At 72.2% G+C, this 115,343-nt stretch carries 80 protein-coding genes and 3 pseudogenes (2 of these 83 cut by a window edge); 49 read left to right on the top strand and 34 right to left on the bottom strand.

Features of this window, described 5'->3' with window-relative positions:
- Positions 1–472, top strand: the 3' portion of a protein-coding gene (locus IG74_RS0117900) for an EF-hand domain-containing protein (protein WP_030677566.1). The gene continues 83 nt to the left of window position 1, outside the view; only the last 472 of its 555 coding nucleotides appear in the window; its start codon lies off the left edge, out of view; its stop codon occupies positions 470–472.
- Positions 473–1,209: 737 nt separating this feature from the next.
- On the opposite strand, the gene IG74_RS0117895 is transcribed toward IG74_RS0117900, so the two are convergent.
- The gene (locus tag IG74_RS0117895) at positions 1,210–1,740 is read right to left on the bottom strand and encodes a hypothetical protein (RefSeq protein ID WP_030677563.1); all 531 of its coding nucleotides are present in this window, start codon (positions 1,738–1,740) and stop codon (positions 1,210–1,212) included.
- Positions 1,741–2,049: 309 nt separating this feature from the next.
- Here IG74_RS0117895 and IG74_RS0117890 point away from each other — a divergent pair, with 309 nt between their 5' ends.
- Positions 2,050–2,547, top strand: a complete 498-nt coding sequence (locus tag IG74_RS0117890) for a GNAT family N-acetyltransferase (RefSeq protein WP_030677560.1) — start codon at positions 2,050–2,052, stop codon at positions 2,545–2,547.
- A gap of 196 nt (positions 2,548–2,743) precedes the next feature.
- On the opposite strand, the gene IG74_RS0117885 is transcribed toward IG74_RS0117890, so the two are convergent.
- Positions 2,744–3,154, bottom strand: coding sequence for a DUF6463 family protein (locus tag IG74_RS0117885; RefSeq protein WP_030677555.1), 411 nt, complete (start codon positions 3,152–3,154; stop codon positions 2,744–2,746).
- Between the two features lie 137 nt (positions 3,155–3,291).
- On the opposite strand from IG74_RS0117885, the gene IG74_RS0117880 reads away from it, so the two are divergent.
- The 5 genes from IG74_RS0117880 (at position 3,292) to IG74_RS0117860 (ending at position 8,912) form a co-directional block, all read left to right on the top strand.
- The gene (locus IG74_RS0117880) at positions 3,292–3,924 is read left to right on the top strand and encodes a TetR/AcrR family transcriptional regulator (RefSeq protein WP_037825624.1); all 633 of its coding nucleotides are present in this window, start codon (positions 3,292–3,294) and stop codon (positions 3,922–3,924) included.
- A 309-nt stretch (positions 3,925–4,233) separates the two neighbouring features.
- Entirely contained in the window at positions 4,234–4,746 is a 513-nt protein-coding gene (locus IG74_RS0117875; protein ID WP_158857664.1) for a hypothetical protein, read from the top strand.
- A gap of 1,138 nt (positions 4,747–5,884) precedes the next feature.
- Complete coding sequence (locus IG74_RS52120; protein ID WP_030677547.1) at positions 5,885–7,108, top strand: hypothetical protein; 1,224 nt, start codon at positions 5,885–5,887, stop codon at positions 7,106–7,108.
- A 16-nt stretch (positions 7,109–7,124) separates the two neighbouring features.
- On the top strand, positions 7,125–7,571 hold the full coding sequence (locus IG74_RS0117865; RefSeq protein ID WP_030677546.1) for a hypothetical protein: 447 nt from the start codon (positions 7,125–7,127) through the stop codon (positions 7,569–7,571).
- A 387-nt stretch (positions 7,572–7,958) separates the two neighbouring features.
- Positions 7,959–8,912, top strand: coding sequence for an esterase/lipase family protein (locus IG74_RS0117860; RefSeq protein WP_030677543.1), 954 nt, complete (start codon positions 7,959–7,961; stop codon positions 8,910–8,912).
- Positions 8,913–9,111: 199 nt separating this feature from the next.
- On the opposite strand, the gene IG74_RS0117855 is transcribed toward IG74_RS0117860, so the two are convergent.
- A complete protein-coding gene (locus IG74_RS0117855) occupies positions 9,112–13,293 on the bottom strand; it encodes a non-ribosomal peptide synthetase (protein ID WP_051854984.1) in 4,182 nt (1,393 codons plus the stop codon).
- Between the two features lie 25 nt (positions 13,294–13,318).
- On the bottom strand, positions 13,319–14,509 hold the full coding sequence (locus tag IG74_RS0117850; RefSeq protein ID WP_030677536.1) for an NAD(P)/FAD-dependent oxidoreductase: 1,191 nt from the start codon (positions 14,507–14,509) through the stop codon (positions 13,319–13,321).
- A gap of 149 nt (positions 14,510–14,658) precedes the next feature.
- Between IG74_RS0117850 and IG74_RS0117845 the strand changes: the two genes are divergently transcribed.
- The gene (locus IG74_RS0117845) at positions 14,659–15,702 is read left to right on the top strand and encodes a zinc-dependent alcohol dehydrogenase family protein (protein WP_030677533.1); all 1,044 of its coding nucleotides are present in this window, start codon (positions 14,659–14,661) and stop codon (positions 15,700–15,702) included.
- Between the two features lie 38 nt (positions 15,703–15,740).
- Here IG74_RS0117845 and IG74_RS0117840 read toward each other — a convergent pair whose 3' ends face one another.
- The 11 genes from IG74_RS0117840 to IG74_RS47990 form a co-directional block, all read right to left on the bottom strand.
- Complete coding sequence (locus IG74_RS0117840; RefSeq protein ID WP_234334360.1) at positions 15,741–16,373, bottom strand: DUF2461 family protein; 633 nt, start codon at positions 16,371–16,373, stop codon at positions 15,741–15,743.
- Positions 16,374–16,387: 14 nt separating this feature from the next.
- The gene (locus tag IG74_RS0117835) at positions 16,388–17,614 is read right to left on the bottom strand and encodes a cytochrome P450 (protein ID WP_051854983.1); all 1,227 of its coding nucleotides are present in this window, start codon (positions 17,612–17,614) and stop codon (positions 16,388–16,390) included.
- A gap of 48 nt (positions 17,615–17,662) precedes the next feature.
- Complete coding sequence (locus IG74_RS0117830; protein WP_030677526.1) at positions 17,663–19,522, bottom strand: non-ribosomal peptide synthetase; 1,860 nt, start codon at positions 19,520–19,522, stop codon at positions 17,663–17,665.
- On the bottom strand, positions 19,519–20,514 hold the full coding sequence (locus IG74_RS0117825) for a TauD/TfdA family dioxygenase (protein WP_234334359.1): 996 nt from the start codon (positions 20,512–20,514) through the stop codon (positions 19,519–19,521). The genes IG74_RS0117830 and IG74_RS0117825 overlap by 4 nt, the downstream gene beginning before the upstream one ends.
- A 50-nt stretch (positions 20,515–20,564) precedes the next feature.
- Complete coding sequence (locus tag IG74_RS0117820; protein WP_037825622.1) at positions 20,565–21,341, bottom strand: thioesterase II family protein; 777 nt, start codon at positions 21,339–21,341, stop codon at positions 20,565–20,567.
- Positions 21,342–21,496: 155 nt separating this feature from the next.
- On the bottom strand, positions 21,497–25,492 hold the full coding sequence (locus IG74_RS0117815; RefSeq protein ID WP_030677515.1) for a non-ribosomal peptide synthetase: 3,996 nt from the start codon (positions 25,490–25,492) through the stop codon (positions 21,497–21,499).
- A gap of 1 nt (position 25,493) precedes the next feature.
- The gene (locus tag IG74_RS45945) at positions 25,494–27,911 is read right to left on the bottom strand and encodes a non-ribosomal peptide synthetase (protein WP_158857662.1); all 2,418 of its coding nucleotides are present in this window, start codon (positions 27,909–27,911) and stop codon (positions 25,494–25,496) included.
- Positions 27,908–28,939, bottom strand: coding sequence for a hypothetical protein (locus tag IG74_RS0117805; RefSeq protein ID WP_158857660.1), 1,032 nt, complete (start codon positions 28,937–28,939; stop codon positions 27,908–27,910). The genes IG74_RS45945 and IG74_RS0117805 overlap by 4 nt, the downstream gene beginning before the upstream one ends.
- Positions 28,936–29,442: a VOC family protein gene (locus tag IG74_RS0117800; protein ID WP_078868847.1), complete on the bottom strand. Its 507-nt coding sequence runs from the start codon at positions 29,440–29,442 to the stop codon at positions 28,936–28,938. Before IG74_RS0117800 ends, IG74_RS0117805 begins: the two co-directional genes overlap by 4 nt.
- On the bottom strand, positions 29,439–29,672 hold the full coding sequence (locus IG74_RS0117795) for an MbtH family NRPS accessory protein (protein ID WP_030677504.1): 234 nt from the start codon (positions 29,670–29,672) through the stop codon (positions 29,439–29,441). The genes IG74_RS0117800 and IG74_RS0117795 overlap by 4 nt, the downstream gene beginning before the upstream one ends.
- On the bottom strand, positions 29,656–31,671 hold the full coding sequence (locus IG74_RS47990) for a SidA/IucD/PvdA family monooxygenase (RefSeq protein WP_158857658.1): 2,016 nt from the start codon (positions 31,669–31,671) through the stop codon (positions 29,656–29,658). Before IG74_RS47990 ends, IG74_RS0117795 begins: the two co-directional genes overlap by 17 nt.
- Positions 31,672–32,375: 704 nt before the next feature.
- Between IG74_RS47990 and IG74_RS0117785 the strand changes: the two genes are divergently transcribed.
- The 5 genes from IG74_RS0117785 to IG74_RS0117765 are packed head-to-tail and all read left to right on the top strand — an operon-like array spanning position 32,376 to position 38,908.
- Positions 32,376–33,242: an aspartyl/asparaginyl beta-hydroxylase domain-containing protein gene (locus tag IG74_RS0117785; RefSeq protein WP_030677501.1), complete on the top strand. Its 867-nt coding sequence runs from the start codon at positions 32,376–32,378 to the stop codon at positions 33,240–33,242.
- Positions 33,239–34,228, top strand: a complete 990-nt coding sequence (locus tag IG74_RS0117780) for an LLM class flavin-dependent oxidoreductase (RefSeq protein ID WP_234334358.1) — start codon at positions 33,239–33,241, stop codon at positions 34,226–34,228. The genes IG74_RS0117785 and IG74_RS0117780 overlap by 4 nt, the downstream gene beginning before the upstream one ends.
- The gene (locus IG74_RS0117775) at positions 34,225–35,847 is read left to right on the top strand and encodes an acetolactate synthase large subunit (protein WP_030677499.1); all 1,623 of its coding nucleotides are present in this window, start codon (positions 34,225–34,227) and stop codon (positions 35,845–35,847) included. Before IG74_RS0117780 ends, IG74_RS0117775 begins: the two co-directional genes overlap by 4 nt.
- 53 nt (positions 35,848–35,900) lie before the next feature.
- Positions 35,901–37,613, top strand: a complete 1,713-nt coding sequence (locus IG74_RS0117770; protein WP_030677498.1) for a condensation domain-containing protein — start codon at positions 35,901–35,903, stop codon at positions 37,611–37,613.
- 32 nt (positions 37,614–37,645) lie between these two features.
- Entirely contained in the window at positions 37,646–38,908 is a 1,263-nt protein-coding gene (locus IG74_RS0117765) for an MFS transporter (protein ID WP_030677497.1), read from the top strand.
- Between the two features lie 117 nt (positions 38,909–39,025).
- On the opposite strand, the gene IG74_RS0117760 is transcribed toward IG74_RS0117765, so the two are convergent.
- From IG74_RS0117760 to IG74_RS0117750, 3 genes are all read right to left on the bottom strand, one after another.
- Positions 39,026–40,930, bottom strand: coding sequence for a B12-binding domain-containing radical SAM protein (locus IG74_RS0117760; RefSeq protein ID WP_158857656.1), 1,905 nt, complete (start codon positions 40,928–40,930; stop codon positions 39,026–39,028).
- Between the two features lie 83 nt (positions 40,931–41,013).
- Positions 41,014–42,078 (bottom strand): thioesterase II family protein, encoded by a 1,065-nt coding sequence (locus tag IG74_RS47985; RefSeq protein WP_051854979.1) that lies wholly within the window; start codon positions 42,076–42,078, stop codon positions 41,014–41,016.
- 92 nt (positions 42,079–42,170) lie between these two features.
- Positions 42,171–43,673 (bottom strand): AMP-binding protein, encoded by a 1,503-nt coding sequence (locus IG74_RS0117750; protein WP_199818844.1) that lies wholly within the window; start codon positions 43,671–43,673, stop codon positions 42,171–42,173.
- Between the two features lie 904 nt (positions 43,674–44,577).
- On the opposite strand from IG74_RS0117750, the gene IG74_RS0117745 reads away from it, so the two are divergent.
- The 24 genes from IG74_RS0117745 (at position 44,578) to IG74_RS0117630 (ending at position 76,558) form a co-directional block, all read left to right on the top strand.
- A complete protein-coding gene (locus tag IG74_RS0117745; protein WP_063761256.1) occupies positions 44,578–46,200 on the top strand; it encodes a class I adenylate-forming enzyme family protein in 1,623 nt (540 codons plus the stop codon).
- Positions 46,201–46,639: 439 nt separating this feature from the next.
- Positions 46,640–47,587 (top strand): hypothetical protein, encoded by a 948-nt coding sequence (locus tag IG74_RS0117740; protein ID WP_030677487.1) that lies wholly within the window; start codon positions 46,640–46,642, stop codon positions 47,585–47,587.
- Positions 47,588–47,675: 88 nt separating this feature from the next.
- Positions 47,676–48,026, top strand: coding sequence for a hypothetical protein (locus tag IG74_RS0117735; protein ID WP_030677484.1), 351 nt, complete (start codon positions 47,676–47,678; stop codon positions 48,024–48,026).
- Between the two features lie 942 nt (positions 48,027–48,968).
- A complete protein-coding gene (locus IG74_RS0117730) occupies positions 48,969–50,447 on the top strand; it encodes a sugar transferase (protein WP_030677481.1) in 1,479 nt (492 codons plus the stop codon).
- Positions 50,448–50,520: 73 nt separating this feature from the next.
- Positions 50,521–51,837: a nucleotide sugar dehydrogenase gene (locus tag IG74_RS0117725; protein WP_030677478.1), complete on the top strand. Its 1,317-nt coding sequence runs from the start codon at positions 50,521–50,523 to the stop codon at positions 51,835–51,837.
- Positions 51,827–53,092: a glycosyltransferase family 4 protein gene (locus IG74_RS0117720; protein ID WP_030677475.1), complete on the top strand. Its 1,266-nt coding sequence runs from the start codon at positions 51,827–51,829 to the stop codon at positions 53,090–53,092. The genes IG74_RS0117725 and IG74_RS0117720 overlap by 11 nt, the downstream gene beginning before the upstream one ends.
- Positions 53,089–54,459 carry a Wzz/FepE/Etk N-terminal domain-containing protein gene (locus tag IG74_RS0117715; protein WP_030677472.1) on the top strand — a complete coding sequence of 457 codons (1,371 nt, stop codon included), beginning with the start codon at positions 53,089–53,091 and terminating at the stop codon, positions 54,457–54,459. Before IG74_RS0117720 ends, IG74_RS0117715 begins: the two co-directional genes overlap by 4 nt.
- On the top strand, positions 54,456–55,985 hold the full coding sequence (locus tag IG74_RS0117710) for a Wzz/FepE/Etk N-terminal domain-containing protein (RefSeq protein WP_030677469.1): 1,530 nt from the start codon (positions 54,456–54,458) through the stop codon (positions 55,983–55,985). Before IG74_RS0117715 ends, IG74_RS0117710 begins: the two co-directional genes overlap by 4 nt.
- A gap of 3 nt (positions 55,986–55,988) precedes the next feature.
- Positions 55,989–57,923 (top strand): asparagine synthase (glutamine-hydrolyzing), encoded by a 1,935-nt coding sequence (gene asnB, locus IG74_RS0117705; protein ID WP_030677466.1) that lies wholly within the window; start codon positions 55,989–55,991, stop codon positions 57,921–57,923.
- Positions 57,924–57,939: 16 nt separating this feature from the next.
- Positions 57,940–60,111 (top strand): bi-domain-containing oxidoreductase, encoded by a 2,172-nt coding sequence (locus IG74_RS0117700; protein WP_030677463.1) that lies wholly within the window; start codon positions 57,940–57,942, stop codon positions 60,109–60,111.
- Positions 60,108–62,060, top strand: coding sequence for a heparinase II/III family protein (locus IG74_RS0117695; RefSeq protein ID WP_030677460.1), 1,953 nt, complete (start codon positions 60,108–60,110; stop codon positions 62,058–62,060). The genes IG74_RS0117700 and IG74_RS0117695 overlap by 4 nt, the downstream gene beginning before the upstream one ends.
- A 16-nt stretch (positions 62,061–62,076) precedes the next feature.
- Positions 62,077–63,612 (top strand): right-handed parallel beta-helix repeat-containing protein, encoded by a 1,536-nt coding sequence (locus IG74_RS0117690; RefSeq protein WP_030677458.1) that lies wholly within the window; start codon positions 62,077–62,079, stop codon positions 63,610–63,612.
- 1 nt (position 63,613) lies between these two features.
- A complete protein-coding gene (locus tag IG74_RS0117685; protein ID WP_030677455.1) occupies positions 63,614–64,906 on the top strand; it encodes a membrane protein in 1,293 nt (430 codons plus the stop codon).
- A gap of 34 nt (positions 64,907–64,940) precedes the next feature.
- Positions 64,941–66,212, top strand: a complete 1,272-nt coding sequence (locus tag IG74_RS0117680; RefSeq protein ID WP_037825641.1) for a glycosyltransferase family 4 protein — start codon at positions 64,941–64,943, stop codon at positions 66,210–66,212.
- A gap of 3 nt (positions 66,213–66,215) precedes the next feature.
- Positions 66,216–67,478, top strand: coding sequence for a class I SAM-dependent methyltransferase (locus tag IG74_RS0117675; RefSeq protein WP_030677448.1), 1,263 nt, complete (start codon positions 66,216–66,218; stop codon positions 67,476–67,478).
- On the top strand, positions 67,475–68,269 hold the full coding sequence (locus IG74_RS0117670) for a glucose-1-phosphate cytidylyltransferase (RefSeq protein WP_030677446.1): 795 nt from the start codon (positions 67,475–67,477) through the stop codon (positions 68,267–68,269). Before IG74_RS0117675 ends, IG74_RS0117670 begins: the two co-directional genes overlap by 4 nt.
- Positions 68,266–68,913 carry a PIG-L deacetylase family protein gene (locus IG74_RS0117665; protein ID WP_030677440.1) on the top strand — a complete coding sequence of 216 codons (648 nt, stop codon included), beginning with the start codon at positions 68,266–68,268 and terminating at the stop codon, positions 68,911–68,913. The genes IG74_RS0117670 and IG74_RS0117665 overlap by 4 nt, the downstream gene beginning before the upstream one ends.
- Positions 68,914–68,916: 3 nt before the next feature.
- Positions 68,917–69,942 carry an NAD-dependent epimerase/dehydratase family protein gene (locus IG74_RS0117660; protein WP_030677436.1) on the top strand — a complete coding sequence of 342 codons (1,026 nt, stop codon included), beginning with the start codon at positions 68,917–68,919 and terminating at the stop codon, positions 69,940–69,942.
- Positions 69,930–71,213: a DUF4910 domain-containing protein gene (locus IG74_RS0117655; protein WP_037825618.1), complete on the top strand. Its 1,284-nt coding sequence runs from the start codon at positions 69,930–69,932 to the stop codon at positions 71,211–71,213. The genes IG74_RS0117660 and IG74_RS0117655 overlap by 13 nt, the downstream gene beginning before the upstream one ends.
- A gap of 4 nt (positions 71,214–71,217) precedes the next feature.
- A complete protein-coding gene (locus IG74_RS0117650) occupies positions 71,218–72,525 on the top strand; it encodes a membrane protein (RefSeq protein ID WP_030677428.1) in 1,308 nt (435 codons plus the stop codon).
- Complete coding sequence (locus IG74_RS0117645; RefSeq protein ID WP_030677423.1) at positions 72,522–73,469, top strand: glycosyltransferase family 2 protein; 948 nt, start codon at positions 72,522–72,524, stop codon at positions 73,467–73,469. Before IG74_RS0117650 ends, IG74_RS0117645 begins: the two co-directional genes overlap by 4 nt.
- Positions 73,466–74,677, top strand: coding sequence for a polysaccharide pyruvyl transferase family protein (locus tag IG74_RS0117640; RefSeq protein ID WP_030677419.1), 1,212 nt, complete (start codon positions 73,466–73,468; stop codon positions 74,675–74,677). The genes IG74_RS0117645 and IG74_RS0117640 overlap by 4 nt, the downstream gene beginning before the upstream one ends.
- Complete coding sequence (rfbC, locus tag IG74_RS0117635) at positions 74,674–75,225, top strand: dTDP-4-dehydrorhamnose 3,5-epimerase (RefSeq protein ID WP_030677414.1); 552 nt, start codon at positions 74,674–74,676, stop codon at positions 75,223–75,225. The genes IG74_RS0117640 and rfbC overlap by 4 nt, the downstream gene beginning before the upstream one ends.
- Positions 75,226–75,232: 7 nt before the next feature.
- On the top strand, positions 75,233–76,558 hold the full coding sequence (locus IG74_RS0117630; protein ID WP_030677411.1) for a glutamate-1-semialdehyde 2,1-aminomutase: 1,326 nt from the start codon (positions 75,233–75,235) through the stop codon (positions 76,556–76,558).
- Positions 76,559–76,585: 27 nt separating this feature from the next.
- On the opposite strand, the gene IG74_RS0117625 is transcribed toward IG74_RS0117630, so the two are convergent.
- The 4 genes from IG74_RS0117625 to IG74_RS0117610 all read right to left on the bottom strand — a co-directional run bounded on the left by IG74_RS0117625 (position 76,586) and on the right by IG74_RS0117610 (position 80,624).
- Complete coding sequence (locus tag IG74_RS0117625; RefSeq protein WP_030677408.1) at positions 76,586–77,272, bottom strand: phosphatase PAP2 family protein; 687 nt, start codon at positions 77,270–77,272, stop codon at positions 76,586–76,588.
- A gap of 298 nt (positions 77,273–77,570) precedes the next feature.
- Complete coding sequence (locus IG74_RS0117620; RefSeq protein ID WP_030677406.1) at positions 77,571–79,133, bottom strand: PTS ascorbate transporter subunit IIC; 1,563 nt, start codon at positions 79,131–79,133, stop codon at positions 77,571–77,573.
- 45 nt (positions 79,134–79,178) lie between these two features.
- Positions 79,179–79,970 (bottom strand): PTS sugar transporter subunit IIA, encoded by a 792-nt coding sequence (locus IG74_RS0117615; RefSeq protein WP_030677403.1) that lies wholly within the window; start codon positions 79,968–79,970, stop codon positions 79,179–79,181.
- 111 nt (positions 79,971–80,081) lie between these two features.
- On the bottom strand, positions 80,082–80,624 hold the full coding sequence (locus tag IG74_RS0117610) for a DUF6817 domain-containing protein (protein WP_030677398.1): 543 nt from the start codon (positions 80,622–80,624) through the stop codon (positions 80,082–80,084).
- Between the two features lie 152 nt (positions 80,625–80,776).
- Between IG74_RS0117610 and IG74_RS51025 the strand changes: the two are divergent.
- A pseudogene (locus IG74_RS51025) lies at positions 80,777–80,998 on the top strand (ATP-binding protein); the annotation flags it as partial.
- A gap of 22 nt (positions 80,999–81,020) precedes the next feature.
- On the opposite strand, the gene IG74_RS0117605 reads toward IG74_RS51025, so the two are convergent.
- The gene (locus tag IG74_RS0117605; RefSeq protein WP_078868851.1) at positions 81,021–82,685 is read right to left on the bottom strand and encodes a carboxylesterase/lipase family protein; all 1,665 of its coding nucleotides are present in this window, start codon (positions 82,683–82,685) and stop codon (positions 81,021–81,023) included.
- Positions 82,686–82,945: 260 nt separating this feature from the next.
- Here IG74_RS0117605 and IG74_RS0117600 point away from each other — a divergent pair, with 260 nt between their 5' ends.
- Entirely contained in the window at positions 82,946–83,983 is a 1,038-nt protein-coding gene (locus IG74_RS0117600; protein ID WP_030677392.1) for an aliphatic amidase, read from the top strand.
- Positions 83,984–84,062: 79 nt separating this feature from the next.
- Here IG74_RS0117600 and IG74_RS0117595 read toward each other — a convergent pair.
- Both IG74_RS0117595 and IG74_RS45940 read right to left on the bottom strand, forming a co-directional pair.
- Positions 84,063–85,472: pseudogene (locus tag IG74_RS0117595) on the bottom strand (S8 family peptidase); the annotation flags it as partial.
- Positions 85,473–86,054: 582 nt separating this feature from the next.
- Positions 86,055–88,889: a helix-turn-helix transcriptional regulator gene (locus IG74_RS45940; RefSeq protein WP_051854978.1), complete on the bottom strand. Its 2,835-nt coding sequence runs from the start codon at positions 88,887–88,889 to the stop codon at positions 86,055–86,057.
- Positions 88,890–89,037: 148 nt separating this feature from the next.
- On the opposite strand from IG74_RS45940, the gene IG74_RS0117585 reads away from it, so the two are divergent.
- Positions 89,038–89,538, top strand: coding sequence for an ATP-binding protein (locus IG74_RS0117585; protein WP_051854977.1), 501 nt, complete (start codon positions 89,038–89,040; stop codon positions 89,536–89,538).
- Positions 89,539–89,568: 30 nt separating this feature from the next.
- On the opposite strand, the gene IG74_RS0117580 is transcribed toward IG74_RS0117585, so the two are convergent.
- Positions 89,569–89,829 (bottom strand): hypothetical protein, encoded by a 261-nt coding sequence (locus IG74_RS0117580; protein WP_030677377.1) that lies wholly within the window; start codon positions 89,827–89,829, stop codon positions 89,569–89,571.
- 92 nt (positions 89,830–89,921) lie between these two features.
- On the opposite strand from IG74_RS0117580, the gene IG74_RS0117575 reads away from it, so the two are divergent.
- Positions 89,922–90,569, top strand: a complete 648-nt coding sequence (locus IG74_RS0117575) for a class I SAM-dependent DNA methyltransferase (RefSeq protein ID WP_030677375.1) — start codon at positions 89,922–89,924, stop codon at positions 90,567–90,569.
- 7 nt (positions 90,570–90,576) lie between these two features.
- Here IG74_RS0117575 and IG74_RS0117570 read toward each other — a convergent pair whose 3' ends face one another.
- Positions 90,577–91,638 carry a methyltransferase gene (locus IG74_RS0117570; protein ID WP_078868842.1) on the bottom strand — a complete coding sequence of 354 codons (1,062 nt, stop codon included), beginning with the start codon at positions 91,636–91,638 and terminating at the stop codon, positions 90,577–90,579.
- Between the two features lie 168 nt (positions 91,639–91,806).
- A complete protein-coding gene (locus tag IG74_RS0117565; RefSeq protein WP_030677370.1) occupies positions 91,807–92,343 on the bottom strand; it encodes a GNAT family N-acetyltransferase in 537 nt (178 codons plus the stop codon).
- A gap of 209 nt (positions 92,344–92,552) precedes the next feature.
- On the opposite strand from IG74_RS0117565, the gene IG74_RS0117560 reads away from it, so the two are divergent.
- Positions 92,553–93,287: a hypothetical protein gene (locus tag IG74_RS0117560; RefSeq protein ID WP_030677369.1), complete on the top strand. Its 735-nt coding sequence runs from the start codon at positions 92,553–92,555 to the stop codon at positions 93,285–93,287.
- Between the two features lie 21 nt (positions 93,288–93,308).
- On the opposite strand, the gene IG74_RS0117555 is transcribed toward IG74_RS0117560, so the two are convergent.
- Entirely contained in the window at positions 93,309–93,917 is a 609-nt protein-coding gene (locus IG74_RS0117555; RefSeq protein ID WP_030677367.1) for a helix-turn-helix domain-containing protein, read from the bottom strand.
- 143 nt (positions 93,918–94,060) lie between these two features.
- On the opposite strand from IG74_RS0117555, the gene IG74_RS0117550 reads away from it, so the two are divergent.
- From IG74_RS0117550 to IG74_RS0117540, 3 genes are all read left to right on the top strand, one after another.
- Complete coding sequence (locus IG74_RS0117550) at positions 94,061–95,059, top strand: alpha/beta fold hydrolase (protein WP_030677363.1); 999 nt, start codon at positions 94,061–94,063, stop codon at positions 95,057–95,059.
- A gap of 155 nt (positions 95,060–95,214) precedes the next feature.
- Positions 95,215–95,577 (top strand): PadR family transcriptional regulator, encoded by a 363-nt coding sequence (locus IG74_RS0117545; RefSeq protein WP_030677361.1) that lies wholly within the window; start codon positions 95,215–95,217, stop codon positions 95,575–95,577.
- The gene (locus IG74_RS0117540) at positions 95,574–96,665 is read left to right on the top strand and encodes a hypothetical protein (RefSeq protein ID WP_030677358.1); all 1,092 of its coding nucleotides are present in this window, start codon (positions 95,574–95,576) and stop codon (positions 96,663–96,665) included. The genes IG74_RS0117545 and IG74_RS0117540 overlap by 4 nt, the downstream gene beginning before the upstream one ends.
- A 71-nt stretch (positions 96,666–96,736) precedes the next feature.
- Here the strand turns inward: IG74_RS0117540 and IG74_RS0117535 are convergent, their stop codons facing one another.
- Positions 96,737–97,111 (bottom strand): VOC family protein, encoded by a 375-nt coding sequence (locus IG74_RS0117535; protein ID WP_030677352.1) that lies wholly within the window; start codon positions 97,109–97,111, stop codon positions 96,737–96,739.
- Between the two features lie 207 nt (positions 97,112–97,318).
- Here IG74_RS0117535 and IG74_RS0117530 point away from each other — a divergent pair, with 207 nt between their 5' ends.
- Complete coding sequence (locus tag IG74_RS0117530) at positions 97,319–98,038, top strand: response regulator (protein WP_030677350.1); 720 nt, start codon at positions 97,319–97,321, stop codon at positions 98,036–98,038.
- A 28-nt stretch (positions 98,039–98,066) separates the two neighbouring features.
- Here IG74_RS0117530 and IG74_RS0117525 read toward each other — a convergent pair whose 3' ends face one another.
- Complete coding sequence (locus IG74_RS0117525; RefSeq protein ID WP_420709905.1) at positions 98,067–99,752, bottom strand: GAF domain-containing protein; 1,686 nt, start codon at positions 99,750–99,752, stop codon at positions 98,067–98,069.
- A 290-nt stretch (positions 99,753–100,042) separates the two neighbouring features.
- Here IG74_RS0117525 and IG74_RS47980 point away from each other — a divergent pair.
- The 3 genes and pseudogenes from IG74_RS47980 to IG74_RS0117515 all read left to right on the top strand — a co-directional run.
- Positions 100,043–100,459, top strand: a pseudogene (locus IG74_RS47980) (cbb3-type cytochrome c oxidase subunit I); the annotation flags it as partial.
- Between the two features lie 77 nt (positions 100,460–100,536).
- The gene (locus IG74_RS51020) at positions 100,537–100,926 is read left to right on the top strand and encodes a hypothetical protein (protein WP_051854974.1); all 390 of its coding nucleotides are present in this window, start codon (positions 100,537–100,539) and stop codon (positions 100,924–100,926) included.
- Between the two features lie 171 nt (positions 100,927–101,097).
- Positions 101,098–102,372 (top strand): globin domain-containing protein, encoded by a 1,275-nt coding sequence (locus IG74_RS0117515; protein WP_030677340.1) that lies wholly within the window; start codon positions 101,098–101,100, stop codon positions 102,370–102,372.
- Between the two features lie 96 nt (positions 102,373–102,468).
- Here the strand turns inward: IG74_RS0117515 and IG74_RS0117510 are convergent, their stop codons facing one another.
- The 3 genes from IG74_RS0117510 to IG74_RS0117500 all read right to left on the bottom strand — a co-directional run.
- A complete protein-coding gene (locus tag IG74_RS0117510; RefSeq protein WP_030677337.1) occupies positions 102,469–102,984 on the bottom strand; it encodes a GNAT family N-acetyltransferase in 516 nt (171 codons plus the stop codon).
- Complete coding sequence (locus tag IG74_RS0117505) at positions 102,981–103,187, bottom strand: MbtH family protein (protein WP_030677335.1); 207 nt, start codon at positions 103,185–103,187, stop codon at positions 102,981–102,983. The genes IG74_RS0117510 and IG74_RS0117505 overlap by 4 nt, the downstream gene beginning before the upstream one ends.
- 78 nt (positions 103,188–103,265) lie before the next feature.
- Positions 103,266–115,343, bottom strand: the 3' portion of a protein-coding gene (locus IG74_RS0117500; RefSeq protein WP_030677332.1) for a non-ribosomal peptide synthase/polyketide synthase. It continues 7,947 nt past the right edge of the window; only the last 12,078 of its 20,025 coding nucleotides appear in the window; the start codon falls outside the window, past its right edge; it ends in the stop codon at positions 103,266–103,268.

The raw sequence follows: 115,343 nt of genomic DNA, 5'->3' as shown, positions 1-115,343 counted from the left end.
CGACCTGCACCGCATGGCCGAGCTGTTCACCGGGCTGGCACGCGAGGACGACACAGCGAACGCCACCGCCATGCGCGACGCCTTCGAGACGTGGTGGCAGCTCCTGCTCACCCACGGCGACGCCGACAAGAACGGGGAGATCTCCCGGCAGGAGTTCATCACCGTCATGGAGGCCCAGGTCACCCATCCCCAGCACTTCGAACAAGCCGTCCTGGCCATCGTCGACGCCCTCATGCGCGCCCTGGACACCAACCAGGACGGAACGCTCAGCCAGACCGAGTACGTCCGCATGTACGACGCCCTCGGCGTCCCCCCGACACACTCCGAGGCCGCCTTCCGGCTCCTCGACCGCGACAACGACGGCCGACTCAGCCACGCCGAATTCAGGACCGCCATCACCGAGTTCTACCTCAGCACCGACCCCAAAGCCCCCGGAAACCAACTCCTCGGCCCCCTCGACCAACCCACCTGAACAAGCAGTACGGCCGCGCGATACACGGCGACGGCTGAATCGGGCAGACAGGCCATACGGGACGACGACCATAGCCGCAATCTCCGACCGCAGCTCCGGGTGCATCAGTTCCTCGTGACGGAAACCGATCCGACACACCCGCATGGCGTCCCCGACATGAGCCGCCCAAGCCTCCACCCGCGCCCGAGCGGTGTGAGTTCGGGTTGACGAGCCCAGGACCGCCGACGAGAAGAACGCCTCTGGCATTTCCCGGAGAAGGAGAACGACCGCATCGTCCTCCAAGCTCGCCTCGGGATCGAGAACAGGGGCGACCGGTACGTCAACGTCGAGTACGTCGGCGACCTGGTCCAGGACGTCGAAGGACGTGAACGGCCCGCGACCCCACACGCCCTTTGGCCCCTCCAACGGAACGGGTTGAACCCCAACCTGTTCCTCCAGCAGGAATTCACGATCAAGGAGCTGTCGGAACACTACGAAGCACACAAGGAGGGGCGGCCGCTCCCCCACCGTGTGACCGGCGCCCTCACTGCGTATGACAGCCGCTGTACACGCCCGGCACGGACGGCCAGCAGAGCCTGCCGCCCTCGTCGCCGCCCCGGCTGCCGAAGACCCGCCGCTGCAGGCGGACGACATGGCTGAGGAGTAAGGCCGCCCCAGCCATTACCGTCGGCAAGCTACGCATCAGACATGAATGATCTTTCGCTGCGACGGGTGAGCGTTCTCACCGAAGACTGGGATCAGGTCCGGCGGCGTCGGTAGTACGCATACGTGAGAACCAGAAGCAGCGGGCCCCACAGGTTCAACAGCCCGCTCATCGCCATCGCGAGGACATCCCAGCCCTCGTCGTACGGCCAGGCCGCCGTGCCGCCGGTAGCGGCTTCGTACAGCCAGTGAATGCCGAGCGCGGTGAAGACGAGGCCGCCTGCGGTTGCGGGGATGATCGCGGCGGCCGGTGGGACGCTTCGCCCGCCCAGCCCCGGCACCCGGTGCGGAACAACCTCGCCCCAGCGGCGGACCAATCCGAAGCTGAGCAGCGCGAGGATCTCGGTGAGGATCGTCAGTCCGAAGACGTAAGGGGCGTTGTACCAGGCAGGGGGCAGGGGCTCGCCGCCCATTCCGTACCCGAAGGCGAAGGGCAGCCGCCAGATGCCGACGGGCAGCGCAACGAGCGGGATGGCGTGCGCGACGCGCTCCGCCCAGGCGGGCACGCTGTGTTGTGCGGGGCCCGTCGCTTCGGCCTTCCAGGCGGGGTGCCATGTTGTCGTCATGCATTCACTCTGCCGTGAGGCGTGGCGACGCGGATCAACTCGGAGGTTGGCCCTGTCACGCGCCGCTTCCGCCCCGCGGTGGAGCAAGGTCAGCCTCCGCGATGATGAGGGCGCGGTGTCACGGCTTGGGATCGCGACGAACCTGCGTACCGTGCAACCCACTTCGTGGGCACTGAAGAGTCAATCGCCCAAACTTCGATCGCGCCAGTGGTGCGCCCACCCAGGTGGGTGTGTCATGTTTCGTGCCGCCGCACATCCGCCTTTTGGCATGCGGCCCACTCGTTGCTCGCCGTCCCGTAATGGAGTCTCATGTCTGACATATCTGTGCGCCTGGCAAACGATGCCGACCGTTCTGTACTGGAACGTCTCTGGCTGATGTTCCGCCACGACCTGTCCGAGTTCGGTGGTCTGCTGCCCAACCCGGACGGGACGTTCCGAAGCGAATGGCTCCAGGCGGCCTTCGACGACACCGATTGGGCACCGTACCTGCTGATGAGCGGCGAACACCCCGTCGGCCTCGCTCTCGTCCGCGGGCTGGTCGGACACACGCGCGTACTCAACGGCTTCTTCGTGGTGCGTGGGGCGCGGAGATCCGGGATCGGGATGCGTGCCGTTCAGGAGGTGGTCGCCAGGCACCCGGGGCCGTGGGAAGTCGCCTTCCAGGATGCCAACGCGGGCGCCGTGCGTTTCTGGCGCAGTGTCGCGACCGAGATCGCGGGTGACACCTGGACGGAGGATCGCAGGCCGGTTCCAGGCCGCCCCGACCTGCCGCCCGACGTATGGATCTCATTCGACGCGCGCACGTGAGGGCAGGGACCGACGCTTCGTCCAGTGGAAGAGCGAGCATAGTCCTGGCAGCAACGGAGGCACCGGAGGCGCGGTCAGTGCGTGTATTGGCGCCGCCCACTCCCCCAGAACCGTGGGGCGGCCGTGAGAAGCAGCTCGACCGCATGGGTGTCCGGCCTCGCATCGACATGCCATCTGTCCCTGGCCTGGCCTATGTTCACGCTTGTCCAAGCCCAGCCTCAGGTGCGGGGTTGGCGTGGTGGGCGCGGCGGGCTCCGATCAGCAGCAGGGCGCACGCGAGCGCGAAGAGCGGCCAGGGCGTGAACGGGAGGACCACGGCGTCGACGGCGGTCCAGGCCGCCAGCGTCCAGGCGATGAACGCCGGCGGGGTGATGCCGCGGCGGTCCAGCCACAGCACCGTCAGGCCGACCAGGACGAGCGGTGGGCCGAAGCTTTCCAGGCTCAGCCAGTACGCGCTGCCCGCCGGGCTCATGTCGGCAAGGTCCTCGCTCCACAGGCCGCCGCTGAACCATGTCCCGGCGTGGCGTGCGGCCTTCTCCACGGTCAGGGCGAGGACGGTGTGTGCGGCTCCGAGTAACGCGATGATCCAGCCAGCCCACTTGATCATCCGTGTTCTCCGTTCTCGTCGCGAAGCCGCGCGGTGCGGCTTCATCTCGGTTGTCTCTGCGTAGTGGGGTCCCGCAGTCTCCGGAACCCTAGTTCCGATACTTCAGTTTCGATACTCTCGTTCCGTATAGTGCGGGCATGACGGTGAGAAAGCAACGGGGTGGACGCCCCCGCGACAGTCGCGTAGATGACAAGATCCTCCAGACCGCCCGTGAGCTGATCGACGAAGTCGGCTACCCGGCACTGACCGTCGACCAGGTCGCGGCGCGCGCGGGGGTGGGCAAGGCGGCGATCTACCGCCGTTACACGTCCAAGGCCGAGATGGCGTTCGCTGCCACCATGTACGAACAGCAGTTGCCGCCGCTGGTCGGCACCGGCTCGCTGCACGGGGACCTGCTGGCGCTGGTCCGCGCGTCCCACATCCGCATGGCCACTCCGGCAGCCCGACAGCTGGCACCGGCCCTGATCAGCGAAATCGCCGTCAATCCCGGTCTGGATACGCGGTTCCGGGACACTTTCCTGGCCGCCGAACAGGCCATCTTCGCCGAGATCATCGAACAGGCCGTGGCCCGCGGCGAGTTGGCCGGACCCGTCGATCCCGCGATGGCCCACCTGCTGCTGCTCGGCCCCCTGGCGTCCGCCCTGTACATCATCAACCTGCCCGTTGACGACGCGATGGTCACCGCCCTCGCCACCGCGGCCGCAGCAGGAATCGCCGCCCTGGCCGACCGGCACCATAGCGCCCCCGGCGCAGCCTCCGAGCCGCACTGACGAGGCCATCCCTCAAGGTCGCCTGTCCACGCACTCGTTGAGGACAAGGGGAACGGAGCCGCTCCCTTGCCACGCGGGCTGACGCGCCAACTGGCCGTACGTGGGCGAATCCGCACTGGCCGCTGTCAGGTGGCGCCCGCCCCAACCGCCAACGCCCGTGGCCCTGGAACGCCTCGAACGCCCCTTGGGCTGTGCGCTACGAAATCGATACCGTGAGCGAGCTGCGAGGCGGGTGGGGACCGAACGACAGGGCGTCGGCATATCACGCCCAGCGAAAGCACTTTGATCGCTCCGCTCCACACCGACACCGTGGAAGAGCAGGTCGCGCGCATTGACACCTCCTCCGCTTCGGTGGAGACCATCGACGTCCCCGTCGAGAACGGATTCTGGGTCGAGGCGGCGGTCGGCAATATCGGCCGACGTGTGGATCTCGGCAACGCCAACGGGGCGGTGCCGCAGGTCACCGTCGTCGACGTGGACGACACGGGCGCGACGACGGTCATCGACAATCACAGCCCGGGGCGGGCCACCTCACCCACCGCACTGGCCGTCGCCCGCGACGGCAGCAGGCTCTACGCGGTCTACGCGGACCGCGAAGGCGAGATCCTGGACGCCGCCACACTCGCCGCCGTCGGCAAGCTGCCCTGCCCGGCGGTGGACGAAGCCTGCCTCGCGGTCGGGCTCGACGGACGCCTGCTGGTCGCGGGCTCGGACAGGACCTGCACGCTGATCACCCCCGCGGCCAACGCGACCCCGTTGACCATCAGGCTCCCCGCCCCGCCGGTGGCGGCCGTCGCGGCAGCGCGGAACCAAGCCGCCTGACCGTCGAATAGGCCGCGCGGCCCTCGGAGCTGGTCGTGCATCCTCGAGGGCGAGCCGGAGCGGGGCGACGTGAGCGCTGAATTTCCGGTACGGCGATGCCGCGGGCGCTCGGCCGGGTGGAATTGCTGGTCATGGGGCTGGCGTGAGCAGCGGGGTGGGCGGTGGTGCTGGTGGCGGGCGGGCCCTGCCTTCCATATCGCCTGCCAGTGGGCGTCGTCGCCCCCACTTCTCCGCTCACCTCCCATGCCGGGCCTGCTAGTTACCAGTGGCACGACAGGTAGAACCACGCCCAGCAGACCGCTGCTGCCCGCGAGGCCGCCGGACACCTGCGCTCCGCCTACCAGTCCGCGGCCCAGCAGCCGCCGATGGCCGTCCTGCGCCACCGTGGCCGCCGCCTCGCCCAACCGCCGCGACACCGGCAGCTGGTTCACCTGCGCCAGGCGGTATCGGAGCTAGCCGGGCAGACCCTCGCCGAACCGGGCTGGCGCGCGCTCGCCGCGACCCTCGCCGACGCCGAAGCCCTCGGGTCTCGGGTCTCGGGTCTCGGGGCAACTGGACGAGCAGGGCGAAGCGTTGGAGCGCGAGGCGCTGTAGGTCTTGACCCTTGGGGTGTCGATCACCACCGCGGTCGGTTCCGGCGTGCTGCCTGTGTCCTCGCTGACGCGGCGCCCCGCAGCTTTACGGCGGCCTCCGGCCCGGGGCGCCGGGTGTCTCACAAAACGCGCCCGCCATGGGGCCGAATGGGCCAAACCCCTTGAGTCTTCAGCAACTTGGGGTGGGCGCGCCTATGGTTTGCGGTCATGGGTGATGCGAAGTGGCCTGCCCGCGAGCCTTGTTCCTTCATCAAGGCGACATGCCATGTCCCCGCAGGGACGAGGAGCATGCTCACCCCGCGTCATGTGGCCGGGGCCGTGGTCTGCGAAGGCTCCCGAACCGTTCTGCACACCGGCCGCGGCCCGCACCTGAGCCGATCCATCGTGCGGCGGCGCTTCGAGAACCGCGCCGCGACCGGGCCATCGCCCGCGATCACGCCTTGCCACCACCCGCCGAGCCGATGGCAGCGCACCCCCGCTGAATCCAGAAGGCGCCACCATCCAACGCCGCCCCTCTCAGGAGCATCGGACAAGGGAAACCGCTCATGGAAGAGCAATCGATGCACCACCCGCCCAATCCCCCTGCCCCGGTGATCGATTCCCCGCACGAGAAAGCGACGGTGACCGATCCGCGGGAGCCGATCACCGGCACGGCCGACTCGCCGGCCGAGCAGGTCAGTATCCAGGAGGGGGCAAACCTGCTGGGCACCACTCCAGTCTTCGGCCATACCTGGACGTACACTCCGGAAACAGACTGGACGGAAGGCGCTCACTGGGTCTCCGCCACTGCTTCGTACCGTGCCCGGTTCGATCACCACTATGGCGACATCTATTCGACGCCAACCCACGTGGCCTTCGACGTGGCGGCTATACCACTGAGAGTGGCCGCTCCGGTGATCGTCTCTCCGGGGGAGGGTGCGACGGTGACCGCGTTGCGGCAGCAGGTCACCGGCACAGCAGACCCCGACGTTGAGACGGTCACTCTCTCCGAGGGAAGCACCCCGCTGCTGGGTGAAGCACGCGTGACCGGCACCACCTGGACCTACACCCCCACGACCGACTGGGCCCCGGGCCCGCACACCCTCACCGCCACCGCACACAGAGGCATTCTCACATCACCGCCGTCCGCTCCCCGCCACTTCTCCGTGCTGTCGGCGCTGGCCGCTCCGGTGATCGTCTCCCCAGGAGAGGGTGCGACGGTGACCGCGTTGCGGCAGCAGGTCACCGGCACGGCCGATCCCGGGGTGGACAAGGTCACTCTCGCCGACGGGAGCACCCCACTGCCGGGTGAGGCACACGTAACCGGCACCAGCTGGACCTACACCCCCACGACCGACTGGGCCCCGGGCTCGCACGCCGTCACCGCCACCGCGCGCAGAAGCGGCCGGGACTCACCGGCCTCCGCCCCCCGCCACTTCTCCGTGCAGACCCCTTCTCCAACGGTGTCGGTGGATCTGGTGGACCCACTTGCCGACCAGCAGGCAGAGCAGGTCGACTGCGCGTTCACGCACAAGCTCGACGTGCACATCACCGAGAACGAGGTCGCTGTGCGCATGCTGCCCATCACCTTCACCATCAATGGATCCACCGACTCCGTGTTCGACACCGGGGCGACCGCGTACCCGTCCCGAACCGATGACCAGGGGGTGGCACCTGCGACGACGCTGTATGCCGGGGACACACCGGGCGGTTTCACCGTCACGGTCACCTCGCCCGAACGTGCCGACGTACGCAAGGACATCCGCCTCACCGTCCAGCCCCGTTCCTGAATCCAAGGAGGAGCACATGGCCGCGAACGCGCAAAAGGGAATCACCGGTCTTTGGGTCTTCGAATCCGTCAGTGATGTCCCTACGGGCTACACCCTCGTTCACAGCCGCCTGAACATCAATGACAAGGGCAAGGGCAGGTATCTCGCCTACATGCGGGAAGAGGGGGCCGCGCTGACGAATCTGGTCCTCCACTTGGCGTGGGCGCAGCCGTCACGCGTGTACCGGGCCGAGCAGTCCGCTCTGAATCTCAACGAGGGCTCCCCGGGAGCGGGCGGTGGCCCCGCCGTTCCCTTCTACCTCGCGTACACCACGGAGGCCGAAGAGGGAGACAGCGAGATCATCGACATCGACGTCATCAAGGCCACCGACTCGCCGGAGAAGGGCTGGGACAGGATCCCGTTCAACCTCAACTCCTCTGTCGCCGGCGGCACAGCGCTCAACCTCGTCTTCCTGCGCTCGTGAGCCGCTGAGCGGCACTGACAGCCACGGCTGAGGCTGTCTTGTCCGGCTGCTGAAAGCGTCGCCGCCAGCGCTCCGGAAGCAGTCGGTGTACGGAGCCCTCGGGCACAAACGGGCCGCCGCCACCCAGCGCTCCCAGGCCCACGACGTACCTCGCGAGGAAGGCAACGCTACGTCGTACGGCAACCTCCCCTCTGAGCCGATCTCAGGGAATCGGTGTGGCGGCCACGGGCGGGTCGGTAGCGTCACCGCCATGCCGAGTGCCGACGAGCCGCCGCTCAACGACCTCAAGGATGCGCAGATCCAGAAGCTCCCGGGTGAGATCGCCTCGGGCGGCACTCAGGCGAAACATCGCGCGTGGCCCGAGTTCCCCACTTCCCAGGAGCCGTCTTGCACATACCCAGATACGTCACCGCCGTCTGTGCCGCCGCCGCTGCGACGGTCCTGGCCACCTCCACGTCCGCGGCAGCGACCACCGGACCTCAGCAGGACAACTTCCTTCCCGCCCTGGCTCATTCCATACTCCACCTCGACATCGATCCGCCGGGCGCCAACGACTGGACCTGCCGTCCCAGCGCCACCCACCCGCGTCCGGTCGTCCTGGTACACGGCACCTACGAGAACCGCTACAACAACTGGGCCCGGATGTCCCCCGAGCTGAAGGCCCAGGGCTACTGCGTCTACGCCCTCGACTACGGCGACACCGACGACGCCGGAGCGGGCATCGCCCCCGCCGTCAAGGGCTACGGAGACATCAAGAAGTCCTCCAAGGAGCTGGCCGCCTTCGTGGACAAGGTGCGCGCTGCCAGCGGCTCCGGCCAGGTGGACCTGGTCGGCCACTCCCAGGGCGGGACCCTGGCCCGCTGGTACCTCAAGGCCGACGGAGGCGCGAACACGGCCGACCCCTCCAAGAACAAGGTCAAGAAGGTCGTCCAACTCGCCGCCACCAACCACGGCACCACCCTCAGCGGCATCGAGACGCTCGCCGACAAGCTCCACATACTCCAACTCGGCGAGAAGACCTTCGGCAAGGCAAGCATCCAGCAGTACGAGAAATCCGACTTCATCAAGGAACTCAACGCCGACGGCGACACCGTTCCCGGGGTCGACTACACCGTCATCGGCACGAAGTACGACGAGATCAGCACCCCCTGGCAGAACACCTTCATGACGGCAGGCCCCGGAGCAACGGTGCAGAACATCACCTTGCAGCAAGGATGCTTCGTCGACCTCTCGGCCCATCTGAGCCTGTCCTACAGCCCACGCGCGATCGGACTGGTCAAACGAGCCCTGGACCCCTCAGCCCTCACGGCCCCCTGCGTACCGAGGGCACCCGCCCTCTGACCCCGGCCCAAAGATCCCCCCTGGTGCATGGTCACCAGGACGCGCGCGGTTGGTCCGGGCGCAGCAGGGCGGCATCGGCCGCGCGCCCGAACACCACTGCTCTCTCTGATGAACGCAATCCCACACAGGAACGCCCCTCCCGGCGATGTCGGGAGGGGCAACCGACGTAAGGCGTAGTGCCCACTCCGGCCCTCGGCGTTCACGCCAGGGCGCTGCCCGACCACCGGCCCCGCTCCGCCGCCTCCAGGTCGGTCAGCAGTACGGCCGCGATCTCCGACCGCGGCTGCGGGTCCATCAGTTCCTCGTGGCGGAAAGCGATCCGGGACACCCGTACGGCGTCCCCGACATGGGGTGCCCATGCCTGTGCCCGTGCCTGGAGTTCGTCTTCGGTCGCGCCCTTCGTGCCGACGAACAATCGGATAGATCCCGTGAAACACCCGGGGACATAACGCTGGGCCAGCGCCGCGTTGTTGCGCATCACGGCGAGCATCCGCTCCAGGTGCCGTTCACCTATGCCGGCGAGCCTGCTGCCCTCGCCTCGTGCCAGGGCGAGCGCGACTTCCGGCGTCAGCGCGGCATCAGAACGGACGACCCCCGCATGATCCAAGAAGGCCGTCAGGAGTTGGCTCTCGGAAGGAGGCTGCTCCCCCGCCACGGCGGGGCGGCTGTCCACCACCGTCAGCGAGGTGACCGCCTCGCCCGCGGCTTGCAGCCGTACCGCCGCTTCGAAGGCAAGGAGCCCGCCGAACGACCAGCCGAGCAGGTGGTAGGGGCCGTGCGGGCGGATTTCCCTGATGCGGCCGACGTATTCCTCGGCCACCTCCTCGACCGAGGTCGGGAACCGCGAGGAGGAGGCGTCGATGTCGGGTGACTGGAGGCCGAGGACGGGCCGGTCGGGGCCCAGGTGCGTGGCCAGGCCCGCGTAGGGAAGGCTCAGGCCGAGAGCGGGGTGGAAGCAGAACAGCGGCGGCCGGGAGCCGGAAGGGTTGATCGGCAGCACTGGTGCGAAGGGGTCCTGCGAGGTGTCCGGCCGCAACGGTGTGCCGGGGGCCGCGGCGCCCTTGTCCCGTAGTACGGCGGCCAGTTGGTCCACGGTCGGCGCCGTCAGGATGTCGGTCAGTGACAGGCGTATGCCCAGGGTGCGGCGGATGCGCGACAGCGTCTGGGTGGCCAGGAGGGAGTGACCGCCCGCTTCGAAGAAGCTGTCCCTGATCCCGATCCGTACGCCCCCGAGGACGTCGCTCCAGATGTCGAGGAGCGCCGCCTCCACCTCGTCCCGAGGGAGGTCGTCGGTGGATGTCTCTGCGGGGTGCGCCTGCGGGGCGGGCAGGGAGCGGCGGTCCACCTTGCCGTTGGCCGTCAGCGGGAGCCGGTCGAGGAAGACGATCGTGGACGCGGCCATGAAGGCGGGCAGTCGTTCCGCCATGCGGCGGGCGAGGTCGGGCTCGGCGTCCGGGGCCGCCACCACATAGGCGATCAGGCGCGCCTCCTCGGTGCCGGCGGAGTCGACGACGACCACCGCGTCCTTGACCTGCGGCGACGAGAGCAGCACCGTCTCGATCTCGCCCGGCTCGACGCGGTATCCGCGTACTTTCACCTGGTGGTCGAGACGGCCGCGGAAGTCCAGCTCGCCACCGGGCAGTGACCGGACCAGGTCTCCGGTGCGGTACATGCGGCTGCCCGGCGGGCCGTAGGGGTTGGGCAGGAACTTCTCCGCGGTCATGCCGGGCCGGTGCCAGTAGCCCCTGGCAAGACCTGGGCCCGCGAGGTACAGCTCGCCCACGACGCCGACGGGGACCGGGGACAGCGCATCGTCCAGTACGAGGGCCTGGGTGCCCGGCAGCGGGCCGCCTATCGTGATCCGTTCGGCGGTGGTCACCTCGCGGCCCGTGGCGTAGGTCGTGTACTCCGTGGGGCCGTACAGGTTGTTGATCCGCGCCCGCGGCGCGAGTCGGCGCAGCTGGGCCACGATCTCGGCCCGCAGCGCCTCCCCCGCCAGGTTGATCACCCGGACGTCCGGCGGTATGCGGCCCGCTTCGGAGAGGACCCGGCCCACCGACGGCACGATGTTGAGCATGCTCACGTCCGTGGGAGCGCCCGAGGCGACCGTGGTGTCCCCGGCGTCCGACTCCAGCAGGTCCAGAGCGTTGTCCGCCAGGATCGCCGTGCCCCCGACCGACAGCGGTGCGAACAGCTCGAAGACGGAGAGGTCGAAGGAGATCGACGTGCTGAACAGCACCCGGGCGAGCTCCTCCCCGGTGAAAGACGTGGCTGCCCAGCGCACGAACGCGACGGCGTTCTCGTGGCGCAGCACGACGCCCTTGGGGCGGCCCGTGGATCCGGAGGTGTACAGGCAGTACGCCGCGTTGTCCGGCGTCACACCAGTAACACCAGAGACACCAGGGTCGGCGTACTCGGCGGAGACCGTGAACGGCTCGTCGATCAGGAGGAGTTCGGCCGCGGGCCGCTCCAGCCGGTCGACGACGTCGGACGCGGTCACCACCACCCTCGCCCCGCTGTCCTGAAGCATGTCCTGGACGCGGGCCCGCGGGTACTCCGGGTCCAGCGGCAGATAGGCGCCGCCCGCCTTCAGTACGGCCAACAGGGCGACGACCATCGTGGCCGAGCGGCCGAGGAAGACCCCGACGAGCTGCTCCGGTCCGATCCCCCGCTCGCGCAGCAGCGCCGCCACGCGGTCGGCCCTGTCGTCGAGGTCGCGGTAGGTGAGCCGCTCTTCTCCGTCGACCACGGCGATGGCGTCGGGGGTGCGGCGTGCTGAGCGTTCCACCAGGTGGTGCAGGCACGCGTCGTCGCCGGTGTGCGGTTGCGCGCGGGACAGTTCGGCTACGCGGTCGGCGAGCCGGGCGTCCGGGAGCATCGACAACTCGCGCAGGGGCGTGTTCGGGCGTCCAGTGAGCCGGTCGAGCAGGGTCAGGATGCCGTCGGCGAGGCCCTCGATCGTCGAGCGGTCGAACAGTTCGGTCGCGTACTCCAGGCCCGCCGTGATCGATCCGTCGGGACCGATCTCCTCCGTGACGAAGGTCAGGTCGAACTTCGCCGTACGGTCCCCGGTGTCCAGCTCAGTGACCCGCAGGTCGCCCAGGCGATGCTCGCCCGGGGTCAGATGGGCGGACAGCACCTGGAAGAGGGGGTGGGCACCGGCCTCCCGGGCGGGGGCGAGTTCGGCGACCAGTCGGCCGATGGGCAGGTCACGGTGGTCGTACGCGCCGAGCAGGTCGGAGCGCACGCTGTCCAGGAGAGTCAGGAAGGTGCTGTCCCGCTCGACGGTGCAGCGCAGTACGACAGTGTTGACGAAGTAGCCGATCAGGGAGGCGGCCTCGTCGTGCGTGCGCGCGTCCACCGGGAATCCGACGCAGATGTCCGACTGCCGGGTCCACTTCGCCAGCGTCGCGTGGAAGGCCGCGAGCAGCACCATGTACAGGGTGGCGTCGTGCTGCTTGCGGAATTCCTCCAGGCGCGCGGCGAGCTCCGGCGGCACGCTGAACCTGAGCATGTCGCCCGACTGGGTGGGTACTGCGGGCCGGCTCCTGTCGGTCGGCATGTCCAGCAGGGGTGCCGCTCCGGCGAGCCTTTCTTTCCAGTACCTCAACTGCCGTGCGTAGTCGGGTCCTTCGGCCCACTCGCGCTGCCATACGGCGTAGTCGGCGTACTGCGCGACCGGCGGGGGCAGCGGGGAGGTCCGGCCTTCGGCGTGGGCGCGGTACAGCGTGCTCAGTTCGTCGAACATGATCGCGGTGGAGGGTCCGTCGATGCCGATGTGCGGGACGGTGACGACGAGGACGTGGTCCGTGGGCGCGTTGCGGACCAGGTGCACCCGCAGTGAGGGGTCGGTCGCCAGGTCGAAGCGGTGGTCGGTGTGGGCGTCGCTGACCGCCGTCAGCCGGTCCGCGCGCCGGTCCGGCGGGAGCTGCGTCAGATCGGTGACGTCCATGGGGACCTCGCCGGGCGGATCGACGATCTGGTGGCCGACCCCGTTCTCGGAGACGTAGCGCGTCCGCAGGCTCTCGTGTCTGCGCACGAGTTCCCCGAGCGCGCGGCGCAGGGCGCCCTCGTCGAGATCACCCTGGAGCCGCAGGTCCGTCCGCACGTTGTACGCCATGTCGTGGGCGCCCAGCTGGTCGATGTACCAGAGCCCTTCCTGGCCGAGGCTGAGGGGGACGCGGGCGGGCCGGGGCCTGCTGGTGAGGGTGGTCCGGTCCTGGCTGAGCGCTTGGAGGATCTCGGTTCTGGCGTTCCGCAGGGCGGCAAGGACGGCCGGGGCGAGCGGCTCGGGCGCGCGGTAGCGGAGCGAGCCCTCGTGGACCCACAGGCGGGTGCCGGAGGCGCGCAGCTCGGCGAGCAGGCTCTGCACATCGCTCATGACCAACTCCTGGTGTGTGGCGGCGCTAGCTCAGCGCGAGGAGGTCCAGCAGGTCCTCGTTGTAGAAGTCGTCGAGGCCGCAGGCCCCGGACAAGGTGCCGAAGTACCGGTCGACCAGGTCCTGGTGACCGGAGATCGCCCGCAGCAGGGAAAGGCGTGACTCCGGGACCCTGAGCTCGGCGGTGGTGAGGGTGCTGCGGTAGAAGCCCATGAAGCGCTGCTCCAGCTCACCGGCGTACCTCGCGAGTGCCGCGTCGAGCTGCGCGCCGTCGTCCAGACCGGTGCCGATGCTCTCGACGAGGAGCTGCGCCTGGAGGAAGGCGTCGGTGATGCCGCGGGCGGCGATGGAGTCCTTGTGGTGGGCGGCGTCCCCGACGAGCGCCCAGCCGGGGCCTGCCGCCTGGCGCAGGTAGTTCTGCTGATCGCCGGTGCCGTAGAGCCGTTCGACCCGGCGGGCCGCGGACATCCGCTCGCGCAGGCGGGGAGCGGTCGTCCGCACGGCCTCCAGATGGGCGGGCTCGGCGGCCGCGCGCACGGTGTCGAAGTCCGCTTGCGGGAAGTACGTCATCACCAGCGTGAGCGCGTCGTTGGTCGGGATCACCCCGATCCACCGGCCGGGCCGCTCGTACAGCTCGAAGTCGGCCGGCAGGCCTTCCCAGTAGCTGTAGTAGGTGCAGGTCAGGCGCCGGTCCTCGGTGATCACCGGGGCCTCGGCCCGCCGTGCGACGAGCGAGCGCATGCCGTCGGCGCCGACGACGAGCCGGGCGCGTTCGACCGAACGCTGCCCGCGGGGTGTGGTGTACGCGACTCCGGTGACCCGGTCGCCGTCGAAGAGGAGGTCGTCGACGCGGCACTCCTGCCGCAGCTCCGCGCCCGCCGCGACCGCGCCCTCGGCGAGGAGGGGGTCGAGCACGTGGCGCCGGGGCGCGAAGGCCGCCCGCTGTCCTTCGACGGGCGGTGAGCAGCCGCGAATGCTGATGTCCGCGGCCTCGTACCGTACGCGTTCGAGGGGCGGGCAGCCGGAGTCGCGCACCTGGGCGAGGAGTCCCCAGCGGTCCAGGAGCGCCGTGCCTGGCTGGTGGATGTAGTGGGACGAGAGCGTGTCGCGCGGGAAGCGGACGCGGTCCAGGAGCAGGACGCGGTATCCGGCGCGCGCCAGGAGCATCGCCGTGGGGGACCCCGCGCAGCGCGCGCCCACCACTATGACGTCGTACATCTTGTCTTCTTCCTCCTGGTTGTCGGGCCGTGGACGGTATGGGCCCGTTGATTTGCGTGGGGGTGCTGCGCCTTAATGAGGTCGGCGACGGTGCCGCCCCGCCGCTTCCCGTCGCAGCCGTGCGGCCCAGGCGAAAGGGAGGGGTTCGCGTGCGTGCGATCGTGATCCGGGCACCGCGTGACGTCCGTGTCGAGGAGGTGCCCGACCCGGTCGTGCGCGAGGCGACGGACGCCGTGGTGCGGCTGGTGGGCTCCTGTGTCTGCGGCAGCGACCTGTGGGCGTACCGCGGGGTGGCGGGCACCGTGCCGGGGCAGCGGATGGGGCACGAGTTCGTGGGAGTCGTGGCGGAGACCGGGTCCGAGGTGACCCGGCTGCGGCCCGGGGACTTCGTCATCGCGCCGTTCGCGTGGTCCGACGGCGTCTGCGAGCACTGCCGCGAGGGTCTGCACACCTCGTGCCCGCGGGGCGGGTTCTGGGGTGACGAGGGTTCTGACGGCGGGCAGGGCGAGGCGGTGCGGGTGCCGTTCGCGGACGCGACGCTGGTGCCGCTGCCGCCCGAGCTCGCCGGGGAGCGGAAGCTGCTGCCCGCCCTCCTCGCGCTGTCCGACGTCCTGAGCACCGGTCACCACGCGGCGGTGAGCGCGCAGGTGCGCCCGGGCGCCACGGTCGCGGTGGTCGGTGACGGCGCGGTGGGCCTGTGCGGGGTCCTTGCCGCACGGCGCCTGGGCGCGGAACGGGTCCTGCTCCTCGGCCACCACGAGCGGCGGGCCGCCGTGGCGCGTGCCTTCGGTGCCACCGACGTGGTCGCCGCGCGGGGCGACGCCGCCGTCGCCGCCGTCCGTGATCTGACCGGGGGTCAGGGGGCGCACGCGGTGCTCGAGGCGGTCGGGACCGCCCAGTCGCTCGGCACCGCCCTCGCCATCGCCCGGGACGGCGGCGCGGTCGGCTGCGTGGGGGTGCCGTACGGCGGCAACGCCGGGGTGGACCTGCGCCGGATGTTCGACCGCAACATCGCCCTGCGCGGGGGCATCGCCCCGGTCCGCGCCTACATTCCCGAGCTCCTGCCGGACGTGCTGTCCGGCGCCCTCGACCCGGGGCCCGTCTTCGACCGTACGGTCCCGCTGGACGAGGTGCCGGACGGCTACCGGGCGATGGACGACCGGTCGGCGCTGAAGGTGCGCATCACCTTCTGAGGACGGGGCTGCCGGTGCTGCGCGGTGTCCTCGTTCTGTCAGGCGGCGCGCTTCACGTGCCGGACCAGCCAGGTCAGCAGGGGATCCAGGTCGGCGGCGGCCGACAGGACCCGGTCGACCGCCTCGGGGGTGTGCAGCCACTCCTCGTCGCCGAGGTGGCGGGCGGCGATCAGTGAACGGTGGCGCAGCAGCTGGGTGCGGGCGTGGTCGGTCGGATAGCCGCGCGGGGGGCGTTTCATCACGTCCCCGGAGATCTCGTAGCCCTTCTTGCGTACGTCCTCGACGATGGCGGCCAGTTGGCGGCCGCTGCCCTCGGCGGCCACGGCCTTGCGGAACATGTCCACCTGGCCGGGGTCGGGGTACCACCAGGCGCCCTGGATCCGCAGGCCGTCCAGGTCGAACCGGAGGCCGATCTCGATCTTGCGGCCGAGCCGGATCACCGCGCCCTGGTGCTGCCACCACCACGCGTCGGTGCGGTAGTGCCAGACGGAGAAGTCCTCGTAGCGGGGGTCGGCGTCCGCGACCTCGTGCAACAGGGCGATCATCGGCTGCCGGACCAGGTGCTCGCGGTCCGCGCGACAGCGCTCGCGGGTCGTGTGGTCCGGCTCGCCCTGGAGCTGCACCAGCACGTCCATGGCCCGCTCCGGCCAGCCTGTGAACCGTCCCCGCATCCGCGCAGGATAGCTCACCCATGATCCGCGCGCGGGGACAGCGAGACGGGCAGGGACGCGTAGCCCCAGACGTGGTGGGAGGCGTTGCGGCGGGGCTCACCGGCCAGTGCCACCTGCCCCGTGCGGTGGGCGAGTTCGCCGAGGAACACGGAGAGCAGGAGCCGCGCGAGCGGGGCGCCCAGGCAGAAGTGCACCCCGGTGCCGAACGTGAGGTGGCGGTTGGGCCTGCGGTCGAAGCGGGCGGCGTCGGGATCCTCGAAGGCGGCGGCGTCGCGGTTGACCGACGTCAGCCACACCACGACCGCGTCACCGGCCTTGATCCGGGCACCGGACAGGCTGAGGTCGCGGGTGGCGACGCGCAGCACGTGCGTCGCCGGGGCCGTCAGGCGCAGGATCTCCTCGACGACCGGCGCCGTCTCCAGGCGGCCCGCGCACAGTTCGGCCCACGCCGTCGGGTGCCGCAGCAGGGCCAGGAGCCCTGAGGTCATGGCGTTGCGGCTGGTCTCCGTGGCGGCGACGATCACGTTGTCGCAGGCCAGGATGATCTCCTCGTCCGAGATGTCCTGGCCGCGGGAACGGGCGTGCAGCAGCGCGGAGACAACGTTGGCATCGGGGGCGCCGGGCGGTTCGAACAGCGCCTCGGTGTAGTAGCGCAGGATTTCCAGGTGGGCCTCCTGGACCTCGCCGCTGTCCACGTCGGCGCCGGTGACACAGGCCATGGCGGCTTCCAGCGGGCCGACGGCGTCGTCGCGTACGCCCAGGAGTTCCGCGGTGACGGCCAGGGGGATGCGGGCGGCGATGTCGCGGGCGACGTCGCAGTGTCCGGCCGTCAGCGCCTCGTCGATCAGTGCCCCCGTGACCTGGCGGGCACGGGTTTCGAGGCGGGCCATGGCGCGCGGGGTGAACAGCGGGGTGAGCGCCTTGCGGATCACGTCGTGGCGGGGCGGGTCGGTGAGGGCCAGCATCGTCCCGGCGCCCGGGTAGGGCTCGGTGAGGTTCTCGCGGAGCATGGTGCCGCGGGTGGAGGTGAAGTCCTTCCAGTCCCTGAGCACCCGCTGGGCGTCCTCGTGGCCGGTCACCGACCAGAAGCCGCCCTTCTCCCCCTCGTCCTGCCAGCTGACCGGGCGCGTGGCCCGCATCTCCCGCCAGAGGCCGTGGGGATCGCCGCGGGCGTACAGGTCCGGGTCGGTGAGGGAGGGCGCGGGGCCGGAGAAGGGGCACTCTGGGGGCGCGAGGGGCACGGGTGCACTCCGTTCGGGGTCCGTTCGAGTTCTGGTGGGGCCGGTGCGCTACGGCCGGTCGGCGAGGAGGTCTTCGACGTGGCGGGCGAGTTCCCGCAGCTGGGGGTGTTGGTAGACGGCGCGGGTGGAGATCACCACGCCCAGGCTTCTCTTGAGGCCCGCGATCACTTTGAGGGCCATGAGGGAGTGCCCGCCGAGCACGAAGAAGTCGTCGTCGGCGCGGACCCGGTCCCGGCCGAGGACCTCGGCCCAGGTCCGCGCGATCAGCGGCTCGACCGGTCCTGTCGGTTCGAGGTGTCCGTCCTCGTCCGTCGGGCGCGCCTCCCGGGCGCGGTCGGCCGCGGCCGACAGGGCCGGGTAGTCCAGTTTGCCGTTGGCGGTGAGCGGCATGTCCGGCAGGACGGTGAGGCGGGAGGGCACCAGGTAGGGCGGCAGGGTCGCGGCGAGGTGCCGCAGCAGGCGGGCCGCCGTCTGTTCGGGGGCGTCGGCCGTGGCGGGGCCCGGGCCCAGGGTGCAGTACGCGGCCAGGCCGCGTGCGGGATCCGCGGTGACCGCCGCCGCGGCGACGTCCGGATGGTCGGCCAGGACCGTCTCGATCTCGCCCGGTTCGATGCGGAAGCCGTGCAGTTTCACCTGCCGGTCGGTCCGGCCGAGGTAGTCGAGGGTGCCGTCGGCGTGGCGTCGTACGCGGTCCCCGGTGCGGTACATCCGGGACCCCGGTGGCGCGGCGGCGGCCGGGTCGGGCAGGAACCGCTCCGCGGTGAGGGCGGGGCGGCGCCGATACGCCTGCGCGACACCGGCCCCGGAGAGGAACAGCTCGCCCTCCGTGCCGTCGGGCACCGGCCTCAGCAGTCCGTCGAGCACCTGGGCCCGTACGCCGCGCAGCGGCAGGCCCAGGTGCGGCCGGTCGCCGGTGATCCACGCGGCGGTGGCGTCGACGGTGGTCTCCGTGGGGCCGTAGACGTTGACCGCTTCGACGAGCCCGCGTTCGGCCGCCAGAGCGAGGTCCCGCCACAGGGAGACGGGGATCGGCTCCCCGCCGACGAACAGGCGCAGCGGTGTGCCGACGGGCCCTTCGAGCAGCAGGTCGCGCAGGACCTGCCAGTGCGAGGGGGTGACGTCGAGATCGGTCACGGCGTGCTCGCGCACGTACGCGGCGAAGGCGGCCGGTTCGGAGCGCAGCCGGTCGTCGATCAGGACGAGGGTGTCGCCGCGGCACACCCGTGCCCACTGCTGAACGGACGCGTCGAAGGAGACGCTGGCGTTCCAGCCGACCGTCCGGGGCGCGTCGGCGTAGAGCCCGCCGTGTTCCAGAGCGGCGATCAGGTGCGCCACGCCGCCGCGGGAAACGACGACGCCCTTGGGCCGGCCGGTCGAGCCCGAGGTGTAGATGACGTAGGCGGGGTCGTCGGCGGTGGGGGTCGGCTCCGGGAGTCGGTCGGCGGCGTCCTCGCCTGGGCCCTGGGGCCGTTCGTCCACGGTCACCGGGCGGACGCCCGGGTGGGGCGTCGGGTCCGGCCGGTCGGTGACGACCAGGCGCAGGTCCGCGTCCTGCGTCATGTGCGCGAGGCGCTCGGCGGGGTAGCCCGGATCGAGCGGGACGTACGCGCCGCCCGCCCGCCACACGGCGAGCAGCGCGACGACGAGGTCCACCGAACGCGGCAGGCGCACTCCCACCAGCGTGCCGCGGCGCACCCCGTGCCCGGCGAGCACGGCGGCCAACCGGGCGCTGCGGTCCGCCAGTTCGCCGAAGGTCAGGCAGCGCTGTCCGTCGCGGACCGCGGGCCTGTCGGGCATGCGGTCCGCCGTCCGCAGGAAGCGGAGAACCGGATCCCCATGAGGTGCGGGCGCCGCCGGTGCGCCGTCCGTGTCCGGCATGCCGGTCGCCTCCGTCGCGCGGGGGGTCATGTGCCCAGTCCCGCGAGGGCGGGCACCGTGGGCCTGCAGTCCTCCACCCGGACGGGTTCGCCCATCGCCACCAGGATCCTGCGCTCCCCCCGGAAGGGCTGGCGGCCGTGGGCCGCGAGGACGTTGTCCACCATCATCAGGTCGCCCGGTCGCCAGTTCTCCCAGACGGTGGCGCGGTCGTACGCGGCGTGGATGGTGGCGATGTCCTCTTCGGTGAGGGGCTCCCCGTCGCCGTAGGAGGTGTTGAACGGGAGCCGGTCCGGGCCGAGTTCGCCCGCCAGGACGTCGCGGATGTCCGGGTCGAGGGACCAGGCGTTCCAGAACGCCACGTGGTTGAACCAGACTTCGTCGCCGGTGCGGGGGTGCCGGATGACCGCGGAGCGGCGCTGGGTGGTGCGCAGGCTGCCGTGCTCGTCCCAGCTGTGGGCGATGCGCTCGCGGCGGCAGTACGCGGCCACGGCGTCGGCGGAGTCGGTGCCGAAGGCGGTGCGCCAGTCGAGGGAGAGGTGCTCGTCGTAGGTGCGCGTCAGGGCCCAGCCCTGCCGCCGGAACCGCTCGGTGAGCTCCGGGGGCAGCTGCCGCAGCACGTCCCGGCAGTCCGCGACGGGGGTGGCGCCGCCGTGTTCGGGCGCGGTCAGACAGCAGAACAGCAGGATGCCGGGGAAGGTGAGGGTGTAGCTGTTCTCGTTGTGCAGCCGGATGGGCTGGCTGGGCGGCAGGTCCGTCGAGGAGAAGACGTCGTCGCCGTACGCGGTGCGGGGTGTGGCCTTCTCGCGGTAGGGGGCGTTCTCGGTCAGCAGCCGGTCCCTGAGTGCCGCGAAGTCCTGGGGTGTGGTGATGGGCAGGCCGCGCAGGTAGACCGCTCCGTGTTGGTCGAGGGCCGTGCGCAGGGGTGCCCGTACGGAGTCCAGCCAGGCGCCGGCCTCGGTCACGTCCTGGGTGTGCGGGGCCTGGACGAGGGCGGGTCGTCCGGGCGGCTTGACGCAGTCCACGATTGCCTCTCCTTGTGACGGACGGTCGGCCCGGTCCTGGTGCCGGGCGGTCAGCCCGGCGTCGGCCGGTGCGCGGTCGACGCCGTGAAGTGCGCGGGCAGCGCCTCCCAGACCGCCGGGGTGTAGAAGTGGCCGCCCGGCAGCCGGTCGGCGCGCAGGTTCCCGCTGGTCGCCTCGGCCCACTGCCGGTCGACCTCCGGTTCGATGACGGGGTCGTCGGCGCCGTACAGCACCTGCACGTCCACGCTCGTGCGGGTCTTCGCCGGCCGGTAGGAGTCGCGTACCCGTACGTCGGCCCGCATCAGGTCGACCGCCATGCCGCGCAGGTCGGCGTCCTGGAGCACGTAGTCGGGCAGCGATCCGCTGGTGCGCATCCACAGCAGCAGGTCCTCGTCGCTGTCCTCGGCGCGCGGGAAGCGGTCCCGTTCGGTGACCCCGCGGTACGGGGCGTTGCAGGAGGACACGATCAGGGTCTGGGGCAGCGGGGCGCCCTGCCGTTCGAGGCGGGTGGCCACGTCGTAGGCCATCCAGCCGCCCATGCTGTGGCCGAACAGGACGTAGGGCAGTTCGCCCGCGGCGCTGCGCACGGCCTCGGTGGTGTCCTCGGCCAGTTCCTCCCAGCCGGGGGCGAAGTCCTCGGCGAACCGGGCCTCGCGGCCGGGGTAGCACACGAGGGCGAGGTCCGTCTCCTCGTCGAGCAGGGGCCCCCAGCCGCGGTAGGCGCCGGTGCCGCCGCCGCAGAAGCCGAGGCACACCAGGGTCCGCCGGGCCGCGGGCCGCCGCAGGGGACGGATCACGGCCCGTCGTGGGTCAAGGCGCGTGGTCATCGCGGTGTCCCCCCGCGCCGGGGTGGTGCCGCGGCCCGGTGTTCCGGGCGTGCGGGCGGGGTCCTGAGGTCGCTCACTTCCGCTCCTTCCTCGTTCCCGGTGCGCGTCCCGGCGCGGCACGGCCGTCGGGCCGTGCGCGCGGGGCGTGCCGGTGGTCAGATCTCGGTGAAGTCCAGGCCCGCCTCGGCGATCGTGGTGAGTGCGGCGGCCAGTCGGGGCGCGTGGCGCTCGTCGAGCAGGGTGAAGTGGTTGCCGGGCACGGTGCGGGTCACCACGTCGGGGAGCACCTCGCCCCAGCCGTGGTCGGGCCCCGGACGCAGCGGGGCGTAGGGGTCGGGCTCGGCGCCGGTCTCCGTGGCGCGCAGCAGGTGCACCGGGCCGTCGTAGGGGTGCGGCGTGTAGTCCAGGTACGCGCTGCGGTTGCGCTCGATCGCCCGCCGCAGCCGGGCCAGTTCGTCGGGGGCCTCGTCGCCGATGGCGGTGTCCAGGCCCTCCACGGCGATGATGTCCAGGCCCAGGAGCGCGGCGCGCGCCGCGGCCCGTTCGGCGGGCTCCGCGCGCCGCCCGTTCGGTGGCACCCAGGTGTCCAGCAGGACGGTGCCGGTGACGTCATCGCCGCGCTTGTGCCACTCGCGGGCCATCTCCAGGGCGATGCACCCGCCCATGGACCAGCCCGCGAGCAGTACGGGGCTGAGGCCGCGGACGCCGTCGACCGCCTCGACGTAGCGGGCCGCGAGGCTCTCGACCGTGTGCTCGGCCTCGCCGTCCGGGGACTGCAGGCCGAAGACGGAGAAGTCGTCACCCAGTGCCCTGGCCACGGCGTGGAACGGCAGCGCCGAGCCGGACGTGGCGTGCACGAAGACGACCAGGGGTCTGCCGGGACGCGGCACCAAGGGCACCAGGCTGGTCTCCGGGGCGCTGTGGGTGAAGTCGAGGCGCTCGGCGAGCCGCCGTACCGTCGGTGCCTCGAACACGTCGGCCACCTTGAGGCGTACGCCGAGGCGGCGGGCGCACACCGCGATCAGCTTGAAGATCTTCAGGGAGTGACCGCCCAGGTCGAAGAAGCTGTCGGTCACCCCCACCTCGGCGAGGCCGAGTGCCTCGGCGTAGCTGCGGGCGAGCTGGCGCTCCACCTCGTTGGCGGGCGCCACCCTGGGGGTGGTGCGCGGGAGCGTCTCGCCGAGCCAGGCCCGTTGCAGCGCTCGGCGGTCGGTCTTGCCGTTGACGTTGACGGGGACGGACTCGATGGCCTGGATGCCGGCGGGGACCATGGTCTGCGGCAGGGCGCCGCGCGCGTGGTCGAGCAGGGCGGCGGCGTCGAACCGGGCGTCCGGCGCGGTGCGGACGAAGGCGGCGAGGGCCCGGTCGACGCCCTCGCCCACGGTCACCACGACGCACTCGGCGACGTCGGGGTGCTGGCGAAGCACCGACTCCACCTCGGCGAGTTCGATGCGGTTGCCGCGGATCTTGACCTGGGTGTCCAGGCGTTCCAGGAAGGTCACCGTGCCGTCCGGCCGGTAGCAGCACAGGTCGCCGGTGCGGTACATGCGGCTGCCCGGCGGGCCGTACGGGTCGGGCAGGAAGCGCTCGGCGGTCAGCTCCGGGCGGTGGTGGTAGCCGTGGCTGATGCCGATCCCGGAGCTGAGGTACGCCTCGCCGGGCACGTTGACGGGAGCCACGTTCAGTTCCTCGTCCAGGACGTACATCCGGTAGTGCCGGTGGGGGCGGCCGAGCGGCACGACCGGGTCACCGGGGGTGTCGGCGAGCCGGGTGCTGACCATGCAGGCGGTCTCCGTCGGGCCGTAGCCGTTGATCAGCTCGGTGCCCAGGGCGGCGAACTTCGCGTAGAACGCGTCGCGCAGGCCCGGTGTCACCACTTCGCCGCCGGTGTGGAGATAGCGCACGGCGCGCCAGCGCGCGGGGTCGTCGATGTGGTCGACGACCGCCTGCAGCAGGGTGGGGGTCAGGTACACGGTGGTCACGGCGTGCCGTTCGACCACCTCCACCAGTTGCTCGGGGTCCTTCTCCGCGCCCGGCGGGCACACCACGATGCGGGCGCCCACGTACAGCGGCCACAGGATCTCCCACAGCGAGGTGTCGAATCCGTAGGACGTCTTGAACAGCATGACGTCGTCGGGCCGGTAGGCGAGGTGGCGCTGCATCTCCAGGATGTCGGCGACGGCCGTGGCGACCGGGCAGATGACCGCCTTCGGTTGGCCGGTGGATCCCGAGGTGTACAGCAGGTGGGAGACGTTGTGGCAGTCGCCCTGGGCCGGGAGGTCGCCGTCGGCCTTTCCCTCCGCGGCCGTGTCGAGAGCGGCGAAGGTGTGCACGGCCCAGGATCCGGCGGGCATCCGGCCGGTGCCGTTCGCCTCGGCGACCACGAGCTGCGGGGCGGTGTCCTGGAGCATGAATGCCAGGCGCGCGTCGGGCAGTTGGGGGTCGAGCGGCACATAGGCCGCGCCGCTCTTGGCGACCGCGTACACCATCGCCAGGGTGCGGACGCTGCGGTCCATGAACAGCGCGACGCGGGTCCCGGGTCCGGCGCCCAGGCCGCGCAGTGCCCGGGCCAGGCGGTTGGCCCAGGCGTTGAACTCCCGGTAGGTGAGGGTCCGCTCCCCCACCTCGACGGCGACCGCGTCGGGGGTCCGGGCGGCCTGCTGCTCGAAGGGCTCGGCCAGGGTGGCGTACGGGACGTCGAGCGGCTGGTGGGGGTTGAGGTCGTACAGGATCCGCCGCCGCTCCGCGTCGGTGACCAGCGGATGGGTGCCGACGGCCGCGTCGGGGTCCGCCGCGAGTTCGGTGCTCAGGTGCAGCCAGATGTCGCGGAAGCGATCGAGGGTCGCGGCGTCGAAGAGGGCCGCCGAGCACTCCATGACGCCGCTGACGCCCCGGGGCGTCTCCGACAGCGTCGCCGACAGCTCCCACTTGGCCGTGCCGTACTCCAGGAGCTTGAGCGGGTTCATCTGGGCGCCGCGCAGCTGGAGCCGCTCGTCGCTCTGGAAGCCGAAGAAGGTCTGGAAGACGGGGTGGGTGGTGAGTCGGCGCGGGGCGCCCAGCGCGTCCACGATCCGCTCGAAGGGCACCGTCTGGTGGTCCTGGGCCTCGGCGGTGGTGGTGTGCACGGCGCGGATCACGTCGTGGAACGACGCGGCGGCGACCACGTCGGTGCGCAGCGCCACCGACTTCACGAAGCATCCGGCGACGCGCTCGGCGTCGGGGTGGTCCCGGCCGCTGAGGGCGGTGCCGACGACGGTGTCGCGCTGTGCGGTCAGCCGCATCAGGAACACCTTGTAGGCGGCGAGCAGCACGACGAACAGGGTGGTGCCGTTGCGCGTGGCCAGGTCCTTCAGGGCGCTGACCAGAGCGGGCGGCAGGTCGACGGCGACGGAGTGGCCGCTGCGGCTCGGCTCGTCGCCGCGCGGCCGGTCGGCGGGCAGGTCGAGGACGGCCAGGTCGCCGCCGAGCTTGTCCTTCCAGTAGGCGAGTTCGACGACGGCACGGTCCTTGTCGGCGGTGTCGTCGAGCCAGGCCGCGTAGTCGAGGAAGCCGACGTCCGGCGGCGGCCCGAGCGGTGCGCCCGCCAGCAGGGCGCTCAGCTCCTCCATGTACGTCGACATGGAGGCGTAGTCGTTGACGATGTGGTGGATGACGAACACCAGCAGCACGGCGTCGCCGGGCAGGGCGACGGCCGAGACGCGGAACAGGGGCGGCCGGTCGACGCGCAGCGGCACCTGTGCGCGGGCGTTGGCGATCTCCTCGGCGCGGCGCTCGGCCTCATCGGCGGGCAGCGCGCGCAGGTCGTGCCAGTCCACGTCGGGGTCGAACGGCGGCCGGTCGTACTGGCGGGCCTCGCCGTCCTCGACGTTGATCCGCAGTCGCAGCGCGTCGTGCCGCTCGACCAGGGTGCGCAGGGCGCGGCGCAGGTCGGCCTCGGTGCAGGCCCAGGGGATGCGCAGGTTGTCGAAGCAGTTGTACTCGGTGCTGTCGGGGAAGAGCTGGGTGAAGAACCAGATGCCGGCCTGGGCGGGGGTGAGCGGCACGCCCGTGCCGGGGCGGTGTGCGGGGATGGCCAGGTGTCGGGTGGTGGAGACGCTCTGGCTGAGCAGTCGCCGGATCAGTTCGTGCCGGGCGTCGGTCGTCTTGTCCATCTCAGCCTCCCGAGCCGCGTGCGTTGAGTGCCTCGATGCGCTCGGCGGCCTCCTGCTCGGACATCGAGCCGACGAGCTCGCCCAGGGTCTTCTCGATCAGGGCGGCGAGGCCGCGTACCGTCGGGTCCTCGAAGAACGCGGCGACGGGGATGCGGATGCCGAACAGGGCGGAGATCCTGACCATCACCTGGGCGACCTTGAGGGAGTTGCCGCCCAGGGAGAAGAAGTTGTCCGTCGGTCCGACGTCGGGCAGCGCCAGGACGCGGCTCCACAGTCGGCACAGTTCGGCCTCCAGGTGCGACTGCGGCCGCTCGCCCGTGCTGCGGGCCGCCCGGTCCTCGGCGGTCGGTGCGGGCAGCGCGGTGCGGTCCAGTTTCCCGGAGGCGGTGCAGGGCAGGGCGGGCAGGCGGACGTAGACCTGGGGCAGCATGTGACTGGTGAGGCGTTCGGCTCCCCACCGGGCCAGTTCGTCGACGTCCACGTCCGGGCCGACGACGTAGCCGACGAGGGAGGCGTCGCCCTGCTCGTCGGGGCGTACCAGGACCGCGCAGTCCCGCACGCCGGGTCCTTCGGCCAGGACCGCCTCGACCTCGGCGGGCTCCACCCGGGCGCCGCGGATCTTGGTCTGGGTGTCGGCGCGGCCCAGGAAGAGGATCTGTCCGTCGGGGCCGTGTGCGCCGAGGTCTCCGGTCCGGTAGAGGCGTTCGCCGGGTTCGAGGGCGTAGGGGTGCGGGACGAAGCGTTCGGCGGTCAGCGCGGGCTGATGGTGGTAGCCGCGGGCCAGACCGCCCACCCCAGCGACGCAGATCTCCCCGGGGACGCCGTCCGGCACCGGCTGGAGCGCCTCATCGAGCACGTACGGCCGGAACACCCCGACCTGGCGGCCCACCGGTACGTGGGCGGCGTGCGGCGGCACCCCGGTGTCCAGGTGCGGCCGGCGGCCCTCCCAGAGGGCGAGCTCGCACGTCTCGCTCTGGCCGTACGCCGAGTGGATCTCGGCGTCGCCGAACCGCTGGCGCACCCCGTCGAGGAGCCGGGTCGGCAGGGCCTCGCCCGAGGTCTGCACCCAACGGACGCCGGGGAACTTCGCCTCCCCGGCCTCGTCGAGGAACACCTTGAGCATGGACGGCACGAAGTGCACGAACGTCACGTCGCCGCGGCTGAGCAGCTCGACGAGGTGCGCGACGTCCGCCTCGCCCTGCGGCTCCGCGAGGCGCACCGCGCCACCGGCCGACAGCGGCGCGAGGATCTCGATGACCGCGACGTCGAAGATGAGCGGCGTCTTGTGCAGGGTGACCGTACCGGGCCCCAGGCCGTAGCGCTGGGCGGTCCAGTCGACGCGGATCGCGGCGCACGTGTGGTCGGTGACCACGCCTTTGGGGACGCCGGTGGAGCCGGAGGTGAAGTAGATGAACGCGGCGTTGTGCGGGTGTACAGGGGTGCGGGCCGCGGCGCGTTCGGCGGTGGCGGTGGCGGTGGCGGTGGCGGTGGCATCGTACGGCTGCTCGGTCACGCACGGGATGTCGGCGCCGTCGACGGTGCGCGTGCCCGGTGCGGAGACCAGCAGGTGCGCGCGGGCGGAGGCCAGCACGGTCCGGATGCGTTCGGGCGGCATCCGGTCATCGAGGGGGACGAAGGGCGCGCCGCACTTGAGGACGGCGAGCATGGCCACCACCAGCTCCGCCGAGCGGCGCAGATGGAGGGCGACCGGCCGCTCGGGTCCCGCGCCGAGGGCCGTGAGCCGGTCGGCGAACCGCTGGGCGCGGGCGTCGAGTTCGCCGTAGGTGACGGTGTCGTCGGCGCTGAACAGCGCGACGCGGTCGGGGTGGCGGGCCGCCTGCTCCTCGAAGGGGCGGTGCAGCGGATGCGGTGCGGGAGGGGCGGCCGCCGCGGCGTTCGTCGCAGCGATCCTGGCCGCGGCCTGCTCGGCGCTCAGCAGGCGCAACGAGCCGACGCGGGTGGCGGGCGCGGCCACGGCGTGGCGCAGCAGGGCGTCCACGGCGGCCGGGGTCCACTGCCCCTCGGGCGCGGTGATCTCCGCGGTCGTGGCCTCATCCGCTTCGGACGCGCTGTGCAGTACGACTCGTACGACGTCCTGTCCGTCCGGCATGGACGGGGCAGAAGGGACGGCTGAGGTGACCGAGACCGGTGCCGGTGCCGGCGCCAGTGCCGGTGCCGAGGAGTGGATCTGTGCGACGAGGTCGGTGAAGCGCGCCGCGTCCGTCACCCGCACCACCGACGGCGTGCCGCCGGTGCTCAGTCGGCGCTCCTCGACGCGGTCGTAGCGGAAGAGCGTCGCGGCGACCGCGGCGGTGACCAGCGTGTCCGCCGTACAGCCGTTTGTCCGCGCGAGGGCCGCGACCCGGTCCATGAGGTCCGGCGGCAGGGTCAGCCGCACGACCGGTCGGTGGGTTGTCACTGGTTGTCCTCCCCCTCCGTGTGGCGGCCCGCGCTCGCCGGTCCCGCGAAGCCGCAGGTGAGTTGCGCGGTGCGGGCGGTGATGCTCGGGAAGCGGTGCTCGCACTCGCCGATGAACGGGGTGCGGTACGTGGACGGCAGCCCTTCGAAGGTCTGCTCGCCGTACGGGTACAGGCCGTTCAGGGACACATCGATCAGCGCGGCGCGCAGTCGGCGAAGGAGCTGGTCGAGTATCTGCCGCTCGGGAACGGTTCGGCGGACCGTCAGGAAGAAGTGGTCGTAGAAGACCGAGCGGACGGCCCGGTCCTGCAGGCGCATCTCCCCGACGGACTGCTGGAGCAGGGACTCGCTGCCGGGCACCAGGCGGGCGGCGACGGCGCCGTGCACGACCTGGTTGACCCGCAGTGCCTCCTCCAGCTTCCGGCTCCCGGGGCCGTCCGCGGCGCTCGGGACCCGGCCGTGGAAGAGCCGGCGCACCGGTCGGTAGTCCGGCGCCCAGCTGCCGCTGAATCCGTGGTGGTGACGGTGCATCGCCGGGCGGATGACCCGGTCGTAGCTGTCCCGCGTGCAGGAACTGGTGTACAGCAGCATCGCGTTGTAGCCCTCGACCAGTCCGGCGAGCAGCTCGGCACCGGCGCGGGGCGGGTCCGGTACCGGCCTCGGGTCCAGTGCCGACCGCGGGTCCGATGCCGGCCTCTGGCCCGGTCCCGGTGCGCGGGCCAGCACCCGCGCCATCAGGTGCCACAGCAGGAACGAGATCTGGTGCCCGGTGATCCACCGGAACCAGAACACGTCGTCGAGGGTGTCGCGGTCGGCGAGGTGGATCTCCTCCTGCGACAGCCACGCCGTGGCGAGCCCGAGCCTGCGCGCGGCGTGCTCCAGGGCGGCGTCGGCGGCGGCGTCCGGCCCGTCCCCGTCGAGGTCGTCCGGCTCGGGCAGGTGGAGCGGCTCCAGACCGTAGGGGTAGGCGCCGAAGTCCCACTCCGCCACCCGTGTCGCGGTCGTCGCCTCGGCGGTCCTCCCGCTCACCGGCGTGCACCGGGTATGTAGGTGAACTCGAATTCGAGGCCGTTGACGTCGAGGAAGTAGAAGCTCTCCACGCCGTCGGCGTCCACCACGACGTCGGTCGCGGTCTCCTGGCCGACGAAGGTGTAGGAGCCCGAGCGGAACAGCGCCAGCCAGTGCTCGCGCCAGGCGACCAGTTCCTCGGACGAGGCCGCCTGCAGACACACGTGCTGGTACTGCGGCGCCACGGGATCGGGCGGTTGCGCGGGAGTGCCTTCCCGGCCGAAGAGGTGGAAGCGCACCGAGCCGCACTCCAGCTCCACGAGGGTGGTGATGCCGGGCAGCCGGCTGAGGGTGAGCGACGAGAACGTGGACAGCGTCCAGTTCGGCGTGCAGCCGAAGAAGTCCCGGTACCAGTTGAGGGAGTTGTCCAGATCGGCTGTCTGTACGCCGATGTGGTGGACGGACGGCGCCGCCACCGGCGGCGCTCCCGGGGCCCGGCGCGTGTCCGGTGTCGGCACGCTCATGAGGCCCGCTCCCCCGCCGCGGCCTCCATGCTCCGCCGCAGACTGGCCGGCCGCATGTCCGTCCAGACCTCGGCGATGTGCGTGAGGCAGGCGTCCTTGGGCCGCGGCGGGCCGATCACTTCCCAACCGGCCGGCACGTCTCTGCCCGCCGGCCAGATGGAGTACTGCTCCTCGGCGTTGCGTACGACGAGGAAGTCGGGCTCGCTAGCGGCCTCAGACGTGGTGTCCACTGCCGTCACCTCCCACAAGGCTCTCTACGATGCCGCCGCCCGGGTTCGGGGCGGTGCGGCCGTTGTCCAGGGGCATGCCGAGCAACTGGCCGATCAGGTCGCGGTGGTCGGTCCCGGCGGTGTCGGCGAGCGCGTGGGCGGCACGCAGCCGTTCGCGCTCCTCCTGGTCCTGCGACAGCTTGAACCGGCCCACGATGTCGGTGATCTCGACCTCGAAGCCGACGACGAAGTCGATCAGCTTGTCGATGCGTTCGTTGTCGGGCTCCAGGGTCGGCGGGCCCGGGTTCCTCTCCGAGCGCGCGGCCAGTTCGCACATCCCGGCCACGATCCGCTCGCGGTCGCGGACGATCCGGGCCCGGCCGCGGACCTGGACCGTGATGGAGTTCCAGGTCGGCAGTTGGTCCGTCTCGTAGACGGTGGGCGAGATGTAGCTGTTGGGTCCGTTGAACAGGAGGGTCACCGGGCGGTCGTCGAGGAGGCGGGCCTGTGGGTTCTCCCGGTCCAGGTGGCCGAAGAGGACTCCTCGGCCGCCTCGCGAACGGTCCAGGGTGAGCGGGAGCTGGGTGACGACCGGGTCGTCGGTGCCGCGCGCCGAGATCACGGTGGCGAACTTGAAGCGTTCCACGACCGCGTACATGCGCTCGGCGTCGCGCTCCACATGGCGGTCCGGCGGGTAGGGCGCCGCCCGGTCGACGGAGGCGGGGCCGAGCCGCGCCGCGATGTCGTCGACGATCTGCCGGGACCGGAAGGGCAGCAGGGACAGCAGCGTGTCTCCCAGGCCGAAGGAGCTCTCGCCCAGGCCTTGGACGTACAGGCCCGCGGTCAGCGGCGGAGTCAGGGCGACGCGATGGGCGGCGGTCAGTACGGGTTCGCCCTCCGGGTCGTGCCGGACGTACGGCAGCACGTCGGCGAACGTCCTCCGGTCCAGGCGGCGTTCGTAGCCGGTGGCCAGGACCACCAGGTCGCAGGGCAGGGTCGTGGTCGTCCCGTCGAGGCGGTCCTGGACCGTGGCCAGCGTCCCGCCCTCGCCAGGACCCGCGGCGACGAGGCGGGAGTAGGGGTGGATGAACAGCCGTCGGCGCCCCTTGACCTCGTCGAGGTAGGTGAGGCGGTACAGGTCGTCGAGCAGGCGCTCCTCCACGGCTCCGTAGTTGGAGTTGCGCACGTCGGCGAGTTGTCTGGCCCGGCGGTCCGCGGGCTGTTCCAGGAAGCGGCGCGAACTGTCGGAGAAGTACTGCTCGTTGACGAAGGAGCTGTTGTCCGTGGGGCGCGGCGCGATGCCGGAGGCGATCAGGTGGACCTCGATGGCGGGGTACTCCCTCAGGGCCTGCATCGCGATCTCGCCGGCGCTCTGGCCGTCGCCGACGAGGACGATCCGGTGCGCCCGCTCCGTGTCCGGCAGCCGTTCGGCGAACCGGGGCAGGAACTCGCTGGAGTGGATCACGTGGTCGAGGTCGGCGCCCTCGGGGATCCGGGGCCTTCCGCCGGGCGCCACGACCACGTTGCGCGCCCGCACGGTGCGGGTCCGGCCGCTGGACCGCTCGCGGTAGCGCACGTCGAACGACGAGGTGCCGTGCGGGGTGACGCCGACGACGTCGGCGCCGTAGCGGACCTGCTCGGAGAAGTCGTCCGCCGCCCACGCCAGGTAGTCGCTGTACTCGGCCCGCGAGGGATGGAACTCGTGCAGGTTCACGAACCGTTCGAGTCGCCCGCGGTGCTTGAGGTAGTTCAGGAAGGAGTAGGGGCTGGCGAGGTTGCGCAGGCTGACCAGGTCCTTGAGGAAGGAGATCTGCATCCGGGAGCCCTCCAGGAGCATGCCCGGATGCCAGCGGAAGCACGGGCCGCGCTCCAGGAAGAGGCAGCCGCGCAACGGATCGATCTCCCGTGCGGCGATGGCGAGCGCCAGGTTCGACGGGCCGAATCCGATGCCGACGACGTCGTACGTTTCGGTCGGCGATGGCCCCGAGGCCAGAGGGGACTCCAAAGCATCGTTGAGCAATCCGGGCACCCCGTCCTCTGATTCCCTTTGCCGGTGCACAGCCGCTTCAACCCGTGGGCGGCCCGCCCAGGGGAATCGAGACGTGCCATCCGCGCGATCGGCTCATGCGCAAGAAAGATGAGGGGCGGCAAAGGTTCGAATGTTATTGATGCGCCATTTCGAGAAAACGGCCAGCTCGCGGTAGGTGCAGACGGGGAAGCCGTCCGACGTATCCGACATCGGACAATTCGGCGCCCGTTCTCAGCCATGCAATCAACATTCAACGAAGCCCAACACTACGGTGATCGAAAATTCCAGTCAACAGTGGAATCAAGACATAACTTCTCCCCTCCCCGACTCGTCACCGCGCGCACATATGGGACTCAATTCGACGACATGTGCGCTGATGACAGCCGTGCACGGAGATCGATTCACCACCCCGTCAACACGTGGAGAACCAGCCCACGCGAACGTCGCGCGAATCAGTTCACGGATCAACGGGCAGCCACCACAGGGGTGTTGACTGCCGAATAGCACCGGGCTACCGTCGCCATGACTCCCGGTCCCGCACCCCGCGTCCGCAGCTCCGGGACCCATGCCCGCCGTGTGGCCCGCACAGAAAGAGCCGCCAGGCCACACGAAGACGAGGCTTAACTCTACATTCATCGGCAATTCACGCTGCCGCTTCTGCCGTCAAAAACCTGTTTCAGGAAGGACTGGCGAGTTTGCATTCTCATCGCGTCAGCACGGTGGAGATAGACGAGGAACGACTGGCCAAGGAGCTGGAGCAGGCGAAGGAGTTCAACTTCGCCGAGCCCTATGACGAGTTCCTGTGCAGCCGCCCGGCACGCCAGCAAGGGCAGATCATGCTCTGGGCGCCCGGCGGCGACAACGGGGACGGCATCATCAAGCACTACGACGACGGTTCCGCGTCGGGTGTCACCGCGTACGGGCGGCAGTTGCCGTACCTCATACAGATCATGGAAGAGTCGCTGTCCGTCCGGCATCTGCGGTTCGCCCGACTGGCCGCACTGACCTCGAACGTCCTGGTCCCGCACCGCGACTACGTCGAGTTCGACACCGCCGCCGCCACCGACAAGCGCCCCGCGCACCGGCTGCACATCCCGCTGATCACGTTTCCCGACTGCTACTTCAGCGACGACAACGTGGTCTTCCAGATGGCGGCGGGGGAGGTGTGGTTCCTCGACGTCACCAAGGTGCACAGCGCAGCCAACCTCTCGGACGAGCTGCGCCTGCACCTGATCGTCGACTTCGTCGACACCGAGGACCACGACGCGCTGCTCACCATCCCCACCGAGACCGAGCGGGTGATCCCCGACTCCCGCGTCGTACACCGCCCGCCGCTGCCGGACGCCGCACGCCGGGCCCTGTACGCCCTGGCCGACGTGGTCGACCCGCAGAACATCCGGGAGGTGTTCGGCCTCGTCGCCAAGGCCGGTTTCCAGTACGACGGCGGCGAGAACTTCTTCTGGCGGACGATCGCCGCGATCCGCGACCGGGTCGCCGACCCCGCACTGGCCGCGCGCCTCGCGGACATGGACGACTACTTCCTGTGCGAACGCGCCACGTGACCGGCGCACCGGACCCCGGGCGGGCCGTGCCGCCCGGCGGCACGGCAGCGGCCCGTTCGCTGCGGCACGGCGTGGTCATCCTGCCGGAGCACAGCTGGCCCCTGGCCCGTGACCGGTGGCGCCGGGCCGAGGAGCTGGGCTTCGACCACGCCTGGACCTTCGACCACCTGATGTGGCGCCAACTGCGGGAGTCGACGTGGTACTCGGGCCTGACCACGCTGACCGCAGCGGCCGCCGTCACGACCACGCTGCGGCTCGGCACGCTGGTGGCCAGCCCCAATCTGCGGCACCCGGTCTCCTTCGCCAAGGAGCTCATGACCCTGGACGACATCTCCGAGGGCCGCCTCATCTGCGGGGTCGGGGCCGGTGCCCAGGGCTTCGACGCCGAGGTCTTCGGTGCCGCTCCGCTGTCCCCCGCCGAACGGGCGGCGCGCTTCGAGGAGTTCGTGGAGCTCACGGACCTGCTCCTGCGCCGGCCGGAGACCAGCTACAGCGGCCGGTACTACCAGGCGCGGGAGGCCCATATGCATCCGGGCTGTGTCCAGCGCCCGCGGGTGCCGTTCGCCCTCGCGGCCGGTGGCCCCCGCGGGATGCGCCTCGCGGCCCGGCACGCCCAGTCCTGGATCACCGTCGGGGTCCCGGGGCGCTTCCAGGAAGGCCGCTTCGACCGGATGGCCGGGCTGCTCAGGGACCAGCTGGCCCGGCTCGACGAGGCCTGCGCCGCCGAGGGCAGGGAGCCGACCACCCTCGCGCGGATCGTCGTCGCCGGTGAACAACTCGGCGGCGTCCTGGAGTCGGCGCAGTCCTTCGTGGAAGCCAGGGAGATGTTCTCGGAGATGGGCTTCACCGACCTGGTGGTCTTCTGGCCCCGCGCGGACTTCCCCTTCGCGGGGCGCCCCGAGGTCCTCGACGCCATCGCGCCGCTGCTGCACGAGGGCGCCGACACCGCGACGCGCCGCGCCGACACCACAGTGCGTCCGGCATGAGCGGCACAGCGCCGGGCGACGGCGCCCACGCCCTGACCGGCTCGCTGCGCGCGGCCGGGGTCTCCGTGTGCTTCACCAACCCCGGCACCTCGGAGATCCACCTGGTGGCGGCGCTCCAGGACACTCCGGGCACACGCACCGTGATGTGCCTGTTCGAAGGGGTGGCGACGGGCGCGGCCGACGGCTACGGCCGCATGGCGCCCGTACCGGCCATGACGCTGCTCCACCAAGGCGCCGGACTCGCCAACGGCCTCGCCAATCTGCACAACGCCCAGCGGGCGGGCACACCCGTGGTGAACGTCGTGGGCGACGGAGCGATCACCCACCGCGGCCTCGGCGCACCGCTCGAGTCCGACGTCGTGGCCCTCGCCCGTCCCATGTCGCAGTGGGTCCGCAGCAGTACGCACGCCGCGGACCTGGGAGCCGACGCGCTCGCCGCGCTGCGGGCGGCGACCGGCCCGCCGTCCGGGGTGGCCACCCTGGTCGTCCCCTCGGACGTGGCCTGGGCCCCGTGCCGCCCGGAGCGACCGGCCGAAGGCGCCTCGCCGCCGGGCGGCACACGGGCGGACACCATTGCCGACAGCGGTCGGCAGCCACACACGACGACGTCCGTGGCCACCCCCGCCGACAGCGCCCGCGCGCTGCGGTCCGGCCCCGGCACCCTGCTGCTGCTCGGCGGACGGGTGCTCACCGCCCGCGGCCTTGCCGCCGCCGACCGGATCGCTCAGGCCACCGGCGCCGCGATACTCGCCGAGCCGTTCCCCGGGCGGCTCGAACGCGGCGTGGGCGTGCCGTTCGTCGAGCGGCTCAGCGCGGCTCCCGATGCCGCGCGGACCCGTCTCGCCGATGCCACCCAGCTGATCCTGGCCGGTGCGGCCCGGCCCGTCACCGCCTTCGCGACCCCCGGAGTGCCCGGGGACCTGGTCCCGCCCGGCTGCGCGGTGACTCATCTCGCCGACCAGGGCCAGGACGTCGTCGACGTACTGGAGGAGGTCGCCGACCAGGTCGCCCCGGGCACCCGGCCGCGGCTTCACGAGGCGCTGCCCGCACCGCGCCTCTCACCCGGCGCCGAGCTGACCGCGGACACGGTGGCGCGGGTCGTGGGCACCGCGCTGCCCGAGGGAGCCATCCTCGTCGACGAGACCAACACGTCCGGCGCGGCCCTGCCGGCCGCGACCGCCTCGTCCGCCCGGCACGACCTGCTCACCCTGTCCGGCTTCGCCATCGGCCAGGGTCTGCCGCTCGCCGCGGGCGCCCAACTCGCCTGCCCCGAACGGCCGGTGATCTGCCTGGAGGCCGACGGCAGCGCGATGTACACCCTCAGCGCGCTGTGGACCCAGGCGCGCGAGCATCTCGACGTGACCGTCCTCGTGCTCAACAACCGCAGCTACGCGATCCTGCGCCGGGAGGCCCGCCGCATGCTGGGCCCCTCCGCCGCGCCGCTGGCGGAGCTCTTCGACCTGGACCGGCCCGACCTCGACTTCGTCCGGCTCAGCGAGGGCATGGGCGTACCGGCCTGCCGTGTCCGGACCGTCGGCGAACTGGCCGACCGGCTGAAGTGGGCGCTGTCCGAGCCCGGACCGCACCTCATCGACGTGCCGGTGCCCGCGGCCCACTGACCGAGCGGCGCGATCGTACGAAGGACCAGGACCTGGTGAGGAGCGAGCACCCCGTGACCACCGAGCAGCACGACGCATCCCGAGAGCCACGTGTACCGGAGGAGGCCCTGGCCGCCCTGTTCGCCGAGTGCCTCCAGGTCCCCTCGGTCGGCCCCGACGACGACTTCTTCGTGCTCGGCGGCTACTCGCTGACCGCGACGACCCTGTCGGCGCGCGTCCGCAGCGCCCTGGGCGTCGAGGTGACCACCGCGGACATCTTCCGCAACCCGACCGTACGGAGCCTGCGCGACGCCCTCGGCAGCGGGCGGGAGAGGGCGCGGCTCATCCGGCCCGCCGACCGCGGCGCGCCGATCCCCGCGTCCTTCGCTCAGGAACGCCTATGGATCCTCGACCAGTTCACCGGCCCCAGCAGCCTCTACAACGTCGCGATGGTCCTGCGTCTGGACGGCCCGCTCGACCAGGCCGCCCTGCGCAGGGCACTCGGTGATGTGCTGGAGCGTCACGAGGCCTTGCGCACCCGGGTCGTCCTCGGCGAGGACGGGCCCGTCCAGGAGGCCCTTCCGGCACCGCGGGAGGCGCCGCTGCACCACACCCGCGTGACGGCGGGCACGGCGGTGGCGGCCGTGCGGGAGGCGGCCGACCGCTCCTTCTGTCTGGCCACCGAGATCCCCTTCCGCGCGGAGCTGTTCGCGTACGACACCCGCGCGGGTGACAGCGGCACGGATGACAGCGGCTCGTACGATGACCGCGCGGATGACGGCGGCGCGTACGTCCTGCTCCTGCTGATCCACCACATCGCTGTCGACGGCTGGTCCAACAACCGTCTGACCAGGGACATCGGCCTCGCCTACAGCGCCCGCCTCGCCGGGCGGGACGTGCCCTGGCAGCCGCTGCCCGTCCAGTACGCCGACTACGCGGTGTGGCAACGCGCCCAGTACGCCCCGGACCGCCTCTCCCCCACGGCTCTGCGGCAGACGGAGTTCTGGCGCTCCGCCCTGGCGGGTGCCCCCGAGCCGCTGGTGATGACCACCGACCGGCCCCGCCCACCGGTGCCCAGTGGCAGCGGCGACCACCTTCCCCTGGTCCTCGGCCCGGCGCTCCACCGGGAGCTCCAGAGCACGGCCCGGCGCTCGGGCTGCACCGTCTTCGTCCTCGTGCACGCCGCGCTCGCCCTGCTGCTGCACCTGCGGGGCGCGGGTGAGGACGTGGTCATCGGCGCGACCGTGGCCGGGCGGCCCGACGCCTCCCTCGACGAACTGGTGGGGCTGTTCGTGAACACCCTCGTGCTGCGGGTCGACCTGTCGGGCGCCCCCACGGTCGACGAGGTCGTACGCCGTGCCCAGGCGGTGGATCTCGCGGCGATGGAGCACCAGGACCTCCCGTTCGACCGGGTCGTCGAGGCGGTGAACCCGGTGCGGTCGGCCGCGTACGGCCCGCTGGTCCAGGTTCTCCTGGCGTTCCAGGCGGGTGCCGTCGAGCCGCCGGAGATGACGGGCCTGCGCGCCGAGGCCGAGATCCTGCCCCTCAAGGTCGCCAAGTTCGATCTCACCTGGGAACTGACCGAGGCCTTCGACAGCGACGGCGGACCGGCCGGCGTCACCGGCCATCTGGAGTACGCCGAGGACCTCTTCGACCGGGACACGGCCCGCGCCATGGTCGGGGACCTGGGTGTGATCCTGCGCGTCATCACCAGGGAACCGGACCGTCCGATCCATGACCTCCCCTGTGGTAGAACGGCGTTCGCCGGAAACAGCGGCGATCTTTGAGCGCCGGACCGACCGAGCCAGCGGAGGAGACCGTGCCGAGCACCACCCAGCGCCGCGTCCGTGACCGGATACCGCCGCTGTTACGCCAGACCACCTTCCGCAGATACTGGACCGCCCAGTCGATCTCCTACCTGGGCGATCAGATCACCTTCGTCGCCCTGCCGCTGGCCGCGGTGCTCGCCCTGGACGCCAGCGCCGCCGAGCTGGGTGTCCTCTCGGCCGCGGCGTCCCTGCCCAATCTGCTCTTCTCGCTGTACGCGGGCTCGCTCATCGACCGGTCCGGGCGGCTGCGCGCCACGATGATCGTCGCCGACCTCGTCCGCGCGCTCGTCCTGGTGACCGTGCCGATCGCCTACTGGCTCGACGTGATGACGCTGCCTCAGCTGTACGTCGTCGCCTTCGTCACCGGGACGTTCGGCATGCTGTTCAGTCTGTGCGCCAACAGTCTGCTCGCCGTCGTCGTGCCCCGTGAGCAGTTGCTGTCGGGCAACGCCCTGGTCAAGGGGAGCTACAACTTCTCCTTCGCGGCGGGGCCCGGCATCGGCGGCGGCCTCGTGCAGATCCTGTCCGGCCCCGTCGCGATCGTCCTCGACGTGTTCTCCTTCATCGGGTCGGCCCTGCTGCTGCGGTCCTTCTCACCCGACGAGCCCCGGCCCGCGCCCGCGGGGCGCAGACATCTGCGGGAGGGGCTGCGGTTCGTCCTGCGCACCCCGGTCCTGCTCGCGAAGTTCTTCGCGGACGCCAGCCTCAACTTCTTCTACACGATCTACTTCACCCTCCTCGTCCTGTACGCGGTCGAGGACCTCCAGCTGTCGTCCGGCCTCGTCGGTGTCGTGATCGCGGCGGGTGCCGTCGGCGCGATGGCCGGGGCGGCGCTCACGACCCGGGTGAGCCGGTCTCTGGGCGTGGGCGGGGCCTTCTTCCTCGGCGCGTTCCTCTACCCGGGGGCCCTGGTCCTGGTGCCGCTGGCGCACGGACCGGTGTGGCTGGCGGCCACGCTCCTGATCGTGGCCGAGTTCGTCTCCGGCGTCGGCCTGATGGTGTGCGACATCTCGGCGACCTCGATCCAGCTGGCCCTGACGCCGCACCGGCTGCGGGCCCGTGTGCAGGGCGCGTTCATGCTGTTCAACAAGGGGTCCCGGCCACTGGGCGCGCTCGTGGGCGGCGCCCTGGGCAGCTGGCTGGGCCTGCGCCCGACGCTGTGGCTGGCCACCCTGGGCGGTGTCGTGAGCATCCTGTTCATCCTGCCCAGTCCGCTGCGGCGGATGAAGGAACTGCCTGCCGAGGCGGAGTGACGAGGGCTCGGTGGTCCCCGGCGGTTCGGCTCGCCGCCCCGCCGGGGACCCGGCTTCGTCGCGGCTCAGCGGCGCGGCGGCTCGCCCAGCGGCACAGCTGCTCGACGGCTCGACGGCTCACGCGACGGCGCTGAGGGCCTCCGTGGAGGCGACCCGGATGGTGGGCAGGATCTCCCGGGACCGCAGGACCATGCCCTGGCAGTAGTTCGCGTTGTGCTCCAGGCTCCGCTGCCGTTGGTACGGCATCTTCTGCCGCCCCCGGTGGTCGACGTGCAGGGTGACCCGTTCCGCCCCTTCGTCGTCGGCGTCGAGCATCTCCCGCCCCACCAGCAGGCGGAACAGTTCCACGGACACCTCCACCAGGAAGCCCTTGCCTTCCGGCTGGCCGAGCAGGGCAACCTCGGTGAACTCGTAGTCCGGTGTACGCACCGGTTCGCGGTAGATGTAGGCCCGGGTGAGGAGGTCCATCTCGAACGCCTGGCGGGCCATCGGGTCGGCCCACCAGTCCTGGGTGGCGACGAAGTCGGCCAGCAGCCGGTCGAACTCCTCGCGGTGCGAACTCAGCACCATGTGCGCGGTCTTGCCCGTGTTCAGCAGGTCGTAGTTGCCCAGGTCCTTCGTCGACTGGATGAAGAACTGGCACACCTCCGAGTCGGGCCTGCTCCGGAAGTAGCGGGCCATCTCGGCGAACAGGTCACCATAGGAGAGGGTTCCGGTCGCGTCGAGATATCCCGAGAGCACGAACAGGGCCCGCATGTTGTACAGGGTGTACAGCGCGTGGTTCACCCAGTAGCCCTCGTAGCAGTCCTGTTCGGTCACCCACTTCGTGCCGAGGACGACCTCCGCCTCGGAGACGTCACTGGCCGCCTCGGCGGTCACGATGCCGAGGGCCTCCCGCTGCGCGTACATGGGCGTGTTGTGCAGGAACAACTGCGGATAGACGATGATGGTGTCGGCGTACGAGCGGCAGAGCCGGGTCAGCCCCTCTTTGAACGACGTGAGGGTCTCGCCGGGCAACGGCCAGATCATTTCCACGTACGAGCTGATCCGCTTCTCCCGCAGCAGGCGCTGCAGCCCGATGTAGGTCTCCTCGCGGATGTTCTTGCGGTCCACCATCTCCAGCGTGGTCTCGTTCACCGTCTGCAGCGAGATGGGCTGGCTCACCATCAGTCCCCCGCGTACGAAGATCTCGGTGATCTCGGCCATGCGCTCGGGCCGGTTCTTGGCGGCGGCCATGTGGACGATCAGCGGGTAGCCGTTCTCCTCGCTGCACTCGACGATGTACTCGCTCAGGGCGATGTCGCGGGGTGAAAGGCCCCAGTTGGCATCGGCGATCATGAGCGCGTTGTAGCCGTGCTCACTGACCCATTTGATCTCGTTCTTGATCCGTTCCTCTTCGAACTTGTTGACCTTGGAGTTCGTGGCCGCGCCCCAGTAGCAGAAGGTGCAGCGGAACGGACAGCCGCGGTTGGTCTCCATGATGGCGAAGCTGAATTCGTGGCCGTCGAAGACGCCGTTCAGGAACGGTGACGGGATGTCCATCAGGTTCTGGATCCTGGGGGCCGGCTCGGTGGTGACGAGTTCGCCCGCGGACCAGAAGCTGAGCCCCGGCACCTTGTGCAGGTCCGGCGTCTCCGTACCGAGCTGCCGGATGAACTCCAGTGAGGTGCGTTCCCCTTCGCCGTTGCACACGTAGACGTTCTCCGCGCCGTCGCTCAGGTACGTCGCGGCGTGGTTCATCACCTGGGGCCCGCCCAGCAGGTAGTACGCGTCGGGTCGCAGCGCGCGCAGTTCCTTCAGCAGCCAGCGGACCAGCTTCATGTTCCAGATGTAGCAGCTGAACGTATAGAGGTACGCGTCCCTGTCGGCGAGCTGCCGGAGCAGGTCGCGCCGGTCGCCGGAGACCGGCAGTGACACGATCTCGAACGTGTGGGCCGCCGCGACCTCCTCGTCCTCCTGGGCGAACGCCTGGATGTAGCCCGAGGCGAGCGGCAGGATGTTCTCGTAGGTGGGCAGTTCCACCAGTACGATCTTCCGGCGGTCCAACGTGGCCGTTCCGCCGTCCTTGATTCCGGGTAATGCGTGGCTTCCCATGTTCGCGCCCCTTATTTCCTCTGCCCGTCGTGGTCGCTCACGAAGTATTTGGACATGGCTCCCGTGACGGTCGCCATGTGGTCGAGGTAGAAGAAGTGCCCACCCGACATCAGATGCGTGGTGCATTCCGCCGTGCCCAGTTCGCTCCAGCGTTCCGCCTCGGCCGTGGGCACGAGGTCGTCCTGCTCTCCGCCGAACACGACGATCGGGATGTCAAGCCTGCGCCGCACATCGCCGTACGCGTAGTTCCTGAAGAGCTTCACGTCGCCCCTCAGGGTGCGCAGTGCCTGGCTCATGACTTCCGGGTGATTCATGAGGTCGTCGGAAATGCCCTCGTACATGCCGAGGATTCCCAGGAGCCATTCGTCCGTGATCTCCTCTTCGGACGCCGGGTTCGGCCGGTGCCGGTGGGGAGGGACGGCCCCGGAGGCGAAGAGCACGGCGGGCGGGCGTCCCGCCGACTGTTCCCTCCAGCAGAGTTCGTATCCGACGTAGGAGCCCATGCTGTGGCCGAAGACGTAGAGCGGTCCTTCGAGGTCGCCCAGGCCTTGGAGGATCTCGTCGACGATGCGGTGGAGGTCCGCCGCGACCGGCTCGTCGGCACGTGACGCGCGAGCGGGGTACTGGGCCGCGAGGAGGCGCAGGTCCTTGGGGAGCCAGTCCGCCCACGGGCCGTAGTTCTGTGCCGATCCTCCCGCGTGGGGCAGGACGAGCACCGTTCCCTGTCCGCTGTCCCCCGTTCCTGGCCGCATGTCCCACAGACACGCTTGGGCCCTGTTCGCACGGGTCGTCGTCGTGGGCGAATCCGCGGTCGGCTGCGCGGACTTCGTCACCCGCTGGTCGATGCGTTCAGCCAGTTCGGCCAGGACCGGTGCGTCGTTCAGCACCCTGACCGTGATTTTGATGTCCCAGTCCTTGCGCACGCGCAGCACGACCTTCGTGGCCAGCAGCGAGTCCCCGCCGACGTCGAAGAAGTCCTGGTCGCGCTTGACCTTGTCCTTGTCGAGCCGCATGACGTCGGCCCAGATCTCGGCGAGCCGCCGCTCGGTCGCCGTCTTGAAGTCGCTGTCTTCCATGCGCCCCCCTGTTCGGAGTGATTCCGTTCGTCCGGTGTTCACGAATTCCCCGGCCGCTTCCCGGGGCCTTTTCACCGCTTTCACGTACTGCGTCAGGGCGACGAGGGCGCGAGAGCGGCGGTGATGGCGTCCCGGTCGGCCTTTCCGCTGGGGGTGCGCGGCAGTTCCGGCAGCACGGTGAGCGAGACCGGGATGAACTGCTCGGGCAGCACTTCGGTGAGTGCCTTGAGCGTCCTTGCGCCGTCGAAATCGTCCGCACGCACATCCACGGTCACGGCGGCGCGCAACTGCCGGGAGCCCTCGGCGACGTCCACCACGACGGTGACCGCCTCGACGACCCCCGGCTGCTCCAGCAGGCAGGCGTCGACCTCCAGGGGGTTCACCCGGACTCCGCGGATCTTCACCTCGCGGTCGATCCGGCTGAGGAGGTGCACGGTGTCCTCCTCGACGCGCACCAGGTCGCCGGTGCGGAACGCCTGGCGGTGCCCTCGGGGTGTCGTCGCGTCGAGGGTGACGTACCGCTCGGCGTTGAGCGCCGGCTGGTTGAGATAGCCCACCGACAGGGGTGCGCCCGCCACCAGTAGTTCGCCCACCGACGGTTCGCCCGGCTCGGTCGGGGCGACGAGGATCTCGCAGCCCGGCAGCGGGCGTCCGATCGGGGGGAGCGCGGGCCACTCGTCGCTCGCGCCCATGAGCGTGTGGACCGTGACCATCGCGGACTCGCTCTGCCCGTAGTGGTTGTTCAACCGACAGCCAGGGAGGCGTCGGAAGAGGTCACGGACCGCCGGGGTGCACACGAGTTGCTCGCCCGCGGTGTTCACCTCGGTCAGGGCGAGCTGTTCCAGGGAGTCCGCGTCCTCGGCGGCCACGGCGAGCATGTGCAGGGCGACGTACGGCAGGAACAGGCGCTCGACGCGGTGGTCGACGAGCCAGTCGAGGAGGGCGATGGGGTCGCGCCGGAGCGGCTCGGGCATGACGATCAGCGTTCCTCCGCCGCACAGCGTTCCGAGTACCTCCTGGAACCAGACGTCGAAGTTGAGCGGTGCGAACTGGGCCGTGCGCAGGTCCGGGCGCACCGAGTGACGCCACTGCCAGGCCGCCATGTTGTCGATGCACCGATGGGGCAGGGCCACGCCCTTGGGCAGCCCGGTTGATCCAGAGGTGTAGATCACGTATACAGGAAGGTCCGGTCGACAGGACAGCCGCTTCAGCGCGGCCACGGCGTCCGGATCGCTCCGGTCCGGTGCGGCGGGGATGCGGACCGCCTCCGCCTTGAGGCCGAAGGCCGGTTCGTCGCCGCAGTAGAGCAGCAGTCGGGCGTCGCTGTCGGCGGCCATGTGCTCCAGGCGCCTGACCGGATACTCGACGTCGAGGGGCACGTAGGTCGCTCCCGCGCTCACCGTGGCCAGCATCGCCGCGATGATGGCGGCACTCCGAGGTCCCGTGACCGCCACCCGGTCGCCCGGGCGAATGCCGTGGCCGAGCAGGAGGTCGTGGATGCGGCCGGCCCAGGTCGCGAGGCGGCCGTAGGTCAGTTCGTGTTCCTCGTCCTTTACCGCGATGTCTTCCCTTCGCTCCTCTGCGGTCGCGGCCAACGACTCCAGCAGGCACCGCACATCGGCGTCGCCACCCCAGAGCGAGTACATCCCCCCGCCGGGTGCCGGCGCCCTTGATTCTTCTGACATCATTGCCCCCTCGGGCATATCCACAGTGACGGTCAAAGTCGCCGCCGACCACAATTCATCTGCTCTCGTCCCGGCATTCCACGGGCAACACCCATGGAAAACACCGGAATTCCCACTTCGGGCAACTGCGTCGGCAGCACGTGCTGGCATGAACTGGGCTGCGACACAGTGACGATCCGCGAACAGGATTCTAACGGCAGCGGCGGCAGCGCGAATTGCCAATTGATGCGGAGTTACGTCTCGGCTTTGCGTGGCTGCGCATCGAGCACGGGTCCCGGGCATTCGGAAGCAAGGTGCGGACCGGGATTCATGGCGACGGTATCCCCACGCAATTCACCAGTCAACACCTCGACTGTGCGGCGCAGTTGGTTCGCGGGCTGTTTCACGCTGGGCCCACACAGGCCGATTCCCGCACACCTCGCCTAGGCGCCGAAATGATCTCCGCATACGGATCCGACCTGCACGCGACCGCCGAATTCAACGCCTTGCGTTTCCCTCGCGGCGGATCACTGGAGGCGGAGGTCATTTCTTGATCCCATCGGCGATCCGGCTTTTCGATCACCGTGCCGGTAAATGATGTTGGGCGTTTCCCGGATGCCGAGGACGGGTGCCGCACGGGTGGGTCGACGGGCCAGCAGGGGGACTCGCCGCACCGACGACGTGACGCCGTGCGCCCCCCTGGCACAAAAGCAACGAACCGTCCCAGATCGGAGGGCATGCTACTCCCCCTGCCGATGGCCGAAGTTACCCCCTGCGAGTCCACGACTCCCGAGCGGCATGTTTGCATGTGTCCATGATCGTTAACGAACAGCAAATGTCCGTCCCACGCACATACGTCGACCGCGTCCTGGAGCACTGGCACAAGGACGAAGAGGCCGAGGCCCTCGTCCAGGGCGCGCGGCGACTGACCCGGAAGGAGGCCCGCCAGCAGCTGTTCAGGCTGGGGCACGCGCTGCGCGGTCAGGGGCTCGTGCCCGGCGACGCGGTGGGGCTGTTCCTGGCCAACCGTGTGGACTCCGTCCTGGTGCAGATCGCGGTCCACCTCATCGGCTGCCGCGTCGTCTTCCTGCCTCCCGAGCCGGGGCCCGGTGAACTCGCCGCCCTGGTCGAGCAGTCCCGGGCCCGCGTCGTGGTCACCGACCCGCTCTTCGCGCAGCGGGCCGCCGACGCGGCCGGCCGCAGCGTCCACGCCCCCGCGCTGCTCAGCGTCGGCCCCTGCGACCAGCGGTGCCCTGACCTGCTCGCCCTGGCGGCCGAGTGCCCGGCGGAACGCCCCGGCGGCGTGCCCGCCCCGGCAGCGGACGAAGCCGTCACCGTTCTCTACACCGGTGGCACCCTGGGCCGCCCCAAGCTCGCCGCGCACAACCACCGGCTCTACGACGTCCTGGTCGAATCGGCGGAGGACGATCCGCAGGATTCCCGCCCCGGGTTCTTCCCCACCATGGACCCGAGCACGGACCGGGTGCTCGTCTCCACGCTGCTCACGCACGGCAGTGGCCACCTCACCTCGCTCCAGGCGCTGGTGACGGGGTCCGCGCTCGTCGTGCTGCCCGAGTTCGAAGCGGGCGCGGCCCTTCAGGTGCTGCGCGAGGAGCGGATCACCGCCACCATGTTCGTACCGCCGATGCTGTACGCGCTGCTCGACCACCCGGAGTCGGTGCCGGGCGTGCTGCCTGCGTTGCGGCGGATCGTCGTCGGCGGCGCGGCCTCGTCGCCCAGCAGGCTGCAGCAGGCGGTCGAGGTCTTCGGACCGGTGCTCAGCCAGGGCTACGGGCAGTCGGAGGCGCTCGGCATCGCCGCGTTCGGCGCGGAGGACCTCGCGTCGGAGGCGGCCCGCCGTCCCGAGCTCTGGCGCAGCTGCGGTCGCGCGATATCCGATACTGAGATCGAGATCCGGAGTGAGGACGGCGGCACCGCACTGCCCGTCGGGCAGGTCGGCGAGGTGTGCGTCCGGGGCGAGACGGTGATGCTCGGCTACTACGAGGACCCGCAGCGCACCGCCGAAGCGGTGCAGGACGGCTGGCTGCGCACCGGGGACGTGGGCTATCTCGACGCCGAGGGCTATCTGTATCTCGTCGACCGGGCCAAGGACATCATCGTCACCGGCAGCACCAGCGACAACGTGTACTCCCGGGTCCTTGAGGACTTCCTGCTGACGCTGCCCGGCGTGCGCAACGCGGCGGCGCTGGGCGTACCGGACGAGGAGTACGGGGAGGCCGTGCAGATCTTCCTCGCCACGGCCGAGGGCACCGACGTCGACCCGGACGCGGTCAGCGCGGCCGTGACCGCCGAGCTGGGAGAGCTGTACACGCCCCGGAAGACCGTGCTGCTCGCACAACTGCCCACCACCAAGGTCGGCAAGGTGGACAAGAAGGCGCTCCGCGCCGCATGGGTCGACAGCGCCCAGGACGCGCCGCTCACCACCGTCGAGGGCTGATCCTCCCGGCCTTCGACAAGGCCGGCCGCGACCGCGTCGTCCGCCCGGACGAGCCCTCCCCCGGCCCGTCCGGGTCCGCGGCCCGCCTCCGGGACGACCGCATCGCGGGCGTGCCGGGCCCCGGCAGCACCGGATGACTGCCCCGGTGACATCCGCGTGCGCCGGACCGGTAGGGAATGCGCCGCTTCCGGATATCCAACCGCGATAGCGACTTTGACGTACTGATCCGCTGCAAGTGCCGTAGCTGCTGGTCGATCAATTCCAGAGGCCTTTCCCGCTATTGACGCTCGATGTGATGCGGCGTATATCTCTTGTCACTGCAACCGGCGCAGCGGAGTGATCAGAATTTCCCCAGAGCCTCGGCGCCCCGGGGACAGTCGGCCGGGACAGGGGAGTTTCTCGGCAATCCGCTGCCGCGAAACAAGGGGGTCGAACATATATGCTTCGCATCACGGCCGATATCTTCTCCGGCCGCCCCGATCCGGTATCCGACATCACCGACGAGAACGAAGTACGGGCACTGCTGCGCGAGGTGGAAAGGAATCGCAGCCTGTTCCTCGGTGAGGCGCCCGCCGAGGGCGGACTCGGCGTCCGGGGATTCTGGCTCGAACCGCTGAACGACGAGCTCGGCAGCGACTTCGGCACCGAGCCGAGGCTGTACCTCCCGGTCGGCGCCCAGGCACGCGGTGGCCGCGCGGCCGAGCTCGGCGAGCGGCTCGTCACGCTGATGGAGCGCGGGGAGCCCGCCGCCTCCGGCGAAGCCGCCGAGCCGATGGACGCCTCGCTGCGCGAATACCTGATTCCGCAGCTGGCGGCTCCCGCCCGGGTCACCGTCACCGACCAGACCACTCCGGCGGAAGCGGCACCGGAAGCCGAACAGGGGTCGGCGGAGGGATCGGGAGAGGTCTCCACCAAAGCCGCCTGCACCATCGAACTCGGGGCATTCAACCCGGGATTCTGGAACAACGACGCGACCGTCCGCCTGAACAACAACTGCTACAACTACGCGAGCAACTGGCGGACGAATACGTTCGCCCAGCCCGGCCGTGGCTGCGGCAACATGTACAAGGCCATCACCTGTGCCGAAGTGACGCGTGCTTCGCTGTGCGACGGCATGCACCACAGGTTCGACTGCTTCCCCGACTCCGAGAAGCCGCGCTATTTGGTGGCGCTGGTCATCGCCCCCGGCCCCGGCTTCATCGACTTCCACTGGTTCCGCAAGCAGAACGAGGGGTTCTGGGGCCACAAGCCCGGCGGCACGGCCGCCCGCAACACGGACAACAGCGGAAACGTCATCTACAATCCCGAGACCGCCAACCGTGGTCCGTACACGGTCTTCTGCGGTTACTTCTACGGGTGCAACTCGCAGCGGCAGCGGATACGGTAGCGGGCCCAGCGCCCTCCCTGAGCCGGGAGGGCGCTTTCCCCTGCCGGGGCCCAGAAGGCCGCGGCAGCGCCCATAGGGAATGACCGATATGGACGTCGAGATCGATCTCTACAGCGGACGGCGCAATCCGGTGTTCTCCCTCGCCCCTGAAGCCGAGGAAGACCTGATGTGCCGAATCGCCGCCCTGTCTCCGGCACCTTCCGGAGCCGCCCCGCATCAAGGACTCGGTTACCGCGGATTACGCATCACCAATGGCCCGGCGGCCACCATCATGGAGATCGTGGTGTCCGGCGGAATGGTCGTCGTCCGCGACCGCGACGGCGCGGAGCGGGTCCTCCAGGACGAGGGACGCGCGGTGGAACGCTCGCTTGCCGAACTCGCCGCCGCCAGCCTGGATCCGACCGAGATGGCGGTGCTGCGCCGGGAGTTGAGGGGTTGAGCGGCGCGCCCGTTGACCGGCGTGCCCGTTGACCGTCGCACCCCCGGAATCCGCCCCGGCCGAGGACGGCAGTCACGACCGTCATGATCAAGCCATGCGCCTCGTCGAGCCGGTCGAGCGCCTCGTCTATCCCGGGCACCCGCATGAGGGTGTCGTCACGTACGCACAAGGGGGGTAGCTGACGAACTGGGCGCCGCAGACGGCCTGTTGCGGCTCGCCGAACATCAGTGCGCAGAGGCCGCGCCGCCCGCCCGAGGCGGGTCGCCGACACGGCACGGTCGACCGCGAAGGGCGCTCCTGCGTGAGCACCCCGGGTGTGGTCTAGGTCGAAGGGCTGGCCGAGGGGGCGTCAGCAGGGCTTGAGCACGGCTGAGTTGGCCCCGCAGAGACGTCTCGGATGGGCCGGTGTCGCCAGCCCAGAGAACTCTCATCACCACAGGTCACACGGGGCGTCCTCATCGGCGCGGCGGCTGCGGGTGGTTACCGTTCGGTGGAGCCCGTCCCAAAGCTTGAGCACAAATTGCACACAGCCCCTCTACACACTGGCCTCGATGGTCTAAATTGACCGTGCTTCAGCTCTTCGGACACGAGGCAACCATTAATGATCTTTAGGTTTGGCGCCGTGGACAGCCGGCAGGCGGGTCCTCGGCGCCCGACGTGGGGGTGATCGAATCTGGGGCCCGAGAGGGCCCCGGGTGCGGGGAGCATCCGGGGTTTCGACGGGTTTCCCGCACACCTCGAGGGTCTGGCAGGACATGCGAGTTCGCTGCCGCCAGGGTGGGTTGTTCAGTTAGCGCTGAAGATGGCCGGAACAGGTCATGTGCGGGGGGCGGGGGTCCCCCGAGGGGAGGGAACAGCGCGGCGTGGGGGGGCTGGGTCCTCCCATGTGAAGAAACAGTGTCCGACGAACACGTCGAACCACTGGCGACCTGGGGGGGTTCTGTGCAGCAGGGGGAATTAGCCAGCCCGTTTCCGTCGGCGCGCGGGCGTCTGACGAACGGGGCAATCAGCCAACCCACGATCGACTGGGAGCAGCGGTACCGACGTACCGTGATCATCAGCGATACCGTGGCCACCGCCTTGGTGGTGGCGGCGATCGGCGGCTTCTTCGGAGTCCGGGACGCGGCCAATTGGCACGAGAAGTGGAGCATTCTCGCCTTCGGCACCGAGCTGCTCGTGCTCGGATCGCTCGCGGTGAGCCGGGCGTGGGCTCCGGCCGTACTCGGCCAGGGCGCTGAGGAATTCCGCCGGCTCGGGCGTTCACTGTTCACGGCGGCCGTCATCCTGGCCCTCGGCGGGATCGCCCTCACCTCACGCAACATCAAACTCTGGATCTTCGTCGCGATCCCCGCGATCGCGCTCGTCACCATGACCGAGCGGTATCTGCTCCGCCTCTGGCTGCACAAGCAGCGCAAGGAAGGGCGGTGCCTGAGACCGGTGCTCGCCGCCGGGAGCCCGGCCACGGTGCACGACCTGATCGCCCGGACCCGCAAGTTCCCGCACCTCGGCTGGCGCGTGGACGCGGTGTGCACGACGGACGGTCTCGGGCTCTACGTCGACCACCTGGACGGAGTGCCGGTCGTCGGCCAGCTGACGGACGTCGCGGGCCACGTCCGCCGCGGCGGCTACCGTGTCGTCGCGGTCACACCGGACCCGCACTGGTCACCGGACCGGCTGCAGCGCCTCGCCTGGAACCTCGAAGGCAGCGATGCCGAGATGGTCGTGGCACCCGTCCTGATGGAGGTGGCAGGACCGCGGCTGCACGTCGACGCGGTGCTCGGGATCCCGCTCCTGCGGGTCAGCATGCCGACCTTCACCGGCGGCCGCCGGGTGGTCAAAGCGGTCGTCGACCGGATGGGCGCGGCGGTCCTGCTGCTCCTGTTCGCGCCGCTGATGGTGCTCGTCGGACTGCTCGTACTGGCGGACAGCCGGGGCGGAGTGGTCTACCGTCAGCGCAGGGTCGGCAAGGACGGCCGCGAGTTCACCATCTTCAAGTTCCGCACCATGGTCGTCGGGGCGCACCGAGCACGCGCCGAGCTGGCCGAGCTCAACGAGGGCGCGGGGCTGCTGTTCAAGGTCCGCCGGGACCCTCGGGTCACCCGGGTGGGCGCGGTCCTCCGCCGGTACTCGATCGACGAACTGCCGCAGTTGTTCAACGTGCTCACGGGATCGATGTCGCTCGTCGGTCCGCGGCCGCCGCTGCCGGAGGAGTCCGCGGCGTACGGACCGGACATCCGGCGACGGCTGCTCGTCAAGCCCGGGCTCACCGGCCTGTGGCAGATCAGCGGGCGCAGCGACCTGCCGTGGGAAGAGGCGGTCCGCCTCGACCTGCGGTACGTGGAGGACTGGTCGCTCGCCCTGGACACAGTGATCTTGTGGAAGACGCTGCGTGCGGTGCTCTACGGGCAGGGGGCCTACTGATGCGCGGGGGTCGTCGTCCGGACAACGCACGGGCCGCAGGCCACGAGGGCCTGCTTGGGGGGAGAGACAGGTCATGAGAGTCAGCGTTTTCGGGCTCGGCTACGTGGGCTGCGTATCAGCCGCGTGCCTGGCCAGCATGGGCCACGAGGTCATCGGCGTGGACGTGAACCAGGTGAAGGTCGACCTGGTCAACGACGGCAAGGCCCCGGTGGTCGAGGAACGGATCGGTGAGCTCATTGCCGGGGTCGTACGCACCGGAACGTTACGCGCCACCCGTGACGTCCGCGAGGCGATCATGGGCAGCGACGTGTCGCTCGTCTGCGTGGGCACGCCGTCGGAGCCCAACGGCAGCCTGTGCACCACGTACTTGGAGCGGGTCACCGAGCAGATCGGCGCCGCGCTCGCCGAGCGGGGCGGGCGGCAGACCGTCGTGTTCCGCAGCACCATGCTCCCGGGCACCTGTCTGAACCTGCTCGTGCCGATCCTGGAGAAGTTCGTCGGCGGCACCGCCGGGGTGGACTTCGGGGTGGCGGTCAACCCGGAGTTCCTGCGCGAGGGCACCAGCGTGCGGGACTTCTTCGACCCGCCCAAGACCGTCATCGGCGAGCTCGACCCGGCGAGCGGCGACGCGGTGGCGGCGCTGTACGAAGGACTGCCCGGCGAGGTGTTCCGGGTGCCGGTCCCGACGGCCGAGGCGATCAAGTACGCGGACAACGCGTTCCACGGCCTCAAGATCGGCTTCGCGAACGAGCTGGGCGCGGTGTGCCAGGCCCTCGGCGTCGACTCGCACCAGGTCATCGACGTGTTCCTGGCCGACCGCAAGCTGAACATCAGCTCCGCCTACCTGCGGCCCGGCTTCGCCTTCGGCGGCTCCTGCCTGCCCAAGGACCTGCGCAGCCTGGTGCACGCGGCGCAGCGGGCCGACGTCTCGGTGCCCATCCTCTCCCACGTGCTGCCCTCGAACTCCGACCACCTCCAGCGGGCGGTGGACCTGGTCGAGCGCACCGGCAAGCGGCGGGTGGGAATGTTCGGCCTGTCCTTCAAGCCGGGCACCGACGACCTCCGCGAGAGCCCGCTCGTCGAGCTGGCGGAGAGACTCTTCGGCAAGGGGTACGACCTGCGCATCTACGACCCCAACGTGAACCTCTCCCGGCTGCTCGGCGCGAACCGCGAGTACATCGAGACCCGCCTTCCGCACCTCGCGCAGCTCCTCGCGGACTCCGTCGACGAGGTGCTCGCACACGCCGATGTGTGCCTGGTCGGGACCAGGGACCCGGACGTCCTCACGGCGCTGCCGCACGGCGACGGACCGGTGATCGTCGACCTCATCCACCTTCCCGACGCCGCAGCGCGCCGGACCGAACCGGGGTACATGGGACTTGCTTGGTAACGCGACCAGTGGCGACGCGCCGAACCGGCGCGCGCTGATACTGGTGGAGAACCTGTCGGTGCCGTTCGACCGGCGGGTGTGGCAGGAGTGCACGACCCTGCGCGACGCGGGCTGGACGGTGCACGTCATCTGCCCGCAAGGGGAGAAGCGGGACACGGAGCCGGAGGCCGTGATCGACGGGGTGCGGATCCACCGCTACCCGTTGCGCGCGGCCACCGGAGGCCCGGCCGGCTATCTGCGGGAGTACGGTACGGCGCTGTGGCACACGGCCCGCCTCGCCCGCAAGGTCGGCCCGGTCCACGTGGTCCACGCCTGCAACCCGCCGGACCTGCTGTTCCTGCCGGCGCGGTGGCTGACGCGGCGCGGCGCGCGGTTCGTCTTCGACCAGCACGACCTGGTGCCCGAGCTGTACCTGTCCCGGTTCGACCGCGGCAAGGACCTGCTCTACCGCGCCGTGTGCGCCATCGAACGGCTGACCTACCGGGCCGCGGACATCGTGATCGCCACGAACGAGAGCTACCGGGACGTCGCCGTGAGCCGTGGCGGCAAGAGACCGGAGGACGTCTTCGTGGTGCGCAGCGCGCCCCAGGTCGACCGGTTCCAACCGGTCCCGGCCGAGCCGGAGTTGAAGCGCGGCAAGCCCCATCTGCTGTGCTACCTCGGCGTGATGGGACCGCAGGACGGCGTCGACTACGCCTTGCGGGCCCTGGCGAAGCTGCGCGACGAGCTCGGGCGGACCGACTGGCACGCGGTGTTCGTCGGCTCCGGCGACGCCTTCGACGCGATGGTGGAGCTGTCCCAGCGGCTCGGACTCTCGGACCAGGTCCAGTTCACCGGGCGCGTTCCGGACGCCGACCTGGTGCGCTACCTGTCCACCGCGGACGTGTGCCTCTCCCCCGACCCGCGCAATCCGCTCAACGACGTGTCGACCATGAACAAGGTCCTGGAGTACATGGCGATGGGCCGACCGATCGTCTCGTTCGACCTCCGGGAGGCACGCGTCTCCGCCGGTGACGCCGCCGTCTACGCGGCCGCCGACGACGAGGCCGAATTCGCCGGGCTCATCGCGACGCTCCTCGACGATCCGGACCAGCGGGCCCGGATGGGCAAGATCGGCCAGGAGCGGATCAGCGGGCCGCTCTCCTGGCAGAACTCACAAGCATCGCTGCTCGCCGCTTACGCCGCCGCCTGCCGGGGCCGCGCCCCGGCACCGGCGGGCGAAAAGAACCGGGAAGGAACAAGGCAGCACCCTTGAGCGAGGACACGATACGCCTGGTCACGATCGGGCGGATTCTCCGTCGGCGTTGGCGGCTCCTGGCCATCCTCGCCGTGGTGGGCGCGCTCGTCGGCTACGGCGTCTCGGTGGTGCTGTTCCCGCCGCGCTACACGGCGTCGGCATCGGTCCTGCTGCCGGGGCAGTGGGAGGAGCGCGAGCTGCTGACCCAGGCGGAGATCGCGACCAGTTCGGGGGTGGTCGACCGCACGGCCGCCGCCCTCGACTGGGCGGGCGTCAGCGGCGGCGACCTGCGGGACCAGGTGACCGCCAAGGCCGCCGACGGGAACATCATCAAGATCTCGGGAACGGCCGAAACCCCGGAGCGGGCGCAGCGGCTCTCCGATCAAATGGCTCATCAGTTCGTCACATTCGCCGCGCGGCTCACAGGCGACGACACCGACCCCGACGCGGCAACGGGGCCCGAAGCACTACGGAAGAAAGTGGCAGAGACCAACCGACGCATCACCGACCTGGCCAAGGCGGCCGACCCCGGGCAGACCGTGGAGAGCGTGCAGGCCCGCACCGAACTCGAGAAGCTGCGCACCGCGCTGCAGGACGCCATGAAGAAGCTGGAAGAGGCCGACCCGGCGACCAGCAAGGCCAACATGGTCGTCATGGGCCCCGCGGCCCGGCCGACCGGCGAGGCGCCGCCGACGCGGACGCACCTCGTCGTCGGCGGGGCGCTGTTGTTCCTGCTGTGCGCGGTCATCGGCCATCTCGCCGCCGCGCGGATGAACCGCCGGCTGCGCGCCGAACCGGAGATCGCCGCGGCCCTCGGCTCGGCGCTGCTCGGCACGGTCGACGTACCGGGAGAACGGTCCGCGCACCGGCCGCAGGGCCGTGACGCGCGCGCGTGGTTCCGCTGGCTCCTCGGCGTCGACACCCGGTGGGACCTACCGGCCCCCCGGACGTCCGGCGACGAGGCCAGCAGACGGATCCGCAACCGGCGGGTGTGCGCTCGCCTCCGGGAGAACCTCCCGGCACCGCGGCGCCTCCTGGTGGTCGTACCGGAAGGCGACGAGATCGCCCGCCGGGCCGCGGGGCAGCTCGCCGCCGAGGCCAAGAGCGATCCGCAGCTGCGCGTGGTGGAGGTGTCGGTGTCCCGGCCCATGGTGCCGGACCGCGACACCGAGTCCGGTGCCCTGGTCGTGCTCAGCGCGGGCAGCTGGACCGCGGGGGAACTCACCGGCATCGCCGGGGCCTGCGCGGACGCGGGACACGAGGTCGTCGGCATCGTCGTCGCCGACACGGTCCGGGCCCGTCCGACGCGGTCCGCCGGCCGGCCTCCGGAGAACACCACCCTGGCGCTCGCGGTCCGCGGCAACGCGACGGGAGATTCAGTGTGACGACAAGCACGACCTCGGAGTCGTCGACGACCACCCCGCTCCTCGACCTGCAGGCGCTGGTGGTGGCGGTACGCAGACGCCGTCGCCTCTGGTGCTCCCTGGCGCTCATCGGGCTGCTGGCCGGCGCGGCGGTGGCGGTCCTGCGGCCGCCGCCCCCGGCCGCGGTGACCAAGGTCCTGGTCGCGCATCAGGAGGACCAGCCCAACGACACCGGAACGCTCATCCGCACCGACGTCGAACTCCTCGGCACCACGCGGATCGCCGCCAAGGCCCTCCAGTCCCTCAAGTCCCCGCAGAAGCCGGAGGACTTCATGCAGGACTACCGGGGTACCGGCCTGACCAACAACCTGCTGCAGATCGACGTGTCGGCCGACAGCGAAGCGGCGGCGGTGGCCCGGGCCAGGGCGCTGGCCGACGCCTTCGTCGCGGACCACGTGCGGCGGCTGCGCGAGGCCGCGAAGGCCGAGTCCACGGCGCTGCTCGAGCAGCGCGACCGCATGCGGAAGGAACTGGCCCAGGTCAACAAGGAGATCGGAGGCCGGTCGCCGGAGAGCGACCCGAAGACGTCGGCGAGCGTCGAGTCGCTGTTCGCCCGCCGGGCCGAGCTCAACTCGCGGATCGCCGACTTCGCCCAGCGCGCCGAGGAGGCACGCGTCGGCACGCCCAAGCTCATCGCGGGCACGCAGATCGTGGACGCCCCGCGCGCCGTGCGGCACTCCCTGCCCAAGGCCGTCGTCACCAACGCCGGGATCGGGCTCGTGCTCGGCCTCGTCCTCGGGCTCGCGGTGGCCGCGGTCGGCACGGTGGTGGCGGACCGCCCCGTGCTGCGCCGGGAGATCTCGGCGAACCTGGGCGCCTCGGTCATCGCGGAGCTGCGCCGTATACCCCGCCGGTCAGTCGGCTTGTGGCGGCCCCGCAGGACCCGGGCGGCACGCGAACGGGTCACCACGACGCTGGCCCGCGCCGTGCGCGGCTCCACGGAGCCGGTGTCGCTCCTCGAACTGGGCTGTGCGCACAGCACGAGCGTGATCGCCCTGAACGTGGCGAGGGCGCTGGCGGCGGAGGGGCCGGTGGTCGTCGTCGACGGTCTGCCCGGCCCGCAGCTCGCCAACTGCCGCACGGGGCAGGGAGATCCGGACGTGGTCAGCGGTGAGAGTGCCGCGGACGTGCCGCGTGAGACCCGGCGGCTCGGCGTCGGCTCGGTCGCGCCCGGCACCGCGTGGACCGACCTCCAGTACCTCGGTGGTCAGACGGTGCTCGTCGTGCGCGCCGGGCACGGCAGCGCCGCGTGGCTGCACACCGTGGCGCGGCAACTCGCCGACCAGCGCATTCCGGTGATCGGCGTGGTGCTGATCGACCCCGATCCGCGGGACAGGACCGACGGCACGCTGTGGGACGGGCTGCACACCGCGCTGCGCGGCCGGTACGAGCGGCCGGCCCGGCAGAACGGGACGGGACAGCGGCGCACGGAGCGGCCTTCGGTGCCGGCCGCGCGGGTCCCGGACAACGACCAGGAGGCGCGGTAGATCATGTGTGGCATCGCAGGCACGTACCGGTGGCCGGACGGGAAGGCGGTGACCGACCGGCTCACCGACGTCCTCGCCCACCGGGGTCCGGACGGGGCGGGCCGGTACAGCCACCCCGTCGGTGACGGTGAGGTGCACCTCGGGCACCGCCGACTGGCGATCATCGACCTGTCCGAGACCGGCGCTCAGCCGATGGTCTCCGACGGCCTGGTCCTGACGTACAACGGCGAGCTGTACAACGCGCCCGAGCTGCGCGCCGAGCTGGCGGCCGCCGGGGTGAACTTCCGCGGCACCTCCGACACCGAGGTGGTCCTCGAGGCCTGGCGGCGCTGGGGCACGGGCTGTCTGCCACGGCTTCGCGGCATGTTCGCGTTCGGGATCTTCGACGAGCGCACCGGTGAGCTGGTGCTCGCCCGCGACCAGCTCGGCATCAAGCCGCTGTTCCTGCTCCGGCGCGGCGAAGGTCTGGTGTTCGCCTCCGAGCTCAAGGCGCTGGCCGCCGTGACCGGCGGGTCCCTCGAGGTGGACCATGCGGCTCTGGTGGCCTCGCTCCTCTACTACTGGGTGCCGGACTCGCGCTGCGCGTTCCGCGAGGCGGAGAAGCTGCCCCCGGGGAGCTGGCTCAGGTGCCGGGCCGACGGCCGGGTGGAGCGCGGCCGGTACTGGCGGCTGAAGGACGTCGCCGCCGAGGGCCGGGAGCGGGCCCGCAGCGGCGAGCAGCCCGACCTGGCCGCCATCGTCGAGGAGTCGACGCGGCAGCACCTGCTCGCCGACGTGCCCGTGGCGACGTTCCTGTCCGGCGGTCTCGACTCCAGCTATCTGACCGCCCTCGCGGCCCGTCACCAGCCGGGGATCTCCGCCTACACGATCGGGTTCCGCGCCGAGGACGCCAAGTTCGAGGCGATGCCGGACGACCTGCGCTACGCCCGGCAGGTGGCCGAGCGCTTCGGTGTCGACCTGCACGAGATCGAGATCGCGCCGAACGTGCTCGACCTGCTGCCGCAGATGACGTACAGCCTGGACGAGCCGATCGGCGACCCGGCGGCGATCAACACGTATCTGATCTGCCAGGCCGCCCGGGAGGCCGGGGTCAAGGTGATGCTCTCCGGGATGGGCGCCGACGAGCTGTTCGCCGGGTACCGCAAGCACCTCGCCAATGTGCTGGCCCTGCGCTACCAGCGCATCCCGAGGCCCCTGCGGCGCGGGGTGTACAGGGCGGTGGACCGCCTTCCGGTCGCCTCGGCGCGGCGGGGGTACCGGTCGGTGCGGTTCGCGAAGCGGTTCCTCTCCTTCGCCGACCTGCCGGAGGAGACGGCGTTCCGGCGCAGCTACACCATGTACGACAAGGACGAGCTGCTCGCCCTGGTCGATCCGGACCTGGCGGGGACGGTCGACGACGTGCTGACCGAGCACGCGGACGTCTACGAGGACAACGACCTCGACGACTTCGTCAACCGCATGTGCCTGGGCGACGCCCGGATGTTCCTGCCGGGCCTGAACCTCACGTACACGGACCGCTCCAGCATGGCCGCGTCGACCGAGGTGCGGGTGCCGTACGTGGACGTCGAGGTGGTGCGGGCGGCGTTCGCCTTCCCCGGCGACCGCAAGATCGTCGGACGGCAGGGCAAGGCCGTCCTCAAGGAGGCGGCCACCTCGATCCTGCCCAAGGAGATCGTGTACCGGCCCAAGGGCCTGTTCAGCGCCCCGCTGCGGGCCTGGATGAGCCGGGATCTGGCACCGCTGGTGCGCGAGGTGGTGCACGACGGCGTGCTCGTCAACTCCGGGCTCCTGCGCCGTGACGCCCTCGCGCGCATGGTCGCCGAGGACGCGGCCGGACAGCGGGACTTCTCCAAGCATCTGTGGCATGTGCTGACCCTCGAGTACTGGTATCGCGGCGCGACCTCCGGGTCCGGCGAGAACGCTCGCTTGACGGCGTAGAAACAAGGGGACTTCGGTGAAACAGGTTGTGCAGAACTACAAGAGCGGCGAGCTTGCAGTGCTCGACGTGCCGGTGCCGGGGTGCAAGGCGGGCGGTGTCCTGGTCAGGACCTCCTACTCGCTGATCTCCACCGGGACCGAGCTCATGAAGGTCTCCGAGGCCGGCATGTCGATGCTCGGCAAGGCCCGCTCGCGCCCCGACCAGGTGGCCAAGGTCATGCAGAGCGTGGCCACCAACGGGGTGCCCGCCACCTACCGCAAGGTCATGGGCAAGCTGGACTCCTACACGCCGCTCGGCTATTCGCTGTGCGGGGTGGTCGAGCAGGTCGGCGCCGGGATCGACGACGTGAAGGTCGGCGACGTCGTGGCCTGCGCGGGCAACGAGCACGCGCTGCACGCCGAGCTGAACTGGGTGCCGAAGAACCTCTACACCCCGGTGCCGGAAGGCCTCGCGCCGCGCCACGCGGCCTTCGGCACGGTCGGTTCGATCGCGTTGCAGGGCGTCCGCCAGGGCGAGCCGCAGCTCGGCGAAGTGGCCCTGGTCATCGGACTCGGCCTCATCGGCCAGCTGGTGGTGCAGCTCCTCACCGCGTCGGGCGTCCGTGTCGTCGGAGTCGACCCGGACCCGGCGCGCTGTGAGCTGGCCGAGCGCCTGGGCGCCGCGGCCTGCGGCGATCCGGCGTCCGCGGCCGTGGAGGCCGCCGTCGCCGAGCTCACCGACGGTCACGGCGTGGACCAGGTGTACCTGGCCGCCGGTGGCGGCAGCAACCAGCCCGTCGAGCTGGCCGCCCACTTGAGCCGGGACCGCGGCCGGGTCGTCGACATCGGCAAGTGCCGCCTGGACCTGCCGTGGAACGCGTACTACGAGAAGGAGCTCGACGTCCGGTTCTCCCGCAGCTACGGCCCCGGGCGCTACGACCCGGAGTACGAGCTGGCGGGCCGGGACTACCCGATCGGCTACGTGCGCTGGACCGAGCGCCGCAACCTGGCGTGCTTCCTCGATCTCGCCGCCCGGGGCCGCGTCGACGTGGAGCCCCTGATCTCCCACATCGCCGACTTCGACGACGCCGTCACGACGTACCAGAACCTGAAGGACGGCGAGCTGAAAGCCGTGGCCGTGCTGTTCCGGTACCCCGAACAGACGGTGGAAGCCGAGGCCCCGGCGGTGGCCGTGCCCTCGGTGACCGTACGGCGGAGCCCTGCCCGCGCTGCCCGGACGCCGGTGCGCCTCGCGTTCGTCGGCGCGGGGAACTACGCGACGTCGATGCTCCTTCCGCATCTGACCCGGCGTGACGGCGTCGAGTTGTCGGCGGTCGTCACCACGACGGCGCTGTCCGCGGCCAACGCGCAGCGGAAGTTCGGCTTCGCCGATGCGACCACCGATCTCGACGCCGTGCTCGGCGACAAGTCCATCGACGCGGTGTTCGTGGTCACCCGTCACAGCTCGCACGCCGAACTGACCCGCAAGGCGCTCCTCGCGGGCAAGGCGGTGTTCGTGGAGAAGCCCCTGGCCCTCACCGAGGACGAGCTCGCCGGTGTGCTCGCGACGGTCGAGGAGTCCGGCAACGACCGGCTCCAGGTGGGCTTCAACCGCCGGTTCGCGCCGCTGCTCCGGGAGGCCAAGGAGCGGTTCGGCGTCCGGACGGGCCCAGCGAGCCTGCGCTACCTGGTCAACGCGGGCCGCCTCCAGCACGGCAGCTGGTACCTCCAGCAGGGCACCGAGGGCTCGCGGTTCGCCGGTGAGGGCGGGCACTTCATCGACACGGCGAGCTGGCTGCTCGGCGCCGACCCGGTCTCGGTGTACGCGACCGCCCCGTCGGGCAACGAGGACCTCCAGGTCGTCCTGCACTACCCGGACGGGTCCACGGCCGTCCTCAGCTACGTCACCACCGGTGCGCCCGGCTTCCCCAAGGAGACGCTGGACCTCGTCGCGGACGGCAAGGTGCTGCGCCTGGACGACTTCGTCCGCGCGTCGGTGCACGGGCCCGAGAAGTGGGTCAGTTCGCGGCTGCCGAAGGCCCGGGACAAGGGGCAGAACGCCGAGCTGGCCGCGTTCGTCAAGGCCGTGCGGACGGGCGGGCCGATGCCGGTGCCGCTGGAGTCCCTCGTCGCCACCACGGCGGCCACCCTCGCCGTGCGGGCGGGGCTGGCCGGTGGCGCTCCGGTGACGCTTGCGAGGTCGCGATGAGCATGAGCCCCGGCTGGTACCTGCGACGCCTGTCCCGGATGGGGCCGCGGGAGATCGGCGGCCGGGCGGGCGACGCGGTGCGCAGGCGGCGCTGGCGGTCGGCGCGGCCGCGCTGTCCGGAGGTGACCGACGCCCTGTTCAGCGCGGTCCTGCCCGCCGGGACGATCGCCGCGGTGCCGCCGGACGCCGCGAAGCGTCTCATCGCCGAGGCGGACCGCCTGCTGGCCGGGCACGCCGAGTACTTCGGGGTGGTCCGCGACGACCTGGCCGACCCGGACTGGTGGCGCGATCCGAAGACCGGGCGCCGGGCTCCGTGGGGCTACGCCTTCGACGTGCCGTACCGGAACGAGGACGCGGTCGGGGACATCAAGCAGATCTGGGAGCCGTCCCGGCATCAGTACCTGACCGTCCTCGCGGCCGCCTACGCGATCACCGGGGACGACCGCTACGCCGAGCGGGTGGCCGCGCATCTGCGGTCGTGGTGGAAGGCCAACCCGCCGCTGCGCGGAGTGCACTGGATCAGCGGCATCGAGCTGGGGATCCGGCTCCTGTCCTGGGTGTGGATCCGCCGGCTGCTGGACGGCTGGCCGGGCGTGGCCGGTCTCTTCGAGGGCAACCCGGTGGCGCTGAACCAGATCTGGCACCACCAGCGCTGGCTGGCCGCCTTCCCCAGCCGAGGGTCGTCGGCGAACAACCACGTCATCGCAGAGACGGCCGGGCAGTTCGCCGCGGCCTGCGCGTTCGGCTGGTTCCCCGCCTCGGCGCGCTGGCGCGCCGACGCACTGCGGTCCCTCGATCAGCAGCTGCGGAGCAACACCTTCCCGTCCGGCCTCAACCGCGAGCTGGCCACCGAGTACCACGGGCTCGTCCTCGAACTCGGCCTGGCCGCGCTCGCCGAGGCGGACGCCGCCGACGTGCCGGTCCCGGCGTCGCTCCGGCTCGTGCTGCTGCGGATGACCGACGCGCTCGCGGCCGTCGTCGACAACCGGCTGCGGCCGCCGCGCCAGGGAGACGCGGACGACGGCCACGGTCTGGTCGTGGACGGCGCGGGCACCGACCGCTGGGCCTCGCTCCTCGCCACCGGGGACGCCGTGTTCGGCCGACTCGGCTGGTGGCCGACCGTCACCGGCACCGATGTGCGCACCACGCTCCTCGCCGCGCTCGTCCGGCCGTACGCGAAGGACGGGGCCGTGGCCCGCCCGCCGGGCCGACCGGCCCACTTCGCCGACGCGGGCATGACCATCCTGCGCGGCCCCGGGGAGATCTGGTGCCGCTGCGACGGCGGTCCGCACGGGTTCCTGTCCATCGCCGCGCACGCCCACGCGGACGCGCTGTCCGTGGAGGTCCGGCACGACGGGGTCGACGTGCTCGCCGACCCGGGGACGTACTGCTACCACGGGCAGCCCGAGTGGCGGCGGTACTTCCGGTCGACCCTCGGCCACAACACCCTGGAGTGGGACGGCGGTGACCAGTCCGTCTCCGGCGGCCCGTTCCTGTGGACCCGGCACGCCCGCAGCCGCGTCCTGGTCGCGGACCCGTCCGACGAGGGCGTGGCCCGCTGGTGCGCCGAGCACGACGGGTACCAGCCCTCCGTGCACCGCCGCCGGGTGGAGCTGATCGCCGCGACCCGGGAGCTGCGGGTGGTCGACGAGGTCCGCCCCGGGGACCACCGGCCCGTGCGCCTCGCGTTCCACCTGGGCCCGGAGGTCACCGCGGACCTCGTGGAGCACCGGGCGGTGCTCACCTGGAGCCGTGACGGCGAGGACCGCTCCGCGGTGCTCGACCTGCCCGGGGAGCTGTCCTGGCGGGCGCACCGCGGCGAGAGCGACCCGCCGCTCGGCTGGTACTCCCCCGGCTTCGGACGCAAGGAACCCGCCACCACGCTGGTCGGCAGCGGATTCGCCGACGGCATGGAGGAGTTCACCACCGTACTCAGGTTCCACGACTAGGAAGGGGGGAGGACGCGTGGGGATCAAGTGGCGGCACCGGGCGCTGCCGGCGGCACCGCTGGCGCTGGTCCTGCTGGCGGCGACCGGCTGTACGGGCACGTCGGACTCCCCGGCGGAGGCGAAGAGCACGCCGTCGTCCGGGGCGCCCGGCACGTCCGTGGCCCGGATGTGCGCCAAGCCCGCGGCCGGGCCGACGAAGGCGCCCGCGGGCGCGGTGACGGTCGACCCCGCGGTGGTCGGCGATCTGGCCGCGAAGACCAAGAGCAGCCCTGCGAACACCACGTTCTGGCTGCGGCCGGGCAAGCACCGCCTTGAGCGGGACCGCTACGCCCAGGTCATGCCCAAGAAGGGGAACCGCTACCTCGGCGCGCCGGGGGCGGTGCTGGATGGCCGGAAGACCAACCAGTACGCGTTCAGCGGCACCGCCCGCGACGTCACCATCCGCCATCTGACCGTGCAGCGTTTCGTCGCGCCGAACAACGAGGGCGTGGTCAACCACGACATGGCCGACGGCTGGGTGATCGAGCACGCGAAGATCCAGTACAACTCCGGTGCCGGGCTTATGGCCGGTGCGCGCCAGCGGGTGCGCGCCAGCTGCCTGCGCGCCAACGGGCAGTACGGAATGAACGCGTACAAGACCGGCGACACCATCAAGGGCCTGGTGGTCGAGGGCAACGAGGTCGTCGGCAACAACACCGACGACTGGGAGCGGCGGAAGCCGGGCTGCGGCTGCACCGGAGGCATCAAGTTCTGGGCCGTCAACGGCGCCGACGTCCGCGGCAACTGGGTGCACGACAACCGCGGCGCCGGGTTGTGGGCGGACAACAACAACAACGACTTCCGCATCGAGAACAACGTCATCGAGGCCAATGACGGCGCCGCGCTGATGTACGAGACCAGCTACAACGCGGTCATCCGGAACAACACGATCCGGCGGAACAACTGGGTCGAGGGCCGCAAGAACGCCGACCGCGGCGACGACTTCCCGTACGCGACGGTCTACGTGTCCGAGGCGGGCGGCGAACCGCGGATCCGGGCCCGCACGAACAAGATCGAGATCTACCGGAACCTGCTGCGGGACAACTGGTCCGGGATCACCCTGTGGGAGAACGCCGACCGGTTCTGCAACAGCCCGGCCAACACCTCGACCGGCTACTGCACCTTGCTGGTGAAGGACACCGACCGCTGTGCGCGGCCGGGGATCGCCACCCCGCCGCTCTACCACGACTGCCGGTGGAAGACCCAGCGCGTGGACATCCACGACAACCGCTTCGTCCTCGACGAGTCCGTCGTCAAGTGCGAGGTGAAGTGCGGCCGCATGGCGGTCCTCGCCAACTACGGCACCTACCCGAAGTGGTCGCCGTACAAGGGCAAGCGGGTGGCCGACGCGATCACCCTCAAGCAGCACAACCGCTGGCACGACAACGTCTACCGCGGGCCGTGGAGCTTCGTCGCGGGCGACCCGGGCCGCAAGCTCGAACCGGGGCAGTGGCAGAGCACGCCGTACCGGCAGGACGAGGACAGCACCTTCGACGCCCGGGCCGGTGGTTGAGATGGGTGGCGACCTGATGCGCGGCGCGCTCCCGGGCGGTCCGGACACGGCGGACGCGCGGCCCGGTGCCGAAGCGCGCCCCGTCGGCACACCGAAGGCCGTCGGGATCGTCTGGGCGCTGCTCGCCCTCAACACGCTCGGCTCCGCCGGGGCCAAGACCGTCATCCCGCTCCCCCGCTCGCTCATCCAGATGGCCACCATGGGCGCGCTGGTCTCCGCGTTCGCGCTGGCGCTCGCGCTCAATCTCCGCCTGCGCATCCGGCCCAGCGCCTTCGTCTTCCTGCTCACCCTCCTCCTCGTGCCGAGCGTGATCGCCAGCGCCAACCTGGAGGTCGGCTACGGCGCGCTGTTCCGCTGCACCCGCCTCGCGCTCTTCGTCGGCACGCTGTGGCTGCTCAGCCGCTGGTGGGACGGCAGTCTGACGTTCGTCCGCCACCACATCCGGATGTACTTCGCGGTGCTCGTCCTGGTGGCCGCAGGTCTGGTCGTCGCACCGGGCACCGCCATGCCCGAGTACTACGGCGGGCGCCTGGTCGGCGCGCTGTGGCCGCTCACCCCGCCGCAGATCGGGCAGTACGCCGCGATCATCATCGGGCTCACCGTGCTGCTCCTGCTCGGCCGCCAGGTGGACAGGACCAGCGCGGCGGTGGTCATCGTGCCCTCGCTCGTCCTGCTCCTGCTGACCCACACCCGCACGGCCACGCTCGGGCTGCTCATCGGGTTGGTGCTCGCGATCGGCTCGCTCGTCCTGACCAGCTCCGCCGCCCGCCGGTTCTTCGCCTGGACGGTGGTGTGCGCCACGGTGGCCGCGGTGGCGTTCAGCTCCGCGCTCCAGTCCTGGTACCTGCGCGGCCAGAGCCAGGAGAACATGTCCAACCTCACCGGCCGGGCCAAGGTCTGGGACGCCCTCCTCGCGGCGCCCCGGTCGACCGGGGAGAAGGTGTTCGGCGTGGGCCTGAGCGACAAGTCGTTCGGCGGCCTGCCGATCGACAACAGCTGGCTGGCCGTCTACCACGAGCAAGGCCTCATCGGCGTCACCATCGTGGCCACGATGATCGCCACCCTCGGCGGCGTCGCGCTGCTGCGGCCGCCGTCCCTGCCGAGGGCCTGCGCGATCTTCCTGATCAGCTACTGCGCGATCTCGTCGTACACCGAGGCCGGGCTCGGCGACGCCTCGCCGTATCTGCTGCACCTGGCCCTCGCCGCCTCGCTGCTCGCGCTGCCCGCCACGGCCGCGGCAGGCCCGGCGGCCGAAGTCCCCCGACGACGTGTCCCGCGATGGGCCCGGAGGTGAACTGACCATGCACGACACACATGACCTGCGCGACCTGCACGTTCTGGTGGTGCACAACCGCTACTCCTCGGCGCAGCCGAGCGGGGAGAACAGGGTCGTCGACGAAGAGGTGGCGCTGCTGCGCTCGGCCGGCCACCGGGTCGACCTGTTCGAGCGGCGCAGCGACGACATCGCCGCCCGGTCCCTGCCGGGCAAGGTCGCGGTGCCCCTCCTGGTGCCGTGGAACCCGGCGGTGCGCTCGGAGCTCGCCGCCCGGCTCCGCGCCGCGCGCCCCGACGTGGTGCACGTCCACAACGTCTTCCCGCTCCTGTCGCCCGCGGTGCTCGCCGCCTGCGCCGACGTCGGCGTGCCCGTCGTCGCCACGCTGCACAACTACACCCAGGTGTGCCCGCCCGGCACGCTGCACCGGGACGGCAAGGCGTGCACCGAGTGCGTCGGGTCGAAGATGTCGCTGCCCGCCGTACGGCACGGCTGCTACCGCGACTCCCGGCTCGCGACGGTGCCGCTCGCGGTCAGCCTGGCGGTCAACCGGCGGCGGTGGTGGTCCGGCGTGGAGCGGTTCTTCTGCATCTCCGGGGCGCAGCGCGACGTCCTGGTGCGGTCCGGCATGCCGGCGGAGCGCCTCGCGGTGAAGCACAACTTCGTGCCGGAGCCGGGCATCCGCCGCGCGGGCGAGGGCGAGCACCTGCTGTTCCTCGGCCGCCTCGCGGAGGCCAAGGGCACGCGGCTGCTCATGAGCGCGTGGGACCAGGTCGCCGCGGACGGCGGTGTGGGCGTGCCGCTCGTGCTCGCCGGCTCGGGTCCGCTGGCGCGGGAGGTGACCGCCTGGGCGGCGGGCCGGGACGACGTGCGATACGTCGGCCTGCTGGACCCGATGGAGTGCCGGCAGGCCGTCGCACGCTCGGTGGCCGTGGTGGCGCCCTCGATGGCCATGGAGACGTTCGGCCTGGTGGTGGCGGAGGCGATGGCGTCGGGGGTGCCGGCCGTCGCCGCCGCTCACGGCGCCTTCGTCGAACTCATCGAGGACGGGGTGACCGGGCTCCTGCACCGGCCGGCCGACCCCGCGTCCCTTGCGTCCTGCGTACGCCGGATCGCGGCCGATCCGGCACGCAACGAGGAGATGGGCCGGGCGGCCCGGCGCCGCTACGAGCAGAACTTCAGCCCGACCGTGGGCCTTGAGCGCCTGGTGGAGGGGTACCGCACCGCGATCGCGGTGCGGTCGGGCGGCGACAGCACGCCGCCGGTGGGGAACGGAAACACGGGCTCGCGGCGGGGCACCCGCGCGAGCGGAAATGGGGGGATGTAGCAGATGACAGGATGCCGACTCTGCGGCTCGGCGGCGCTGGCGAGCGTCGTCGACCTGGGGGCGACCCCGCCGTGCGAGAGCTTTCTCGCCGCGGACCAACTGGATACGGCCGAGCCCGCGTACCCGCTGCACCTGCGGGTCTGCACCGCGTGCTGGCTCGCGCAGATCCCGCCGCTGATCACGCCGGAGGAGACGTTCAAGGAGTACGCGTACTTCTCCTCGTTCTCGACGTCCTGGGTGGAGCACGCGCGCGCGTTCGTCGCCGACGCCGTACGGCGGGTGGGGCTCGGCGCCGACGGCTCCGAGGCCTTCGTGGTCGAGGTCGCGAGCAATGACGGGTACCTGCTCAAGCACGTGGTGGAGCGCGGGATCCGCTGCCTCGGCATCGAGCCGTCGGTGAACGTCGGTGCCGCGGCGCGGGAGGCGGGCGTGCCCACGCTCACGGAGTTCCTGAGCCCGGAGACCGGTGCGGCCGTCCGTGCCGAGCACGGTCCCGCGGACCTGGTCGTGGCCAACAACGTGTACGCGCACATCCCCGATGTCGTCGGGTTCACCCAGGGCCTGCGCGCCCTGGTCGCCGACGACGGCTGGGTCTCCATCGAGGTGCAGCACCTGCTGACCCTGATCGAGGAGAACCAGTACGACACGATCTACCACGAGCACTTCCAGTACTACACGGTCGCGTCCGCGATCCGCGCCCTCGCGAGCGGCGGACTCGCCCTCGTGGACGTCGAGTTGCTGCCCACGCACGGCGGCTCCATCCGGCTGTGGGCCCGGCCGGCCGAGGTCGCGGGCGAGCCGAGCCGCCGGGTGACCGACGTCCTCGCCCGGGAGAAGGCCGCTGGGCTCCAGGAGCTCTCCGGGTACACCGAGTTCTCCGCCCGCGTGGCCAAGGTGCGCAGGGACCTCCTCAAGTTCCTGATCACAGCGGCCGAGCGCGGCGAGACGGTCGTCGGCTACGGCGCCCCGGGCAAGGGCAACACCCTGCTCAACCACTGCGGCATCCGGCCCGACCTGCTCGCGTACACGGTCGACCGCAACCCCTACAAGCACGGCAGGTTCACCCCGGGCACCCGCATCCCGATCCTGCCGCCGGAGCGGATCGCCGCCGACAAGCCCGACTACGTCCTCGTCCTCCCGTGGAACCTGCGGGCCGAGCTGGTCGAGCAGCTGTCGTTCGTCCACGAGTGGGGCGGCCGTCTGGTCTTCCCCATCCCGGAACTGAGCATCGTCGAGGTCGGCGTCGCGAAAGAGGTCACAGCATGAAGGTCGTCCTGTTCTGCGGCGGTTACGGGATGCGGATGCGCAGCGGCGCCTCCGACGACGTGCCCAAGCCGATGGCGATGGTCGGCCCCAGACCGCTGATCTGGCACGTCATGCGCTACTACGCGCACTTCGGGCACACGGAGTTCATCCTGTGCCTCGGGTACGGGGCGCACCACATCAAGGACTTCTTCCTCAACTACGAGGAGACGACGTCCAACGACTTCGTCCTGCGGGGCGGGCGCACCGAGCTCCTGTCCACCGACATAGCCGACTGGACGATCACGTTCGCGCAGACCGGGATCGAGTCGCCGATCGGGGAGCGCCTCCGCCGGGTGCGGCACCACCTGGACGGCGACGAGATGTTCCTCGCCAACTACGCCGACGTCCTGACCGACGCCCCGCTGCCGGAGATGATCGACAACTTCGCCCGGCGGGACGCCGGGGCGTCGATGATGGTGGTGCCGCCGCAGTCCTCGTTCCACTGCGTGGACCTGGGCGAGGACGGCCTGGTGGGGGGCATCACCGCGGTGAGCGACATGCCGCTGTGGGAGAACGGCGGCTACTTCGTGCTCCGCCAGGAGGTCTTCGACCACATACCGGAGAACGGGGACCTGGTCGCCGACGGCTGCGGCGGACTGGCCAAGGAGGGCCGCCTGGTGGCGCACCAGCACCGCGGCTTCTGGAAGCCGACCGACACCGTGAAGGAGCGGGCCGCGCTCGACGACGCGTACGCCAGGGGCGACCGGCCCTGGGCCGTGTGGGAGCGGGACACCGCAGGAGCGAGGGCGTGATCCGGCTCGGGGCCGGACCCCTGAACCGGATCGCCGCGGTGGGCGCGCACTGCGACGACATCGCCATCGGCGCCGGTGGCACGCTCCTGACGATGTGCCTGGCGCGCCCCGGCATCCGCGTCGACGCGCTGGTGCTCTCCGGCGGCGGCAGCGAGCGGGAGCAGGAGGAGCAGGCCGCGCTCGCCGCCTTCTGCCCGGGCGCCGATCTGCGGCTCACCGTGCTCAAGCTGCCGGACGGCCGGCTGCCCGCGCACTGGGAGGAGGCCAAGGCCGCCGTCGAGGAGCTGCGCGAGCGGACCGATCCGGATCTGATCCTCGCCCCGCGCACCGATGACGCGCACCAGGACCACCGCGGCCTGGCGCAGCTGATGACCACCGCGTTCCGCGACCACCTCGTGCTCGCCTACGAGATCGTCAAGTGGGACGGCGACCTCGGCCGCCCGGCGGCGTACCAGCCGCTGACTCCCGAGATCGCCGAACAGAAGGTCCGGCTGCTGCAGGAGCACTACCCCTCGCAGCGGCACCGGCCCTGGTACGACCGGGAGGCCTTCCTCGGCCTGGCCCGGATCCGCGGCATCGAATGCCACGCGCGCTACGCCGAGGCGTTCGCGACCACCAAACTCACGCTCCATCTGGGGGACTGAACCTTGCGCGTACTGCTGACCGGGCACCAGGGCTACCTGGGCACCGTGATGGCCCCGGTCCTGAGCGCCGCCGGGCACGAGGTCGTCGGCCTCGACGCCGGCCTGTTCGCCGACTGCGTCCTCGGCCCGACGCCCGCGGACCCGTCCGGGCACCGCGTGGACCTGCGCGACGTCACGGCCGAGCACGTGGCCGGAGTGGACGCCGTGATCCACCTGGCCGCGCTCTCCAACGACCCGCTGGGATCCCTGGCGCCGGAACTCACCTACGACATCAACCACCACGCGTCCGTACGCCTCGCCCGCCTCGCCCGCGAGGCCGGGGTGCGGCGCTTCCTGTACGCGTCCACCTGCTCGGTCTACGGCGCCGCGGGCGGTGGCGACCTGGTCGCCGAGGACGCCCCGCTGCGCCCGGTGACGCCGTACGCGGAGTCCAAGGTGCGGGTGGAGGACGACCTGCACGCGCTGGCCGACGGTGACTTCACCCCGGTGTACATGCGCAACGCCACCGCCTTCGGCCACTCGCCCCGGCTCCGCGCCGACATCGTGCTGAACAACCTGGTGGGCCACGCGCTCCTGTCCGGCGAGGTCCTCGTGCTCTCCGACGGCACCCCCTGGCGCCCGCTGGTGCACGCCGCCGACATCGCCCGGGCCTTCACCGCCGCGCTGACCGCGCCGCGCGAAGCCGTGCACGACCGGGCGTTCAACATCGGCAGCGAGACCAACAACGTCACGGTCGCCGAGATCGCCGAGCAGGTCGCCGAGGCGGTGTCCGGCGCGAAGGTGCGGATCACCGGGGAGAACGGTGCCGATCCGCGCTCGTACCGGGTGGACTTCTCCCGGTTCCGGACGGCGATCCCCGGCTTCGACTGCGAGTGGACGGTGAAGCGGGGCGCCCTCGAACTCGCCGACGCCTACCGGAAGCACGGGCTGACCCGGGAGGACTTCGACCGGCGCTTCACCCGCCTCGCCGTGCTGCGCGCGGCGTCCGACGCCGGTGCCGTCGACGACACCCTGCGGTGGCGCCGATGACCGAGCTCGGCGCGGAGATGCACGCGCTGGTGGAGCGGCTGTACCCGCTGTGCCGGAGCATCACGGGGGACGGTGTGCGCGCCACCCTGGACATCGTCGGCGAGTACGTTCCGCTCCAGGTGCACGAGGTGCCGACCGGGACGCAGGTGCTCGACTGGACGGTGCCGCAGGAGTGGAACATCCGGGACGCGTACATCGCCGACGCCTCCGGCAACCGGGTCGTCGACTTCGCCGCGTCCAGCCTGCACGTGCTCGGCTACAGCGTGCCGGTGTCGGCGACCATGCCCCTCGCCGAGCTGCGCGGACACCTGCACACGCTGCCGGACCACCCGGCCTGGGTGCCGTACCGCACCAGCTACTACAAGCCGGAGTGGGGGTTCTGCCTGGCCCAGGAGACCCTGGACGCGCTGCCGGACGGCGACTACGAGGTGTGCGTCGACTCCACCCTCGCGGACGGCTACCTCACCTACGCCGAGCACGTGGTGCCCGGGCAGGTCGCCGACGAGGTGATCGTCTCCTGTCACGTCTGCCATCCGTCGCTGGCCAACGACAACCTGGCCGGGATCGCGGTGGCGACGTTCCTGGCCCGGGCCCTGGCGCGGGAAACGCCGTACTACACCTACCGGTTCATCTACGCGCCCGGCACCATCGGGGCGATCACCTGGCTGGCGCGCAACGCGGAGCGGATCGAGCGGGTCAAGCACGGCCTCGTGCTGGCCTGCGCGGGCGACTCGGGGCAGCTGACGTACAAGCAGAGCAGGCGCGGCGACGCGGAGATCGACCGGGTGCTCCGGCACGTCCTCGCCGCCTCCGAACGCCCGCACCGCGTAGAGGAGTTCACTCCGTACGGCTACGACGAGCGGCAGTACTGCTCGCCCGGGTTCGATCTCGGGGTGGGCTCGCTCAGCCGCACCCCGTACGCGGGCTACCCGGAGTACCACACCTCGGCGGACAACCCGGACTTCGTCTCCCCGGAGGCGATGGAGGACACCCTCGCCGTCTGCCGCGAGGCGTTCGCCGTCCTCGACCGCAACCGGCGGTACGTCAACCTCAGCCCGTACGGCGAACCGCAGCTGGGCAGGCGGGGGTTGTACGACGCGCTCGGCGGCCGCAGCGACACCAAGCAGGCGCAGCTGGCCATGCTCTGGGTGCTCAGCCTCTCCGACGGCGAGCACGGTCTGCTCGACGTCGCCGAGCGGTCCGGGCTGCCGTTCGACACGGTCGCCGCCGCGGCCCGTGCCCTGCACGGCGCCGGGCTGATCAAGGCGTGACGTGATGGCCGCCGAGAGGGAGAAGACGACGTCCGCGGACCCGGGCGGACCCGCCGGGCGCACCGCCAGGCGGGCCATGGCGGGCCGGCTCTCCTGGGGCCTCGCCGACCAGGCGGTCTGCAGCATGAACAACTTCGCGGTGGGCATCTATGTGGCACGCTCGCTCGGGCTCACCGCGTTCGGCGTGTTCAGCCTGGCCTGGGTGACCTACGGCGTGGTGCTCAGCGTCTCCCGCGGCCTCGCCACCGATCCGCTGGTGGTGCGCTTCAGCGGCGTGCCGACCGCGTCCTGGCGCGCCGCGGCGGGCCGGTCGTCGGGTACCGCGCTCGGCGTCGGCTTCGCCGTCGGCGCGGTGTGCCTGGTGGTCGGGCTCAGTCTCGGCGGCCGCGTGGGGTCCGCGTTCGCGTGCCTCGGCGTCGTGCTGCCGGGGCTGCTCCTCCAGGACGCCTGGCGGTTCGCGTTCTTCGCCGCGGGCACCGGGCGCAAGGCGTTCGTCAACGACGTCCTGGGGTGCGTCGCGCTCGTCCCCGCCATGGTCGTCGCGGCCCGCGTGGGCAGCGTGGGCGCCTTCGTGCTCGCCTGGGGCGCGGCGGCCGCGGTGGCCGCCGGGTACGGCTGCCTCCAGTCCGGCATCCGCCCCCGGCTCACCGGGGCGCGCGCGTGGATCCGGGAGCAGCGTGACCTCGGCTACCGGTACCTGGTCGAGAACGTCGGCGTCAGCGGCGCGAGCCAGCTGCGGGCGTACGGGCTCGGCGCGATCGTCGGCGTCAGCGCGGTGGGCGTGGTCCGGGGCGCCGAGCTCCTGCTCGGCCCGTTCCTTGCCGTGCTCATGGGGCTTTCGCTGGTCACCGTCGCGGAGGCGGCGCGGGTGCTGCGGCAGGCCCCGCACCGGCTGCGCGTGTTCTGCCTCCTGCTCGGCGGCGGGCAGGCCGTCGCCGCGCTGCTCTGGGGCGCGGCGCTGCTCCTCGTGCCGGACCGGGCCGGTGAGCTCGTGCTCGGCAACGTCTGGCAGGCCGCATCCGAGCTCATCGTGCCGGCCGCGCTCGGCGTCGCGGGCGCCGGGCTCGGCAGCGGTGCGGCGGCCGGTCTGCGCGCGCTCGCCGCGGCCCGGCGCAGCCTGCGCTGCCAGCTGTTCGCCTCCGCCTGCTACGTCGGCGGCGGGCTCGGCGGGGCGGCCGTGGGCGGCACGGTCGGCTCGGCCTGGGGCGTCGCCGCCGCGACCGCCTGCGGCTCGGCCGTGTGGTGGCTCCAGCTGCGGTCCGCCCTGCACGAGCACCACCGCAATTCCATCCCCGAAGTGAGGACGTCATGACCGCCCAACCCCGGCTCAGCATCGGCCTGCCCGTGTACAACGGCGAGGAGTACCTCGCCGAGGCGCTCGACGCCCTGCTCGGCCAGACCTACGAGGACTTCGAGCTGGTCATCTCCGACAACGCCTCGACCGACGGGACCCAGGACATCTGCCGCCGGTACGCCGAGAAGGACCCGCGCATCCGGTACCTCCGGCTGCCCCGGAACATCGGCGCGGCGCCGAACCACAACTACGTGTTCACCCAGTGCCGCGGCGAGCTGTTCAAGTGGGCGTCGCACGACGACCTGTACGCCCGGGACCTGCTGCGGCGCTGCGTGGAGGCGCTCGACGAGCGTCCTGAGGTGATCCTCGCGCACGCCGACCAGGCGGTCATCGACGAGCACGGCCAGGTGAAGGTCCCGTACGAGTACACGCTCGCCACCGACTCGCCGCGCGCGCCGGTGCGCTTCCGCAGCATGCTGTTCGAGCCCGGCGGCGACGACTTCTACGGGGTGATGCGGGCCGACGTGCTGCGCCGGGTGAAGCCGCACGACAGCTACCACCACGCGGACCGCACGTTCGTCACCGAGATCGGTCTGCACGGGCCCTTCCACCAGGTGCCGGAGCTCTTGTACTTCCGCCGCGACCACCCCACCCGCGCCGAGCGGGCCAACCCGTCCAAGCGGTCGCGGTGCGTCAACCTGGACCCGCGCCGGGCCGGTCTGCTGCACCCGACGCCCCGGCTCCTCGCCGAGTACGTGTGGGGCTTCGTCGCGGCGGTCCGGCGGGCGCCGCTGTCCTCCGCCGACCGGCGGGCGTGCTACCGCCACCTGGCCGCGTGGGCGACCAGCCGGGCCAGGCCGGGCGCGGGCGAGCGGGTCGAGGACCGCGCCCCGGTCGACCCGGCCCGGCTCACCGTCTCCGTCGACGACCTGGTGGCCGGACGTGAGGGGCGGCGGGCATGACGCGTCCGGCGCGGGTCGGGGTGTTCGGCCTGCTCGGCTCCGGCAACCTCGGCAACGACGGGTCGCTCGAAGCCGTGCTCGGATATCTGCGCGCCGAGCACCCGGGGGCGGCCGTGGACGCGCTCTGCGGCGGCCCCGAGGTCGTCGCGGCCCGGTACCGGATCCCCGCGACGCGGCTGCACTGGAACCGCGGGGAGTACCGGACCGCGTCGCGTGCGGGCGCGGTCGTGGCGAAGGGGCTCGGCAAGTTCGTCGACGTCTTCCGCACCGCCGCCTGGGTGCGCCGGCACGACGTGGTGATCGTGCCGGGCATGGGCGTCCTGGAGGCCACGCTGCCACTGCGGCCCTGGGGCTTCCCGTACTCGCTGTTCCTGCTCTGCGCGAGCGGCCGCCTTTTCGGTACGCGCATCGCGCTGGTCGGCGTCGGCGCCGCCCCGATCGGCAACCGCCCGACCCGGGCCCTGGTCCGCTGGTCGGCACGCCTCGCCGCGTACCGGTCGTACCGGGACGTCCCGTCCCGCGTCGCGATGCGGGAGATGGGCGTGGACACCGTGCGCGACGAGGTCTACCCGGACCTCGCCTTCGCCCTGCCGACGCCGCCGTCGCGTACGACGCCGGGCCTGGTCTGCGTGGGTGTCATGGACTTCCACGGCGGCGACGACGACCGCGCCCGGGCCGAGGAGATCCATCGGCGCTACCTCGAAGGGACGACCCGGTTCGTCCGCGCGCTGGTGCGGGACGGCAGGCGGGTCCGGCTGCTCACCGGCGACGCGTGCGACGCGCCGGTGGTCGACGCGATCCTTGAGGCGGTGGACTCGCCGCTGGTGACCGCCGCCGAGACGGCCTCGCTCGCCGACCTGATGAAGGAGACGGCGGCCGCCGACACGGTGGTGGCGACCCGCTACCACAACCTGATCTGCGCGCTGAAGGTCGGCACGCCGACGCTGGCCCTCAGCTACGCGGCGAAGAGCGACGCCCTCATGGCCCGGATGGGCCTCGGCGCGTACTGCCACCCGGCCCGCGACGTCGACGCCGACCGGTTGCTCGACCAGTTCCGGGCCCTCGAAGGCCGGTCGGCGGAGCTGCGGCGGACCCTGTCCGAGCGGAACCTGGTCGCCGCCCGGCAACTGGAGCAGCAGTTCACCGACTTGACCACGGCCCTGTTCCCGACGGCCGACCACGCCCACGCCCTGCGGGAGACCTCATGAAAGCGACCGAAGTCCCGGCGATCACCGGGGCGTACCTGTTCGAGCCGACGCCGTACGCCGACGAGCGCGGCTTCTTCTGCCGCACCTTCGACGCCGACGTGGCCCGCTCGGTGGGCCTCGACCCGGACGCCTTCATCCAGGACAGCGTGTCCCGCTCGGTCCGGGGCGTGCTGCGCGGGCTGCACCTGCGCTCCGGCGCCGGCGAGGCCAAGCTGGTGCGGTGCTCGTACGGGAAGATCTTCGACGTCGTCGTGGACCTGCGGCCCGGCTCACCGACCTACCGGAACGTGGCCACCTTCCGGCTGTCCGGCGAGACACAGGCGACCCTGTACGTCCCGGCGGGCTGCGCGCACGGCTTCCAGGCGCTGACCGAGACCGCCGACACCTCGTACCGGATCGACCGCCCGCACGATCCGGCCGAGGACGTGACGATCGCCTTCGACGACCCGGAGCTCGCCATTCCGTGGCCGCTGCCGCCCACGTCGATGTCCCAGCGGGACCGGGAGGCGCCGAGCCTCGCCGAGGTCCTGAAGCAAGAAGAAGGGTGAAGTGCACGTGGACACCGAAGAGTTCCTCCTGCCCCGGTCGCGTACGGCGAACGAGCGGCTGCACGCCCTGGTCCCCGGGGGCGCGCACACCTACGCCAAGGGCGACGACCAGTACCCCGACGGTTTGGCCCCGGTCATCAGCCACGGCAGCGGTGCCCACGTGTGGGACGTCGACGGCAACCGCTACATCGAGTACGGGTCGGGCCTTCGGTCGGTCAGCCTCGGCCACGCCCACCCCCGCGTGACCGAGGCGGTGCGGCGGGAGATCGACCGAGGCAGCAACTTCGTGCGGCCTTCCATCGTGGAGGTCGAGGCCGCCGAGCGCTTCCTGGCCACGGTGCCGACCGCGGAGATGGTGAAGTTCGCGAAGAACGGCTCCGACGCCACCACCGCCGCGGTGCGCCTCGCCCGTGCCGTCACCGGGCGCGCGCGGGTGGCGATCTGCGGGGACCAGCCGTTCTTCTCCGTCGACGACTGGTTCATCGGCACCACACCGATGTCCACCGGCATCCCGGCGGCGACCACCGGCCTGACCGTGACGTTCCCCTATGGGGACCTGGCCGCCACGGAGGAGCTGCTCACCCGGTACCAGGGCGAGGTCGCCTGTCTGATCCTCGAACCCGCCACCCACACCGAGCCGCCTCCCGGCTATCTCGCGGGGCTGCGCGCGCTGGCCGACCGGCACGGCTGCGTCCTCGTCTTCGACGAGATGATCACCGGCTTCCGCTGGTCCGAGGCGGGTGCGCAGGGGCTGTACGGCGTCGTCCCCGACCTCTCCACGTTCGGCAAGGCGCTGGGCAACGGGTTCGCCGTCTCCGCCCTCGCCGGGCGCCGCGACCTCATGGAGCGGGGCGGGCTTCGCCACTCCCACGACCGGGTGTTCCTGCTGTCGACCACGCACGGTGCGGAAACGCACTCCCTGGCGGCCGCGATGGCCGTGCAGGCCACCTACGTCGAGGAGGGCGTCACCGCGCGGCTGCACGCCCTCGGGGAGCGGTTGGCCGCCGGGGTCCGTGACGCCGCGGCCAGCATGGGCGTCGGTGACCACCTCGTCGTCCGGGGCCGGGCCAGCAACCTGGTCTTCGCCACCCTCGACGAGAGGCGGCAGCCGTCACAGCCGTACCGCACCCTGTTCCTGCGCCGGCTCCTCGCGGGTGGGGTCCTCGCCCCGTCGTTCGTGGTGAGCGGCGCGCTCGACGACGCGGACATCGATCGCACCGTCGACGTGGTGGCCCAGGCGTGTGCCGTGTACCGGAAGGCCCTGGACGCCGGTGACCCCACCCCGTGGCTGGCCGGGCGGCCGGTGAAGCCCGTGTTCCGCCGCTTGGCGTGACATGGGGCGACATGGCGTGACGTGGTGTCAGTGGGCTTCCCGCTGACCCGCGTCGGCCGTCCGGCGGGCGTGCCGGTCGGCCGTCCGGTCGATCAGCCACGCGGTCGTCGGCACCATCGCGAGCGCGGTGCACCAGCCGCCGAGGACGTCGGTCGGGTAGTGGGCGCTCAGGGCGACCTGCGCCCACCCCATGGCGGCCCCTGCCACCAGCGCCGCACCCAGTACGAGTGCCGTCCCTGCCGTCCTGCCGAGGCCGAGCAGGCCGGTCGCGAGCAGCGCCACCGCGAGGGCGAGCGCGGTGGCGAAGGCGGTGTGCCCGCTCGGGTAGGACAGGTTGTCGGGGCCGTGGATGGTGCGTCCCACCAGGGACTTGACCAGCGTGGTCGTCCCCACCGTCAGACCGGCGCCGGCCACGACGAGCACGGCCGCGCGGGGCCTTCGCAGGAGTAGACAGCCCGTCACGGCGGCCAGGACCAGCATCGCCGCTCCGGCGGGCTCCCCCCAGAAGTCCGTGACCAGCGCGACGTTCCGCCACGGCGGCCGCACGCTGTCCGCCGTCGGCGCCACGATCCACGCGTCCACCTCGCCGGGCTGACTGTGACCGGCGTACAGGACGCCGATGACGACGACCACCAGCGTGGCGAGGAGCGCGACGAGCCCGAGGCACGCGCGCAGGGCCGGGGGCAGCACCGGGGGTGCCGACCGGCCGGTCACACGCCCACCGCGTCCGGTCGGCCCGCGGTGGCCCGCCGTGGTCGACGTGGGGACGTTCGCCCCGTCCAACGCCATCTCATCTCCGGTCTCGCCCTCCGCCCGACGCCACGACTGCTCTAGCCGGTGTACGCGACGCCGATGGCAGCCCTTCTCCCCCGGTCCTCGTCGACGGCACCACTCGCTGAAGCCAGCTCCATGTTCCGGAAAAGGCAGCCCGTGTGCGGGCAACATCGGGAAATTCGAGGCTGTGACCTGTGCCGCCCCGGGCACGGCTCACCCCCGCCCTGGCGCGGCAGCGTCAGTCCGCGGCGGGCGGCGCGGGCGGCGTCGGTGCCCCCGGCGGCGGCGCGATCTTCCCGTACGCGGCGGTCGGGGCCGCGGGCGTGGCGGAGGCCGGTCGCTCCTCGCGCGGCAGGAGCGCGTCGCGGCGCGCGCCCGGGTCCCAGCCCGTCTCCACAACCCGCTTCTGCACGACGATGGCCCCGGCCAGGACCACCGCGCCGAGGAGCAGCATCAGGACCACGCCACCCACCGTCCCGGCCTTGGCCGCGTTGCCGATGAGCGAGCCGAACCAGCCGAAGTCCGCGTCGCCGAACGTCGTGTTCTCCTTGCCGAACGCGCCGAGGACCTCAAGCAGCAGCGCGGGCAGGAAGGTGATGAGGACGCCGTTGAGGAAGGCGCCGACCACCGCGCCGCGCCGCCCGCCGGTGGCGTTGCCGTACACACCCGCCGCACCACCGGTGAAGAAGTGCGGCACCAGACCGGGCAGGACGAGGGCGAGCCCGAAGGCCGGTTCGAGGATCCAGGCGAGCAGGCCGAGGCTGAGCAGACCTCCGACGAAGCTGGAGATGAAGCCGACCAGGACGGCGTTCTGCGCGTACGGGAAGACGATCGGCGCGTCCAGGGAGGGCACCGCGCCCGGCACCAGCCTGTTCGCGATGCCCTGGAAGGCGGGCACGAGTTCGCCGAGGATGGTCCGGACGCCGAAGAGGATCACGGCGACGGCGATGCCGAACTGCAGGCCTTGCATGATCGACTGCATGACGTACGCGCCGACGTCGGGGGCCGCGGGACCGCCGTCGACGGCGAACGCCTTGAACGCGGCCTCCTTGCCCACCTTCGCGAGGAACACCAGCGACATGATCACGTAGATGAGCACCATCGACAGGGCCGTGGCGACCATCGAGTCCCGCAGGAAGCGCAGGCCCTCGGGCAGCTTCATGTCCTCCGTGGAACGGCTGCGCCGGCCGACGACCTGCCCCGCCGCACCGGCGACGACGTATCCCGCGGTGCCGAAGTGGCCGATCGCGACCGTGTTGTTGCCGGTGACGCGCTTGGTCCACGGGTGCGCGAAGGCAGGCATCGCCACCAGCAGGATGCCGAGCAGGACCCCGCCGACGACGACCACGACCCACGACTTCTGTCCGGCGGTGGCAAGGACCATCGTCAGGAGCGTCGCCATGAACAGCATGTGGTGGCCCGTCAGGAAGACGTAGCGCAGCGGTGTGAAGCGGGCGAGGGCGAGGCTGACCGCGAAGCCGAGGATCATCAGCCAGGCCACCCGTGAGCCGTACTCGGCCTGGGCGATGCCGACGATGGCCTCGTTCGTCGGGATCACACCGTGTGCGCCCGTCGAGCCCTGGATCATCTCGCCGAGCGGCGCGAGGGCGGCCACCACGAGCCCGGCGCCCGCGCCGATCAGCAGGAATCCGAGCGTCGCCTTGATCGCGCCGCCGAGCACCTGCCCCGCCGACTTGCGCAGCGCGATCAGACCCACGGCCGTGATGAGCCCGATCAAGTACGCGGGCTGACTGAGGATTTCATCGACCAGGAACTTCGCTACCGATACCAGCCAGTCCACGACGCTCTGCCTCTCACTTCTTCACTGTCGCGTGCGGTGCCGCGCTCATACGTCGTACGTGTCCCGCAGCACCCGGTCGGCCTCCACGGTGGAGGTGAAGTCGTCCACGACCTTCACGGGGACGCCGACGTCGCCGAGGGTCCTGGCGATCTCGCGGGAGGTGAGGATCGCGACGGCCTCGGCCGCCTTGCCCTTGGCGGAGATGGTGTCGGTCGCCTCCACGGTCACGTACCGGCTCCATCCCCAGCGATCGAGGACCTGCTCCAGGGTGTTCTTCAGGAACAGGCTGGTGCCCAGGCCGTTGCCGCAGACGGTGAGGATCTTGTGCACGGTCCGGCCGCCGGTCGCGGCGCCGCCCGCCGCCTCGCCCGCCGCCGGCCCCGGCGGCTCCTGCCCCGCCAGCAGCGCCCGCAGGGCCTGGGGCGTGGGCGCGTCCCGCAGGGCCCGCTCGGTCTCCGGGTCGGCGAGCAGCCGGGCCAGCGAGGCCATCGCCTCGGTGTGCTGCGAGGCGTCCCGCGCGGCAAGCGCGACGACCAGGTCCACCGGGTCGTTCGTCTCGTGCCCGAACTCCACCGGCCGGGCGAGCCGCACCCAGGACATGCCCGTCCGCAGGACCGCGGGTGAGGGCCGTGCGTGCGCGAAGGCGAAGCCGGGGGCGAGCACGATGTACGGGCCGTTGTCCTCGACGCTCCGGATCATCTCGGCGGTGTACGCGTCCGTGCTGCTGCCGGTCGCCACCAGCAGATCGCCCGCGGCGCGGACCGCCCCGCGCCAGTCCTCGGCCGCGGCGCCGAGCCGGATCGCCTCTCCAGGCAGCAGTTCACTCAGGGACACCATGGAGCTGATCGTTCCACAGGCCTCGGGGCTGGGCCGAGGGCCCGGGCCGAACGGACGAGATCCCAGGAAGCGCAGGATGCTGTCGCGACGGCAGCCGGGCACCCGCCCCGGCTAGAGGAGCACGCGGCACTCGCTCCATGCTTCGGCGCTCAGCGAGTCCTTGAGCCGGGAGAACAGGGCGAACAGCTCACGGCCGTACGCGTCGCGGAACTCGGCGTCCACATGGGCGAGGTCGAGTTCGTTGGCGGCCGACAGCTCGGCGAAGTCCCGGCGCAGCTGCGGCCCCGGGTGGGAAGCGCGGCCGGTGAAGCGGTCCTGGAAGGGGGCGTCGGCCCGATGGAGGAGCGGGTAGGTGGCCTTCCGGTCGCACGAAGCGTAGAGGTACACGACGGCCTCGGCCTCGGTGCCGATCAGCGCTGCCACCTCCTCACGACGCTCCAGGGGCAGCAGGGCCGTGGGGAATCCGTCCGTGCCGTAGAACGCGTGGCACAGACCGGCGAGTTGGAGGGCCGGGCGGGCGTTCCACGACGCGAGCCGTGCCTGCACGCGCCGCAGATGGGCGAGGAGAGTGCCGCCGGGGTGGGGGATGTCGTCGGCATGGCGCTCGTGGAGCAGTTCGAGCGCCCGGTCCGCGGCGGAAGGCGAAACAGGCACGAGGGCGTGTCCTTTCCGGGCCGAGGTGTCAGACACCCGTTGATACACCCGCCGACGCACCCGTAGGGAGTCCTCGTCCGGACCGGCCCCGCGCGAAGACGCCGGACTGAACGGGCCCGGGGCGAGAGGCGCAACGATCCGGGGACCGGGCCCGCGTCTTCGGGTACTTCACGCGGCTTGACGAAGCACGCAGCCACCACACCGGCGGAGCGGGCCTGGGACTGGCCATCGCCCATCACGTCGCCGCGCTCCACCACGGTGAACTGGCCATCGCCGACAGCCAGCACGGCGCCCACTTCCTCCTCACCCTTCCCGGGCACCGTGCGGGTCCGGCGGCAGGTGCGCGGAAGGAGTCCGCGCCCGTCGAGTCGTAGTGCGCACGGATGCCGCGCGTTCTCAGTCCGCCAGGCGGTCCCAGAACGCGCAGTGGTGTGCGGTGGCCGCGTCCACCGGGCGGATGCCGCCCGGCCCTGGTGCCAGGGACTGCACGGTCGGGCCGGTGCCGAAGCGGGGCCAGTGGGGGGTGGTCGGGGAGTTCGGGTCGCCGGTGGCCGCGAAGCGGGTCCAGTAGGCGGCCATGTCGTCGGCCAGGGCGTGCTGCTCCGGGGTGAACTCGGGCACCGTGACCGTCGGGAAGAGGTACGGCAGCTCGAAGCCGTGCGCCGCCCCGTAGGGGAAGCCCTCCACCGCGGGCAGGCCCGGCAGGCGCGGCGCGTTCGGGTCGCTGAACAGGTAGGCGTACGTGGGGACGCGCGGGGCCAGGGCGCGGTCCGCCCGCAGCGAGGTGCAGGTGAACGAGGCGTCGGTGATCAGGGTGGCCCAGGCGAGGCTCGGTGAGGGGTAGGACGTCAGCGGGTAGCGCGCCTCGACGGCCGACGCCGCCGTGCCGAAGGAGAGGGCGAGGCGGGCCCGGTAGGCGCGCGCGTCGGGGATCGGGGCCGTCGACTGGGCCAGGGCGATGAAGAGCCGCATCTCGTCCCTTGTGGTCCCCTGCACCACCGGGACGCGGTGGAAGAGGCCCTTCTCCAGGGCCCGGTCGGGGCGCTGCGGCAGTCCGCCGCCGCCGTAGGAGACGAGGGAGAACGTCTGCATCAGCGCGGGCGTCACCACCTTGTCGGTGCCGAGGCCGCGCAGACAGTCGAGCGCGGCGCCCGGCCGTACGCAGCCGAGCGCGGCGGCCGCGGCCGTGCCCGCCGTCTCCGTACGGCTCCGCGGCACGAAGGGCTCGTAGCGGGGTTGCGCGGGGACGACGGCGCCGCGCGGGAACGCGGTCATGCAGGACCCGCTCTGCAGCGCCGCCCGCTGGAAGAGCCCCGCGGACCGCGGCGAGGTGAGGTGCGCGCAGGTGCTGAGCGCCCCCGCGGACTCGCCGAACAGCGTCACGCGGCCCGGGTCGCCGCCGAAGCGGGCCGCGTTCGCCCGCACCCAGCGCAGTGCCGCCCGCTGGTCGGCGAGGCCGAAGTTCGTCGCGCCGCGCAGCTCCGGGTGGCCGAAGAAGCCGAGGACGCCGAGCCGGTAGTTGAGCGTCACGACCACGGCGTCGCCCCGCACGGCCAGGCGCTCGGCCCGGTACGGGGCGCCCGCGCCGAACATGAAGGCGCCGCCGTGCACCCACACCATGACCGGCCGTCCCCGGCCCTGCGCCGGGGCGGACGGGGCGGTCACGTTCAGCGTGAGGCAGTCCTCCGAGCCGGTCGCAGGGCCGGACCCGAGCATCGAGAACTGCAGGCACTGCGGGCCGGGCGCGCCCGCGTCGCGCACCTCCTGCCAGGGCCGTGCGGGCTGCGGGTCGCGCCAGCGCAGCGGTCCGGTGGGCGGCGCGGCGAAGGGGATCCCCTCGAAGGTGTCGTACGCGCCGTGGGACCGGCCCCGTACCGGCCCGTGGTCGGTGGTGACGACCGGTCTGTCGTCAGCCGGGCCGCGCGCCGCCGGACGGCCGGGCGCGTCGGCGCGCGCCGCCGGTACGGCGACGGTCGCGGTGGTGGTCAGGAGGGCGGACAACGCGAGGACCAGCGCGCACAGCGCGCCGCCCCGTCGTCGTGAGGGGCGGGGTTCCGGCATGATGACGTCCTTCGGCGGCCGGGGGCCCATGGGCGGACCCGAGCGCCCGAGTACGTACCCCGGACCGCTCGTGGTCATCTGTTCGGGCCCCCGTACGGGGCGAGTTTCACCCGTTCACCGGCACCGGCCGCGGGCCGCGCGCCCGTGGTCGCGGTTCGCCGGTTCGCCGTTCGCTGTCGGAACGCTTGTCACGCCGCCGGGCCGGGCGCTTGTCTGGGCGAGGAAACCCTCGTACGGCAACGCAACGGAAGGAGCGAACGATGCGCCATGGCGACATCGCCTCCGGCCCGGACACTGTCGGGGTCGCAGTGGTGAACTACAAGATGCCCCGGCTGCACACCAGGGCCGAGGTGCTTGAGAACGCCCGGAGGATCGCCGAGATGGTGAAGGGCGTCAAGGTCGGACTGCCGGGGATGGACCTCATCGTGTTCCCCGAGTACTCCACCCACGGCATCATGTACGACCCGGACGAGATGCTCGACACCGCGTCCCTCGTGCCGGGCGAGGAAACCAACGTCTTCGCCGCCGCCTGCCGCGAGGCGGGGGTCTGGGGAGTCTTCTCGCTGACCGGCGAGCGCCACGAGGACCATCCGCACAAGCCGCCGTACAACACCCTGGTGCTCATCGACGACCGGGGTCAGATCGCGCAGGCGTACCGGAAGATCTTCCCGTGGTGTCCGGTCGAGGGCTGGTACCCGGGTGACACCACGCGGGTGACCGAGGGCCCCAAGGGCATGAAGGTCTCGCTGATCGTCTGCGACGACGGGAACTACCCCGAGATCTGGCGCGACTGCGCGATGAAGGGCGCCGAGCTGATCGTGCGCTGCCAGGGCTACATGTACCCGGCCAAGGAGCAGCAGGTGCTCATGGCCAAGGCGATGGCCTGGGCGAACAACTGCTACGTCGCGGTCGCCAACGCCACGGGCTTCGACGGCGTCTACTCCTTCTTCGGGCACTCCTCGCTGATCGGCTTCGACGGGCGGACGCTGGGCGAGACCGGTGAGGAGGAGTACGGCATCCAGTACGCCCAGCTGTCGGTGTCCGCCATCCGTGACGCGCGCGCCCGTGACCAGTCGCAGAACCACCTGTTCAAACTCCTGCACCGCGGCTACTCGGGGGTGCACGCCGCCGGTGAGGGCGAACGGGGTGTGGCGGAGTGCCCCTTCGACTTCTACCGGCTCTGGGTGACGGACCCGGCCAAGGCCGCGGAGAAGGCCGAGGCCATCACCCGGGACACGGCGGGTGTCGCGGACTGCCCCGTCGGCTCGTTGCCCGTACCGCGTCCGCGGGCGGAGTGAGTCCTGTCGCTTGTACGCGTACGCGTGCCGGGGCCTGGCGCCGTTGCGGCACCAGGCCCCGGTGGGTTCAGCGTGCGCCGAGCGCGGACAGCGTCGTCGTCGCGTCCGCCAGGCCCGCGCCGCAGCCGCCGGAGCAGGTGCCGGGCAGGGGGCGGGCGTTGCTCTTGATGGTCGACTCGATCTGGGCCGGGGTGATGCCGGGGCTCGTCTGGTACATCAGGGCGGCGAGACCGGCGATGTGGGGTGCGGCCATGCTGGTGCCCTGGTAGGCGACGTAGTTCTCGCTGCCGACGCCGCGGGTGCCGGAGTTCAGCGTGGACAGGATGCCGTCGGCGGTGTTCGGGGACGTCTCGCCGCCGGGGGCGGTGATGTCCACGACGCTGCCGTAGTTGGAGTAGACGGCCCGGTTGCCCTGGCGGTCGGCGGCCGCGACGGCGATGACGTTCTTGCAGCTGGCCGGGTTGAAGTTCGCGGCGTTGGCGTTGGAGTTGCCGGCCGCGACGACGACGGTGGTGCCGCGGTTGACGGCGGCGTTGATCGCGCTCTGGGTACCGGCGTCGCAGGCGCCGCCACCGCCCAGGCTCATGTTGATGACGTCGGCGGGGTACGGGTTGCCCGCGACGCCCTGCACGGAGCCGCCGGAGGACCAGGTGATGGCGTCGATGATGTCCGCCGTGGTGCCGCCGCACTTGCCCAGGACCCGGACGGGCTGGATCTTGGCCTGGTGGGCGATGCCCGTGACGCCCTTGCCGTTGTTGCCGGAGGCGGCGATGGTGCCGGCCACGTGGGTGCCGTGCCAGGAGTTGTTGGTGTCGCGGGAAGGGATGGGCTGGCCGCCTGCGTCGGTGCCGCACTCGCCGCGGTTCATCCAGTCGCCGGGGTCCGCGGGGTTGCTGTCCCGGCCGCCGCCGTCCTGGGCCATCCAGGCGTCGGAGATGAAGTCGTACCCGGAGACCACGTTGGCGGCCAGGTCGGAGTGGCTGACGTACCCGGTGTCGATGACCGAGACGTTGACGCCCGCGCCGGTCGCGCCCTTGTCCCAGGCGCCGGGGACGTTCATGCCCGCGCGGTCCTCGAAGAGGTCCCACTGCCGGGGGTAGTACGTGTCGTTGGGGTCGGCCGCGGCGTACATGCGGGTGTCGGGGACGACGTAGGCGACGTCGGGGTCGGCGGCGTAGGCGGCCATGACGTCCTTGACGTCCTTGGTGCCGAGCTTGTCGCCGAGGTCGACCAGGGCGGCGCCGGTGCCCAGGCGCCGCTTGAAGTCGAGGCTCTCGCCGACGTCCTCGCCCTTGGCGCGGGCGTCGTCGCGGGCCTCGGTGTTGGAGGTGGCTTCGTCGGCGCGTGCGGTGTAGCCGACGATGATGCGCTCGGTGGGGACCGCCTTCGCCACGGACGCGCCGGGGGTGGCGGCGGCGTCCGGGCCCGGGGCTGCGAGGACGGTGCTGACTCCGGTACCGAGGAGGGCGGCGGCGGTGGCCGCGGCCAGCAGGGATATGCGTGTGCGTCTGGAACCGCGCAAGGTGTGGCCTTTCACGGGCTGGTCCGGGCATGCCGGACCAGCGGTTCGTGCCGTGCATGACAAATTGCTCGATGTGCTGCGCGTCCGGCCGTTGGGTGCGTGTGGGGATGTGGGGGCGGCGCGGACGCGTCGGCGCGCGGGCGGCGCAGGTCCGTCTGCCGGGTCATCGGCAGGCGTGCCCTGCACGGGAACCGCAGGACAGCCTTCACCCCGCCCGTCGGTCGGACGGGGCGCCTGGTGTGGATCCCTGCGGAGGAGCCGTTGCGTGATGCCGGCAAGTGCACGTCCATCCGTCACGCAGGACTCGTACGACCTGCAACAGATGAACGTTCGACCAACCGGTTGGCAGGGAACTTATGACCGAGCGGACAGCGCGCCTATCCGGAAGGGCCAACCTACGGATACGCAATTAACCAGGGCCGTGAGCCGTGTTGGTCTAGTCCTGACCTGGGCTTTTGGTCGTGGCACGGGTGTCGGTTCCACCAACGTGACCTGGGCCGGGCGGTGTTGGAGCGATACGAAAATGCGTACGGGTGCCGGTCGGCTTCGCTACGGCCGGTCGGCCACGCCCAACTCCTGGCGGGTCGCCGTGCCCAGTTTGCGCATGGCCCGGGCCACGTGCTGTTCGACCGTGCGGGGCGACAGGTGCAACGTGGTGGCGATCTCGCGGTTGGTCAGTCCGTTGCCCGCCAGTTCGGCGACTTCGCGCTCGCGCGGGGAGAGCTGGTCGCGGTAGGAGGGCCTGCCGGGCCTGCGTCGTTCCTTCTCGGGCTGGTGGGCGCGGGAGAGCGCGCGGACGCGGGCGGCGTCCCAGGCCGCGCCGAGGTCGCTGAACTGCTCCGCGGCGAAGGCGAGTTCGGCGAGGGCCTGCTCCCGGCCCCCTTCGCGGGCCGCGCTGTCGTCGCCGTCGGGCGTGTCGTCGTCCGCCGCCTTCAGGGCGCAGCGTCCGGCGCCCTCGGCCGTCAGGGCGCGGGCGTAGGGCCGGGGCAGGGCGGCGAAGGCGGTCGCGGCCTGCTGGTAGAGGGGTACGGCCAGGGCAGGTTCGTCGGTCGCCTCGGCCAGCCCGGCGCGGGTCCACAGCAGGGCCGCTTCGGCGGCGGGGGACGCGAGGCCGGTCAGACCGCGGGCGAAGGTGTCCACGACCTCGCGCGCGCCCGCGGCGTCACCGTCGCGCGCCAGCGCCTCCACCGCCCAGGGCGCCAGCTCCGCGGCCCATACGAACACGCCTTTGGTGAGGACGGCGTTCCAGGCGGTACGGGCCTGCGCGGCGGCTCCTGCCAGGTCCTCCCGTGCCAGGGCAAGGCGGATGAGCGCCCCGGCCAGGGTCGCGCCCAGGGGTGCGGCGGCGTGTTCGGCCAAGGGCGCTTCGGTGCCCGACAGCCAGGATCCGGCCGGGCCCCAGCCTCCCCTGGCGAGGTGGAGCAGCCCCAGCACGGTGCGGGCGTCGGCCGAGATGACGGGCATGTCGGCGGTTTCACGGACGAACTCCTCGCAGCGTTCGCTGAGTCCCTCCCACTGCCCGGTGGCCCACTCCAGGAGCAGCCGGGTGCCCATCGCGGTCCGCTCGGTGTAGGGGGCACCGCTGCGCGCGGACAGTTCGAGGCCCTGGTCGAGCAGTTCGCGCGTACGGTCGTAGTAGCCCAGCCACACCGAGGAGTCCGCGGCGTTGCACAGGCCGCGCGCCACGTGGCGGCGGCAGCGCGGGTCGGGGCTGTCGAAGGGGAGGGCCTCCAGCAGCTGCCAGCCCTCGGGGTTGCCGTAACTGAGGGCCAGGCCCGCCCGGTTCGCGGCCACGGCGGTCCTCACGACCTCGTCGCCGCTCGCCGCGCTGGCCTGCTCGGCGTCCCGCATCCAGGCCAGGTGGACGTCCAGGGAGTTGCCCGGCCAGTACGGCATGGCCAGGGCCGACATCGCCCGGGCCGCCAGTTCCGGTCGCTCCTCGCGCAGTTCCGCGGCGGACCGTTCCAGCTCCGCCCAGCCGTGCGTGCTCCTGCCGACCTGGTTGCACAGCAGCAGCCCCAGGTCCAGGCGCATCTCGCCGCGTACGGCCTGCGGCAGGTCCTCGTCCTGCACGATCTGCGTGAGCACCTCGACCGTCTGGTCGGAGCGCAGCGCGACGACGGCGCTGGCGGCAAGGACCGGGGCGAGGCGGGCTCGCGCGGCCTTGGCCACCAGGGGCGAGGCGAGCGTGTCCTCAAGGAGCGCGATGGCCTCTTGGTGGCGGCCCTCGGCCGCGAACTGCTGGGCCGCGCGTTCCACGGCCCGCAGCCAGGCGCGCATCTCGCCGCCCGCCCGGCGGTGGCGGGCCAGGGCCGCCCACGGCACGGGGTGCCTGCGCTGGAGCAGTGCGGCCGCGCGGCCGTGCAGTTCTTGGCGGACGGGGCCGGGGATCGTTTCCAGCACGGCGGCGGCCGCCAGCGGGACCGGCAGGGCGTAGCGGTGCTCGGCGTCCTCCAGCAGGGCGGCTCGCTCCAGGGCGGCGGTGAGGGCGCCTTCGCCGTCGTGGCCGTGATGCCTTGCGTGGCCGTGATGCCTGTCATGGCCGTGGTGACCACCGCGGCCCTGGTGACTGTCGTGGCCCTGGTGACCCTCGCGGGCCTGGTGCCCGGCATGGGTGTCTTCCGGTGCCGCCGTCGTGCGCGCCGCCAGCCCGGCCACGGTCAGCAGATCCGCCCCTGACGCCGGTTCGCCCAGCACGGCCGCCGCCCACACCACGCGCCGTGCGGGCCCGGGAAGGGCGTGCGTGCGGTGCAGCGTCAGCTCGGCCAGCCGCACGGGCACCCCCGCGGCGTCGACGTCGGCGGCGGTACAGCGCTGCCCCGCGCTGTCCCGCAGGACGGCCAGCAGGTCGACCACCACCTGCGCCACTCCGCCGGACAGCTCGTGCAGCCGTGCCACCGCCTGTGGGGCGCACCCCTCCCCCAGTGCCTCGCTCGCCGCCTCGGCGACCTGACCGGCGTCCCAGGGCCGCACGCGGTGGCGCAGGACCACCAGGTCGTCGGGGTAGCGCAGCGGTTCCGCGCCGAACGGCAGGCCGGGCTGGGCCAGCTCTTCGGGGCGGTAGGTGACGACGACGGCCATCCGTGCGTCCGGGTGCTCCAGGACGTCCCGTACCCGGGCCAGGGCCTCCTCGTCCGCCGCGTGGACGTCGTCCACCAGCAACAGCGCGGGGGCATCGGCGACGACGTCCGGAAGCTGCCCGCGGTCGCAGCGCCAGGACGTCACCACTCCGTGGGCCTCCGGCAGCCCGGCCAGGCGTCGCAGCAGCCGACTCTTGCCGGTGCCCGCGGCTCCGGCGACCAGGACCAGTACGGGGCCGGCGTCCTTCTCGGTCAGTGACCGCCGTATCCGGCCTATCCAGAATTCTTCACCCTGCGTGACCACTCTGCTCCTGAACGCCGTCTACCAGGCCTTCCGGCCTTCTTTGCGTATCCGTATTTCGCCCGGCACTGATTGCTTTTCGCCCACTGCGGTTGACAGCGTGCTAAGCGCCCGTGCTGTGACGCCGCGGGCACGGCAGCGGGAGGACCGCATGATCACCGCCCAGTACGAGCGCAAGTCCCGAACGGGCACCGGTGCGATCCCGGCCGCCCCTCCGGCGCCCCCTGGTCCGGCCGCCGCGCACCGCGAGTCGCTCACCACGCTCGCGGCCACCGCTGCCGCGGCTCCGGCGATGCGCCGCTTGGCGACGACGTCCGCACGCGCCTGGCACCTCGATGCCGCCACCCGCGAGGCGCTGGCGCTCGTCGTCACTGAGCTGGTCACAAACGTCATACTGCACAGCGGCAGCCCTCGTGTCACTCTGCGCCTGCGGCTGCTGCCCGGCGTCCTGCGCGTCGAGGTCCACGACACCGGCTGCTGGCACCGCCGCGTGACGCGCCGCCGCGCCGCCGCCGCGGACGAGGGCACGGCGGACCTGCTGCGCGCCGAGTCCGGCCGCGGCCTCGCCCTCGTGGAGGCGTACGCGGACCACACCACGATCCGCCCTTCACGCACCGGCACGACCGTCCTGGCCGAGCTCGCCCTGCGCTGAAGCGGGCCCGCCTCGTGGCGGGTGAGGGTGTCAAGCGAAGGGGTCGCCCTGGGCTCCGCTCAGGCGGATCAGGCCGGGCTTGCCCTGGTCGGTGACGCTCACGTACAGGGTGTAGGCCGAGCCCGTCTCCTCAGCCTTGGTGCGGGCCCAGGTCAGGACGTCCTCGACGTCGGCATCTGTCACCTCGTACTCGTCCGACGCCTGCGCCGACCTGTCCCAGAAGTACACCCGGTAGGTGGCGTCGTCGTGCTCCCAGGTGGTGTCTCGCGGGTCCACTCCTCGTACGTGCATGGGCCAACCGTAACGGCCCCGCCCCGCGGGCGGTCAGCTGGCCCGGAGGGGCCGTGAGCACGCGTGCGTCCCTCACCCGCTACGGTCTCCGGATGACCGAACCACAGACCTTGCAGACCACTCGTGAGTCCTACGACGCCGTCGCGACCACCTACGCCGAGCTGTTCCAGGACTCTCTGCGTGAGCGTCCTCTGGAGCGCGCCCTCCTGAGCGCCTTCGCGGAGTTGGTGCGGGCGCACGGTGACGGCCAGGTCGCCGACCTCGGCTGCGGGCCGGGGTACGTCACGGCTCATTTGGAGGGGCTGGGCCTGAACGCCTTCGGTGTCGACGCGTCGCCGGTGATGGTCGAGCTCGCGCGGGAGGCGCACCCCGGGCTTCGGTTCGAGGTCGGTTCGATGGCCGCGCTGGACATCGAGGACGGCGCGCTCGGCGGGGTGCTCTCGCGGTGGTCGGTCATCCACACCCCGCCGCAGGACGTGCCCGCCGTCCTGGCCGAGATGGCCCGGGTCCTTGCTCCCGGCGGGCACCTGTTGATCGACTTCCCCGCCACCGACGGCCCCCACCACGAGACGCAGGCCTACGACCACGCGGTGACCACGGCCTACCGCTGGTCCCCCGACCGCTTCGCCGCGCTCCTGCGCGAGCACGGCCTCGTCGAGGCGGCCCGTACGGTGATCGAGCCGGCCCCCACCGACCAGCGGCAGTTCCAAGAAGTCCAGTTGCTCGCCCGCAAGGCGTAGACCCCGGTCAGGCCGCGTCGTCCAGGGCCTGGGCCTCGACGACGCTCAGGACGGTAGGGGTGGGAACGACGCGGGTCAGGCGCAGGCCCGCCGCCGCCAGCAGGGCGCGGAAGTCCTCGTGCGTGCGCTCGCGGCCCACCAACGAGGCCATCATCAGAAGGTCCAGGTCCTTGGCCTGGTGAGGGCGGTTGTCAGGTGCGACGACCGCGTCCACCACGAGGATCCGCCCGCCCGGAGCGAGCGCGCGGCGGCAGGCGCGCAGCAGGCCGACGCACTGCTCGTCCTGCCAGTCGTGCAGGATGCGCTTGAGGACGAGGACGTCGCCCTTGGGCACGTCGGTGAAGAAGTCGCCCTCCGCGGTGGACCACCGCCCGGCGAGCGCCGCCTCGTCGGCGAGGCGGTGCCCGGCCAGGACGTGGGCCCGGTCGTACAGCACGCCGTTGAGACCGGGGCCCGCTTGCAGGACGGCTGCGAGGAACCCGCCCTGGCCGCCTCCGACGTCCACGACGGTGCCGGTCTTCGGGAAGTCGTAGGCGCGGGCGATCGGTCCGTTCTCCACGCCGGACATGGCGGCCATGCCGTCGTGGAAGACGGCGGCGGTCTCGGCGTCCTGGGCGAAGTGGTCGAAGAACGGCTGGTTGAAGATGTCCTCGAAGACGGATCCGCCGGTGTTCAGACAGTGGTCCATCCGCCCCGCCGGGAGCCAGAACGTACGGTCGGTGATCATGAGGATCGCGTCCCGCACGGACCCTGGGGCATCGGACCGCAGCGCCTGCCCCGCCGCCTCAAGGCGGAACCGCCCCTGTGCGTCCTCGCCGAACAGACCTCGCGTGGCGAGCAGCCGGAGCACCCGGGTCAGGGCCGCCGGATCCGTCGCGGTGGCGGCGGCCAACTCGGCGGGTGCGCGCGGCCCCTCGGCCAGATGGTCCGCCACGCGCACGAGAGCGGCCGCCCTGAGCGCGGCGGGGAACACGAAGCCGAGCGCCGCCTCGACGAGCGCGGCGCCTCCCCCGTCTCCGCCGTGCGCGCCGTCCGCCGCCCGCTCACCGGCCGTGCCCGTGTCACCCATCGCCCCGGCTCCTTCCGCTCCCGTGCCCGGTCCAGCACAGCCGTGCCCCAGCGCCCGCTCCTTCAACCCCGGTATCGCCTGGCCGGGTCACCAATGGCGCATACTGTGCGTCGCCACGGTCCACGGGGCAGCGGCGTGGGCACCTCAGCGGCGTGCCGCACCGGCCGCCTAGCTCTTCGGCTTCCAGTCCCGGGCGAGGAGTCCGAGCAGCACCTCGTCGATGAACTCGCCCATCACCCAGGCCGAGGAGCGCAGCACGCCCTCGCGGACGAAGCCGTTGCGCTCGGCGGAGCGCAGCATCGCGGCGTTGTCCGACAGCGTCTCGATCTGCAGCCGCTGCAGGCCGCGCACGACGAAGCCGTAGTGGCACAGCACGGCGACCACGTCGGTGCCGTAGCCCTTGCCGCGGGCGGACGGCAGCAGTTCGAGGCCGATGTGCGCGGACCGGTTGTGGTTGTCGATGTTCCACAGCACCGCGTCGCCGATCAGCGTGCCGCCGCCCGACTCCACCACGGAGAACGAGGCGTGCCGCTGCTCCTTGTCGTCCACCACGAACTGCCCGTCCTGCGAGCCGGGCGTGATCGGCCGCCACGGCCGGGTGTCGGACCGCGCTTGGTTGACCACGTCGTCGTAGAGCTCGGCCTGCAGGACCGGAATGTCGTCCTCGTGCCGGGCCCTGAGCCCGACCTTGCTACCCCTAAGCATGCGGGCTTCCTATCCGACCGGAAGGGACGGCGGCAAACCAATTAGGCCTCGTCCACCACTGCCGCCCAGGGCCTACGCCCCCGCCGCCCAGGCCGAGTTCATCGCGTGCGCCCGGCCGTAAGAGAGCCGTAAAGGATCTGTCCGGAAGCACACCATGCCGGGCGCCCCGGGCACTTCGTCCGCTGATCAAGCCGCTAGCCTCCGTATGCATGACCGATACTCAAACCCACGACCAGCGCGTCGGTGAGCTCGTGAGACCGCCTGCCCGCCGTGTCCTGTGGTGCGCCGCGGGCGCCACCGCGCTCTTACTCGCCGCCGACCTCGGTACGCGTGCCTACAACCACTACGACTCCATACCGACCATCCGCAGGTTGGTGAACGTCGACGTCGAGGCCAATCTGGCCACGTGGTGGAACAGCACGCTGCTGCTGGCCGTGGCGGGCGTGGCGCTGACCGCCGCGCTGCTCAGCGGGCGCGACACGCGCCCCGGGCGGCTGTCCTGGCTCGGTCTCGCCGCCGCGACCGCGCTGCTCAGCATCGACGAGACGGTGTCGCTGCACGAGCGCCTCGGCGAGGTCGGCCGGTCCTGGAAGGACTGGGCCGGGGGTGCGCTGCCCACGCACGCCTGGGTGCTGCCCGGCGCGCTGCTCGCGGCGGCGGGCACCGTGTGCGCCGTCCTTTGGGCGCGCAAGCTCCCGCGCGATCTGCGCAACGGCGTCCTCGCCGCGCTGGGGGTGTATCTGGGCGGGGCGCTGGTGACCGAGGCGTTCAACGGCTGGGCACTGGAGAACGGCTACAGCGTCGTGCTCATGCTGGGCACGCTCGTGGAGGAGGGTTTGGAGATGGGCGGCTGCATCGTCGCCCTCGCCGTCCTCAGTCGCTACGTGATCCTTGAACGTGACCCGGCGTCCGGGCGCGCGGCGGTCCGGCTGCGGGAGGGTTAGGCCCCGGCCGAGCCGCGGGTCTCAGGCTCGCGCCTGGTCGCCTGCGGGGTGGACGCTCGGCCGCAGGCGTTCGCCCTGCGGCCCGAACATGATGAGGTACTCGACCGGTCCGCCGGGTCCGGCGTTGGCTACCCCGTGAGGGGTGCGGCTGTCGAACTCGGCGACCTCTCCGGCGGTGAGGACGAGGTCGTGGTCGCCGAGCGCGAGCCACAGCCGTCCGGACAGCACGCACAGCCACGCACGGCCTTCGTGCGACGTCTGGCGCGGCCGTGCCGGCTGTTCGCCGGTCGCGGGCAGGACGTGCTTGTGGGCGTGCAGGCCCCCGACGTACCGGGTCAGCGGCAGTACGGCCTTGTCGCCCTGCGCACGCCGCGGCGGCCTCCGCGGCTCCCGCGCCGTGGCGGGCGCGGTGCCGGTCAGCTCGTCCAGGGAGACGTCGTACGCCTTCGCCAGGCGCAACAGCAGTTCCAGGTTCGGCTTGCGGCGGCCGTTCTCGACGCGCGACAGCGTGCTGAGGGAGATGCCGGTCGCGCGGCTCACGTCGGTGAGCGTCTCCCCGCGCCGCTCCCGCACGGCCTGCAGCCGCGGCCCCATCGCGGCCAGCACCTCGGCGACGTCGTCGTCCGTCATCTCGCCGTGCCCTCCTCAAGCCGGTTTCTGTGCCCCCTTTGACCTGCCAGTTTGCCAAACTGTCAAGGGCGTTCACGTCTCCCGGCCGCCGCGACGCATGCTTCAGGCGTACCTGCGGCCACCTGGGAACCCGAGGAGACGTCATGCACCCGCCCACTCCGTCCGAAGACCTGCGCCACCGCGTCGTCGACGCACCCGCCGGAAGACTGCACCTGGTCGAGCAGGGGACCGGACCACTGGTCCTGCTCGTCCACGGCTTCCCCGAGTCCTGGTACTCCTGGCGCCATCAGCTCCCGGCACTCGCGGCGGCGGGACACCGGGCGGTCGCACTCGACGTACGCGGCTACGGCCGGTCCTCCAGGCCATCGGCTCCGCGGGAGTACCGGATGCGCGCCCTCGTGGAGGACAACCTCGCCGTGGTGCACGCCCTGGGCGAGGAGACCGCGGTGGTCGTCGGGCACGACTGGGGCGCGAACATCGCGGCGGCCTCCGCGCTGCTCCACCCGGAGGTCTTTCGCGCGGTGGGGCTGCTGAGCGTTCCCTACGCCCCGCCCGGCGGCCCGCGCCCCAGCGACGTCTTCGCGCGGATGGGCGGCGACCAGGAGTTCTACGTCTCGTACTTCCAGGAGCCCGGGAGGGCCGAGGCCGAGATCGAACCCGATGTCCGGGGCTGGCTCGCGGGCTTCTACGCGGCGCTGTCCGCCGACACCATGCCCGCGCGCGGGGAGCCCGACCCGCACTTCGTCAGCAGCGGCGCGACGCTGCGCGACCGGTTCCCCACGGACCGGCTGCCCGCCTGGCTGACCGAAGCCGATCTCGACGTGTACGCCGGGGAGTTCGAGCGCACCGGGATGACCGGCGCGCTCAACCGCTACCGGAACATGGACTTCGACTGGGAGGACCTCGCCGAGTTCAACGGCTCTCCCCTCACCCAGCCGTCCCTGTTCATCGGTGGCGCCCTGGACGCCTCCACGACCTGGATGGCCGACGCCATCGCCGCCTACCCGGACACGCTTCCCGCGCTGGTCTCCTCCCACCTCCTGGACGGCTGCGGCCACTGGCTCCAGCAGGAGCGCCCCGACGACGTCAACCGCCTCCTGATCACCTGGCTCGCGGCGGTGTCCGGCCCGGGGCGGCCCTGACCGCGCCCGCACAGCTGTCCCGGCCCGCGTCCCGGGCCACGTCCCGGCGACGGTACAGAACCGGCAACCCGCCACCAGGGGGTGCGTGATCTCGTACTTCTCCGTCCGACTATTCTGGATTCCGTAATAGTCGGTGAAGCAGAGGAGCGACCTCGGTGGCAGCACACGCGGCGGCCCACGGGACGGCGGCCTGGACCCGGGCGGCCCTGCCGCTCTGCCTCCTCGGGGTCCTCGACAGCGAGGCCAAGAGCTACGGGTACGCCCTGCTCAGCCGCCTCGCCGACGCGGGACTCACCGGCGTGAAGCCCGCCGCCCTCTACCCCGCCCTGAGCCGCCTCGAAGAGGAGGGCGCCGTCGAGATCGAGTGGGGCGCGGGAGAAGGCGGGCCGGGGCGCAAGTACTACCGGATCACCGAGGCCGGGCGGCAGCGGCTGCGGCGGGAGCGGGCCGCGTGGCACGCCTTCACCGCCACGGTCGCCACGCTCACCGACGGCGCGGGGGACGAGGAGCAGCCGTGACCACGTCACAGAACGAGCCGCGGAACAAGACGCGGAAGGACAGGCTCCGTTGGGACCGCGGGGAGGACGCGGACTGGGCGGCGACGGTCGAGGTGCGTCTCGTCCTCGACCACAACGCGCCCGCCGGGCTCGCCGACGCCGTCCTCGCCGAGGTGCACGAGCTGGTGCGCGAGGAGGGGCGGACCGCCCAGGACCTGTTCGGCGCGCCGGAGGCGTACGCGCGCTCCGTCGCCGACGAGCGGGTCAGCGAGGAGTACCGGGCGCGGACCGACACGCACGGGCTCACCCCCGGGGAGCGCCTTGCCGCCGCGCTCGGCACGCTCGGTGTGGTCGGCGTCGTGCTGTGCGCCATCTCCTGGGTGCGCGACGGGCTGTGGGTGGACGTGAGCTGGCCAGCCGTCGTGGCCGTCACCACCATCGTCCTCGCCGTCGCCCTGGCCGCCGTGGCCGTGGTCGCGCGCTCCGCCGGGCGGTTCAAGGGCGCGTACGCCTTCGCCGCGGGTGTGCCCGCCGTCATCGCCGCCGGGGGCGGGGTCGGCGTCATCGTGCCCGAGGGGCAGTTGTTCAGCGTGCCCGTGCCGGTCCTCCTCGCGGGGTGCGCGGCATGGACCGTGGGAACCTTCGCCGTGCCGGAGCGCGTCGTCGACCGCTGGTTCGCGGCGCGCCCGCCGGCGGGCCGCGACGACGCGGCGTGGCTCGCCCTGCTCGGCGGACTGCTGCGCGGGCGGCACGGCATGACGACGGCCGAGGCGCGCGGGCACGTGCGCGAGGCCCGGCAGCACCTCGCCGCCGTACCGTCGGGCGAACACGCCGACGACGTCTTCGGCGACGTCGAGATCTACGCCCTGCGGCTGGCCGAAGGACCGCGCCGCGAGCAGCGCGCGGCCCGCCGCAAGATGTACGGGACGCTGCTGCTGCTCGGCCTGGTCACCATGCTGTTCGTGGACCGGGTGGCGGACTCCGGGGCGTCCCTCGACTTCTGGCTCGCGCTCTACACCGGTGCGGTCGGCAGCCTGGCCTGGACGGCGGTCAGCGAATGGCGCGCCAGCCGCCGACCGGACGCCGCTGAACCCGACGGCGCCGAGTAGCCCCTCCCCCGTGTCCACGTACGGCCGGCCGTGGCCCGTCCCGGGGCCACGGCCGGCTCGATGCGGTGGACTCAGTGCTGGCACAGGCAGAACGGATGCCCGGCCGGGTCCGCGTAGACCCGCCAATTGGCCTCCGCCCGGAGCTCGTCCGTGCGCTCGAGCACGGCGGCGCCGAGGCTGAGGGCCCGCTCCTCCTCCACGTCGAGGTCGTCCACGTCGAAGTCCAGGTGGAGCTGTTGCGGGCGCTCCTGCCCCGGCCACTCGGGCGGCCGGTAGCCGTCAACCCGCTGACAGGCCAGGGGCGTCCCCTCGAACCCGTGCACCTCGACCCAGTCGGAGTCCTCCGGGTCCGCGACCACCCTGCCGCCGAGCAGCTCCGCGTAGAACTCCGCGAGCCGTACCGGATCCGCGCAGTCCAGCGCGACCGCCTGCAGCCTTCGAATCACTTGCGACACCCCTTGCTCTTCGGTCACTTCCGCGACACCGTACGGGATCGGTCGTACCCGCCACCGCGGCCGGAATGCGTGGCCGTAGGCCGGATCGCCGTCCGCTTCACCCGAAAGCGAGCCCAACTCCCCGCGCCGGGCTGCCGGTGACCGGCTCCCGGGGGCGGGCCGCAGACGCCCACGGCCCGGCCCGTACGCTGGTCATCCGTGGAAGCACGTACGCACACCGAATCCGTTCCCGCGCCCGCGTCGCCGCTGCGGGTCTTCATCCTCGACGACCACGAAGTGGTCCGGCGGGGCATACGCGACCTGCTGGACGCCGAGCCGGACATCGTGGTGGCCGGGGAGGCCTCGGACGCCCGTGAGGCGCTCATCCGCGTACCCGCCCTCCGGCCGGACGTCGCGGTGCTCGACGTGCGGCTCGGCGAGGGCGGCAGCGGTGACCACGCCGGGGTGGAGGTGTGCCGGGAGCTGCGGGCCCGCATGCCGGACCTCGCCTGTCTGATGCTGACGTCGTTCGACGACGACGAGGCGCTGTTCGACGCGATCATGGCGGGAGCCGCCGGATACGTGCTCAAGCGGATCGACGGCTCGGCCCTCGTGAACGCCGTGCGCACGGTGGCGGGCGGCGCGTCGATGCTGGACCAGCGCGCGACCGCCCGGGTGATGGCGCGCCTGCGCGACCCGCGGCCGGAGCCCGCGCCCGCCCTCTCGCCGGAGTTGGAGCGGCTGTCGCCGCGCGAGGCGGAGATCCTGGCGCTCATCGGTGAGGGGTTGACGAACCGGCAGATCGCCGACCGGCTCTTCCTCGCGGAGAAGACCATCAAGAACCGGGTCTCGGCCATCCTGACGAAGCTCGGCGTCGGCCGCCGCGTCCAGGCGGCGGTGATCGCCGAGCGGCTGCGGGAGCAGGACGCCCGGCGGTAGCCGAGGAGTTCAGCGATCGCCGCGGAGTTCAGTCGGAGGGCAGCGGCACCCGCCACACGATGCGGGTGCCGCCCGTGGCCGGGGACTCGACGGCGAGGGTCCCGGCGTACTGCTCGGCCCGTGAGCGCAGATTGGCCAGACCGCCGCTGCGCCGTGGCGGGTCGGTCTGCGCGGGGATGCCCACCCCGTCGTCCGTGACGGTGAGGACGACACTGTCTCCTGCGGCGGGAACGGCGAGCACTACGTCCGCGTGGTGGGCCCGGGCGTGCCGGGCGACGTTGCTGAGGGCCTCCGCGGCCACGGCCAGTACGTGTTCGGCCACGTCGGCGGGCACGACGGAGTCCACCGGCCCTTCGATCCGCAGGGACGGGCTGAAGCCCAGGGACTGGGCGGCGAGCCGGGCGGTGTCCGGCAGCCGGCGGCGCAGCCCCGGGCCGCCGCGGTCGTCGCCCGCGGACCGCAGTTCGAAGATGGTCGACCGGATGATCTCGACGGTGATGTCCAGGTCCCGCACCGCCCGCGCCACGCGTTCGGCGGCGTCCGGGTGCTCGACCATGCGGGTCGCGCTCTGCAGCGTCATACCGGTGGCGAAGATCCGCTGGATCGCCAGGTCGTGCAGGTCGCGGGCGATGCGGTCGCGCTCCTTGAGGACGGCGAGCTCCTCCGACTCGGTGCGGTGCCGGGCGAGTTCGAGGGCGATCGCGGCCTGGTCGGCGAAGCGGGAGACGAGCGGCACCTCGGTGTCGTCGAAGGCCGGGCGGCCGGATCGCCTGCTCAGGCGCAGGGCGCCACAGGCCGCTGTGCCCTGGGGCAGCGGGACCACGATGGTCGGGCCGTAGGCGGCCGCGCCGAGCGGGTAGGCGCGGGGGTCCCTCTCGGCGTCCGCGGTGGCCACGGCCTCGCCGTTGCGGGCGGCGAGCCCGGCCAGCGACTCCCCCGCGGGCAGGGTCACGCCCTCCATGTGCTCGGCGCCCGGGCCGTGCGCCACCTCCACGGTGAGCAGGTCGCCGCCCGCCGGGGCCGGGAGCAGCACGGCGGCCAGATCGGCGTCGGCCACCTCGCTCGCCCGGCGCGCGATCAGTCGCAGGACCTCGCGCGACGCGGTCCCCGCGAACAGGCTGCGGGTGATCTCGCTGAGCGCTTCCAGCCAGCGCTCGCGCCGACGGCTCTCGTGGTAGAGGCGGGCGTTGTCGATCGCCACCCCGGCGGCGTTGGCCAGTGTCGTCAGGACGGCCTCGTCGTCGGCGTCGAATCCCGCGCCGCCGCGCTTCTCGGTCAGGTAGAGGTTGCCGAACACCTCGTCCCGCACCCGGATGGGCACGCCGAGGAAGGTCCGCATCGGCGGATGGTGCTCGGGGAAGCCGAAGCTGGCCGGGTGGCGGCCGAGGTCGGTGAGGCGCAACGGGGTCGGATTGCGGATGAGTTCGCCCAGGATGCCGCGTCCGCAGGGCACCTGGCCGATCCGGGCGGCCAGTTCGTCGGCCATGCCCACCGGCAGGAACTGCGAGAGGCGGCGGCCGTCACCGATCACACCGAGGGCCCCGTACTCGGCATCCGTGAGCGTGACCGCGGCTTCCACGATGTCCCGCAGGACCTGCGGGAGTTCGAGTCCGTGCCCCAGGTTCATGACGGCGTCGAGCAGGTTGTGGATGCGGTCCGGCACGTCGAGCCGGAGCCGCGAAGGGGCAGCCGCCAGAGGTGGCGAGTCGGGCATGGGGGGAACTCCTGTATCGGTCGGTCCTCCGTAGCGTACGGCCGCCGCGCCTGCCCGGGCACACCGGCCGCGCTTCCTGCCACCGTCGCGTTCGCCCTGGTCAGCGGCGTATGCAGAGGGGCCGTTGGACCCTATCTGCGGGCCCGCGCGGGGACTGTTCGGCCCTATCCCGACCCGGTGGCCCACCGGCGATCATGTGGCGGCGGCCGGGAAGCGCCGTGTCCGTCCCCTCGTGTTCGCGGCGCTTCCCGGACCGCCGACGACCTGAGCGACGAGGAAGGACCCGTCCGGTGGACGAGGCGCAGATACAGCAGGTGACGGCCGCACGGCCCCGAGGCGGGCTCCCCGTGGCCTTCGAGGCGGACCGGCCGTCGTGGGCGGAGTGGCTGACCACCACCGACCACAAGAGGATCGGAACGTTGTACCTGGTCACCGCGTTCGTGTTCTTCATCGTCGGCGGGGTGATGGCGCTGTTCATGCGGGCCGAGCTGGCCAGGCCCGGTCTGCAGATCATGTCGGCCGAGCAGTTCAACCAGGCCTTCACGATGCACGGTTCGATCATGCTCCTGATGTTCGCCATGCCGCTGTTCACCGGCTTCGCGAACTGGATCATGCCGTTGCAGATCGGTGCCCCGGACGTGGCCTTCCCGCGGCTGAACATGCTGTCCTACTGGCTGTTCCTGTTCGGCTCGACGATCGCGGCCGCCTGCGCGCGGGGGCCGACCGTCCCGTCTCCCGCCGCACGGCCGCGGCGGCCTGTCTGAGCGGCTGGGGCACGGTCGCCGTGACCACCGTGCTGCTGCTCGTGACCCCGGCCTGGTGGACGCCCTGTGCCGTGGCGGGCGCGGGCGCCGTCGTCACGGCCGTCCTGCGGACCCGTGCCGCCGTGCGGCGGCGGCGCGAGGAACGGGAGGCCGCGTACCACTGGGCGCGACTGCGCGGCGGCCCGCACCCGGTCGGCGCCCGCGACTCCCGGAACGTCGTGGCGGTCCTGGTCGGCTGCGGCCTCGTCACCGCGGTGGCCGTCGCGGCCGTCAAGGTGGCCGCCGGGCCCGATGACGCATCGGAGTGGCTGGCCGCGGCGGTCGGCCCCGCGGCCGTCCTCGGTCTCTTCCTCACCGTCGCGTTCGCCCACGGCCGCACGGTCCACCGCCGCGACCGGACCCCGCGGTAGGCGAGCACGAGGCCCCGCTGCCGCGACAGGGCCGAAGGTCCCTGCGCAGCGTGATCTTCCTAGGGCCGAATGCCCCTAGGAGTAGGGCCGTTCGGGCAGCGGGGCCCGGTGCGAGACTCGCGGAGCGCTCCCGGCAGCGCACTCCACGGAGCCAGGGCAGGAGAGACCGCTGTGAAGACCGAACCGACCGACCAGTTCGAGGAGTACCGCGTACTGCTCGCGCGCCAGGAGGCGATGCGGCTGCGCCAGAGCCTGCTGGGCCCCGCCGCCACCGCGGCGGGGCCCGGCGGCGCCGCACCCGGTGCCGACCGCCTCCACGACGGGGCCGACGACCGCAGACTGATCACCGAGACGCTGCCCCTCGTCACCCCTTTCGACCGGCTCATCGCGGACTTGTACGCGGCCCTGTTCGACCAGCACCCGTATCTGCGGGGCCTCTTCCCCGACTCGATGGACTTCCAGCAGGCCCATCTGGAGCGGGCCTTCCAGTATCTGATCGACCATCTGGACCACCCGGACGAGGTGACCGCCTTCTGCTCCCGGCTCGGCCGCGACCACCGCAAGCTGGGGGTGCGCCCGGTGCACTACGAGGTGTTCGAGACGGCCCTGGTGGAGGCGTTGCGCCGCCGGGCCGGCCGCTGGTGGCGCCAGGACGCGGAAGAGGCGTGGCAGCGCATGCTCCGGCGGGCCGTGGCAGCCATGGTGCGGGGCGCGGAGGCGGCGCTCGCGGAACGCCCCTTCTGGCACGCGACGGTGACGGAGCATCAGCGGCCGCGGCCGGACCTGGCCGTGCTCCGGGTCTCCCCCGCCGAGCCGTTCCCGTACCACGCCGGACAGTACGCCCTCCTCCAGTCGCCCCTGCTGACGCGCGCCTGGCGGCCGTTCAGCGTGGCGTGCGCGCCCCGGCCGGACGGCGACCTGGAGTTCCACGTCCGCCGCACCGGCCCGGGCGGGGTGAGCGACGCCCTGGTGCACCGCACCCGCGTCGGGGACCCGCTCCTCATCGGCCCCGCCCAGGGCACGATGACGCTCGGCGACGACGACCTCCAGCACGACGTCGCGATCGCGGCGAGCGGCACCGGCTGGGCCGGTGCCAAGGCGCTGCTTCAGGACCTGGCCCTCGCCCGGCGCCGTCGGCCGGGCCTGACCGCGCGGGTGTTCCTCGGCGCGCGCACCCGTGACGACCTGTACGACCTGGCGGCCGTGGCCGATCTGGAGCGCCGCCACCCGTGGCTGCGTACCGTCGCCGTGACCGGCGAGGCCGCCGAAGGCGACGCGCTGGCCGAGGCCGTGGCCCGGCACGCGGACCTCGCGCGCGGGCTCTTCTTCGTGAGCGGACCGCCCGCCCTGGCCGCCACGGTGCGGCGGCTTCGCGCCCTGGGCCTGCCCGCCGACCGCGTACGCCACGACCTCATCGCCCCCTCGTCCGCCGCGCCCGGGGCCTGACCTCCGCGTCCGTCCCGGCCCTGCGCCCCTCGCCGGCCCTGGCGGTGACCGCCGTGCGTACGGGGCGAGCCCGGTGGCCGGGACGGACGCGACGGCTCACGGCGTCTCGGTGAGGGGGATCAGGATCATCTTGGTGACCGTGCCGTCCTCGCCCACGACGTCGCGGACGTGCCGGGCGTTCAGACGGCGGCACAGCGCGAGGCTGGCCGCGTTCTCCGCGCCGACCATGCCGTACACCTCCTTGAGCCCGAGGTTCTCGGCGGCGTGGCGCATCAGGCCGTGCACCACCTCGGTGCCGAATCCCTTGCCCCAGTACTCCGGAAGGAACGCGGCGATCAGTTCGTGTCCGTCGACATTGCCGGTCTTCTTGCACTCCGCGTGACCGATGTACGTGCCCTCGTGCCATACGCCCCAGACGTCGAAGAGACGCTGGGGATACACATCAGTGAAAATGGCCTTGTACAGCTTGCGCAGGTCGGGCTCGGGGACCTGGTCCTGGCCCATCCAGCGGCAGACCACTTCGTTGCGCAGCAGGGCGACGAAGTGGTCCTCGTCCTCAAGGCGGTAGGGCGTGAACTCCAAGCGCTCGGTGCGCAGCGGCGGTGGCGTCATCGGTGTGCTCCTTGTTCCATTCGTTCGCGCAGGCTGCGGGGGCGCATGTCGGTCCATACCTCGTCGACGTAGGCGGAGCACTCGGCCTGGGTGCCCTCCTTGTCCGTGCGGTGCCAGCCCGCCGGGACGTCGACGTCTATCGGCCACAGCGAGTACTGGTCCTCGTCGTTGCGCAGCACCTGGTAGCGGGTGTTCTCGTCCATGGTGGGTCTCCTCTCGTGGGTGCGGTGTCGCCGCCCCGGGGCGCCGGCGGTGCGGGTGCCCCGGGGCGGAGCATGGGGTCACAGGCTGCCGCGGGCGTGCCTGGCTATGTGGTGCAGGGCCGTGGTGAACTCCTCGGCGACGCGGCGCACGGTCTCCGTGTCGTGCAGTGCGGTGCGGTGGTGCCAGGTGAAGGCGAGGCGGCCGTCCTGCACGGCGCCGACCACCTCCAGGGGATGGGATCCGCTGTCCCGGGGGTCGTGGTCCTGGCCGAGGGAGCCGTGCTCGGCGCGGACGAGGCCGCTGCCGGGCTCCGCCGGGCGGGCGTCCCACTGGCCGAGGTAGTTGAAGACCACCTGGCCGTGCGCCGCCGCGCCGAGCCGCTCGCGCACCTCGGGCGGTCCGAAGGTGCGCAGGGCGCCGTAGCCGAGGCCGTTGCCGGGCACCACGCGCAGCTGGCGGCGCACGGACTTGACCAGGGCGCGCCAGTCGCGGTCGGCGCTGAGCTCGTCCGGCCGGGTCACCTGGAGGGCGACGGGATGGACGGTGGTGAACCAGCCGACCGTGCGGGACAGGTCGACGCCGTCGAGCAGGTCCTCGCGGCCGTGCCCTTCGAGGTCGAGGCGGACCCGGTCGCCGCCGGTCCAGCGGGCGAGGGCGAGGGCGAGGGCGGCCAGCAGGACGTCGTTGACGCGGGTGCGGTAGGCGGTCGGCGCGGCCCGCAGGAGCGCGGTCGTGTCCTCCTCGGTCAGCTCCACGGTCACCTGCCGGGCCTCGCCCTCGTCGGCTCCGGGGGCCTCGGCGGCCGGGAGCGGCTCGGCGGTCACCGTCTCTTCCCAGTACGGCAGTTCGTGGTCGAGGCCGCCCTCGGCGACGTGCGCGGCGAGCCGTCGGGACCAGTCCCGGAAGGAGGTGGTGCGCTCCCCCAGGGTGATCGGTTCGCCCGCGACCGCCTGCCGGTAGGCGGCTTCGAGGTCGTCGGCGATGATCCGCCAGGACACGGCGTCCACGACCAAGTGGTGGCCGACGAGGAGGAGGAACACGGGGCGGTCCGCGTCCCCGGTGAACAGCGCCGCCCGCAGCAGCGGGCCGTGGCCCAGGTCGAAGCCGGTGTGCAGGTCGTCGGCGGCCTTCCGCACGCTGTCGTCGGCTTCCGCCTCGTCGAGTCCGCACAGGTCGTAGTGGACGAGCAGGCCGTCGGCCGCGGTGTCGGCAGGCGGCGGGTTGAACTGCTGCCAGCCGTCGGCGTCACGGGTGAAGCGCATGCGCAGCGCGTCGTGGTGTTCGAGCAGCGCGTCCAGGGCGGCGCGCAGGGCCACCGGGTCGGGGGCGCCGTCGAGTTCCAGGAGCGCCGACTGGTTGAAGTGGTGGTGGGCGGCGCGCGGGGTGGTCAGGAACCACTCCTGGATGGGGGTGAGCGGTACGTCGCCGCTCACCGGGCCCTCGCCGGAGCGCTGCGGCGCGGTCCTGACGACAGCGGCGAGCTCGGCCACCGTCTGGTGGGTGAACAGGTCGCGGGTGGCCAGGTGCAGTCCGTCGCGCCGCAGCCGCGACACGACCTGCATGCTCAGGATCGAATCGCCGCCGAGGAGGAAGAAGTTGTCGTGCGCGCCGACGTCGTCGACGCCGAGGACGTCGCCCCAGATGCGGGCGACGCGGCGTTCGGTGTCGGTGCGCGGCGCGACGTGCGGCCCGGTGGCGGTGTGCGCGGGCCCGGGCGCGGGCAGGGCGCGCCGGTCGGCCTTGCCGTTGGGGGTGAGCGGCAGCCGCTCCAGCGGGACGAACACCGACGGCACCATGTGCAGCGGCAGGAGCCCGGCGAGCTGCTCGCGCAGTTCCGCCGCGGGGAGCTGTTCGGTGTCGTCCCCGGTGGGGACGACGTACGCCACGAGCCGGTCGGAGCCGCCGTCGGCGCGGACGACGACGACCGCGTCGCGCACCCGGGGGCTGCGGCGCAGGGCGCTCTCGATCTCGCCCGGTTCGATGCGGTAGCCGCGCAGCTTGATCTGGTCGTCGGCGCGTCCCGCGAAGCGCAGTGCCCCGGTGGCGTCCCAGCGGACCAGGTCGCCGGTGCGGTACATGCGCTCCCCCGGCGGGCCGAACGGGTCGGCGCTGAACCGCTGGGCGGTCAGGCCCGGCTGATTCACGTAGCCGCGGGCGAGCCCAGGACCCGCGACGTACAGCTCTCCGGTCACGCCGGGCGGGACGGGCCTGAGGGCGGCGTCGAGGACGTACAGGCGGGTGGCGCCCGCCGGGCGGCCGATGGGCGGGGCACCCGCTCCCGGGGTCAGGGGGCCGGTCCAGGAGGCGACCACGGTCGCCTCGGTGGGCCCGTAGGAGTTGATCATCCGGCGGCCGGGGGCCCACTGCTCCACGAGGTCGGGCGGGCAGGCCTCGGCGCCGACGATCAGCGTGCGCAGGTGCGGCAGCCGCCCCGCCGTCTCGGGGGCCACCGTGGCGAGCGCGGCGGGCGGGATGAGGGTGTGGCTGACGTGCCGCTCGGCGAGGGCCTGGGCCAGGCGCTCGCCGACCAAGGGCCCCTCCTCGCCGGTCACCAGGGCGGCGCCGCTGAGCAGGGAGACGCACAGCTCCAGGACGGAGGCGTCGAAGCTGGGCGAGGCGAACTGGAGGACCTTGTCGCCGGGGCCCGCCGCGTACTGCTCGGCGGCGGCCGCGGCGAAGCCCGCGAGGCCCCGGTGCGTGACCACGACGCCCTTCGGCGTCCCGGTGGACCCGGAGGTGTAGATGACGTACGCGGGATGGTCGCAGGTGAGCCACGCGGTGCGGTCGGTGTCGGTGGGCGCCGTCTCGGGGCCCTCGGCGGCCCAGACCTCCGCCGGGTCGGCCAGGGTCAGCCAGGCGCCCGCGTCGCGGACCATGAACTCCCGCCGCTGCTCGGGGTAGGCGGGGTCGACGGACAGGAAGGCGCCGCCCGCCTTGGCGACCGCGAGCTGCGCCACCACCGCTTCGGCGGTCCGGGACAGGGCGAGGGCCACCACCCGCTCGGGGCCGACGCCGCGGCCGATGAGGTGGTGGGCGAGGCGGTTGGCGGCGCGGTCGACCTCGGCGTACGTCAGCTGCCGGGAGCCGTCGTCGAGCGCCACCGCGTCGGGCGTGCGGGCCGCCTGCCGCTCGAACAGGCGCGGCAGGGTGACCGCCGCGACCGGCCGGACCGTGCCGCGGCCCTGCTCCAGGAGGGTCTTCAACTCCGCGTCGGACGACAGCGGCAGGGCGCCGAGGGGGCGGTGCGGGTCGTCGGCGACGGCGGTCAGGAGCGTGCCGAGCTGGTCGGCCATCCGCTCGGCCGTCGCCGCGTCGAACAGGTCGGTGTTGTAGGTGAGCAGGCCGTGCAGCGCTCCGGAGTCCGTCTCGGCGAACTCCAGGGTGAGGTCGAACGCGGCGTGCTGGAGCTCCGCATCGACGTCGGAGACGTCGAGTCCCGGCAGGTCGAGGTCGCCGGTCGGCGTGTTCTGGAGGACCACCATGACCTGGAAGAGCGGGGTGCGGCTGGTGTCGCGCACCGGCTGTACCTCGTCCACCACGCGCTCGAACGGCACGTCCTGGTGCGCGAAGGCGTCGAGCACGGTCTGCCGCACGTCGTCGAGGAACTCGGGGAAGCCGCGCTCGGGCTCGACCCGCGAGCGCAGGACGAGGGTGTTGACGAAGAAGCCGACCAGGTGCTGGACCTCCGGCCGGTCGCGGCCCGAGGTGACGGTGCCGACGGCGATGTCCCGCCCGCCCGACAGGCGCGCGAGGAACGTCTGCGCGGCGGCGACGAGCGTGGTGAACAAGGTGGCCCCGCGCTCCCGGCCGACCTGTGCGAGGCGCCGGGCGGTCCGGGGCGCCAGGGTCAGGCGGGCGGTCGCGCCGTGGTGGGTGCGCACCGCGGGGCGCGGCCGGTCGGTGGGCAGGTCGACGGGCTCGGCGTCGGCCAGGTGCTCCTTCCAGTAGCCGAGCTGGGCGTCGGCGTCCGCGCCTTCGGCGGTGCGCTGCCAGTGCGCGTAGTCGGCGTACTGGACCGGCAGCGGCGGCAGCTCCCCGGTGCCGGTGCCGAGTGCCTGCCGGTAGAGGTGGGCCAGGTCGCCGGTGAGCACGGCGGTGGACCAGCCGTCGGTGACGATGTGGTGCAGGGTCAGCGCCAGGACGTGGTCGTCGGCGGCGAGGCGCACCAGGGCGGTGCGAAGCAGCGGGCCGTGGCGCAGGTCGAAGGGGCGGGTGCGCTCGTCCGTCAGGAGGTGTGCCAGCTGGGCCGCGCGGTGCTTCTCGGACGTTGCCGACAGGTCGTGCGTGGGCAGCGGCACCGGGCGCGGCGGGTGCACGAGCTGTACGCCGTGGCCGTCGACGGTGTCGAAGGTGGTGCGCAGCGACGCGTGCCGGGCCACCAGGCCGTTCAGGGCCTCGGTCAGGGCTGCGGTGTCGAGCCGGCCGCGCAGCCGCAGGGCGAGGCCGGTGACGTACTCGGCGGTCCCGCCGGGCGCGAACTCCGCCAGGAACCACAGGCGTTGCTGCGCGTACGACATGGGGGCGGTGGTGCGGGCGACGGGGACGATGGCGGGCCGTGCCGTGCCGGGGCCCCGGTCGGTGGTGACGAGTCCGGCGAGGGCTGCCGGGGTGGGGTGGGTGAACACCGCGCGCGGCGAGACGTCCGTGCCGAACTCGTCGGCCAGGCGGGACGCGAGGCGGATGCTGAGGATCGAGTCGCCGCCCAGGGTGAAGAAGTCGTCCTCCACACCGGGCCGGTCCGTGCCGAGGACGTCGGCGAAGACGTCGGCGACGCGGCGTTCGGCGTCGGTGCGGGGCTCGACGCGCGCGGCGCGGCCCGCACCGGCGTCCTGCTCCGGCGCCGGGAGCGCCGCCCGGTCGACCTTGCCGTTGGCGCTGAGCGGCAGGGCGGCCAGCGGGACGTACGCGGAGGGGACGAGGTAGTCGGGCAGCGAGCGGGCGGCGAACGACCGCAGCTCCTCCAGGTCACCGCCCGCCGGGCCGACGAGGTAGGCCACCAGGCGCCGGGCGCCGGGCCGGTCCTCGCGGGCCACCACCGCGACGTCCGCGACGCCGGGGTGGGCGGCGAGGGCGGCCTCGGTCTCGCCGGGTTCGACGCGGAAGCCGCGGATCTTCACCTGGTCGTCGGCGCGGCCGAGGAAGGCGACCGTGCCGTCCGGGTGGCGGCGGGCCAGGTCGCCGGTGCGGTACATGCGGGCTCCGGGCGGCCCGTAGGGGTCGGCGAGGAACCGGCCCGCGGTCTCGCCGCCGCGGCCGAGGTAGCCGCGTGCCACGCCCTCGCCCGCGAGGAACAGCTCGCCCGCACAGCCCGGCGGCACGGGCCGCAGGCGGGCGTCGAGGACGTGTGTGCGCATGGCGTCCAGCGGGTGGCCGATCGGCACGGTGTCGGGCACGGCGGCCGCGTCGGCGAGGGCGAAGGAGGTCGCGAAGGTCGTGGTCTCGGTGGGGCCGTAGCCGTCCACGACGGTCAGGCCGGGGCAGGCGGCGAGGACGCGGCGCACGGCCGGTGCCGGGACCACGTCGCCGCCGGTCCACACCTGGCGCAGTCCGGCGAAGCAGTCGGGGGCGTCCTGGGCCAGGAGCCGGAAGAGACCCGCGGTGAGCCACACCGCGCTCAGACCGCCGTCGCGGGCGAGCCGCCGCAGCAGGGCCGCGTCCACCGCCCCGTCGGGGGCGACGACCACGCGGCCGCCGGTCAGCAGGGGCGCCCACACCTCGAAGGTGACGGCGTCGAAGGCGACCGGGGAGTGCAGCAGGACGCGGGCGCACACGCCGTCGGCGAAGCGGCTGTCGGTGGCGAGGGCTGCCACGTCGCGGTGGCGCACGGCCACGGCCTTGGGCAGGCCCGTGGAGCCGGAGGTGAACATCACGTAGGCCAGCTGGTCGGGGTCGGCCGGCGCGGCGACCGGCGTCCCTGCGGGGTCGGTGCGCGCGGCGGCGACGGCCTCGCCGGTGAGCCCGGTGGTGGCGCCGGCCTGGTCGCGCAGGGCGCGGCGGCGCTCCTCGGGGGCGCGGGCGTCGATCGGCACATAGGCGCCGCCCGCCTTGAGGACCGCGAGCTGCGCGACCACGAGGGCGGCGGAGCGGTCCATGAGCAGGGCCACGCGGTCCTCGGTCCGCAGGCCGTCCGCGAGCAGCCGGGCCGCCACGCGGTCGGACCAGTCCGCGAGTTGACGGTACGTCACCTGCTGGTCGCCGTCCTGGAGCGCGACCGCGTCGGGGGTGCGGCGGGCCTGTTCGGCGAACAGGGCCACCGGGGTGCGCGGCGGTGTCCGGTCGGTGGCGGTGGTGTTCCACCGCCGCAGGAGGTCCTGGTCCTCGGCGGTGAGCAGGTCCAGGTCGTCGACGTCGCCTTCGAGGCCGTCGGCGAGGCGGGTGAGCAGCGCGGCGAGGCGGTCCGCCGCGCGGGCGACGGTGGCCCGGTCGAAGAGGGCGGCGTCGTAGGCCAGGTCGAAGCCGAGCCCCTCGGCGAGATGGGCGCGCAGGCACAGCGGGAAGGTGGTGGCGTCGTCGGCGCGCACCTCCTCGACGCGCACGCCGGTCCTGGCCGCGGCCGACTCGTCGACGGGGTAGTTCTCGAACACCACCATGCTGTCGAACAGCGCCTCGCCCGGCGGGACGTCGGTCAGGGCCTGGATGCGGGGCAGGGCGAGGAAGTCGAAGCGGCGGGCGTCGCTCTGCCGCTCCTGGAGGTCGCGCAGCCAGGGCAGCACGCCTCCGGCGGGGACGCGTACCCGCGTCGGCACGGTGTTGATGAACATGCCGACCATGGAGTCCACGCCGGGCAGTTCGGCGGGGCGGCCGGAGACCGTCGTGCCGAAGACCACGTCGTCGCGGCCGCCGTAGCGGGCCAGGAGCAGCCCCCAGGCGGCCTGCACCACGGTGTTGACGGTCAGTCCGGCGCGGGCCGCCGTCTCCCGCAGCGCGCGTGAGACGTCCGGATCGAGTTCGCGTACGACGGCCGCGTCGGCGCGGGCGCGATGGGCCTCGGCGGGAACGCGGTCGTAGGGCAGCGGGGTGCGCGCGGCGCAGCCGGCGAGTTCCTCGGCCCAGTGTGCTTCGGCCGCGGCCTCGTCCTGGTCGGCGAGCCACTGGAGGAAGTCCGCGAACGGCCGTCGGACGGGTGCGGCGGCGTCGGGGCCGCCGGTGAGCGCGGCGTAGCGCTCGCACACCTCGATGAGCAGCTGGCCGCTGCTCCAGCCGTCCAGGACGAGGTGGTGGGACGACCACAGGAGCAGGACCTCGTCGCCGGGCAGGGCGGCGAGGGTGACGCGGGTGAGCGGTGCGGTGGCCAGTTCCATGCCCGCGGCGCGGTCCTCGGCGAGCAGCCGTTCGACGGCTTCCGCGCGTCCGTCGGGTGTCAGTTCGCGCCAGTCGAGGTGGGTGACGGGCAGCTCCGCCCGGTGGTGGACCACTTGCACGGGCTGGGGCAGGCCCTGCCAGTGGACGCTGGTGCGCAGCGCCGGGGTGCGGTCGGCGATCTGCTGCCAGGCGGTGGCGAGGGCCCGCGGGTCCGTGACCCCCGAGAGGCGCACCGCGGTGCGGTCGAAGTAGGCGCCCGCGGTGTCGACGAGGCCGTGGAAGAGCATGCCGGCCTGGAGGGGTGTCAGCGGCAGGACGTCCTCGACGTGCCGTGCGTCGCCGACGAGCCGGTCCAGGTGTTCCTGGGTGAGCCGGGCGAGCGGGAAGTCGGAGGGCGTGCGGCCGCCCGCGTCGGGGCGGGCGCAGTGGGCGACGATGTCGCGCAGCGCCGCGCGCGTCTCCTCGGCGAGGCGGCGCACGGTGGCCTCGTCGTAGACGGCGGGCGGGTAGGTCCAGGCGAGTTCGAGGCGCCCGTCGTGGACCACGCCGGTGATGTCGATGAGGTAGGGGCGGGTCTCGTCGGGGTCGGTGTCGCGGCCCGCGGGCGGCAGGGCGGCGCCGTAGAGCCCGTCGTCCTGGGGCCCGCCGGTGCCCCACTGCCCGTGGTAGTTGAACCCGATCCGCGGCGCCGGTCCTTCGGCCAGCGGGCTTGCGGGCAGGAGGTGGCGCAGGGCGCCGTGGCTCAGGCCGTGCAGGGGCACCGCGCGCAGTTGTTCCTTGACCGAGCGCAGGGTGTCGCGCCAGTCGGCGTCCGGGGCGACGGTCAGGGCGAGGGGGAACTCGGCGGTGAACCAGCCGACGGTCCGCGACAGGTCCACGTGCTCGAACAGGTCCTCGCGGCCGTGGCCCTCCACGCCGACGAGGACGCCGTCGCGCTCGCACCAGCGGGCCAGGGTGCGGCCTACGGCGCTCAGGAGCACGTCGTTGACCTGGGTGCGGTAGACGTCGGGGACCTGCCGCAGCAGGGCGTCGGTCTCCTCGGGCTCCAGGGTGACCGTGAGGGTGGCGGCGGCACCGTGGGTGTTGGGCCCCGGACGTCCTGCGGGCAGGTCCGCCGGTGTCTCGGTGGTCCGCATCCAGTGGGCGAGGTCGGTCTCCAGGGCGCCGGAGCGGGTGTGCGCGTCGAGCCGGGCGGCCCAGTGGCCGTAGGAGGTGCCGACCGGGGCCAGGTCGACGGGCCGCCCGGCCGCCGCGGCGCGGTGGGCGCTCTCCAGGTCCCCGAGCAGGATGCGCCAGGAGACCCCGTCCACCGCCAAGTGGTGGACGGTGAAGACGAGTTGCGCGGGCCGGTCGGGGCCGCGGTCGAAGACGAGGACCCGTACCGTCCGGCCCTCGGTGGGGTCGAGGGAGGCCTGGGCCGCGTCCGCCGCGCGCTGCACCTCCGCCTCCAGGGCCGCCTCGTCGAGACCGGTCACGTCGTGGGCGGTGAACACGGGCCCCGGCGTCTCGGCCAGGAGCTCCTGGCGCCAGCCGTCGGCGGTGTGGCGGAAGCGGGTGCGCAGGGCCGCGTGGTGGCCGACCACCGCGTCGACGGCCTGCTCCAGGGCGGACAGGTCGGTGCCCGGGGCCAGTTCGAGGCGCTGGGTCATGGTGAAGCGCAGCGCGTCGCCGGGGCGGCGGGCGTCGAGGTACCAGCGCTGGATCGGGGTGAGCGGTGCCTCGGCGGGCGGGGCTGCGCCCGCGGCGGCACCGGCCGGATCGGCGTCGGTGGCGCACAGGGCGAGTTCGGCGACGGTCGGCGCGCGGAACACGTCCTTGGTGGTCACGGCGAGGCCCGCGCGGCGGGCCCGGGACACGATCTGGATGCTGAGGATCGAGTCGCCGCCGAGCGTGAAGAAGTTGTCGCGCGCACCCACCCGGGTCACGCCGAGGACCTCCGCCCAGATCGCGGCCAGACGCGCCTCGGCGCCGGGCCGGGGCGCGACGTAGGGCGTCTGGGGGTCGGGCTGCGCGGGCGGGGCGGGCAGGGCGCGGCGGTCGGTCTTGCCGCTGCTGGTGCGCGGGATGCGCGTCAGCGGGACGAACGCCTGCGGCACCATGTGGTCCGGCAGCGTTCTGCGCAGCCCGGCCCGCAGCTCGTCACCGGTCGGGGTGCGGTCCCCCGCGGGCACCACGTACGCCACGAGCAGGGTGCGGCCCGCGTGCTCGTGGGGCGCCACCACGGCCTCGGCGACGTCCGGGCGGCTCGTCAGGGCGGTCTCGATCTCGCCGGGTTCGATGCGGAAGCCGCGGATCTTGACCTGCTCGTCGGCGCGGCCGAGGAACTCCAGGAGTCCGCGGTCGTCCCAGCGGGCGCGGTCGCCGGTGCGGTACATGCGGGTGCCCGGCGCGCCGTAGGGGTCGGCGAGGAAGCGGTCCGCGGTCAGGCCCGGCCGGTTCAGATAGCCGCGGGCCACCTGCGCGCCCGCCAGGTACAGCTCGCCCGGGGTGCCGGGCGGCACCGGCCGCAGCGCGCCGTCGAGGACGTAGGCGCGCAGGCCGCGGCCGGGGCGGCCGATGACGGGCCGCTCGGGCCGTTCGGCGCACGGGCCGTAGACGGCGTCGACGGTGCACTCGGTGGGCCCGTACACGTTGTACGCGGTGACGCCGGTGTCCCGTGCCGCGCACAGCTCGCGCCAGGTGTCGGCGCCGAGCGCCTCGCCGCCGACCAGGAGCACGCGCGGGTGGTGGCGGCCGGGCGCGAGGAGGCCGGCGCCGGTGAGTTCGCGCAGGAACGACGGGGTGACGTTGACCAGGTCCAGACGGCGCTCGGCGACCTGGGCGCAGAAGGCCTCCGGGTCCAGGCGCACGTCCTCGTCGACGAGGTGGACCTCCTGGCCGAGCGCGAGCAGCAGCGGCCCCTCCCAGGAGGTGTCGAAGGAGAACGACGCGCTCAGCGCGGCCCGCAGCCGGCGCCCGTCGGCGGTGTGCGGGGCGACGAGCCCCTCCTGGTGGTCGTGGCAGAGGTTGACCAGCTGCCGGTGCTCCACGGCGACGCCCTTGGGCCGCCCGGTGGAGCCTGAGGTGTAGATGACGTAGGCGGTGTTGTCCGGGCGCAGCGGCGCGATGCGGTCGGCGTCCGTGGGGTCGTGGGCGGGCAGCAGGTCCCAGGGCACCGCGCGCAGTGCCTCGGCGGTCAGGAGGGTGCGGGGCGCGGCGTCTGCGGTGAGGTACGCGACGCGTTCCTCGGGCAGCTCCGGGTCGAGGCACAGCAGGGTGCCGCCCGCCTTGAGGACGGCGAGCAGGGCCACGACCTGGTCCGAGGTGCGCGGCAGGCGCGTGGCCACGGTGCGCTCGGGGCCGACGCCCTGGGCGATGAGGTGGTGGGCGAGCCGGTTGGCGCGGTCGTTGAGGGCGGCGAAGTCGAGCGTGGCGTCGCGGGCGACCAGGGCGGTGGCGTCCGGTGTGCGCGCGGCCCGCGCCTCGAACAGGTCCGGGAAGGTGGCCCCGGGCGCGGGGGCCGGGCCGCCCTGCCACTCCCCCAGGACCTGGTCCCGTTCGGCGGCGGTCAGCAGCGGCAGCGCGCCGACCTCCTGGTCCGGGTCGGCGGCGACGGCTTCCAGGAGCAGCCGCAGCTGGGCGGCGAGGCGTTCGGCGGTGCCGGGGTCGAACAGGCCGGTGCTGTACTCCAGGTGGCCGGTGACGCCGCCGTCGTGCTCGACGAAGTCGAAGGCGAGGTCGAAGGTGGCGTTGCGCACCGGCGGGGTGATGGCCTCGACGTCGAGCCCTGCCAGGCCGGGCGCCTCGGTGCCCAGGTTGTGCAGGGCCACCATGACCTGGAACAGGGGGGTGCGGCTGGTGTCGCGCTCGGGCCTGACCGCGTCCACCACCCGCTCGAAGGGCACGTCCTGGTGGGCGAAGGCGTCGAGGGTGGTGGCGCGCGCCCGTTCGAGCAGCCGGCGGAAGGACTGGTCGGGGGTGACCTCGCCGCGCAGCACGAGGGTGTTGACGAACATGCCGACCACGTCGTGGAGTTCGGCGCGCTCGCGGCCCGCGGTCACGGTGCCGACGGCGATGTCCTCCTGGCCCGTCCACCGGGAGAGCAGGACCTGGCAGGCCGTCAGGAGCGTCATGTAGAGGGTGGCGTCGGCCTCGCGTCCCCGTGCGCGCAGCCGCTCGACGAGCGCGGCCGGGAGCGGGAACGTCACCAGGGCGCCGTCCCGGGTGCGCACGGCGGGGCGCGGCCGGTCCGTCGGCGGCTCCAGCGGGGCCAGGCCCTCAAGGACGTGCATCCAGTGAGCGAGCTGGCGTGCGGCCTCGTCGGTGCGGCCGCGCTGCCAGGCGGCGTGGTCGGCGTAGCGCACGGGCAGTTCGGGCAGCTCGGGGCGGCGGCCCTCGCGGGCGGCCGCGTACAGCTCGCCGAGGTCGCGGCCGATGACGCCGAAGGACCAGCCGTCGGTGACGATGTGGTGCAGGGCCAGGACCAGCACGTGCTCGGCGTCGGCGAGCCGGACGAGGCGGGCTCGCAGCAGGGGTCCGGTGCTCAGGTCGAAGGGGGTGGCGGCCTCGCGTTCCAGAAGGGTGTCGAGGGCGTCGGCGGCGGCGCCGGTGAGGTCGTCCGTGCGCAGGTCCACGCCGTGCGGCGGGCCCACGATCTGCCGTGCCTCGCCGTCCTGTTCGGCGAACGTGGTGCGCAGGGCCTCGTGCCGGGCGACCAGGCCGTCGAGCGCGGTGCGCAGGGCGGCCTCGTCGAGCGCGCCGCGCAGGCGCAGGGCGGACACCGTCGTGTACTCGGTGCTGCCGGGCTCGAAGCGGTCGAGGAACCACAGGCGCTGCTGGGCGTACGACAGCGGCGGCGCGGTGCCCGGGCCGAC

The sequence above is a fragment of the Streptomyces sp. NRRL B-1347 genome, from assembly GCF_000720325.1.
Lineage (GTDB): Bacteria > Actinomycetota > Actinomycetes > Streptomycetales > Streptomycetaceae > Streptomyces.
This window is presented reverse-complemented; position numbering and strand designations above follow the sequence as displayed.

Excerpts from the sequence above, each read along its gene's own strand:
- IG74_RS0117895 (WP_030677563.1), bottom strand. The coding sequence starts at position 1,740 with ATGACGACAACATGGCACCCCGCCTGGAAGGCCGAAGCGACGGGCCCC.
- IG74_RS0117890 (WP_030677560.1), top strand. The coding sequence starts at position 2,050 with ATGTCTGACATATCTGTGCGCCTGGCAAACGATGCCGACCGTTCTGTA.
- IG74_RS0117885 (WP_030677555.1), bottom strand. The coding sequence starts at position 3,154 with ATGATCAAGTGGGCTGGCTGGATCATCGCGTTACTCGGAGCCGCACAC.
- IG74_RS0117880 (WP_037825624.1), top strand. The coding sequence starts at position 3,292 with ATGACGGTGAGAAAGCAACGGGGTGGACGCCCCCGCGACAGTCGCGTA.
- IG74_RS52120 (WP_030677547.1), top strand. The coding sequence starts at position 5,885 with ATGGAAGAGCAATCGATGCACCACCCGCCCAATCCCCCTGCCCCGGTG.
- IG74_RS0117865 (WP_030677546.1), top strand. The coding sequence starts at position 7,125 with ATGGCCGCGAACGCGCAAAAGGGAATCACCGGTCTTTGGGTCTTCGAA.
- IG74_RS0117855 (WP_051854984.1), bottom strand. The coding sequence starts at position 13,293 with ATGAGCGATGTGCAGAGCCTGCTCGCCGAGCTGCGCGCCTCCGGCACC.
- IG74_RS0117850 (WP_030677536.1), bottom strand. The coding sequence starts at position 14,509 with ATGTACGACGTCATAGTGGTGGGCGCGCGCTGCGCGGGGTCCCCCACG.
- IG74_RS0117840 (WP_234334360.1), bottom strand. The coding sequence starts at position 16,373 with ATGCGGGGACGGTTCACAGGCTGGCCGGAGCGGGCCATGGACGTGCTG.
- IG74_RS0117830 (WP_030677526.1), bottom strand. The coding sequence starts at position 19,522 with ATGACCCCCCGCGCGACGGAGGCGACCGGCATGCCGGACACGGACGGC.
- IG74_RS0117820 (WP_037825622.1), bottom strand. The coding sequence starts at position 21,341 with ATGACCACGCGCCTTGACCCACGACGGGCCGTGATCCGTCCCCTGCGG.
- IG74_RS0117815 (WP_030677515.1), bottom strand. The coding sequence starts at position 25,492 with ATGGACAAGACGACCGACGCCCGGCACGAACTGATCCGGCGACTGCTC.
- IG74_RS0117800 (WP_078868847.1), bottom strand. The coding sequence starts at position 29,442 with ATGAGCGTGCCGACACCGGACACGCGCCGGGCCCCGGGAGCGCCGCCG.
- IG74_RS0117775 (WP_030677499.1), top strand. The coding sequence starts at position 34,225 with ATGAGCGGCACAGCGCCGGGCGACGGCGCCCACGCCCTGACCGGCTCG.
- IG74_RS47985 (WP_051854979.1), bottom strand. The coding sequence starts at position 42,078 with ATGGAAGACAGCGACTTCAAGACGGCGACCGAGCGGCGGCTCGCCGAG.
- IG74_RS0117745 (WP_063761256.1), top strand. The coding sequence starts at position 44,578 with ATGTCCGTCCCACGCACATACGTCGACCGCGTCCTGGAGCACTGGCAC.
- IG74_RS0117740 (WP_030677487.1), top strand. The coding sequence starts at position 46,640 with ATGCTTCGCATCACGGCCGATATCTTCTCCGGCCGCCCCGATCCGGTA.
- IG74_RS0117735 (WP_030677484.1), top strand. The coding sequence starts at position 47,676 with ATGGACGTCGAGATCGATCTCTACAGCGGACGGCGCAATCCGGTGTTC.
- IG74_RS0117725 (WP_030677478.1), top strand. The coding sequence starts at position 50,521 with ATGAGAGTCAGCGTTTTCGGGCTCGGCTACGTGGGCTGCGTATCAGCC.
- asnB (WP_030677466.1), top strand. The coding sequence starts at position 55,989 with ATGTGTGGCATCGCAGGCACGTACCGGTGGCCGGACGGGAAGGCGGTG.
- IG74_RS0117695 (WP_030677460.1), top strand. The coding sequence starts at position 60,108 with ATGAGCATGAGCCCCGGCTGGTACCTGCGACGCCTGTCCCGGATGGGG.
- IG74_RS0117685 (WP_030677455.1), top strand. The coding sequence starts at position 63,614 with ATGGGTGGCGACCTGATGCGCGGCGCGCTCCCGGGCGGTCCGGACACG.
- IG74_RS0117675 (WP_030677448.1), top strand. The coding sequence starts at position 66,216 with ATGACAGGATGCCGACTCTGCGGCTCGGCGGCGCTGGCGAGCGTCGTC.
- IG74_RS0117670 (WP_030677446.1), top strand. The coding sequence starts at position 67,475 with ATGAAGGTCGTCCTGTTCTGCGGCGGTTACGGGATGCGGATGCGCAGC.
- IG74_RS0117650 (WP_030677428.1), top strand. The coding sequence starts at position 71,218 with ATGGCCGCCGAGAGGGAGAAGACGACGTCCGCGGACCCGGGCGGACCC.
- IG74_RS0117645 (WP_030677423.1), top strand. The coding sequence starts at position 72,522 with ATGACCGCCCAACCCCGGCTCAGCATCGGCCTGCCCGTGTACAACGGC.
- IG74_RS0117640 (WP_030677419.1), top strand. The coding sequence starts at position 73,466 with ATGACGCGTCCGGCGCGGGTCGGGGTGTTCGGCCTGCTCGGCTCCGGC.
- rfbC (WP_030677414.1), top strand. The coding sequence starts at position 74,674 with ATGAAAGCGACCGAAGTCCCGGCGATCACCGGGGCGTACCTGTTCGAG.
- IG74_RS0117615 (WP_030677403.1), bottom strand. The coding sequence starts at position 79,970 with ATGGTGTCCCTGAGTGAACTGCTGCCTGGAGAGGCGATCCGGCTCGGC.
- IG74_RS0117605 (WP_078868851.1), bottom strand. The coding sequence starts at position 82,685 with ATGCCGGAACCCCGCCCCTCACGACGACGGGGCGGCGCGCTGTGCGCG.
- IG74_RS0117600 (WP_030677392.1), top strand. The coding sequence starts at position 82,946 with ATGCGCCATGGCGACATCGCCTCCGGCCCGGACACTGTCGGGGTCGCA.
- IG74_RS0117585 (WP_051854977.1), top strand. The coding sequence starts at position 89,038 with ATGATCACCGCCCAGTACGAGCGCAAGTCCCGAACGGGCACCGGTGCG.
- IG74_RS0117580 (WP_030677377.1), bottom strand. The coding sequence starts at position 89,829 with ATGCACGTACGAGGAGTGGACCCGCGAGACACCACCTGGGAGCACGAC.
- IG74_RS0117575 (WP_030677375.1), top strand. The coding sequence starts at position 89,922 with ATGACCGAACCACAGACCTTGCAGACCACTCGTGAGTCCTACGACGCC.
- IG74_RS0117570 (WP_078868842.1), bottom strand. The coding sequence starts at position 91,638 with ATGGGTGACACGGGCACGGCCGGTGAGCGGGCGGCGGACGGCGCGCAC.
- IG74_RS0117565 (WP_030677370.1), bottom strand. The coding sequence starts at position 92,343 with ATGCTTAGGGGTAGCAAGGTCGGGCTCAGGGCCCGGCACGAGGACGAC.
- IG74_RS0117560 (WP_030677369.1), top strand. The coding sequence starts at position 92,553 with ATGACCGATACTCAAACCCACGACCAGCGCGTCGGTGAGCTCGTGAGA.
- IG74_RS0117555 (WP_030677367.1), bottom strand. The coding sequence starts at position 93,917 with ATGACGGACGACGACGTCGCCGAGGTGCTGGCCGCGATGGGGCCGCGG.
- IG74_RS0117550 (WP_030677363.1), top strand. The coding sequence starts at position 94,061 with ATGCACCCGCCCACTCCGTCCGAAGACCTGCGCCACCGCGTCGTCGAC.
- IG74_RS0117525 (WP_420709905.1), bottom strand. The coding sequence starts at position 99,752 with ATGCCCGACTCGCCACCTCTGGCGGCTGCCCCTTCGCGGCTCCGGCTC.
- IG74_RS0117510 (WP_030677337.1), bottom strand. The coding sequence starts at position 102,984 with ATGACGCCACCGCCGCTGCGCACCGAGCGCTTGGAGTTCACGCCCTAC.
- IG74_RS0117505 (WP_030677335.1), bottom strand. The coding sequence starts at position 103,187 with ATGGACGAGAACACCCGCTACCAGGTGCTGCGCAACGACGAGGACCAG.